General features: G+C 63.2%; 114 protein-coding genes and 1 tRNA gene (2 of these 115 cut by a window edge). 74 read left to right on the top strand and 41 right to left on the bottom strand.

Translation table 11 applies throughout. From position 1 onward, the window contains the following. A protein-coding gene (gene carA, locus GLX_RS05240) for a glutamine-hydrolyzing carbamoyl-phosphate synthase small subunit (protein ID WP_041247197.1) crosses the window boundary here: on the bottom strand, positions 1 to 176 show its start. The gene continues 1,222 nt to the left of window position 1, outside the view; only the first 176 of its 1,398 coding nucleotides appear in the window; it begins with the start codon at positions 174 to 176; the stop codon falls past the left edge of the window. 153 nt (positions 177 to 329) lie between these two features. Here carA and GLX_RS05235 point away from each other — a divergent pair, with 153 nt between their 5' ends. The 9 genes from GLX_RS05235 to rplI all read left to right on the top strand — a co-directional run bounded on the left by GLX_RS05235 (position 330) and on the right by rplI (position 7,578). Beyond that, positions 330 to 788, top strand: a complete 459-nt coding sequence (locus GLX_RS05235; protein WP_014104972.1) for a GatB/YqeY domain-containing protein — start codon at positions 330 to 332, stop codon at positions 786 to 788. 23 nt (positions 789 to 811) lie between these two features. Then, positions 812 to 2,605 (top strand): DNA primase, encoded by a 1,794-nt coding sequence (gene dnaG, locus GLX_RS05230; RefSeq protein ID WP_014104971.1) that lies wholly within the window; start codon positions 812 to 814, stop codon positions 2,603 to 2,605. Positions 2,606 to 2,618: 13 nt separating this feature from the next. Then, on the top strand, positions 2,619 to 2,747 hold the full coding sequence (locus tag GLX_RS19210; protein WP_269448803.1) for a hypothetical protein: 129 nt from the start codon (positions 2,619 to 2,621) through the stop codon (positions 2,745 to 2,747). 77 nt (positions 2,748 to 2,824) lie between these two features. Beyond that, positions 2,825 to 4,804: an RNA polymerase sigma factor RpoD gene (gene rpoD / locus GLX_RS05225; protein WP_014104970.1), complete on the top strand. Its 1,980-nt coding sequence runs from the start codon at positions 2,825 to 2,827 to the stop codon at positions 4,802 to 4,804. Further along, positions 4,794 to 5,393 (top strand): GNAT family N-acetyltransferase, encoded by a 600-nt coding sequence (locus GLX_RS05220; protein WP_014104969.1) that lies wholly within the window; start codon positions 4,794 to 4,796, stop codon positions 5,391 to 5,393. Before rpoD ends, GLX_RS05220 begins: the two co-directional genes overlap by 11 nt. Positions 5,394 to 5,489: 96 nt before the next feature. Beyond that, the gene (locus tag GLX_RS05215) at positions 5,490 to 6,038 is read left to right on the top strand and encodes a hypothetical protein (RefSeq protein ID WP_014104968.1); all 549 of its coding nucleotides are present in this window, start codon (positions 5,490 to 5,492) and stop codon (positions 6,036 to 6,038) included. Positions 6,039 to 6,197: 159 nt separating this feature from the next. Then, on the top strand, positions 6,198 to 6,683 hold the full coding sequence (gene rpsF, locus GLX_RS05210) for a 30S ribosomal protein S6 (RefSeq protein WP_014104967.1): 486 nt from the start codon (positions 6,198 to 6,200) through the stop codon (positions 6,681 to 6,683). 6 nt (positions 6,684 to 6,689) lie between these two features. Then, positions 6,690 to 6,965, top strand: a complete 276-nt coding sequence (rpsR, locus tag GLX_RS05205) for a 30S ribosomal protein S18 (protein ID WP_007399693.1) — start codon at positions 6,690 to 6,692, stop codon at positions 6,963 to 6,965. 13 nt (positions 6,966 to 6,978) lie between these two features. Further along, positions 6,979 to 7,578, top strand: coding sequence for a 50S ribosomal protein L9 (rplI, locus tag GLX_RS05200; RefSeq protein WP_014104966.1), 600 nt, complete (start codon positions 6,979 to 6,981; stop codon positions 7,576 to 7,578). A 303-nt stretch (positions 7,579 to 7,881) separates the two neighbouring features. Here the strand turns inward: rplI and rsmA are convergent, their stop codons facing one another. From rsmA to GLX_RS19205, 10 genes are all read right to left on the bottom strand, one after another. Beyond that, positions 7,882 to 8,730 (bottom strand): 16S rRNA (adenine(1518)-N(6)/adenine(1519)-N(6))-dimethyltransferase RsmA, encoded by an 849-nt coding sequence (gene rsmA / locus GLX_RS05195; protein WP_014104965.1) that lies wholly within the window; start codon positions 8,728 to 8,730, stop codon positions 7,882 to 7,884. Between the two features lie 7 nt (positions 8,731 to 8,737). Then, a complete protein-coding gene (locus tag GLX_RS05190; protein ID WP_014104964.1) occupies positions 8,738 to 10,147 on the bottom strand; it encodes a peptidylprolyl isomerase in 1,410 nt (469 codons plus the stop codon). Further along, positions 10,140 to 12,542 (bottom strand): LPS-assembly protein LptD, encoded by a 2,403-nt coding sequence (locus tag GLX_RS05185; RefSeq protein WP_014104963.1) that lies wholly within the window; start codon positions 12,540 to 12,542, stop codon positions 10,140 to 10,142. Before GLX_RS05185 ends, GLX_RS05190 begins: the two co-directional genes overlap by 8 nt. Then, positions 12,542 to 13,657 (bottom strand): LPS export ABC transporter permease LptG, encoded by a 1,116-nt coding sequence (gene lptG / locus GLX_RS05180; RefSeq protein ID WP_014104962.1) that lies wholly within the window; start codon positions 13,655 to 13,657, stop codon positions 12,542 to 12,544. Before lptG ends, GLX_RS05185 begins: the two co-directional genes overlap by 1 nt. After that, positions 13,654 to 14,823 carry an LPS export ABC transporter permease LptF gene (gene lptF / locus GLX_RS05175; protein WP_014104961.1) on the bottom strand — a complete coding sequence of 390 codons (1,170 nt, stop codon included), beginning with the start codon at positions 14,821 to 14,823 and terminating at the stop codon, positions 13,654 to 13,656. The genes lptG and lptF overlap by 4 nt, the downstream gene beginning before the upstream one ends. A 100-nt stretch (positions 14,824 to 14,923) precedes the next feature. Continuing rightward, positions 14,924 to 16,381: an FAD-binding oxidoreductase gene (locus GLX_RS05170; protein ID WP_014104960.1), complete on the bottom strand. Its 1,458-nt coding sequence runs from the start codon at positions 16,379 to 16,381 to the stop codon at positions 14,924 to 14,926. After that, on the bottom strand, positions 16,378 to 17,001 hold the full coding sequence (locus GLX_RS05165; protein ID WP_014104959.1) for a hypothetical protein: 624 nt from the start codon (positions 16,999 to 17,001) through the stop codon (positions 16,378 to 16,380). The genes GLX_RS05170 and GLX_RS05165 overlap by 4 nt, the downstream gene beginning before the upstream one ends. 38 nt (positions 17,002 to 17,039) lie before the next feature. After that, positions 17,040 to 18,014, bottom strand: coding sequence for an L-threonylcarbamoyladenylate synthase (locus tag GLX_RS05160; RefSeq protein WP_014104958.1), 975 nt, complete (start codon positions 18,012 to 18,014; stop codon positions 17,040 to 17,042). 9 nt (positions 18,015 to 18,023) lie between these two features. Further along, a complete protein-coding gene (cysQ, locus tag GLX_RS05155; protein WP_014104957.1) occupies positions 18,024 to 18,809 on the bottom strand; it encodes a 3'(2'),5'-bisphosphate nucleotidase CysQ in 786 nt (261 codons plus the stop codon). Positions 18,810 to 18,824: 15 nt separating this feature from the next. Beyond that, positions 18,825 to 18,953 (bottom strand): hypothetical protein, encoded by a 129-nt coding sequence (locus GLX_RS19205; RefSeq protein ID WP_269448800.1) that lies wholly within the window; start codon positions 18,951 to 18,953, stop codon positions 18,825 to 18,827. Between GLX_RS19205 and GLX_RS05150 the strand changes: the two genes are divergently transcribed. The 9 genes from GLX_RS05150 to GLX_RS05110 all read left to right on the top strand — a co-directional run bounded on the left by GLX_RS05150 (position 18,952) and on the right by GLX_RS05110 (position 28,382). Further along, complete coding sequence (locus tag GLX_RS05150; protein ID WP_014104956.1) at positions 18,952 to 20,448, top strand: leucyl aminopeptidase; 1,497 nt, start codon at positions 18,952 to 18,954, stop codon at positions 20,446 to 20,448. The two genes, GLX_RS19205 and GLX_RS05150, sit on opposite strands and share 2 nt — an antisense overlap. Positions 20,449 to 20,490: 42 nt before the next feature. Continuing rightward, a complete protein-coding gene (locus GLX_RS05145) occupies positions 20,491 to 20,937 on the top strand; it encodes a DNA polymerase III subunit chi (RefSeq protein ID WP_014104955.1) in 447 nt (148 codons plus the stop codon). Between the two features lie 56 nt (positions 20,938 to 20,993). After that, complete coding sequence (locus GLX_RS05140) at positions 20,994 to 21,845, top strand: aldo/keto reductase (protein ID WP_014104954.1); 852 nt, start codon at positions 20,994 to 20,996, stop codon at positions 21,843 to 21,845. Positions 21,846 to 21,937: 92 nt separating this feature from the next. Continuing rightward, the gene (locus GLX_RS05135) at positions 21,938 to 23,653 is read left to right on the top strand and encodes a hypothetical protein (protein ID WP_231850407.1); all 1,716 of its coding nucleotides are present in this window, start codon (positions 21,938 to 21,940) and stop codon (positions 23,651 to 23,653) included. A 117-nt stretch (positions 23,654 to 23,770) separates the two neighbouring features. Further along, a complete protein-coding gene (locus GLX_RS05130) occupies positions 23,771 to 24,739 on the top strand; it encodes a hypothetical protein (RefSeq protein ID WP_014104952.1) in 969 nt (322 codons plus the stop codon). A 2-nt stretch (positions 24,740 to 24,741) separates the two neighbouring features. Continuing rightward, positions 24,742 to 25,284 (top strand): hypothetical protein, encoded by a 543-nt coding sequence (locus GLX_RS05125; RefSeq protein ID WP_014104951.1) that lies wholly within the window; start codon positions 24,742 to 24,744, stop codon positions 25,282 to 25,284. Beyond that, a complete protein-coding gene (locus GLX_RS05120; protein WP_014104950.1) occupies positions 25,281 to 26,357 on the top strand; it encodes a hypothetical protein in 1,077 nt (358 codons plus the stop codon). Before GLX_RS05125 ends, GLX_RS05120 begins: the two co-directional genes overlap by 4 nt. Continuing rightward, positions 26,354 to 27,811 (top strand): NADH-quinone oxidoreductase subunit D-related protein, encoded by a 1,458-nt coding sequence (locus GLX_RS05115; RefSeq protein WP_014104949.1) that lies wholly within the window; start codon positions 26,354 to 26,356, stop codon positions 27,809 to 27,811. Before GLX_RS05120 ends, GLX_RS05115 begins: the two co-directional genes overlap by 4 nt. 112 nt (positions 27,812 to 27,923) lie before the next feature. Then, positions 27,924 to 28,382, top strand: coding sequence for an NADH-quinone oxidoreductase subunit B family protein (locus GLX_RS05110; RefSeq protein ID WP_014104948.1), 459 nt, complete (start codon positions 27,924 to 27,926; stop codon positions 28,380 to 28,382). 9 nt (positions 28,383 to 28,391) lie between these two features. Here GLX_RS05110 and GLX_RS05105 read toward each other — a convergent pair whose 3' ends face one another. Genes GLX_RS05105 through GLX_RS05095 form a run of 3 tightly spaced genes read right to left on the bottom strand, consistent with a single transcriptional unit; the run spans position 28,392 to position 30,723 of the window. Continuing rightward, a complete protein-coding gene (locus GLX_RS05105; RefSeq protein WP_014104947.1) occupies positions 28,392 to 29,252 on the bottom strand; it encodes a CDP-alcohol phosphatidyltransferase family protein in 861 nt (286 codons plus the stop codon). Positions 29,253 to 29,258: 6 nt separating this feature from the next. Then, positions 29,259 to 29,936 (bottom strand): phosphatidylserine decarboxylase, encoded by a 678-nt coding sequence (locus GLX_RS05100; protein ID WP_014104946.1) that lies wholly within the window; start codon positions 29,934 to 29,936, stop codon positions 29,259 to 29,261. Positions 29,937 to 29,970: 34 nt separating this feature from the next. Then, positions 29,971 to 30,723, bottom strand: coding sequence for a methyltransferase domain-containing protein (locus tag GLX_RS05095; protein WP_041247637.1), 753 nt, complete (start codon positions 30,721 to 30,723; stop codon positions 29,971 to 29,973). Positions 30,724 to 30,815: 92 nt separating this feature from the next. On the opposite strand from GLX_RS05095, the gene gloB reads away from it, so the two are divergent. Further along, the gene (gloB, locus tag GLX_RS05090) at positions 30,816 to 31,544 is read left to right on the top strand and encodes a hydroxyacylglutathione hydrolase (protein WP_014104944.1); all 729 of its coding nucleotides are present in this window, start codon (positions 30,816 to 30,818) and stop codon (positions 31,542 to 31,544) included. A 301-nt stretch (positions 31,545 to 31,845) separates the two neighbouring features. Then, complete coding sequence (gene phaR / locus GLX_RS05085) at positions 31,846 to 32,385, top strand: polyhydroxyalkanoate synthesis repressor PhaR (RefSeq protein ID WP_041247636.1); 540 nt, start codon at positions 31,846 to 31,848, stop codon at positions 32,383 to 32,385. A gap of 217 nt (positions 32,386 to 32,602) precedes the next feature. Here the strand turns inward: phaR and GLX_RS05080 are convergent, their stop codons facing one another. From GLX_RS05080 to GLX_RS05060, 5 genes are all read right to left on the bottom strand, one after another. Beyond that, positions 32,603 to 33,334 (bottom strand): lysophospholipid acyltransferase family protein, encoded by a 732-nt coding sequence (locus tag GLX_RS05080; RefSeq protein WP_014104942.1) that lies wholly within the window; start codon positions 33,332 to 33,334, stop codon positions 32,603 to 32,605. 75 nt (positions 33,335 to 33,409) lie between these two features. Beyond that, positions 33,410 to 34,096 (bottom strand): YdcF family protein, encoded by a 687-nt coding sequence (locus GLX_RS05075; protein ID WP_014104941.1) that lies wholly within the window; start codon positions 34,094 to 34,096, stop codon positions 33,410 to 33,412. After that, the gene (locus tag GLX_RS05070) at positions 34,075 to 35,016 is read right to left on the bottom strand and encodes a cell division protein FtsX (protein ID WP_014104940.1); all 942 of its coding nucleotides are present in this window, start codon (positions 35,014 to 35,016) and stop codon (positions 34,075 to 34,077) included. The genes GLX_RS05075 and GLX_RS05070 overlap by 22 nt, the downstream gene beginning before the upstream one ends. After that, on the bottom strand, positions 35,016 to 35,690 hold the full coding sequence (locus GLX_RS05065; protein ID WP_014104939.1) for a cell division ATP-binding protein FtsE: 675 nt from the start codon (positions 35,688 to 35,690) through the stop codon (positions 35,016 to 35,018). Before GLX_RS05065 ends, GLX_RS05070 begins: the two co-directional genes overlap by 1 nt. Before the next feature lie 30 nt (positions 35,691 to 35,720). Further along, positions 35,721 to 36,128, bottom strand: a complete 408-nt coding sequence (locus tag GLX_RS05060) for a hypothetical protein (RefSeq protein ID WP_014104938.1) — start codon at positions 36,126 to 36,128, stop codon at positions 35,721 to 35,723. A gap of 128 nt (positions 36,129 to 36,256) precedes the next feature. Here GLX_RS05060 and GLX_RS16480 point away from each other — a divergent pair, with 128 nt between their 5' ends. The 11 genes from GLX_RS16480 to GLX_RS05005 all read left to right on the top strand — a co-directional run bounded on the left by GLX_RS16480 (position 36,257) and on the right by GLX_RS05005 (position 50,059). Further along, on the top strand, positions 36,257 to 36,874 hold the full coding sequence (locus tag GLX_RS16480) for a chemotaxis protein CheW (RefSeq protein WP_014104937.1): 618 nt from the start codon (positions 36,257 to 36,259) through the stop codon (positions 36,872 to 36,874). An 11-nt stretch (positions 36,875 to 36,885) separates the two neighbouring features. After that, positions 36,886 to 38,262: a CheR family methyltransferase gene (locus GLX_RS05050; protein ID WP_148268634.1), complete on the top strand. Its 1,377-nt coding sequence runs from the start codon at positions 36,886 to 36,888 to the stop codon at positions 38,260 to 38,262. Next, positions 38,259 to 38,798, top strand: coding sequence for a chemotaxis protein CheW (locus GLX_RS05045; protein ID WP_014104935.1), 540 nt, complete (start codon positions 38,259 to 38,261; stop codon positions 38,796 to 38,798). Before GLX_RS05050 ends, GLX_RS05045 begins: the two co-directional genes overlap by 4 nt. Before the next feature lie 6 nt (positions 38,799 to 38,804). Next, entirely contained in the window at positions 38,805 to 40,487 is a 1,683-nt protein-coding gene (locus GLX_RS05040) for a methyl-accepting chemotaxis protein (protein WP_014104934.1), read from the top strand. 10 nt (positions 40,488 to 40,497) lie between these two features. Next, positions 40,498 to 42,606: a hybrid sensor histidine kinase/response regulator gene (locus GLX_RS05035; RefSeq protein ID WP_014104933.1), complete on the top strand. Its 2,109-nt coding sequence runs from the start codon at positions 40,498 to 40,500 to the stop codon at positions 42,604 to 42,606. Next, on the top strand, positions 42,603 to 43,697 hold the full coding sequence (gene cheB / locus GLX_RS05030) for a chemotaxis-specific protein-glutamate methyltransferase CheB (protein ID WP_014104932.1): 1,095 nt from the start codon (positions 42,603 to 42,605) through the stop codon (positions 43,695 to 43,697). The genes GLX_RS05035 and cheB overlap by 4 nt, the downstream gene beginning before the upstream one ends. 9 nt (positions 43,698 to 43,706) lie before the next feature. Further along, complete coding sequence (locus GLX_RS05025) at positions 43,707 to 45,569, top strand: ATP-binding protein (RefSeq protein WP_014104931.1); 1,863 nt, start codon at positions 43,707 to 43,709, stop codon at positions 45,567 to 45,569. A gap of 37 nt (positions 45,570 to 45,606) precedes the next feature. Further along, positions 45,607 to 47,565, top strand: a complete 1,959-nt coding sequence (locus GLX_RS05020) for a response regulator (RefSeq protein ID WP_014104930.1) — start codon at positions 45,607 to 45,609, stop codon at positions 47,563 to 47,565. Between the two features lie 61 nt (positions 47,566 to 47,626). Beyond that, positions 47,627 to 48,220, top strand: a complete 594-nt coding sequence (hslV, locus tag GLX_RS05015) for an ATP-dependent protease subunit HslV (protein WP_014104929.1) — start codon at positions 47,627 to 47,629, stop codon at positions 48,218 to 48,220. Beyond that, positions 48,220 to 49,533, top strand: a complete 1,314-nt coding sequence (gene hslU / locus GLX_RS05010; protein WP_041247196.1) for an ATP-dependent protease ATPase subunit HslU — start codon at positions 48,220 to 48,222, stop codon at positions 49,531 to 49,533. Before hslV ends, hslU begins: the two co-directional genes overlap by 1 nt. A 76-nt stretch (positions 49,534 to 49,609) precedes the next feature. Continuing rightward, complete coding sequence (locus tag GLX_RS05005; protein ID WP_014104927.1) at positions 49,610 to 50,059, top strand: SufE family protein; 450 nt, start codon at positions 49,610 to 49,612, stop codon at positions 50,057 to 50,059. Positions 50,060 to 50,145: 86 nt separating this feature from the next. On the opposite strand, the gene GLX_RS05000 is transcribed toward GLX_RS05005, so the two are convergent. After that, positions 50,146 to 50,355, bottom strand: a complete 210-nt coding sequence (locus GLX_RS05000; protein ID WP_041247632.1) for a heavy-metal-associated domain-containing protein — start codon at positions 50,353 to 50,355, stop codon at positions 50,146 to 50,148. A 333-nt stretch (positions 50,356 to 50,688) separates the two neighbouring features. Continuing rightward, a complete protein-coding gene (gene hpnR, locus GLX_RS04995; RefSeq protein WP_014104925.1) occupies positions 50,689 to 52,233 on the bottom strand; it encodes a hopanoid C-3 methylase HpnR in 1,545 nt (514 codons plus the stop codon). A 397-nt stretch (positions 52,234 to 52,630) separates the two neighbouring features. Here hpnR and GLX_RS04990 point away from each other — a divergent pair, with 397 nt between their 5' ends. Further along, a complete protein-coding gene (locus GLX_RS04990; RefSeq protein ID WP_014104924.1) occupies positions 52,631 to 52,945 on the top strand; it encodes a hypothetical protein in 315 nt (104 codons plus the stop codon). A 42-nt stretch (positions 52,946 to 52,987) separates the two neighbouring features. Here the strand turns inward: GLX_RS04990 and GLX_RS04985 are convergent, their stop codons facing one another. Next, positions 52,988 to 53,548 carry an HNH endonuclease gene (locus GLX_RS04985; RefSeq protein ID WP_041247195.1) on the bottom strand — a complete coding sequence of 187 codons (561 nt, stop codon included), beginning with the start codon at positions 53,546 to 53,548 and terminating at the stop codon, positions 52,988 to 52,990. A gap of 223 nt (positions 53,549 to 53,771) precedes the next feature. Between GLX_RS04985 and gluQRS the strand changes: the two genes are divergently transcribed. The 3 genes from gluQRS (at position 53,772) to GLX_RS04970 (ending at position 57,157) form a co-directional block, all read left to right on the top strand. Beyond that, positions 53,772 to 54,650, top strand: a complete 879-nt coding sequence (gene gluQRS, locus GLX_RS04980; protein ID WP_041247194.1) for a tRNA glutamyl-Q(34) synthetase GluQRS — start codon at positions 53,772 to 53,774, stop codon at positions 54,648 to 54,650. A 62-nt stretch (positions 54,651 to 54,712) separates the two neighbouring features. Beyond that, entirely contained in the window at positions 54,713 to 55,915 is a 1,203-nt protein-coding gene (locus GLX_RS04975) for a pyridoxal phosphate-dependent aminotransferase (RefSeq protein ID WP_041247631.1), read from the top strand. A 12-nt stretch (positions 55,916 to 55,927) separates the two neighbouring features. Then, positions 55,928 to 57,157 (top strand): pyridoxal phosphate-dependent aminotransferase, encoded by a 1,230-nt coding sequence (locus tag GLX_RS04970; protein WP_014104920.1) that lies wholly within the window; start codon positions 55,928 to 55,930, stop codon positions 57,155 to 57,157. A 42-nt stretch (positions 57,158 to 57,199) separates the two neighbouring features. Here GLX_RS04970 and GLX_RS18410 read toward each other — a convergent pair whose 3' ends face one another. The 3 genes from GLX_RS18410 to GLX_RS04960 are packed head-to-tail and all read right to left on the bottom strand — an operon-like array spanning position 57,200 to position 58,542. Then, entirely contained in the window at positions 57,200 to 57,337 is a 138-nt protein-coding gene (locus GLX_RS18410) for a hypothetical protein (protein ID WP_153470952.1), read from the bottom strand. Between the two features lie 47 nt (positions 57,338 to 57,384). Beyond that, positions 57,385 to 57,864: a hypothetical protein gene (locus tag GLX_RS04965; protein WP_014104919.1), complete on the bottom strand. Its 480-nt coding sequence runs from the start codon at positions 57,862 to 57,864 to the stop codon at positions 57,385 to 57,387. 12 nt (positions 57,865 to 57,876) lie between these two features. Further along, entirely contained in the window at positions 57,877 to 58,542 is a 666-nt protein-coding gene (locus GLX_RS04960) for a hypothetical protein (protein ID WP_014104918.1), read from the bottom strand. 415 nt (positions 58,543 to 58,957) lie between these two features. Here GLX_RS04960 and GLX_RS04955 point away from each other — a divergent pair, with 415 nt between their 5' ends. Next, the gene (locus tag GLX_RS04955; protein WP_014104917.1) at positions 58,958 to 59,533 is read left to right on the top strand and encodes a gluconokinase; all 576 of its coding nucleotides are present in this window, start codon (positions 58,958 to 58,960) and stop codon (positions 59,531 to 59,533) included. Positions 59,534 to 59,545: 12 nt separating this feature from the next. On the opposite strand, the gene GLX_RS04950 is transcribed toward GLX_RS04955, so the two are convergent. After that, positions 59,546 to 60,115 (bottom strand): cob(I)yrinic acid a,c-diamide adenosyltransferase, encoded by a 570-nt coding sequence (locus tag GLX_RS04950; RefSeq protein WP_014104916.1) that lies wholly within the window; start codon positions 60,113 to 60,115, stop codon positions 59,546 to 59,548. 28 nt (positions 60,116 to 60,143) lie between these two features. Further along, a complete protein-coding gene (locus GLX_RS04945) occupies positions 60,144 to 60,704 on the bottom strand; it encodes a DUF4142 domain-containing protein (protein WP_014104915.1) in 561 nt (186 codons plus the stop codon). Between the two features lie 232 nt (positions 60,705 to 60,936). Between GLX_RS04945 and GLX_RS04940 the strand changes: the two genes are divergently transcribed. Further along, positions 60,937 to 61,314: a DUF423 domain-containing protein gene (locus GLX_RS04940; protein WP_014104914.1), complete on the top strand. Its 378-nt coding sequence runs from the start codon at positions 60,937 to 60,939 to the stop codon at positions 61,312 to 61,314. Next, positions 61,311 to 62,279: an SAM-dependent methyltransferase gene (locus GLX_RS04935; protein WP_014104913.1), complete on the top strand. Its 969-nt coding sequence runs from the start codon at positions 61,311 to 61,313 to the stop codon at positions 62,277 to 62,279. Before GLX_RS04940 ends, GLX_RS04935 begins: the two co-directional genes overlap by 4 nt. Here GLX_RS04935 and GLX_RS04930 read toward each other — a convergent pair. From GLX_RS04930 to GLX_RS04915, 4 genes are read right to left on the bottom strand one after another with little or no spacing between them, the layout of a single operon-like run. Continuing rightward, positions 62,274 to 62,570, bottom strand: coding sequence for a hypothetical protein (locus tag GLX_RS04930; protein WP_014104912.1), 297 nt, complete (start codon positions 62,568 to 62,570; stop codon positions 62,274 to 62,276). The genes GLX_RS04935 and GLX_RS04930 overlap by 6 nt on opposite strands. Before the next feature lie 58 nt (positions 62,571 to 62,628). Further along, entirely contained in the window at positions 62,629 to 64,302 is a 1,674-nt protein-coding gene (locus tag GLX_RS04925; protein ID WP_014104911.1) for a M3 family oligoendopeptidase, read from the bottom strand. Between the two features lie 52 nt (positions 64,303 to 64,354). Beyond that, entirely contained in the window at positions 64,355 to 66,292 is a 1,938-nt protein-coding gene (locus GLX_RS04920) for an OPT family oligopeptide transporter (RefSeq protein ID WP_014104910.1), read from the bottom strand. Positions 66,293 to 66,301: 9 nt separating this feature from the next. Further along, positions 66,302 to 66,880, bottom strand: coding sequence for a hypothetical protein (locus GLX_RS04915; RefSeq protein WP_014104909.1), 579 nt, complete (start codon positions 66,878 to 66,880; stop codon positions 66,302 to 66,304). Between the two features lie 240 nt (positions 66,881 to 67,120). Here GLX_RS04915 and ispH point away from each other — a divergent pair, with 240 nt between their 5' ends. The 18 genes from ispH to leuB all read left to right on the top strand — a co-directional run bounded on the left by ispH (position 67,121) and on the right by leuB (position 82,700). Next, positions 67,121 to 68,122, top strand: a complete 1,002-nt coding sequence (ispH, locus tag GLX_RS04910; protein ID WP_041247193.1) for a 4-hydroxy-3-methylbut-2-enyl diphosphate reductase — start codon at positions 67,121 to 67,123, stop codon at positions 68,120 to 68,122. Positions 68,123 to 68,135: 13 nt separating this feature from the next. Then, positions 68,136 to 69,107, top strand: coding sequence for a homoserine kinase (locus GLX_RS04905; protein ID WP_014104907.1), 972 nt, complete (start codon positions 68,136 to 68,138; stop codon positions 69,105 to 69,107). Positions 69,108 to 69,157: 50 nt separating this feature from the next. After that, positions 69,158 to 69,658 carry a ribonuclease HI gene (rnhA, locus tag GLX_RS04900; protein WP_041247192.1) on the top strand — a complete coding sequence of 167 codons (501 nt, stop codon included), beginning with the start codon at positions 69,158 to 69,160 and terminating at the stop codon, positions 69,656 to 69,658. Then, positions 69,655 to 70,383, top strand: a complete 729-nt coding sequence (locus tag GLX_RS04895) for an ABC transporter ATP-binding protein (protein ID WP_014104905.1) — start codon at positions 69,655 to 69,657, stop codon at positions 70,381 to 70,383. The genes rnhA and GLX_RS04895 overlap by 4 nt, the downstream gene beginning before the upstream one ends. Next, positions 70,380 to 71,162 carry an ABC transporter permease gene (locus GLX_RS04890; protein ID WP_014104904.1) on the top strand — a complete coding sequence of 261 codons (783 nt, stop codon included), beginning with the start codon at positions 70,380 to 70,382 and terminating at the stop codon, positions 71,160 to 71,162. The genes GLX_RS04895 and GLX_RS04890 overlap by 4 nt, the downstream gene beginning before the upstream one ends. A gap of 59 nt (positions 71,163 to 71,221) precedes the next feature. Then, the gene (locus GLX_RS04885) at positions 71,222 to 72,118 is read left to right on the top strand and encodes a nucleoside hydrolase (RefSeq protein WP_041247191.1); all 897 of its coding nucleotides are present in this window, start codon (positions 71,222 to 71,224) and stop codon (positions 72,116 to 72,118) included. 179 nt (positions 72,119 to 72,297) lie between these two features. Beyond that, positions 72,298 to 73,257: a phosphate ABC transporter permease subunit PstC gene (gene pstC, locus GLX_RS04880; protein WP_014104902.1), complete on the top strand. Its 960-nt coding sequence runs from the start codon at positions 72,298 to 72,300 to the stop codon at positions 73,255 to 73,257. A 3-nt stretch (positions 73,258 to 73,260) separates the two neighbouring features. Beyond that, positions 73,261 to 74,151 carry a phosphate ABC transporter permease PstA gene (pstA, locus tag GLX_RS04875; RefSeq protein WP_014104901.1) on the top strand — a complete coding sequence of 297 codons (891 nt, stop codon included), beginning with the start codon at positions 73,261 to 73,263 and terminating at the stop codon, positions 74,149 to 74,151. Continuing rightward, positions 74,148 to 74,933, top strand: coding sequence for a phosphate ABC transporter ATP-binding protein PstB (pstB, locus tag GLX_RS04870; RefSeq protein ID WP_014104900.1), 786 nt, complete (start codon positions 74,148 to 74,150; stop codon positions 74,931 to 74,933). The genes pstA and pstB overlap by 4 nt, the downstream gene beginning before the upstream one ends. Before the next feature lie 150 nt (positions 74,934 to 75,083). After that, positions 75,084 to 75,599 (top strand): Spy/CpxP family protein refolding chaperone, encoded by a 516-nt coding sequence (locus tag GLX_RS04865; protein ID WP_041247190.1) that lies wholly within the window; start codon positions 75,084 to 75,086, stop codon positions 75,597 to 75,599. Positions 75,600 to 75,790: 191 nt separating this feature from the next. Next, positions 75,791 to 77,185, top strand: coding sequence for a signal recognition particle protein (gene ffh, locus GLX_RS04860; RefSeq protein ID WP_014104898.1), 1,395 nt, complete (start codon positions 75,791 to 75,793; stop codon positions 77,183 to 77,185). 57 nt (positions 77,186 to 77,242) lie between these two features. Continuing rightward, positions 77,243 to 77,587, top strand: coding sequence for a 30S ribosomal protein S16 (gene rpsP, locus GLX_RS04855; protein WP_014104897.1), 345 nt, complete (start codon positions 77,243 to 77,245; stop codon positions 77,585 to 77,587). Between the two features lie 45 nt (positions 77,588 to 77,632). Beyond that, positions 77,633 to 78,184: a ribosome maturation factor RimM gene (gene rimM / locus GLX_RS04850; RefSeq protein WP_014104896.1), complete on the top strand. Its 552-nt coding sequence runs from the start codon at positions 77,633 to 77,635 to the stop codon at positions 78,182 to 78,184. Beyond that, complete coding sequence (gene trmD, locus GLX_RS04845; protein ID WP_014104895.1) at positions 78,181 to 78,927, top strand: tRNA (guanosine(37)-N1)-methyltransferase TrmD; 747 nt, start codon at positions 78,181 to 78,183, stop codon at positions 78,925 to 78,927. The genes rimM and trmD overlap by 4 nt, the downstream gene beginning before the upstream one ends. A 31-nt stretch (positions 78,928 to 78,958) precedes the next feature. Next, positions 78,959 to 79,354, top strand: a complete 396-nt coding sequence (gene rplS, locus GLX_RS04840) for a 50S ribosomal protein L19 (protein WP_014104894.1) — start codon at positions 78,959 to 78,961, stop codon at positions 79,352 to 79,354. Between the two features lie 138 nt (positions 79,355 to 79,492). After that, positions 79,493 to 80,896: a 3-isopropylmalate dehydratase large subunit gene (gene leuC, locus GLX_RS04835; protein ID WP_014104893.1), complete on the top strand. Its 1,404-nt coding sequence runs from the start codon at positions 79,493 to 79,495 to the stop codon at positions 80,894 to 80,896. 2 nt (positions 80,897 to 80,898) lie between these two features. Continuing rightward, positions 80,899 to 81,522: a 3-isopropylmalate dehydratase small subunit gene (gene leuD / locus GLX_RS04830; protein WP_014104892.1), complete on the top strand. Its 624-nt coding sequence runs from the start codon at positions 80,899 to 80,901 to the stop codon at positions 81,520 to 81,522. 59 nt (positions 81,523 to 81,581) lie between these two features. Beyond that, entirely contained in the window at positions 81,582 to 82,700 is a 1,119-nt protein-coding gene (gene leuB, locus GLX_RS04825; RefSeq protein WP_041247189.1) for a 3-isopropylmalate dehydrogenase, read from the top strand. Positions 82,701 to 82,866: 166 nt separating this feature from the next. On the opposite strand, the gene GLX_RS04820 is transcribed toward leuB, so the two are convergent. From GLX_RS04820 to def, 4 genes are read right to left on the bottom strand one after another with little or no spacing between them, the layout of a single operon-like run. Continuing rightward, the gene (locus GLX_RS04820; protein WP_014104890.1) at positions 82,867 to 83,604 is read right to left on the bottom strand and encodes a response regulator; all 738 of its coding nucleotides are present in this window, start codon (positions 83,602 to 83,604) and stop codon (positions 82,867 to 82,869) included. Further along, positions 83,601 to 84,143 carry a MarR family winged helix-turn-helix transcriptional regulator gene (locus GLX_RS04815; protein WP_014104889.1) on the bottom strand — a complete coding sequence of 181 codons (543 nt, stop codon included), beginning with the start codon at positions 84,141 to 84,143 and terminating at the stop codon, positions 83,601 to 83,603. The genes GLX_RS04820 and GLX_RS04815 overlap by 4 nt, the downstream gene beginning before the upstream one ends. Before the next feature lie 19 nt (positions 84,144 to 84,162). Beyond that, positions 84,163 to 84,786: a COQ9 family protein gene (locus tag GLX_RS04810; protein ID WP_014104888.1), complete on the bottom strand. Its 624-nt coding sequence runs from the start codon at positions 84,784 to 84,786 to the stop codon at positions 84,163 to 84,165. Beyond that, positions 84,783 to 85,313 carry a peptide deformylase gene (gene def, locus GLX_RS04805; protein ID WP_014104887.1) on the bottom strand — a complete coding sequence of 177 codons (531 nt, stop codon included), beginning with the start codon at positions 85,311 to 85,313 and terminating at the stop codon, positions 84,783 to 84,785. The genes GLX_RS04810 and def overlap by 4 nt, the downstream gene beginning before the upstream one ends. A 239-nt stretch (positions 85,314 to 85,552) precedes the next feature. Here def and rpsU point away from each other — a divergent pair, with 239 nt between their 5' ends. Together rpsU and GLX_RS04795 are read left to right on the top strand one after the other, a co-directional pair. Further along, positions 85,553 to 85,756, top strand: a complete 204-nt coding sequence (rpsU, locus tag GLX_RS04800; protein WP_010506446.1) for a 30S ribosomal protein S21 — start codon at positions 85,553 to 85,555, stop codon at positions 85,754 to 85,756. 106 nt (positions 85,757 to 85,862) lie between these two features. Continuing rightward, entirely contained in the window at positions 85,863 to 87,245 is a 1,383-nt protein-coding gene (locus GLX_RS04795) for a sensor histidine kinase (protein WP_014104886.1), read from the top strand. A 21-nt stretch (positions 87,246 to 87,266) separates the two neighbouring features. Here GLX_RS04795 and GLX_RS04790 read toward each other — a convergent pair whose 3' ends face one another. Then, complete coding sequence (locus GLX_RS04790) at positions 87,267 to 87,836, bottom strand: outer membrane protein assembly factor BamE (protein WP_014104885.1); 570 nt, start codon at positions 87,834 to 87,836, stop codon at positions 87,267 to 87,269. A gap of 187 nt (positions 87,837 to 88,023) precedes the next feature. Between GLX_RS04790 and GLX_RS04785 the strand changes: the two genes are divergently transcribed. The 7 genes from GLX_RS04785 to GLX_RS04760 all read left to right on the top strand — a co-directional run bounded on the left by GLX_RS04785 (position 88,024) and on the right by GLX_RS04760 (position 92,619). Then, a complete protein-coding gene (locus GLX_RS04785; RefSeq protein ID WP_014104884.1) occupies positions 88,024 to 88,557 on the top strand; it encodes a YceD family protein in 534 nt (177 codons plus the stop codon). Between the two features lie 173 nt (positions 88,558 to 88,730). Beyond that, on the top strand, positions 88,731 to 88,934 hold the full coding sequence (gene rpmF, locus GLX_RS17015; RefSeq protein WP_010506434.1) for a 50S ribosomal protein L32: 204 nt from the start codon (positions 88,731 to 88,733) through the stop codon (positions 88,932 to 88,934). A gap of 164 nt (positions 88,935 to 89,098) precedes the next feature. Continuing rightward, the gene (gene plsX, locus GLX_RS04780) at positions 89,099 to 90,190 is read left to right on the top strand and encodes a phosphate acyltransferase PlsX (RefSeq protein WP_014104883.1); all 1,092 of its coding nucleotides are present in this window, start codon (positions 89,099 to 89,101) and stop codon (positions 90,188 to 90,190) included. 82 nt (positions 90,191 to 90,272) lie between these two features. Then, a complete protein-coding gene (locus GLX_RS04775) occupies positions 90,273 to 91,244 on the top strand; it encodes a beta-ketoacyl-ACP synthase III (protein WP_014104882.1) in 972 nt (323 codons plus the stop codon). Between the two features lie 100 nt (positions 91,245 to 91,344). Beyond that, on the top strand, positions 91,345 to 91,668 hold the full coding sequence (locus tag GLX_RS04770) for an integration host factor subunit alpha (RefSeq protein ID WP_041247188.1): 324 nt from the start codon (positions 91,345 to 91,347) through the stop codon (positions 91,666 to 91,668). Next, positions 91,665 to 92,462, top strand: a complete 798-nt coding sequence (locus GLX_RS04765; protein ID WP_014104880.1) for a MerR family transcriptional regulator — start codon at positions 91,665 to 91,667, stop codon at positions 92,460 to 92,462. Before GLX_RS04770 ends, GLX_RS04765 begins: the two co-directional genes overlap by 4 nt. Before the next feature lie 83 nt (positions 92,463 to 92,545). Next, positions 92,546 to 92,619 (top strand) — tRNA-Pro (locus GLX_RS04760). Positions 92,620 to 92,868: 249 nt separating this feature from the next. Here GLX_RS04760 and GLX_RS04755 read toward each other — a convergent pair. The 3 genes from GLX_RS04755 to GLX_RS04745 form a co-directional block, all read right to left on the bottom strand. Then, entirely contained in the window at positions 92,869 to 94,017 is a 1,149-nt protein-coding gene (locus GLX_RS04755; protein ID WP_014104879.1) for an AI-2E family transporter, read from the bottom strand. Between the two features lie 71 nt (positions 94,018 to 94,088). Beyond that, positions 94,089 to 96,167, bottom strand: coding sequence for a S9 family peptidase (locus tag GLX_RS04750; RefSeq protein ID WP_014104878.1), 2,079 nt, complete (start codon positions 96,165 to 96,167; stop codon positions 94,089 to 94,091). A gap of 40 nt (positions 96,168 to 96,207) precedes the next feature. After that, positions 96,208 to 97,059, bottom strand: coding sequence for an NUDIX hydrolase (locus tag GLX_RS04745; RefSeq protein ID WP_041247187.1), 852 nt, complete (start codon positions 97,057 to 97,059; stop codon positions 96,208 to 96,210). A 112-nt stretch (positions 97,060 to 97,171) separates the two neighbouring features. On the opposite strand from GLX_RS04745, the gene GLX_RS04740 reads away from it, so the two are divergent. The 4 genes from GLX_RS04740 to fusA all read left to right on the top strand — a co-directional run bounded on the left by GLX_RS04740 (position 97,172) and on the right by fusA (position 102,158). Further along, positions 97,172 to 99,013, top strand: coding sequence for an ABCB family ABC transporter ATP-binding protein/permease (locus GLX_RS04740; protein WP_014104876.1), 1,842 nt, complete (start codon positions 97,172 to 97,174; stop codon positions 99,011 to 99,013). 106 nt (positions 99,014 to 99,119) lie between these two features. Continuing rightward, positions 99,120 to 99,386, top strand: coding sequence for a hypothetical protein (locus tag GLX_RS04735; protein ID WP_041247186.1), 267 nt, complete (start codon positions 99,120 to 99,122; stop codon positions 99,384 to 99,386). 181 nt (positions 99,387 to 99,567) lie between these two features. After that, positions 99,568 to 99,867: a 50S ribosomal protein L28 gene (gene rpmB, locus GLX_RS04730; protein ID WP_007399798.1), complete on the top strand. Its 300-nt coding sequence runs from the start codon at positions 99,568 to 99,570 to the stop codon at positions 99,865 to 99,867. A 203-nt stretch (positions 99,868 to 100,070) separates the two neighbouring features. Continuing rightward, entirely contained in the window at positions 100,071 to 102,158 is a 2,088-nt protein-coding gene (fusA, locus tag GLX_RS04725; protein ID WP_014104874.1) for an elongation factor G, read from the top strand. A gap of 531 nt (positions 102,159 to 102,689) precedes the next feature. Here fusA and GLX_RS04720 read toward each other — a convergent pair. Further along, on the bottom strand, positions 102,690 to 103,565 hold the full coding sequence (locus GLX_RS04720) for an MBL fold metallo-hydrolase (protein WP_041247185.1): 876 nt from the start codon (positions 103,563 to 103,565) through the stop codon (positions 102,690 to 102,692). Further along, complete coding sequence (locus GLX_RS04715; RefSeq protein ID WP_014104872.1) at positions 103,546 to 106,350, bottom strand: phosphoenolpyruvate carboxylase; 2,805 nt, start codon at positions 106,348 to 106,350, stop codon at positions 103,546 to 103,548. The genes GLX_RS04720 and GLX_RS04715 overlap by 20 nt, the downstream gene beginning before the upstream one ends. Positions 106,351 to 106,502: 152 nt before the next feature. On the opposite strand from GLX_RS04715, the gene GLX_RS04710 reads away from it, so the two are divergent. The 5 genes from GLX_RS04710 to sufD all read left to right on the top strand — a co-directional run. After that, entirely contained in the window at positions 106,503 to 107,798 is a 1,296-nt protein-coding gene (locus GLX_RS04710) for a DUF445 domain-containing protein (protein WP_014104871.1), read from the top strand. Positions 107,799 to 107,919: 121 nt separating this feature from the next. Then, positions 107,920 to 108,381, top strand: a complete 462-nt coding sequence (locus GLX_RS04705; protein ID WP_014104870.1) for an SUF system Fe-S cluster assembly regulator — start codon at positions 107,920 to 107,922, stop codon at positions 108,379 to 108,381. Between the two features lie 19 nt (positions 108,382 to 108,400). After that, positions 108,401 to 109,891 (top strand): Fe-S cluster assembly protein SufB, encoded by a 1,491-nt coding sequence (sufB, locus tag GLX_RS04700; RefSeq protein ID WP_014104869.1) that lies wholly within the window; start codon positions 108,401 to 108,403, stop codon positions 109,889 to 109,891. Between the two features lie 15 nt (positions 109,892 to 109,906). Beyond that, entirely contained in the window at positions 109,907 to 110,680 is a 774-nt protein-coding gene (gene sufC / locus GLX_RS04695) for a Fe-S cluster assembly ATPase SufC (RefSeq protein WP_014104868.1), read from the top strand. After that, positions 110,677 to 111,831, top strand: partial view of a Fe-S cluster assembly protein SufD gene (sufD, locus tag GLX_RS04690; RefSeq protein ID WP_014104867.1) — the 5' portion only. It continues 117 nt past the right edge of the window; only the first 1,155 of its 1,272 coding nucleotides appear in the window; the start codon lies at positions 110,677 to 110,679; its stop codon lies beyond the right edge, outside the window. Before sufC ends, sufD begins: the two co-directional genes overlap by 4 nt.

Below are 111,831 nucleotides of genomic sequence, written 5' to 3'. Positions count from 1 at the left end.
GGTTGCAGGTCGGATAGTGACAGCCCTGTTGCGCGCAGCACCGTTGTCCAGTGCTTGGGCGGAATGGCGCGGGCCTGCCGCCATTTGCGAATGGCCTCGGTGCTTACGCCTGCCAGTCGGGCGGCCTGTTCGGCGCCGCCAAGGCGTTCGATAATACTTTCTATCGTCATCGGCATTGGATGATGTCCCTTCCGGGAGTATTGCCTACCAGTGTCTCTGGTAATTGGGAAGAAAATTCCCACATACCCCCGCAACGAGACAGTGGGAAAATTATTCCCGGCACCATACGGGGCATCCTGCCCCGCCGCCGGGCAGAGGAGTTGACAGTCATGTCCTTGCGCGCACGTTTCATGGATGACCTGAAAGCAGCCATGAAGGCAGGCCAGAGCGAAAAGGTCGGCACCATCCGCATGATTACGGCAAAACTGAAGGATATTGATATCGCCGGCCGCGCGAAGGGCGAAGACCAGGTCAGTGATGAAGCCGTGATTTCCATGCTGCGCGGCATGATCAAGTCGCGCACGGAATCGGCTGCCATGTACACCCAGGGCGGCCGCCCCGAACTGGCGGACAAGGAAAATGCCGAAATCGCGATCATCCGTGACTACCTGCCGCCCGACCTTGATGACGCTACCATCGAGGCCGCCGTGCGCGAAGCCATCGCGCGCACGGACGCCACATCCATGAAGGATATGGGCAAGGTCATGGCGGCGCTGAAGGAACAGTTTGGCGCGGCCCTGGACCCCGCGCGCGCATCTGCCGTGGTGCGCGCGCGCCTGTCTGCCTGATCTGGCTGGATAGTACAATCCCGATGGCACTTGACCCCGCATTCCTGGATGAACTGCGTGCCCGCACGCCCATCGCCCCCATTATCGGGCGGCGGACGAAGCTGGTGCGTTCGGGAAAGAACTGGAAGGCGTGCTGCCCCTTCCATGGGGAAAAGACGCCATCGTTCTATGTCTATGATGACCACTACCACTGCTTTGGTTGTCAGGCGCATGGCGATGTCATCACCTTCGTCATGGAAAGCGAGGGGCGCACCTTCATCGAGACGGTGGAGGAACTGGCCACCGCTGCCGGTATGGAGGTGCCAAAGCCCGATCGCGCCCAGCGCGCCCGTGCCGAAGAGGCCCGCACGCTGGGCGATGTGCTCGAAGCCGTGCAGCTTTCCTGGCAACGCAGGCTGTACCAGCCTGAAGGGCGCGAGGGTCTGGCCTACCTGCAGGGCCGTGGCCTGACGGACGAGACCATAGCCGCCTTCGGCCTCGGCTGGTCGGGTGAGGGGCGTGGCGGGCTGGTGGCGGAAATGGCGGCGCTGGATATCACACCCGCCATGCTGCGTGATGCAGGGGTGATGCGGGCGGATGAGGATGGTGCGCCATCGCGCGAACTGTTCTTCAACCGCGTGACCTTTCCCATCCGCGACCGGCGCGGGCGGCTGGTCTCCTTCGGTGGGCGCATTCTGGGCGATGGGCAGCCCAAATACCTCAACGGGCCGGAGACCACCCTTTTCTCCAAGCGCCGGGTGCTGTTTGGCCTCGATCGCGCGCGTGAGGGCGTGCGGGGCACAGGTGCTGGTGCCGATCTGCTGGTGGTGGAAGGCTACATGGATGTGATCGCCCTGCATCAGGCTGGCTTTCATGGTGCCGTAGCCCCCCTTGGCACGGCGCTGACCACTGAGCAGCTTGAAGCCCTGTGGCAGGTCGCCCCCGCTCCGGTATTGTGTTTCGATGGCGATGCGGCGGGCCAGCGCGCGGCGGTCAAGGCGGCGCAGACCGCGCTGCCGCTACTCAATGTAGAGCGTACTCTGCGTTTTTGCGCCCTGCCCGAAGGCGAAGACCCGGACAGCCTGCTGCGCCATGATGGTGTGGCCGCCATGAGCGCGCTGATCGCGAGTGCACGCCCGATGGGGGAGGTCCTGTTCGGCTTGCTGAGCGAGGGGGTGCGCGATCCCGGCCCCGAACAACGCGCTGCCCTGCGCCGCAGGCTGGTGGAAGTGGCCGCCCTGATCCCGGACAAGGCGCTGGCAGCGGAATACCGCTCCACCCTGCTGGACAGTTTTTTCGAGACCTTCCGCCGCAACCCCAAGGGGGGCGCGCGTCGGGCCGCCATCGCCACCGCTCCCGTGGCGTTGATGGATGCGGACCTGCAGCGCCAGTGCATCCTGACCGCCATCATCCTTGAAAAGCCCGAGGTCATGGGAGAGGTGCAGGACGCCTATTGCCGCCTTGAACTGCCCACCGACATCGCGGCCCTGCGTGAGGAACTGCTGGACCTCAATGACGCGCGTGGCGGACTGCCGCCTGCGGCCGAACTCGCGGCCTGTCTGTCCGCCGCTGGCCTGAATGATGTCTGCCAGCGCGTGCGCGCCGTGCGTGGGCGGCATGGCAAGGGAGAAGATGATGACCTGTTCGGCACCGATCCGCGTCAGGAGTGGTGGCATTTCTATGCACTGCTCAATGTCGGGCGGTTTGCCGCCGAGATCCGCAGCGATACCGAACGCATGTGCGCGGGTGAGTTGGATGAGGCGGCATGGCTGAGCCTGCGCACCCGCCTGCTTGCCCTTGATACCTTGCGTCGGGGTGGTGAGGATGTGGATGAATAGGGCAAAAAATTGGTTGCCCACATCAAATGATGGCGTGCCCGCCCTTGACTTCGGCCATGTTATCGACCACCTGCACCAGACAAATGCATATGAAAGCGGTATGATTGGCCGTATCCTGCTCCACCGCCTGCGGGGGCGGTAAAAGGGACGGGATTACTGTGCGCGGGTGGGTTTGTGCCCACGCGCGTAAACGATTTGCTGGGTAGGGATTGATCGGGCATGGCGACAAAGACAGCCACGGGTACGGATACGGCTTCAGGGGACCAGGATAACGATACAACCCTGCTGGACACCCGGTCCGGCGCCGTCAAGAAACTGATCGCCCGCGGCAAGGAACGCGGCTACATCACTTTTGACGAACTTAATGCCGTCCTCCCGCAGGACCAGATGTCCTCCGAACAGATCGAGGACGTGATGGCCGCGCTGTCGGAAATGGGCATGCAGGTTGTCGAGAACGAAGACAACGACGATACCGAGACCCCGGCTGCCCCGGAAGGCAAGGCCGACGACACCGCCGAGGAAGAAACCGAGAGCGAGGAACCGGCGGCGGGTAACGTCGATACCGAAAGCCTTGGCCGCACCGATGACCCCGTGCGCATGTACCTGCGCGAGATGGGTTCGGTCGAACTGCTGTCGCGTGAAGGCGAGATCGCGATTGCCAAGCGCATCGAGGCCGGCCGGGACGAGATGATCGGCGGCCTGTGCGAAAGCCCGCTGACCTTCCGCGCCATCATCTCATGGCATGAACGGCTCAAGGCCGGAGAAATGCTGCTGCGTGACATTGTGGACCTTGAGGCCATGCAGTCCGGCGGCAATGACCCCGCCGAGGCAGCCGAGGGCGAGGACGCCTTTGCCGAAAACGAAGGCACCGAGAACGAGGAAGCCGAGGAAACCGAAGGTGAGGGGGAAGGCGAGGGCGAAGGCGCCGGCCTGTCGCTCTCGGCGCTTGAGGAAAAGCTGAAGCCGGAAATCCTTGAACAGTTCGAGGAAGTCGAGGCGCTGTACCAGGCGCTGCACCGGGTGCAGGCCGAACGGCTGGAAAAATTCACCGCAGGCAGCGACATCTCCGCCGAGGAGGAAAGCCGCTATGAACACCTGCGTCTGGAACTGGTGGGCAAGGTCCAGCAGGTTCATCTGCACAATGCCCGTATCGAGGTGCTGGTCGAGCACCTGAAGGAAATCTTCCAGCGCCTGAACGGGCTGGAGGGGCGCATGTTGCGCCTGGCCGAGAGCACCCGCGTCTCGCGTGATGACTTCCTGCTCAAATACCGCGGGCGTGAGCTGGACCCCGGCTGGATGGACATGGCAGCCGCCCTGCCGGGCAAGTCATGGAAAAACTTTATCGCCAAACATGGCGAGACCGTGATCCGCCTGCGCAACCAGGTTGCTGACCTGACGCAGGAAACCGGCCTGCCGGTTGGTGAGTTCCGGCGCGTCTACGCCACCGTTTCGCGCGGTGAGCGTGATTCGGCGCGCGCCAAGAAGGAAATGATCGAAGCCAACCTGCGCCTCGTGATCTCGATTGCCAAGAAATACACCAATCGCGGCCTGCAGTTCCTTGACCTGATTCAGGAAGGCAATATCGGCCTGATGAAGGCGGTGGATAAATTCGAATACCGCCGTGGCTACAAGTTCTCCACTTACGCCACATGGTGGATCCGTCAGGCCATCACGCGTTCGATTGCTGATCAGGCGCGCACCATCCGCATTCCGGTCCACATGATCGAGACGATCAACAAGCTGGTCCGCACCTCGCGTCAGATGCTGCATGAGATCGGGCGTGAACCAGCGCCTGAAGAACTGGCTGAAAAGCTGGGCATGCCGCTGGAGAAAGTGCGCAAGGTGCTCAAGATCGCCAAGGAGCCGATTTCGCTCGAAACACCGATCGGTGACGAGGAAGACAGCCATCTTGGTGATTTCATCGAGGACAAGGCCGCCGTCATCCCGCTTGATGCCGCGATCCAGACCAACCTGCGTGAAGCCACGACCCGCGTGCTCTCCTCGCTCACCCCGCGAGAGGAGCGTGTGCTGCGCATGCGCTTTGGCATTGGCATGAACACCGACCATACGCTGGAAGAGGTGGGCCAGCAGTTCAACGTGACGCGTGAACGTATCCGCCAGATCGAGGCCAAGGCCCTGCGCAAGCTCAAGCATCCCAGCCGGAGCCGCAAGCTGCGCTCGTTCCTTGATGATAACTGAAATTCCCTGTGCCGCCACCCCGAAGGAAACCGGCGGCGGCACGCGCATCGGGGTGGATGTGACGTTCCTGTGCATGGACAGGCCGCCCCCCGGTGCTCCGCCGCCCCTGCCGGAAGGGTACAGCATCCGCCAGACCTTCCGCCCCGGTGTGGCATGGTACCGCGCACTGTATGATGCTGTGGGCCATGATTACTGCTGGTGGCTGCGCCGGGCCATGCCTGATCACGAGCTTGCCGCGCTGCTGTCCAGTCCCGGCATTGGCGTGCATGTGCTTTATGATGGTGACGTGCCCGCCGGTTTCTGTGAACTCGACAGTCGTTACGCGCCCGATGTGAATATTGCTTATTTCGGTCTGCTGCCTGCATGGGTTGGCAGGGGGGTGGGTCGTGTGTTCCTGCACCAGATGGTGGCCAGGGCGTGGCAGATGCGGCCTGCGGCAGTACGGGTCAATACCTGCACGGCCGACCATCCGCGTGCACTGCCCACCTACCTGCGCGCAGGCTTTCACACGCTCCGTACCATCCGTGAAATATGGCAGATTCCTACAACGCTAGGCCTGCCCCTGCCCGAGCGACTAAAGGTGGCCTGACACGCGCGGCATACCACACGGAAGTGTTATAACTGGTATTGTTATTGCATGAATTCGTCCCCATCTCCTTTTTCTGTTTAAAGGAGAGAAAAGGGCATGGATTTCGACGTTTCATATTACAAATTTCATGGGGTTGATCGTGTCGGCCTGCTGGCGGCCCTTGGTCTGCAGGATACGGATATTGCAGATCCCAACGGTGATGCTTCCTACGCCATTGCGGACCTGCCCAATGGCTGGTTTGTCATCCGTACCCAGAATGATACGGGATTGATCATCAATTATGACCGGAAGACACTGTGCCGGGAGGGCAGGCTGATCACATGCGACGTGGCGGCCATTGACCCGCTGAGCCAAGCCGCTGGTTACGAGCAGGGCGAAGAACGCTGGGTCGTGCTGCATGACGGTCGTAACGGTGACCGGTTGGACCTGGATGTACGCGGCGATGTGCCCGATGCACTGCTGCCACTGCGCCAGAAGGCCTTTGTCACCGCCGAGCGTGAGGAGACAGACCCGCGCGGCCCGGACAGCATGCTTGATGTGCCACTGGAACTGATCAAGGCCGTAACGGGATTTCGCCATGACCGTCCGCAGGATGTTCATCCCGTACCGGTTTTTCGGTGGCTCAAGCCGGTCGAGACGACCTGAACCCCACTTTTTCCTTGTCTGTCGGGCGCGTTTGTGTTTCAAGGCGCACCTTCCCTGCCGGGTGCGTGGCATCGCCCCCGGCTATACCCGTGCCCTCTGGGGCAACATGGCGGACCGTGTCCGCCATGCCGGGGTTGAAGCGATCCGAAGGGAGTACCCATGCCGTTGTATGAAACCGTGCTGATCGCACGTAATGACGTGTCGCAGCAGCAGGTTGAAGCCATTGCTGATGGCATCGCCACCTACCTGGAAACCGAATCCGGGTCCATCAAGAAGCGCGAATACTGGGGCCTGCGCACGCTGGCTTACCGTATCAAGAAGAACCGTAAGGGGCATTACATGCTTCTGGGTCTTGACGCGTCTTCCGATGCAATCAAGGAAATCGAGCGCCAGCTCAGCCTGAACGAAGACGTTCTGCGTGTACTGACCCTGCGTGTGGATGAGATTGACGAAGCACCGTCCGTCATCCTGTCGCGCAAGGGCGATGAGCGCGAGCGTGGCTTCCGTGGGCCCAAGCCCGCCGGCCGGTTTGAAAGCGGCCGTGGCACGCGCCGTAACTTTGATGACCGCGAAGAGTTCCGCGCTCGTAACGAGCGTGAAGAACAGCAGCGCGCCAACGCCACAGCCGGCGCCGAAGCGGAGTAAGAGCTGATGTCCGAATCCACCGAGATCAATCCCGCCGCCCGCCGCGTTGCGGTTGGTGCGCGCCGTCCGTTCTACCGTCGTCGCAAGTCCTGCCCGTTCTCCGGCCCGAATGCGCCGAAGATCGATTACAAGGACGTGCGTCTGCTGAGCCGCTTCCTGTCCGAGCGTGGCAAGATCGTTCCCAGCCGCATCACGGCAGTGTCCGCCAAGAAGCAGCGCGAACTGGCTCAGGCCATCAAGCGTGCGCGTTTCCTGGCCCTGCTGCCCTACATTGTAAGCTGAGGGAGGCTTAACCATGTCCGCAGTAGAACTCATCCTGCTCCAGCGCGTCGAGAAGCTGGGCCAGATGGGCGAGATCGTTAGCGTGAAGCCGGGTTATGCCCGTAACTTCCTGCTGCCCCAGGGCAAGGCGATCCGCGCCAACGCACACAACCGCGAGCGTTTTGAGCGTGAGCGCGTGCAGCTTGAGGCCCAGAACCTCAAGAACCGCGAGGAGGCCGAGCGCCTGTCCGAGCGCATGCACGGCCTGTCCGTCATCCTGATCCGTCAGGCTGGTGACAGCGGCAGCCTGTATGGCTCGGTCACGACCCGTGACATCGCGGAAGCGGCAACCCAGGCTGGCCTGACCATCACTCGTAACCAGGTCATCCTGCCCGAGCCGATCAAGCAGCTTGGCCTGTATGAAGTCAGCGTTGCCCTGCACCCGGAAGTGTCCATGCAGGTGACGGTGAATGTCGCCCGCTCCGAAGAGGAAGCGGAACGTCAGGCACGTGGTGAGGAAATCGGCACCGAACAGGACGATGAACCCACACTGGCCGAACTGACTGGCGAAGATGTTGTAGCCGAAGGCGAGGTTTCGGAAGAAACCGCCGTCGAGGAAACGCCTGCCGTCTGATTGACCGCAGCCAGCCACCCCACAGGTGGCTGGTCCGGTTACAAAGGCCCGGAAGAGGAAACTCTTCCGGGCCTTTGTCGTTTGTGGCCACCGTGCGTTCTGCCAGCCCCCGGGGCAGGCAGGAGAGGGGGCCAATGGCGTCTTTTACTGCTGGCTCGGGTATTTGCACGCTTCATTACTGTGGGGCGGCTGGAAATTCACTACCCTGATGGTGAGCGGCGGATGGCATGTGGGGCATGATGGCCCTTATGCCGCCATGCGGATTGCGGACCATGCAACGGGGTTGCATCCTGCTGTTCCGCGTTACGCCGCTGCCGCCCTGCGGACATGAAGATGCGCAAGGCAGTCGAATTCAGCAATATCGAGTGTCTCGGCACGTCGGCTGCCATCAATCCCCGCCTCGGCCAACAGGCTTTCGCCTCCTAATGCTTTGAGCGCGCCGCGCAGCATCTTGCGCCTCTGGCCAAAGGCCGCCGCCGTGACCTGTTCCATGGCGCGGAACAAGGCGGCATCGGGCTGGTCCGCGTGCGGGATCAGGCCCACCACGGCGGAATGCACCTTGGGCGGGGGGGAAAACGCGCCGGGGGGGATATGCATCAGCATACCACACCGGCAGGTCCATTGTGCGAGTACGCCCAGCCTGCCGTAATGGGCTGAACCGGGGGCGGCACAGATGCGTTCGGCCACTTCGTGCTGAAACATCAGGGTCAGCCGTGTCCATGCCGCCGCCTGCCGCAGCCAGCCCACCAGCAGGGGCGTGCCTACATTGTAGGGCAGGTTGGCAATCACCTGCCGCGGCGCCGGGCACAGCGTTGTCAGGTCCAGACGCATGGCGTCGGCTTCGACCACCTCCAGCCGCCCTTCCGCCCGTGCTGCCAACTCACCTATGATGGCCACGGCGCGCGTATCCACTTCCACCGCAACTACCCGGACAGCCGCCGTATCAAGCAGGGCACGGGTCAGGCCGCCGGGGCCGGGACCGACCTCCACCACGTTCTGCCCCGACAGGTCACCGGCCAGGGCGGCTATGCGCGCCGTAATGCCGGGATCAAGCAGGAAGTGCTGGCCCAGCGCCTTGCGTGCATCCAGCCCATGGCGGGCAATGGTCTCGCGTAGCGGCTCAAGACCCTGTGACGGGGAGGGAATGGTCATGTCCCGCTCAGGTCTTTGAACGCATATCGATGATGGCCCGGCGCTGCAGGTCGCGGTTGAGCTGGCGTGATGTCTGCTCGACACGTTCGTTCATCAGGTGATCGGCAATCTGGCTGGGGGTCTGGGTGGCAATGTTGCGTTCTTCACGCGAGCAGACCATCAGGACGAGGATGCCATCTATCGAGACCAGGGGGCGGCTTGGCTTGCCCACGGGCAGCGGCTCAAGGATCTCGCGCATCTGGGGGTTAAGGTGGCTCAGCATCAGTTCACCGGGATCGGTGGGGTGTTTTTCACCCAGTTTCTTGTTCTGTGCTTCCATCTGATCACAGCTTTTGGCCGAGGAAGAAAAGGCATTCGCCGCATCCAGCGTCGCCTTCTGCTGGTCGGTGGCATTTTCCGGGTCCAGCGGTGCGTCAAAGGGGAAGAACGCCTGGCGAATGGTCATGATGGTGGCCATCTGGTGTCCCACGGTGCGCCGTTCGGCAATGGTGGCGATCACGTAGCCACCTGCTACGCGGATCGGGTTGGAAATGGCGCCGTCGGGCATCTTGCGCGCCACGTCTACCACCTGCGGGTCCAGCCCGTCTTCCTGCATCCAGCCCATCATCCCGCCGTCAAGCGCGCTCTGCCCCTGCGAGAACTGGGCGGCTACAACCGGGAACGGTGCGCCCTCGCGCAGTTCCTGAATGATGGTTTCTGTAAATTTCAGCTCATTTTCCGTATGACGCGGATCTTCGACGGGTACGAAGATCTCGCTGATCATATATTCCGGCTTGCCATCCTCGCGCTTGAGGGCTGCGGTGCGCTGTTCGATCTCGGCTGCGGTAATGCGACCACGTTCCCCCGTCTCCTGCCGCAGCACCTGTGTCCAGCCAAGCTGCACGCGGATCTGGTCGATCAGCGTAGTCAGCGACACGCCATCTTCCGCCAACTTGTTGCGCAGGGCGTTCTGCGGCATGCCGTTGCGCTGCTCGATTCCGGCAATGGCAGCGGCAATCTGCTGGATGGGGACGTTGATGTGGCGGTTGAGCATTTCCTGCATGCGCAGCTTTTCATCGATCAACTGGCGCACGATCTGCGGGCGCAGGCGCGCCATCACGTCATCGCTCACATCCAGTCCCGATGAGAGTGCGAACAGCCGCCCGCGTGTATCCACATCGCGCTTGGTCAGCACCGCGCCATTAACGGTGGCGATGATGGCATCCTGGTCTTCCGCCGCCTGGGCGGCCTGAGCAATGGCGTGTGCGCTGCGTGCGCCAGCGGGGTGCATGTGGCCCAGTAGCGTGGTGCAGGCCAGCAGTCCCGCGGCCAGCATGCGGCCCGCACGGTAATGGTGCGGTACGGAAGGGGAAGCAGCGCCACGCATGGCGGGGAAGATGGACATCCGGCTCAGTCTTTCGCGCATCAGGTCAGCCATTTATACCAAATGTACCGATGGTTTTGAACGTAAGGGAAAACATTACGGTCGAATTGCTCTGTTGACCACCAATCGTGGTGTACTGCTTGAGATACATCACATCCAGCCCGAAGCAGTCGTTCTGGTAACCGGCATCGCCACCTACGGCCACACTTTCCTTGCGTGAGAGGCTGCGGCGCAGATAGGCTGCCAGGTGCCAGTTATCCCAGTTGGATGCAGCGCCCACCGTCAGTTCGCTGACCGGCCTGTAATAGATGTCAGGCGCTGCGGAGGTGTATGAGCGCTGGGCGTAATAATAGTAAGGCGTGACCGGTTCGAACAGGTAGCCGCCCGTTACACGGAAATGGCTGACGCCCGCACTGCCCAACGCATCGGCAAAGTCCACTTTGCCGCCATACGGGTCCAGCCGCATCTTGCCATCGAAATCGAAATACCTGTTGGGCACCATGTGCGTGCCCATCACCACATCCGACAGGTGATGGTTCAGGCCGGAATAGGGGATGCGGTTGTGGTCGATATGTTCCTGGAAGCTCTCGCCGATCAGCACATCAATCTGGTGACCGTTCCATGTCCAGTTGTTGTGCAGCCCCACATTGGCGCGCAGGCCGCCATCCAGCCGGTCGGTGCCCGCGTAGCGGTTGAGCGCGAACAGCGTGGAATCCGTGAACTCGTAGGTCAGGCTGTCTTCATTGGGAATGTTGCTTGATGTGCTGTTGCCGGTATTGGGGGCAGCCAGGAACTGCACGATCGGCTCCAGCACCTGGGTGCCGGTATTGTGGTTGAAGCTGCGCAGGAACGGCCAGTTCATTTTCAGCCCCACCGTGGGAAGGACCTGTCCCTGCACCTGTGCGGTGGTGGTGCGGGCGTAGTTGGGCTGCTGGTTCAGTTCGGTCGCGCGGTGGATAGCGGATTCAACATGTAGGGTCAGGTTCCATATCTGCCCCAGTGAGTTGTGGAACGGCCGGTCCCAGTTGAGGGAAAGCTGTCCGCGCTGGTCCGATGTGCCGTTTTCACGGTAGACATAGAAATCAGTCGTATCGAGGCTGAAGCGCCCGCCCCACGCATCGGGCTGGCCAAAATAGCTGTAGGTATAGCGTGGCAGCACCCACGGCAGGTCCTGGTTGTGGATGATGCCCTGGTTCATGCCTTCGTAGCCTTCGGCATCAAGGCGGGAATAGGAACCGGTGCCAAACCCTTCCAGATAGATGCTGGAATTGAGCGTATCCTGCCCGTAGCCGCTTACGCGGTAGTCACGCATGTAGTTGGGCGAACTGGCCCAGCGTATGTTCGCCCCCGCGCGCCATGTCTTGTTGATGGAGATCTGGCCGTTGGCAAAGATGTAGCCCTGCAACCCATGGTCGTTGGACGTGTTGACATCCTGGCCGAAGGTGTTGACGTAATTGGGGTCGCGATGGGTATCGTAGGCAAGTCCCCCCACCAGGTTCAGGCGTGCATTGGAGAAATAACGCCGGTAATTTGCTGTAAGCTCTGGCCCGGTCCGGGTCGAGAACAGACCCTGCAGCGTAATATCGGACTGGCGGTCGATCACCCAGTAATAGGGAATGGTGACATAGGTGCCCAGGTAGCGGTCATGCGGTGTGAAGCCAGGTGTCAGGAACCCGCTCTGCCGCCGTACCGATGGGTCAGTCATGGAAAAGGCTGGCAGGTAGAAGACTGGCACGCCAAAGAAATCCACGAACGCATCACGGAACTCCAGCCGCTTGTGCTGCATGTCATGCGTGGCGTCAAAGGCGCGGATCTGCCAGAACGGGGCGCGTTCAGGGTGCTTGGCGCAGATCTCGCACGCTGTATAGACCACGCGCGTCAGGTCACTGATCTTGCTGCCCGAGCGCCGCATGCCATTGGCGGCCATGCGGGCATTATCGGCCATCTGGGCATACAGGCGGGTCATGATGCCGTCGCGCATGCCGTTGCTCAGTTCGGCATAATCGGTAAACAGCACCGTGCCGTCGGGTTCCACCATGGCCACATTGCCACGCGCCGAGGCTATGCCGGTATTGCGGTCATAGATAATTCTGTCGGCGCGCATGATCTGGTCATTCTGCCAGACCTGCACGTTACCGGTCCATGTAGCGATGCCGTTGCGACTGTCATAGCTCACATGGTCGGCTTGGAAGGTCATGGGGTCGGTGTTGGAGACCGTGCCCGAAAAATTTGCCGGGGCTTGTGGCTGGCTTTTGGGGGCATGGATGGGCATGCTGCGCCTGGGCGCACCCACCGCATCGGCCTGCGCTGCCGAACTCCATACGGCCATGCCCCCGATCACTCCACCCAGCATGGTTGCGCAGAACAGCAACCCGCGCGGAAGCTGCCGCAGGACCGTCATGGGTCGCAGCGGATGCAGTGCGCGTGTAAAGGAGACGGAGCGGTACATTAACCGTCCTCTAGATGAAGAAGCAGCGTGACTGCAAGACAAAGCCCCGCCCCCGTAGGCGCCCATGCGGCAAGAATGGGGGGCAGGGTACCCGTTTCACCAAACTGCGCCGCGATCTTGGAGAGCGCGAACAGCGCGAAACCGGCCGCCACCCCAAAGCTGATCATGCGGATCACGCCGCCGCGCCGGGCGGGGCGCATGGAAAAACCGGCTGCCACCAGCGCCATGGTGCCCGACAGGACGGGTAGCGTGAGCAGGCTCTGGAAATGCAGGCGGTGACGGATGGTGGAAAAGCCCGAGCGGTTGAGTTGGCGGATGAAGCTGGGCAGGGTCCAGACGGATAATGTGTCGGGGGAGGCAAAGCTTTCCTCCACCCCCGCCAGCGTCAGGTCCGCATGCAGGGTGAAGTGCCCTATGTCCGATGGCATTTCGTCGGGGCGGAGCAGACGTGCGCCTTCCATTATCCACCGCCCGTGACCCAGATAGCCCCGGTCCGCCTCGATCCGCGTCAGCAGCCCGTTATCTGAGCCAAGGCGGAAGATGGTGATGCCGCCAATATGCAGTACACCACCATCCAGCCTGACCTTGCGGGCGTGAATGATGTCCACCCCGTGGTCCACCAGCCCGTTATCGCCCTGGCGCAGCCACAGGGTGCCCCCGCTCAGGTTCAGCGATTTGCCGTTGTTGTCGCGCAGGTACTGCCGGTCCAGCGCTTCCGCCCGGCGGTACATGATGGAGGAGAGCGGCGAGATGCAGGTTGTGGCCGTGGCCCCGATCAGTACAGCACAGATGACCGGCCCTGCCAGAAACTGCCATGCCGAAATCCCGGCCGCCCGCGCCACCACCAGTTCCGATGACCGCGCCAGCCGCCAGAAACACAGGATTCCTCCCAGCAGCACGCCAAAGGGTAGGATTTCAAGGCAGGCGAAGGGGATGTGCAGAAAAGCGATCTGGCTGACCAGCGATGTCGGCACGTTGGGCCGGGTCGAGACCCGGCGCAAAAGGTCGATGAAGTCGAACATCGTGATCAGCCCGGTCAGGAAGGCGATCACGGACAGCGTGGCCCATGTGAACTGTCGGGCGATGTAGAGTGAAAGCGTCAGCGCAAGGTTCATGGCTGTGCGCCATCGCTCAGCCTGCGGGCTTCACGTTCGCTGCGCAGTTCGGGCCAGAACAGGATAACCGCGCACACGATCCCCGGCCCGATCGTGCACACCCACATCAGCGGCATGAGTTGCAGGTTGCGCGAGGCGAGGTTCTGCACCAGCAGGGTCAGCGCCTGCACCGCCACAACCGCCAGTATGGCCAGCACCGGGCGCAGGATGCTGGCCTGGCGGGAATGGCTGCCCCCCCCCATGGCCCCCACCAGCCCGATCATGGCGAACGAGAAGGCGCAGAACGGCGTGCTGAGCCGCCGCCATGCTTCAATGAACATCTTGCTTTCATCACGGGGTGAATATTGGTGCATGTCCGGGTGGAGCAGTTGCGCGATCGAAAGCTCATTGGCATCGGGTAGGCGGGTATGGGCGGTGTGCGGGCTGGACAGGTCGATGGTGTTGCGCGTGAAGGTCAGGACATTGAGCCGCCCGGTATGGCTGTCGATCTCCTGGCGCGAGCCATTGAACAGGACCACGCGCGGCTGGTCATTGATGATGACCAGGTTGCCCTCCTCGGCCAGTATCGTGGCCTCGGCGCCAGGGGTGCGGTCATCTTCCACCATGATGCCGTGTAGCGTGCCATCCTTGTCGCGTGTGCGGATATAGACCGTCATGTTGTCCGAAACCTGCGTGAATACCCCGTCCTGGATCAGGAAGGCGGCCATGCGGTTGCGGATCTGGAATTCGTACTGGCGGAACGCATGGTAGGAAACCGGCACGATCCAGACATTGAGCACCAGACACACGGTGGTGGCGATGGCGGCGCACATCAGTCCCGGCCGCGCCATCAGGGCGGGCGAAAGACCCGCTGCCTGCATGACCGTCAGTTCCCGGTCGGTGCCAAGGCGCTGGTAGATGAACTGCACCACCACGAACGTGGTAATGGGCAGGATGACCGCAACAAAAGAAGGGACCAACAGACTGGTCAGTTCCAGGAACACGCGCAGCGAAAGTCCGCGCCCCACCACCAGCGATACAAAATGCAGCGACTGCGTAAGCCAGATGAGCGTGACCAGCGCACCCGTGGTTGCCACCAGCGCCAGCAACAGCTGGCGCAGCATGTAGCCATCCAGAATCGACAGGTGCGGTGCAAGGCGACCGGGAGTGGGGCGTACGACAGGCATGATCCTGTCTAGCCCTGTTCCCGCCGGGGCAAAAGGGGTGAACCCTTTAGGCCCGGTAGGCAGGAACAGTCTGTTACGTGCGGCCTGTGCTGGTATGGCCTCATGTGCCCTGTGTGGCAGGGGGGAGTACCTTGCCGGGGTTCATGATGTTTTGCGGGTCAAGGGCGGCCTTGATGTGGCGCATGGCGGCCAGTTCGGCCCCGCCGCGCCACTGTGGCATCATATAAGGCTTGAGTTGGCCCACGCCATGTTCGGCGGAGAAGGAGCCGTCCAGTTCCTTTACGATGCCTGCTACCGCATCCATGATGTCATGGCTGCGCGCCAGGAAGGCTTCGGGCGCCATGCCTTCGGGCTGGACCAGGTTGAAGTGGATGTTGCCATCCCCCATGTGGCCGAATGGGGCAGGGCGGATGCCCGGTATCAGTGCCGTGCAGGCCGCCGTTGCGCGATCGATCAGTTCGGGCACATGGGTTACGGGTACCGATACGTCGTTCTTGACACTCGCGCCTGCCTGGCGCTGGGCTTCGGCATGTTCCTCGCGCAGTTTCCATAGGCCCGCGCGCTGGCCCTCGCTCTCGGCGATCACAGCATCGGTTATGATGCCATCTTCCAGTGCCTCGCCCAGTATTTCCTCGGTATATTCACGTAGGTCCGCATCCGGGCGTGGGGTGGCAAGTTCAACCAGCACGTAGGCGGGCGCGCGTTCGCCCAGTGGCAGGCTCGTGCCGGGAATAAGGCTGGTCACAAGGTCCATGCCCAGACCGGACATGAACTCGAACGCCTGTACCAGCGCCGGGTCGCGCCCGCGCAGCAGGCCCAGCAGGTTCAGTGCGGCGGTGGCGTCCTCTACCGCGCACAGCACGGCCTCGATGGCCTTGGGTTGGGGGTGGAGCTGCAAAATGGCGGTGGTGATGAAGCCAAGCGTGCCTTCGGAACCGATCAGCAACTGGCGCAGCGCATAGCCCGTATTGTCCTTGCGAAGGCGGCGCAGGCCATGGAACACGTCGCCATCAGGCATGACTGCTTCCAGCCCCAGAACCAGTTCGCGCGCATTGCCGTAGCGCAGCGTGTTGTTGCCGCCCGCATTGGTGGCCAGCACGCCGCCGATCTGGGCCGAGCCTTCGGACGAGATGGACAGCGGCAGCATGAACCCGGCCTCTTTCGCCGCGTCCTGTGCGGCTTTCAGCGTGACCCCGGCTTCGACTTCCATGGTCAGGTCATGGGAGTCGATGCCACGTACGCGGTTCATGCGTGACAGACAGACCACTACCTCACGCCCGCTGTCATCGGGTGTGGCTCCCCCCACCATGCTGGTATTGCCCCCCTGCGGCACCATGGGCACGCCGTGTTCGGCGCACAGGCGGACCAGTGCGGCCAGTTCGCCCGTGCTGGCCGGGCGCAGCACCGCCAGTGCCCGGCCGTGGTAAAGGTCACGCCAGTCGGTGCAGTAGGCGGCGGTGTCGCCCTCGCCCGTCAGTACGCCCACCGGGCCAAGCAGGTCCGTAAAGCGGGTAATCAGTTCGGCAGGCGTCATTGTGGTATCGGGGGTCTGGGTCATGACGGCATGCTTTCTGAATGAAAGGGAGTGGCGGGAGGCAGCAGCATGGCCTGCCCGGTATGGTGGATGGCTGGCGGATGGGCCGCACTGGCCCGGGCTGCGGAGGGGGAGACCAGGAAATGCCACGCTTCGATCAGCGCCAGTCCCGTCAGCAGGCCCACGGTGGCCGCCACGAGCAGGCCCGAGCGGCTGGTGGGGGCAGGGCGCGCCTGCACGACCGAAAGGGCGGCCTGTGTTTCGGCACGGGCCTGGCGGGTCTGGTTCAGTTCCACGCACAGGGCTTCGTTGCTGGTGCGCATGTCGCGCAGTTCCAGGTCAAGCTTGCGGATGCTACCGGCCATCTCCGCGATGCGGGTGTGCAGTTCCTGAATTTCCTTGGCTGCGGCGGCGCTGGCCTTGGTGGCGCGCGGCGCGCGCGGCTTTGGCGGCGGCTTTTGTGGCGGGTTGGGGGCGATGGCGGTGAACAGGTTCTTCAGCGCCCCCCCTGTCACGCCATTCTTTCTGGCGCGCGAGCGGATGGTGGCCAGCGCGCTTTCCGACTGGCCTGCATGCTCTTCCAGCACGAGTGCAAGGATATCCGAAAGGATCTTCAGTTCCTTGGGGTCGATTGTATCGCTCATTTCAGGGGCACCGGGGTCGGGTCATATCGTTGAAATCGTTACGGACGCGGGCTTGCCGCGCGGACAAGCCGGTCACGGATCGCACGCCCCAGCCCGTGCCCGGGTATGGGCTGCACCGCAATCCTGACCAGTCCCCGGCGGTGACCCTCCATATCAAGAAACCGCAGCCCCGCGAAGAGGCGCGCTGCCGCTTCGTGCAAATCTTCCCGCTCGCTCAGGTTCCATACCAGCGTGCTGCCCGGCAGCGGCTGCCCGAAGGCCAGCAGGGCTTCATCCGCGCCAACCGTGTCCGCATCCAGCCGCACCGCAAGCCCCGGCGCGTAGTGGGAGGACAGCTGGCCCGGTGCGGAAGGGCGGCTGTCATTGCGGGCCTGTGGTGCTGCAACCGGCATGCCGCAGGCCGCCTCCAGCGCTTCGAGTGTAATGCCGCCGGGGCGTAGCAACACCGGGGTTGCGCCGCTCAGGTCCACGATGGTGCTTTCTACCCCCACGCGGCATGCCCCGCAGTCCAGCACGGCATCAATCCGCCCCTCCAGCCCCGCCAACACATGCGCTGCATCCGATGGGCTGACCCGCCCCGAAGGGTTGGCGGAAGGGGCCACGACCGGAAAGCCGCAGGCGGCCAGCAGTGCGCGGGTATTCCCGCCCGCGGGCACCCGCACGGCGGCAGTGGGCAACCCCGCCGTGGCGATGGGGGATATGGCGCAGTCCACGCCGCGTGGCAGCACCAGTGTCAGCGGGCCGGGCCAGAAACGTGCGGCCAGCCTGCGGGCCAGCAGCGTGGGCATGACCTGCGTGAAAGCTGCCTCGGCGCTGGTGAAATGGCTGATCAGCGGGTTGATGCCGGGCCGGCCCTTGGCGGCATAGATGGCGGTTACCGCGCGGTCATTGCGCGCATCGGCGCCCAGACCGTACACCGTCTCGGTGCCGAAGGCCACAAGCCCGCCCGCGCGCAGGATGGCGGCGGCCTTCTCGCGGCCATGGGGGGTATCAGGCAGTAGTTCCGTGTGCATCGGCCCGCGCTATGCCGCGCCGCGACACACGAAGTGCGGATTGCGCCATGTGGGCTTGCCATAGCCCAGCGGCTGGCCATCGGTTGTCGTAACCGTGCCGCCAGCGGCTTCCACGATGGCCTGCGGGGCAGCGGTATCCCATTCCATGGTGGTGCCAAGGCGGGGATACAGGTCCGCCAGCCCTTCCGCCACGCGGATGAACTTGGCCGCCGAGCCGATATTGCCCAGATGCGCGACGCGATGGCCGCCCAGGAATTGCTTCAGGCGTGGGTCATCGGCATAATGGCGCGAGGCGAGCACCGTCAGCCCCTCCGCCGGGGTGGTGCGGACATGGATCGGCTGCGTGCCACTGGCGTCAATTCGGAAGGCTCCGCGCCCGGCACCCGCGCCATAAAGCTGGTGGTAGGCGGGCAGCGCCACGGCCCCCAGCACCGGGCGGCCGTTGCGGACCAGGCCGATATTGACGGTAAAGTCATCGCGCCCGGCCGCGAATTCCCGCGTGCCGTCCAGCGGGTCCACCAGCCAGAACTCGCTCCCTGCATTGATGCGGATGCCGGCGGCCATTTCCTCTTCCGCCACCACCGGGATGGCCGGGGCCTGCGCGCGCAGGCCCTTGAGGATATGGGCCTCGGCTGCGTGGTCGGCCTCGGTCACGGGAGAGCTGTCGGTCTTGACCTGCGTGGCAAAGCCGCGCGCGCGGATGGCGCGGATCAGTTCGGCGGCCTCACGGGCAAGGCGTAGGGCCAGATCCACAAGGAATCCGTCCTCATATGCCGGGATGGATGGTGTATTCATGCCGTTGGCATTAGCTTACTCCTCGCGCGCCGTCATGCCTTTATCGGGGGTGATGGCGCAGGACAGGCCATTTCCTGCCTGTGGCGGGCGGGAATTCGTCCTGCCGGTCCACCATTTCTGTAGCGGAGCACCGTAGATCCCCATGCTCGATATTGTCTTTTCCGACGCCGCCGTGCCGCCCTCCGGCACGCTGGTCCTTGCCAGCTTTGCATCCGATGGGAATACACGCCTTATCAAGGGGGTTGATGAGGCGACGGGCAAGGTGCTGGCACGCGCCGCGCAGGCGGCCAGCTTCCATTTTGAACGGGGTGAGACCTGCGTCGTCCTTGCTCCCGGCGCGGATTATGACCGGGTGATCCTGCTGGGGCTGGGCGCTGCGGGTGGCGAGGATGCCGAGATGGAGCGCGCCGGTGTGGCCGCCGCCCGCGCACTGGCCGCCGAAAAGGTGGGCGGGGCGGATGTGCACGTTGTGGCAGCTCCCCTCAGCCCAGGCGCACTGGGAGCTCTGGCGCTTGGGATGGTGCTGGCCAGCTACCGCTTCGATTCGTACCGCACGGCACCCGGCGCCGGGCAGAACCGCCCCCGCCCCGCGGTGGCCCCGACCCTTACGGGTGTGAGCGTGCATACGGCGCAGCCGGATGCGGCGCGTGCGCATTGGGCACCCCTGCTGGCGGTGGCGCGCGGGGTCTGCCTGTGCCGTGACCTGGTATCCGAACCCGCCAACATGCTGCGCCCGCCGCAGTTCGAGCAGCGCATCCTGGCCCTGCGCGACCTTGGCGTGGACATTGAGGTGCTGGACCGCGATGCCATGCATAAGCTGGGCTTTGGTGCCCTGCTGGGCGTGGCACAGGGCAGCGATGCCCCGCCGCGCACCGTCATCATGCGCTGGAATGGCGGGACGCAGGGCGAAGCCCCTGTCGCGTTCGTGGGCAAGGGGGTGACGTTTGATTCGGGCGGCATCTCGATCAAGCCCGCCGGCGGTATGGAGGAGATGAAAACCGACATGGCCGGCGCCGCCGCCGTAGTGGGTACCATGGCCGCCCTTGCGGGGCGCAAGGCGAAGGTTAATGCCGTGGGTGTTGTGGGACTGGTTGAAAACATGCTCTCAGGTAATGCCCAGCGCCCCGGTGACGTGGTGCGCACCGCGTCGGGCCAGACGGTGGAAGTACTCAATACCGATGCCGAGGGTCGTCTCGTGCTGGCCGACGTGCTGTGGTACACGCAGGACCGTTTCAGGCCGCGCTTCATGGTCAATCTTGCTACCCTGACCGGCGCGATCGTGGTCAGCCTTGGCATCGAGCGTGCGGGCCTATTCTCCAACAATGATGAACTGGCCGGAAACCTGTCCCGGACTGGCGAGGCCACCGGCGAGAAGCTGTGGCGCATGCCGCTTGATTCCTGCTATCTTGACCTCCTGCGTTCCGACATCGCCGATTTCAAGAACATCGGCGGCCGTCCCGGCGGGTCGATCACGGCGGCCAAGTTCCTTGAATGCTTTGTAGCGGGCGTGCCATGGGCGCATCTGGACATTGCAGGCACGGCCTGTACCCCCCGGCCCACACCGTATGCACCCAAAGGGGCGACCGGCTTTGGCGTGCGCCTGCTCGACCGCTTGGTCGGCACGTATTACGAGGGGTGATGCCTGCCCCGCGTGGCGGGGCAGGACAGTATGGGGAACTCCATGGCGCAGATCGGCTTCTATCACCTGACGCGCTCACCGGCGCTGGCGGTCCTGCCCGCGTTGCTGGGCCGCACGCTGGCGGCCGGAAAGCGGGCGGTGATCCGCTGTGCCACCCCCGAACAGGTGCAGGAACTCGACGATGGGCTATGGCGGGCGACCGATCCGCTATGGCTCCCCCATGGCACACAGGCCATGGGGCATGGTCCGTGGCAGCCGATCTGGCTGACAGCGGGCGAGGATATCCCCAACGGGGCGACCTTCCTCTTCGCGCTCGACGGGGCGGAGGTTGCCGACCTTTCCCCCTTCGAGCGGGTGTTCGACCTGTTCGATGGCCATGACGAGGCAGCCGTGGCCTCGGCCCGCCGCCGCTGGGTAGCCGGGCGCGAGGGCGGGCATGAACTGAGCTACTGGCAGCAGCAGCCCAAGGGCTGGGCGCGTCGCAGGTAGTCATCTGCGTGGTATTGCAGTGTGATGCCACGCACTGGATAAAAGGCAGGTTAGCGATGAAAACGGTCACTTTTCCCAATGACACCATGGTCCCGGCGCTGGGCATGGGCACATGGAACATGGGCGACAGCGCCAGCCGCAGCAAGGACGAGATCAGCAGCATACGCGCAGGTCTGGACGCAGGTATCCGCGTGGTGGACACGGCGGAAATGTACGGCTCCGGCCGGTCAGAAACACTGGTAGGCGAAGCGATACGCGGCGTGCGTGATGACGTGTTCCTTGTCAGCAAGGTGCTGCCCTCCAATGCCTCGCGCAGCGGGGTGCGCAAGGCGTGCGAGGCTTCTCTCAGGCGCCTTGGCACGGACTACCTTGATCTCTACCTCCTGCATTGGCAGGGCAGCGTGCCGCTGGAGGAGACCATAGCCGGATTTGAGGACCTGGTGGCGGCAGGGCTGATCCGCAGTTGGGGTGTTTCCAATTTTGATACCGATGGCATGCGCGAGATCGCGGGCATAAAGGCGGATACGCCCTGTGCCGCAAACCAGGTGCTTTACAGCCTGGACTATCGCGGTGTGGAGTTCGACCTGCTGGCGCGTGACCGCAGGGAAGGGATCGTGACCATGGCCTATTCTCCGCTGGGGCAGGGCGGTGATCTGCTGAAAGCCCCGGTGCTCAGACAGATTGCGCAGCGGCATACGACCTCGCTTGGTCCGGCTACTACGGCACAGATTGCATTGGCGTGGGTGCTGCGGCAGGAAAACGTGCTGGCCATTCCCAAGGCGGGCACCCCGCGCCACCAGGGTGAAAACTTCGCCGCACAGGAGATCACCTTGACGCGCGAGGATCTGGCGCGGATTGATGAATCCATCGCGCCGCCGCGCCGCAAGGAGCCGCTGGCCATGATCTGAACCGCCCGGCCTGACCGGGCGCAACCGGGAGGGCCGTCATCATTCCTGTCATCCTTGTCGCGCTGGTACTACTGCAGGTCGGGGGGAGCGCCGTGCTGGCGCTCATGCCCCGCCCGGCCAGCGCACTGGTGGTGGCCTTGCGGGGTGGATGGCTTGTGGCCTGCGCCGTGGCGGTGCTGGTATGCCTTGGCATAGGCCTGCCCGGTGGCTCGATGATGGCCGGGGGGCTTTTCGCATACCGGCGGGAGGTGGCCCTGCTTGTGCCCCTTGGCCTTGCAGGGCTTGCCGCTTCCACCCCGCGTGATCTTGCCGCCTGTGCGGCAGCGGGTCTTGCTGTGGCGGGTGGGGCCATCCTGTCCTGCATGGGGGCGGGGTGGGTTGTGCTTGTGCTGTGCCCGTCCCGGCGGCTGGGCGCGCGCCATGCGCCTGACCTGATGGCACTTGGGCTGCTGGCGGCAGCACTGACCCACCCGGCCTCGGTGGCCTGGCTTCTGCCCGGCCTGTGCTGGTTTGGCACACGGGGGCTGCTGGGCCTTTCCCTTTCCCCTCGCGTAGCCCCGCGTGCGGCGCGCCCGTTCCATATGGCGGATATTGCTGGCATGGTCGCCGCCATGGGGTTGTGGCGGCAACTGCCGCAGGCGGGCATGGTGGCGGATATGCGCTGGGGCTGGATACTGATCGTGGCGGGGTGCGTGTTCTACATGACCGCGTCGTGGCGTGCACTGTGCGCGGGTGGCGCGCGCGGTAGCATGGCCGGGCTGATGGGCGGCTCGGGCGCGCTGGTGATCGTGCTGGCGGGGCTTGGGCTGCTGGCGGGTGCGGATGACCTGCCCGCCATGGCGACTGCGGCCAGTCGCACCACCATGCTGGTGGCGGCAACGTGGCTGACATGGGTCTTCATGGCTCGTGCGCTTGATGTAATGGAGCGTGAGGCGGGGCCGCTTTCCCTGCTGCGGCTAGGGGGGATGGGTGTGCTTATGCCACGCCTGTCCACCCTGTTCGCGCTTGGGCTGCTGGCGGAAAGCGGGCTGCCGCCGTTGCTGGGTTTTTCCATTATCTGGATGCTGCTGCGCCTTCTGGCTGACATGTCTCATGGTGGCGGGTTGGTTGGAGACATGCCATTGCTGGCTGCTCTTGTTGCTCTTGGGGTGGGATGGGCGGTGCGCATGCTGGCGCTGGTGCGGGTGGTGGCGGTCATGCTGTGCGGGCGGCCGCGTACGCCGCGCGGGGCAGGGGCTGCCGACCCACGTGGCCGTGCCATGGTGCCGGTGGTGCTGGCGGTCGTGCCGGTGCTGGTGGTTTCCATCTGGCCGGGGCTGTGGCTGGGGCTGATGGAAGGTGCTAGCCATATGCCATCGGGCGCCATCCATCCAGTCATGCGCGATATGGCGCTTGCCTCCCCCGATGGCACGGCCACGCTGCATCCGGGGCGGCTGTGCTTACTGGTGATGGCGGTAGGGTGTGCCGTCATGCTGCTACGCAGGCTGGCCTGTCCAACGCCAGCGCGGCAGGTGGCCGGGTGGCAGCAGGGTGCGCCCCCGGTTCCGCCATGGATGGTGTTTGGCGACCCGTTGACCCAGATCGGCCCCGGCAACCCGGCCCGTATGGTGCTGGATATGCTGGTAGTGGCCCCACAGCGGCGGCGGTGGATGCGGGCGTATGTGCGCGGGTCCGGGCGGGTCGGGGCCATGCTGGCTGCCCTGCTGCACCGCGTGGGCTGGCTGTGGCAGGGGCGTGCGGTGTCGGCCCCTGTCGTTATGCTTGTGGCCTGTGTTGCGGCGCTCGTGTTTATTGCATGGCGTGGCTAGAGCATTTTTATCGAAAACCAGTTCGGTGAAAATGCTCCAGTTTATTGTTTTGACGAGCATCCTCACCTGTTTGAATGCACGCATTCAAACAGGATCTGCTCTAAGCGTGGAGGAGCGATGATGGAGTCGGTCCTGCTGGCCGCACGGATGCAGGCTGCCCTGCTGGTGACCTGCCACCTGGTGCTGGTTTTGCTGACAACCCCGATCTGGATCGGGCTCCTGCGCTGGATGGCCACGGTGATGGAGGGCGAGCGCCGCCCATTGGACATGACCGCGCATTGGCACGCATTGCGGCATGCATGGCGGCAGCCGGGCGTGCGTTCGGCAGCGGGTGCGCATGTAACCGCCCTTGCCCCATGGCTTGCGCTGGCGGCGGCCATGGGGGCGGCCATGCTGGTGCCGTCCTTTTCCCTTGGTATGCCCGGTGGTGATCTGTCGGACCTGCTTGTGGTGGGAGGCCTGCTGGAAATGGCATTCCTTGCGCTTGTGGTCGTGGCCTTTGCAGCAGGGCTGCCCCGGCCGGGCCATGCCGGGCTGCGGGTTGCGGCGGGGGGGCTGATGCTCCAGCCGGTGCTGCTGCTGGCCTGTGCGATACTGGGCATGTGCCTGCCCGATGGTACGCTGGCGGGGCTGGTGCGGCAGGCGCATGTGGCGGACATGAACGTGATCCGCGTGCCGCTGGCGCTGGTGGCCGGCGCGCTGGTGCTGGCGGGGGTGGAAGAAGGCAGCGGGACGGGGACAAGGCTGTTTTCCATCATGCTTGAAGACCTGGCCGGTCCCGACCGCGCTGTGGCCCAGTACGCGCGTGATCTGCTGACGGTGGTATGGATGATGCTGGCACGCGACCTGATCTGGCCCGAAAGCATTGTGGAACCCGACATTCTGGCCCATGCGCGCGTAATCGGGCCGCTGGCGGGGGCGGTACTGTTATGGGGGGTGCATATGCTGCTGGCGTGCGGGTGTGTGGCGGGTATGCGGGTTTTCGTGCTGTCGGGGCTGCGCCACGGGGCCTGGCGTGCCGGGCTGGGGCTGGTGTGTGCGATCATGGCCGGGGTGCTGCTGTTTGCCGGGCGGGGAGTAGGCTGATCATGCTGGTGCTGTTACTGGGCATGCTGGTCATCTGTTCGCTTTCGGGTTCGGGCGGGCGCGGGGGTGGTCTTGTCTGGCATGGGGGGCTGACTGCGGGGTGTGTGTGCCTGTCGGGCTGGAAGGCGGGGCAGATTGGCCCCGACTGCCTGCTGGCCGTGCTTATGGCGGGGGGCGTGGGCCTGTTGGGGGTGCAGATGCTGCATGTGCCCGCTAGCGGGCGTGAGCGCGGTGGCCTCCGCCTGTCTGGTGGGCTGGCCTGTGTTGTCGTGCTGACACAGGTGATGATGCAGGGGACAGAGGACATGACGCAGCATTTCATGGTCATGGCCGCCCTGTGTGCCGTGCTGTGTGGCGTATGGGGGGCATGTATCGCGCGCGGTCCGGCGGCGTTGTGCGCGGGGCTGGCCTGCGGGCTGGATGGTGTCATGCTGCTGGGGGCGCAGGCGGGCAGCATGCTGGTCATGGCGGAGGCAATCGTGGCGGTAGCGGGTCTGAACGCCGTGCTGGCCCGTATTCCGCGCATGGGGGGCGACCTGTCATGATGGGGTTGCCGCTTTATGCCAGCCTTCTGGCGGGGTGGATGGGCGTGTCGGTCATAGCGCTGCTGGCCACAGGGGCGCCGCTTGTGCTGCGCGCGCTGCTGGCGGGGCTGCTGCTTGCATTATGTGGCGTGGCGGGCAGCCTTGCGCCCACCATCGCGCAGGCCTTTATGGATCTTGGTCCGGCGCTGGCACTGTGCGTGCATGTTGCATCGGAGCGGGATGCCGACATCCGGGGTGTGGTGCTGGCGTTCATCCTTGCGGGCAACGCAGCACTTGCAGTGGCGTTCGGGCGGTGTGATCTGCTGTTCGTGACCATGGGGGCGGGCCTGGCGGTAAGGCTGGGGCTGGCGCACGGCCCGCGCGGGCTTGACCGCGCAGGATGGCAGGCGTTGCGGATCGGCCTTGGCGGACTGGTCATGGCGCAGGGGGGGCTGTCCGTGCTTCAGGTACAGTGGGGCAGCATGGCCGATCAGGCCGGGGCGGTGCTGCTGGTGGGGGGTGTGCTGCTGGCCTGCGGCATACTGGCCGATCCGGTGACTGTCCCCATGGCCGGTGCTCCGCTGGCGCAGAAAATGAACACGCTGGCGGCCCTGCCGGTTGTTGCCCACGCGGCTGGAATGTGGCCCACCATCCAGCCGGTCCTGACATTTCTGGGGCTGCTCTGCCTGTTATGGTCCGCCCTGCCGCGTGGGGGGGACAGGGAACCCGTCATTGCATGGGGCGCGTGGGCGGTAATGGCGGCAGGCCTGCCGGGTGGTGTTGCAGCACTTCCCCTGGCTGCCTGTCTGCTGGCGGTAGCTTGCATGCAGGTCGGTGCAACCGCCATGCCTGCTGAAACCGCTCCGCCGTGGCCACCCTTCCTGCCCGGTGTGGCGCTGGTCCTTGTGTTTGTAGGTTTGATGGAACACTCGGCTGTCGTGGCGGTGCTGGCGGCCATTGGCCTGTGGCCGGTCATGCGCCGGTGCCGGGCGGCAATGATGGGGCAGACCATCGGCATGCGGGGTGCCCTGTCGCTGGGTCTGGGCTGCATGGTGCTGGCTGCGATCATCCACCATGGCGGGGTCGGGCCATGACCCTGCGCGACCTTGTTGGCGAGGGTCGCTCCACTGCCTGCGCCGGGCGTTCTGAACTGACGCTGGAGGGATGGGGAACGATGGTGGAGGCACTGCCCCATGCGGCTGCGCGCCTGTGCGGGCTGTGGGCGGATGGGGCGCAGGTGCATGCCCTTTTTTACGATGGTACGGGGCCGTTCATGGCCAGTGTTGGCGTGGCGGATGGGCGGTACCATGCCCTTTCCCCCTGGTGCCCGGGGGCAGGAGCGTATGAGCGCATAATCCATGACCTGTGGGGGATCGAGGCCATGGGTGCCAGCGGCACCGCACCATGGCTGGACCAAGGCCGGTGGGGCGTGACATGGCCCCTGCGTGACCGGGCGCCCCCCGCCCCCCCGGCCCCGGATGGGGTGGAGTTTGCCGATGGTCCGGTCATGGAGCGGGCAGGGGGTACCATGTTGGGTTATGGTCCGGCAGAGGGCGGCTTCCATGCCCCCCTTCACCTGCGGTTGGGCCTGCCGGGGCAGGGGATACTGCAGGTACATCCCCGCATGGGTTATGCCCATCGTGGCCTGTGTGCGCGCATGCGCGGCAATACACTGGCGGAGGGCGGGCACCTTGTCGCCCGGATTGACGCAGGTGCTACGGTCGCCCATCAGTTGGCCTTTGCACGTGCCGTGGCGGCTGCGGGTGAAACGGATAGCCCCGGCGGCGGCGCCATTGTTCCCGCTGAGCTGGAACGGGTGGCCACCCATCTGGATGTTCTGGCGCAGATGGCGGATATGCTGGGCGACGGGCGGCTGGCCAGCCAGGCCGCGACCCTGCTGGAAGACGTGCGCCAGCTCTGCCATGCGGTTTATGGCCACCGGCTTCTGTTCGATGTCCTTCCTCTCCGTAGCACTGCGGTTCTGGCGCCGCAGGTGCTGGAGGAACTGCAAATGGATTGTATGGCGCTCAGGCGTCTGTTCTGGCGGCCACGCGGGCTGGCGGCACAGTTGATGGGGCGTGGTGTGCTGCCCGCCGCTACGGCCCGGCAATGGGGAATTGCAGGCTGTGCCGGACGCGCTTCGGGGGGTGAGGCGGACCTGCGGCGCCACGACCCCCTTTATGCTCCCGGCTGGCTTGCCCATTCTCCCCGCACTGACGGGGACATGACCGCCCGCCTGGCCACCCGCCTGCATGAATTGGGGGAAAGCATGCAGATCCTGCGTACCGTTGCCGCTGTTCCCGCCCTCCCGGCACAACCGCCTGCGGAAGGCATGTGTGGCGAAGGGCTGGGTCTGGCAGAAGGCCCGGCAGGCCCGGTCTGGCATTGGCTGCGGGTGCACGATGGCCGGATTGCCGCATGGTGGTGTGGTGATCCATCGCTGGCTCACATTCAGGCGCTGCCCGCCATCCTGTCCGGCGCGGTGTATGAAGATGTTGCCCCCATACTGACATCACTGGGCCTGTCGGCAGCCGGGGCGGATCTTTAATAGCTGTTTGAAAAGGATGGCCTGGTAAGAAAGTGGAATTATAAAAGTTTTTGGTGAGGCTTCTGTTATTTTCTACAGGTTGTGTTCAGGCAGCCTCTTGAAGGGGTGGACAATGGCGTATCTGCATCTGTTCTGGCCGGAAGGTGCAGTCCTGCCGCGCATGCGTGCACTGGATATCTTCCATATGGATACCGGTGGCTGTACGGGCTGCGGGCTGGAACTGCGCGCGGTCTCACGCGCGCTGGAGGCGGCGACCGCGCCCATCCGTTTCGTGTCCACACCGCGCCAGGCGGCCCTGCTCCTGCTGACCGGTAGCCTGGGGGTGGACATGGCACCGGTAGTGGAACAGGCCTGGCAGGCCATGCCAGGCCCCCGGTTGCTGGCCATTGTGGGCGACTGTGCTGTGGATGGGGGTCTGTTCACCCCCAATTACGCCGTGCTGGGCGGGGTGGGCGCACGGGCGCAGGCCAGTCTGTCGCTACCGGGCTGCCCGCCCCCTCCCACCATGATCGTACAGGCTTTGGTAAGCTGGTGTGGTGAGCAGGCAGACAGCAGGCCGCACCCGGCCTGAGCGGCAGGGTCAGGCGTTGGTTGGGCTGTCGTCGGTTTCCTGCAGGGATTCGGCCTCACGGCGCAGGCGGTGGAAACTGCGGCGGCTTATGGGCAGCAGCAGGATGTACAGGATGCCCGCCGCCGCCAGCGCACCCCATGGCTCTGCCACCAGAACCGCCGCATACGCCCCGGTGCCCAGCATGGTGGGCAGGATCAGGGGGGAGGGTACCTTGAAGTTCTTGAACGACCACACCGGCAGGGTCGAGACCAGCAGGAATGCCGTGCCGCTGAGTGTAAGGGCTGGCAGCAGCGGGTCGCGTGTCAGGTCATATAGCCAGTCTATGTGCAGGCGCTGGGCTTCCAGCCCCAGGAAAAGCGGGAACAGCGCAAGCCCGGCGCCTGCGGGGGCCGGTACGCCGGTAAAGAAGTTGCTGGCGTATTTGGGCTGGTTGGCGTCATCATCCAGGCTGGCGTTGAAGCGCGCCAGCCGCAGCGCCATGCACACCGTGAACATGATGCACGGAATGTAGCCAAATCGCCCGCCTTCGTGCAGCGCCCACAGGTACAGCACGAAGGCGGGTGCCACGCCGAAACACAGGAAGTCCGAAAGACTGTCGAACTCGGCCCCGAAGCGGCTGGTGCCGCGCAGCAGCCGGGCAATGCGCCCGTCCAGCCCGTCAATGCATGCAGCAATGAGCAGTGCGGTGGCCGCACTGCCAAAACGCCCTTCCAGCCCGAAGCGCATTCCGGTCAGCCCCGCGCACAGGCCGAGCATGGTCATGAGGTTGGGGATCAGGCGGTTGAACGACAGGCCGCGCACGCGGGGGCGCTGGCGTTTTTTCAGCCGCCGGATCCGGCGTGCCGGTCGGTCAGGAGGGGGAAGCGCCATGCCGGTTTAAAGCCGCGCCATCACGGTTTCGCCACCGATCATGGTCTGGCCCACTTCAACAAGCGGGGTGACATCGGCGGGCAGGTACAGGTCGGTGCGTGAACCGAAGCGGATCAGGCCGAAGCGTTCGCCCGCTTCATACTGCATGCCCTCTTCCGCATCGCACAGGATCCGGCGCGCGATCAGGCCCGCTATCTGCACCACCGCAACCTGGCGGCCATCGCGCAGGGTCACGCGCAGCGCATTGCGCTCGTTCAGTTCGGAAGCCTTGTCCAGGCTGGCATTGAGGAACTGCCCGGCATGGTAGGCAATGCGGGTGACCGTGCCCGCTACCGGCATGCGGTTTACATGCACATCCAGCACGGACAGGAAGGTGGCCACGCGCCAGACCGGTGTATCGCCCATGTCCAGTTCCGGCGGTGGGGCGACCTTCTCGATCGAGACGACGTGCCCGTCCGCTGGTGCCACGGCCAGGTTTGCCTCCGCCGGCGTGACACGCTCGGGGTCACGGAAGAAGTACAGGCAGAAGCCGAAGAACAGCCCGCTGGCGGTGCCCAGAAATTTTGTCGCCCGGAAGGGCAGCAGCCGGCCAAGCACGGCCACCACCCCCGAACCGAGAAGGAAGGGGCGCGCGGCCGGGTGCGGCGGGGCGATGACGAGCTTGAGAGATTGAATTAGTGACATGGGACACTCTTCATGAAGATTTCAGTAAAAATGGTCAAGTATTCTGCGTGTCCGTTGGTGGCCTGCGGCTGATCTGGCGGCGCGAGAAGACGCGTGCCCCACCCAGCCGTAGGCCGCCCGGCACCACGATGGCAGGCCGGCTTGGTACGCCGGCATAGATGTCTTTCACCGCCTCGATCATGCATACACCGCCCAGGCGCGGGAACAGGACGCGCCCCGTAAATTCCATCATGCCCGCACCCGCCGTGGGGCAGGGACCGGCGGGGGGAATATAGAGCGCATCCTCATGCCGCTCGGCGCGGAAGCAGGCATCGGCCAGCCAGCGGTTGATCTGACGGCGCGAAAACGGCGTGCCCTGCCCGAAGGGAGAATTGTCGGTATGCGCCCACAGCCCGGCCCGGTTGGGTACCACCAGCAGAAGTCGCCCGTCATCGCGCAGTATCTTCCACACCTGGCGCAGCAGGCTGTTCTTGTCCTCGCTGATTTCCAGCGCGTGGATCAGCAGGATACGGTCGAATTTCAGGTCATCGAAGGGCAGTTGCAGCCCGCTTGCAATACAGTCGCGCCCTAACCACGGCGGTGCCCCGCGCGTGACATGCGTGTCCAGCCGTGCGGAGATGCATGGCGCGTCCACCCCATCCCACAGCGGCAGGAACGGCAGGGCGTAGCCAAGCCCCAGCGTATGACCGTGTGGCCCTTCGGGCCAGAAGGTGGTCATGCGCTGGCCCAGCAGGCGCGCGGCCACGCGTCCCCGTTGGCTTGCATAGAAATGCGCGGCGGTGTGCATGTTGGCTTGCATTGGTACACATTAGCACACCCCATAGCCCCGACCATCACGTAAGGTGGGCCGGGCATGGTCGTGCAGCAGGGAGAACAGTCATGGATACCCTTTCCATCAGGGCGATTCCCATCCTGTCGGACAATTACGCCTGGTTCGTGCATGATGCCGCGACCGGGACGGCCGGCATGGTCGATCCGGCGCAGGAAGCCCCGCTTGTGGCAGCCATCGATGCGGCTGGCGGACGGCTGGACCTGATCGTGCTCACCCATCACCATGCCGACCATATAGCGGCGGCGGCGACCCTGAAGGCACGTTATGGTGCCAGGATTGTGGGGGCTGCCGCCGATGCCCACCGCCTACCGCCACTGGATATTGCGGTGCGCGATGGTGACTGCGTGCATCTGGGCCAGGCGGTGGCCCATGTCATGGCCACGCCGGGACATACGACGGGTGAGGTATCCTATTACTTCCCGGCTGGCCCGGCGCTGTTCTGTGGCGATACGCTGTTCAGCATGGGATGCGGGCGATTGTTTGAGGGCACGCCGGAGGACATGTTCCACGCCCTGCAACGCATCAAGGCCCTGCCGGACAGCACGCTTGTGTGCTGCGGGCATGAATACACGCAGTCCAACGCGCGCTTTGCCCTGCATGTGGACCCGGCCAACCCGGACGTGCGCAGGCGGGCGGCTGAAGTGGATGCCCTGCGCCGTGAAGGGCAGCCCACCGTGCCAGTGACGCTGGGGGTGGAACGCGCGACGAACCCGTTCCTGCGCGCGCCTGATGTGGCAACCCTGGCGCGGTTACGCCGGGAGAAAGACAGTTTTTGATACAATATGTCATATTTCCGCGTGTCCTTGCACCCGTTCTCCCGCCATCGGCCACGATGCCATGGCCCCAGCCGCCCATGGCGGGAAAAGCCGGGAAAATCCCCTTCCGGTACCCCTGGCGGGTGTAGGCAGGACAGCATTGCGGACCAAAATTAAAAAAAGGGATTGCCGGACCGGGTACATGGTCGCGACATGTATTTTGCCTTAAGGGTGGAACGTCGTGTTTTCATGAACTGTTCATGAAAAGTGACACCATGGCGTAATGGGGCCGCAGGCTCTGATCCATGCGAAAGGAAGGCATTTGTCGGTCTCTTCAGCCCCCGTCATTATCAAGAAATATGCCAACCGGCGGCTGTACGATACCGAGGTATCGGCTTACATCACGCTCGAGAACCTGATGGAGATGGTCAGGCAGGACCGTGCTTTTGTCATTCTTGATGCCCGTACGGGCGATGACATAACCCGCGGCGTGCTGGCCCAGGTCATGCTGGAAGAGGAAACGCGTGGCCGCGCCATGCTGCCGGTCGCCTTCCTGCGTCAGCTTATCCGCTGTTATGGTGATAGGCGGCAGGGCGAGGTCTCCGAGTACCTCGAGCGTATGATGGTCGCGTTTATGAATGACCCCGACTCATCCGTTACATCTGGTGAACTGGACCAGCTTGGGCAGGAAAATGCTGTCGTGGTAAGACAGGCGATGTCGCTGTTTACATCGCTTTATGCCGTGGAGCAGATGGGTGATCGCACAGCCGAAAACCTGCTGCACGAAATTATGGACCTGCGTCAGCAGGTAGCAACGCTGCAGGCCCGGCTGGAAAAAAAGGAGGAATCCCGCTCGGACTGAGCGGGGATCAACCTCTTGCCTCCGGTCGCAATGGCAGGGTGCGGGTTTGCTCAGGTGAAAGCGTAATTTAGAATGACTCCTTGAAGCTGTTTAAAAGCCTGCTTGGAAACCATCCTGTAATCATAAGAAAGTTTTTTGATGAAGCTTTGTTCAAAAGGCTTCAAAAAACGTCGTCTTTTTTGGGAAAAGGCAGCATTCAAGAACTTTTCTGTTTTTCTCAGACCCTTTCACGGGGGGCGGGTACAGGCAGTCCGTTATCGGTGCACAGGTGCCGCCACGCATCCCCTATGGCAGGCAGCAGCTGTGCGCGGCGCAGGCCGGCTGGCAGGGGGTGGCCTATGACGATGTGGATGGTGCCCGGCTGCTTGATCAGGGCATTGCGTTTCCAGTGCAGCCCCGCATCGGTTGCAACCGGGATGACCGGCAGCCCGGTATGGGTCGAAAGGGCGGCAATGCCTGGTTGCAGGCTGATGGGCGCGCCCGGTGCCGTGCGCGTGCCTTCGGGAAAGATGATGATCTGGCGCTGATCGGCTACCGCTGCGTCGGTGGCAGCCAGCAGGGCACGCAGAGCCTTCGCCTTGCCGTCCCGGTCTACCGGGATCATGCCGCTCAATCGTAGCATGGGTCCAACCAGCGGAATGCGTTCCAGTTCACGCTTCATGACATAGGTCGGACGTGGTACGAGGTTCATCCATACCAGCGTATCGAATTCCGACTGATGCTGGCATGCCAGCAGGCAGGGGCCATGTGGCAGGTGTTCGCGCCCGCTCACCTCTATCTTGATGTTGCAGATGTGCTGCAGCCCGCGCAGGGTCAGCCCCGTCCACATCTTGGCATAGCCCAGCGCCAGGCGGGGGGCGAACAGCCGGATGGGAAAGGCCCCGATGCCCATCACGATGGTGAGCAGCACGAAATACAGGTTGAATACAAGCGCGCGCAGTATGGTCATGAAGCAGGTCCATAAATGGGCATGGTTTTTCCTAACACCAGAAAAGGCAGGGGGCTGCAAGCCGCAATGGGGGCCTCAGCCGGGGCCGCCGGTAGTGTCGGGGCGGGTATCGGTATGGTTGACCAGTCCGTGCAATGGGCGGGTCAGGCGTACCATATTCAGGCAGGCAAGGAGCCATTTGTCGTATTCCACCACCATAAGCCGTATTGTTGCGGGATGGAGGGGATGCGCAAGGACGGGCGAACGGATGGGATAGCCATACAGTCGCACGCCGGGCACTGCGCGTGAAATCTCCAGCATGGCGCGGCGGATGTGATAGCCCGCCGTGACTACGATCAGGCTGTGCAGTCCATATTCATGCACCCAGGCTGCCGTTTCGTCCGCATTACCCAGCGTGGAGGTTGCGCGGGTGCCCAGCGTGGTGCGGGTCCATGCATCCACGGGAACGGGGGGGGGGAGGTGGCGCAGGAAATCACTGCGCGTGGCATGCGGATCCACACCGGAAATAAGCAGGCGGTCGGCATGGCCGCGCACCAGCAGGCGCAGGGATTCCTCGATCCGGCCCTGCCCACCCGTTAGCGCCACAAGGCCATCGGCATGCGGCGGCGGCATGGCCGGGCGCATGGCATCGTGCGTGAACCATGCAAGCCCCGCCGCCCATGCCAGTACTGCACCCGCCATGCAGGCGGCAAGCCCGCTGCGCCAGCGCGTAAGGGTTGTGGCGGGCCATGGCAGGCGTGTCATGGCAGGCGGCGCAGCCATGCCCGCACGGTCAGTTGCGTGGTGACCCAGCCCGTAAGGGAGACAACGGGGGGAAGCGCCAGCAGCATCCACAGCAGCGCATGCGGCAGCATGGTGGCCCAGGTCTGCGGGTCGTGCCAGTCCATGGTGGCGGGCTGTGGGGCATCGCCCATGGCGCTGAACGGGGCGGCCAGCCATGACAGGACTACAAGCATGGGCAACGCCAGCACGCTGCCCCCCAGTCCCCCGCCCAGAGCCAGCAGCCCCACGCGGGTGGCGAAGCGACCGGAAATGTAGCTGTCGGTCGCACCCAGTGAATGGATGAGGGCGATGGCCTGCCGCCGTGTCTGAAGGCCCGCGCGTGTGGCCGCCATCACCACACCCGCCGCTACCGTCATCACCACCAGCACCGCCAGCAGCGCGCAGGCCTGCAGGCTGCCAGCCAGGGCCGCCAGCCGGTCGCTCCATACGCTGTCATGCTCCACCATGACACCCGGCGCACTGGCCTGCAGACGGGCCGGCAGGTCGGCGGGCAGGGACTGGCCGATCATGGTACGGACCTCGATTACGGCGGGCAGGGGCAGGGTGGGGTCGCCCGTCTGTTCGATCCATGGCGCGAGCAGGGCGCGCAGTTCATCAGCACTCAGGCGGTGTGCTGCGGTAACTGCGGGTGTGGCGGACACGATGGCCTGTACCGCCGCGATGCGGCTTGTGGCGGGGGGCGCACCATCGGCGCTGGCCGGGTCATCGGGGTTTGGAACCTGCACGGTCGTGACCGCGCCCGCGCCATGGGTCCAGCGTTGTGAAAGGCCATGGGCAGCCAGTCCGCCCGCCAGCGCCAGTGCCGCCAGGAACGCCATGGCCGCGACAAGGAAGGGCAGGAACTGCCCCGGCAGAGCCTGGCGCAGGGCCAGCCCGTCATGATAGCGCTGTCGTGCCATTAGCCGTTATATTCCCGCACCATGTGGCCATGCGCCAGTTCAATGGCCTGTGCAGGGTATTTGCGTACGATGGCGTCATTATGTGTGGCGACCACAATGGTGGTGCCCAGTTCCGCCAGGCGGTGGAACATGGTGATCAGGCGCGCGGCCTGGCGTTCATCCAGTGCGTTTGTCGGCTCATCGGCCACCAGCAGGCCGGGACGGTAGATCACCGCGCGCGCAATGGCCACGCGCTGCTGCTCGCCGCCCGAAAGCTGTGGCGGCAGCGCATCCAGCCGGTTTTCTAGCCCCACCCATTTCATGATGGCATGCACTTCGTGCCGGATTTCGGCTTCCGCGCGGTGCTGCAGGCGCAGCGGCAGGGCCACGTTGTCGAACACGTTCATGTCGGCCAGCAGCCCGAAATCCTGCCGCACCGCCCCGATCCGCCTGCGCAGGCGCGCGAGGGCCGCGCGCCGGGCGTGCATGACCGGCACGCCCAGTATCTCCACCATGCCCGATGTGGCATGTACCTCAAGCGACAGGATGGACAGCAGCGACGACTTGCCTGCCCCCGACGGGCCGAGCAGCCAGCGGAATTCCCCCTGCGCCACATCCAGGCTGACATGCGAAAGTGCAGCCCCCCCGGTACGGCTGCCGACATAGGTATAGCTGACATCATGCAGGCGGAACATGCGGGCTGCCCCTCAACCTTTCACTATGGCCTACATGGTGCGCGCGGCAATGGTGGACAGTGTCGCGCACAGGGCGGCGGCCGCCATGAGCAGCAACCCGTCGAATACAAGCGAGGACGGGGTCAGCAGGTGCGAGCCCATCTCCACATGGTCGGGAATGGAGTGGGCCACATGGGCGATCATGTCCCGCGTCTGCGGGTCACTGCCCGCCACCCCGTTGGCAATGCCGATGATATGCGGCAGCGCACTCCAGCCAATGCCCAGGATCAGCACAAGCGGGGCCACCAGTTCGGAGACCTGCTGCACCAGATAGAACAGGAAATAGAACACCGCCCATACCGCCACGCGCAGGATGCGCGACACGTTCAGGCCGCCCACGTTCCTGTTATTGGGTGATAATGCGCCATCATGCGCGCGGTTGGAAAAGGAACTGTCCATCAATACAAGACTCCGGCCATGGGGCAGCTTCCCCGGATTGTAGGAAATGCATTCCAGACCGAGGTAGCGATGGCTTGTCTTAAATGCAAACTTCTGCCTTGTGGATATGGTAAACAGCAGGTTGCATCATGCCGATGGATCACGCCACGCCACAGCCACGCAGGGAATACCGGCCAGCCCGCGCGGTGGTGTCCCCGCTTGTGATCTTCCGGGTGGGCACGCAACTGTATGGCCTGCCGACGGGGCTGGCGGTGCGCGAATGCATGCCGGTGCCCGAACTGTTGCCGCTTGTGATGGAAATGCCCCATATATCAGGCTGTTTCAGGCTGGGGGCGGCCATGGTGGCGGCGCTGGACATGGGGGTGCTGCTGGGTACGCGCGCGCAGGCCGTACGCGCGCCGACCGATCTGCTGTACCGCCCGCTGCTGCTGTGCAACCTGCCCGGCGGGGGCAGCGTGGGGCTGGTGGTTGATGCGGCACTGGATGTGGTCCGGCCCGATGGGGGCGCGCATACGGTGATTAACGGCGGTCTGAGGGCGACACAGGGTGCGGGGCGGGAACTGGAACTGGCGGATGGGAACATGGCCTTCATGCTACGCATGACCGACATCGTGAATGATGAGGAACAGATGCGGCTGGACAGCCTCATGCTCCGTGCCCGCAAGCGTGCCGCCCTGTGGGCGGGCAGCGAGAATGCCGATCTGCCCGGCGGTGGGCCTGCCGTTATCGGTAAGAATGCCCCATGAGCACACGCCCTGTGTTTCCGCCCGCAGCCTTTCCGCCCGCAGGGCTGCGCAAGCTGCTGGGTGCCATAACCCGGCGCACAGGGCTGCATTACTATACGGACAAGACCGATCTGCTGAAGGAAATGGTGGGTGCGCGTATGCACCTGCACGGCTGCCAGACCTGCCATGACTATCTGGCCATGCTGGCTGATGGTGCGCGGGGCGATGCGGAATGGCGGGAACTGGAATCCATCCTGACCATAGGGGAGACCTTCTTCTTCCGTTATGCCGAACAGTTCGCGGCACTGGAACATACCATCATGCCCGGGCTTGTACGTCGGGCGCAGGTCACGCGCCATCTGCGTATCTGGAGTATAGGCTGTTCCAACGGGGCGGAACCCTATTCCATCGCCATCATGCTTTCACGCCTGCTGGAAGAAGCCGGGCTGGATGCACAGGCATGGCAGATCGAGATACTGGGCACCGATATCAGTACCCGCGCGCTGGAACAGGCCCGCAGGGCCGAATTCAGTGCGTGGACCCTGCGCGATATCGCGCCCGCCCGGCGGGCAGCGTGGTTTGCGCCCGTCAGCGCGCGCCTGTGGCGGCTGCATGAACGCTATCGCCGCATGGTCACCTTTCGCTACAGCAACGTGCTGGACATGCTGCGCCCCGATGGTGGCCCCGCTGGTCCCTTTGACCTGATCCTGTGTCGCAACGTGCTGATCTATTTTGCACAGGACCAGGCCAGGGCCCTTGTCCACGCCATGGCGGAGCGCCTTGTCCCACAGGGCTGGCTGCTGCTGGGGCATTCGGAACCGGTGACGGATTTTTCCCCATGGCTCGATACTGTGCGCCTGCCCGGTACGCTGGCATTCCGTGCGTCCGCGCCTGATGTGCGGCAGGCCTGTCCGCCCCAGGTGCAGCGGCAGTCCGTACGGGCCGGTAGGCGTATCGTTCCCGTCCCGGATGGGACGCAGGAGGTGGACAGTGCCGCTATTGCCACCGCCATACGCCGCACCGCCGATGATGGTCATGTGGCACGCGCCATGCAGATGTGCCGTGACCATCTTGCTCGCCACCCGGTTGATGCGCGCATCCATTTCCTGTTTGCGGTGCTGGCATGGGGGGAAGGGTGCCTCGCACAGGCCGAGGTCTCGTTCCGCCGCGTGATCTATCTGTGCCGTGACCATGTCATGGCGCGCTGTTACCTTGCCCGCCTGCTTGAAGATGCGGGCGTAGGTGTGGAAGCGCTGCGGATCCGCCAGCAGATGGTCGCGCTGGCCCGGCGCTGCGCGCCCGATATGGCGCTGCCCGAAGGTGATGGCCTGACGGCAGGCGGCCTGCTGCGCCTGGTGCACCATATGGATGATGCATTGCTGCCCAGCCATACCCCGGTCTCATCATGAAGGGGCACGTGACGGTCACCCCGGATGGTGGGCGTGATGCCTTTGCCCGGCGCGTGCTGCATGAACGCGCGCGCGCACTGGCGGGCCGTGCGCAGGTGGGTGTGCAGGCGGCGCCACACCGCGCGCTGATCATGGTCAATGTGGCGGAACAGCCCTGTGGGGTAGACCTCCACGCCGTGCTGCGTGTGACCGACCCGGTGTGGAACGACATGCCCCGCAGGCCCGACTGCCCACCCGGCGTGCAGGGCGTACATGGCTATCAGGGCGATCTGTACACCGTGTTTGACCTGTCGGTGCTGCTGGGGGGAGAAAGGCTGGAAAAGGCGGGTGTCATGCTGCTGTTGCGCTCGGTCTCCAGCATTCCGCTTGGACGGATCGCGCTGCTGGCCACATCGGCCGCCGGTACGGTGGACATTACCGGCACCCCCATACCGCTCACGCCCGCAGGCTTTCCGCAGGCCAGCCTGCCCGATGGCCGCCGCCTGACCGTGATCGATCCCGCCCGCCTGTTCTCTTCCCGTTATGTCGGAGTCTGAATTACCGTGACAATCGCCAATCGCCTGCTGTTCGGTTTCATGGTCGGGGTGCTGCTTCTGGTGTCGCTGGGCATCTATGCGTTGGGGCAGATCCGCGAAGTGCGCGACGAGATGACCATCATCGTCACCCGCGACCTGTCGGTTTACCGCGAACTGACGCATATCCGTGCGAACGAGAACGACCTCGTGGCCCGCCGTCTCGCCATTCTCGCGCATTATTACGCGCATGATTTCGAGACCGCCCCCGCCGTGCTGGAAGATGCCATTGCCAGCTGGAACGAAAAGGCGCGTGAAGCAGATGGCCTGCTGGCGGGTGTGCTCTCGCGTGCGGAGGAAGCCGGCCGTCTTGCCCGCAGCAATGACCAGCGTGAGATGTTCAATACCGTCGCCAGCCAGTTGCGTGATATTTCGAGCCAGTTCCAGATGGATACACATGGCGCGGGCATGCTGTTCCAGGCCATACGGGCAGGCAACGACTCCAGCGTGCGCGAACAGGCCTCGCGCATAGACAGCCGCGAACAGTCGATTGACCTGCTGGTGGGGCGTGCGGCGTCCCTGCTGGACCATGGCGTGCAGGTGGCCGAAACGCAGGGTGCGGCATCGTATGACTACAGCCGTCGCTCACTGGCCATCGGCATGGGGCTGGCGGTGGTGGTGGCGCTGATCGTGACCTTCTGGACGCGGCGCTCGATCATGGAGCCGATCTCCTCCATCATGCATGTGATGGAGCGCGTGGGGCAGGGCGACCTTGCCACCCGCGCCAAGGTGGGCGGCATGGGCGAGGAGCGTGACGAGGTCGCCCGCCTTGCCGCCGGCCTGAACCGCATGATCGACGGCCTGCGCGAGATCGCGCGCCAGAGCGGTGACGTGACCCAGAACCTTGATGCCGCCGTGGCCGAGATCCGTGCCTCCACCCAGCAACAGGCGGCAAGTGTGGAAGAACAGTTTGCCGCAGTACAGGAAACGGCGGCTACGGTGGACGAGATCACCCATTCCGGCGCCCAGATCAGCAAGCGCGCGCGTGAGGTCATTTCCTCGGCGGAGGTGATTGTCCACAGTTCGGCCAGCGGGCTGGAAGCAGTGGAGGAAACCGCGCGCGCCATGGCCTATACCCATGATGGCGCGGAGGCGGTGGCATCCAACATCGTCGCCCTTTCCGAACGGACCGAGGCGATCAGCGAGATCGTGGCCGCTGTCAATGACCTGTCCGAACGTTCACACCTGCTGGCGCTGAATGCCGCGATCGAGGCGGCGGCAGCGGGCGAACATGGCCGCTCGTTTGCCGTGGTGGCCGCCGAGATGAAAATCCTGGCCGACCAGTCGCGCGATGCGACCCAGAACGTGCGCGCCATACTGGGTGACATCCAGCGCGGCATCAACACATCGGTCATGCTGACGGAGGAAGCGGTCAAGCGTGTCTCAGCGGGCAAGGAGCGGACCGACATCGCCTACCGTACCATCGAGCGCATGACCGGTGGCATCGAGGAGGGCGTGCATGCCTTCCAACAGATCGTGGCATCCACCAACCAGCAACAGATCGGCATCGAACAGGTCATGACCGCGCTGCAGAGCATTCGCCAGGCCAGCCAGCAGACATCGGCGGGAACCCGTAACCTTGAAGTCTCGGCCAGCAACCTTGGCAAGCTGTCCAAGCAGTTGCTGACCATCTCCGCGCGCTACCGGACCTGACGGCGGTATTGTGGAGAACCTGCGCGAAGAGCTTCTGGCGGTATTTGACGCGGAATACCGTGACCATCTACGCACCATCCGCGCCATCGTGGCCCAGGGCTGCCCGGATGGGCAGGGACTGGCTGAGATATTCCGCCGTATCCACTCGCTCAAGGGAGCGGCGCGTGCGGTAGAACTGCCGGTGGTGGAGGGTGTTGCCCATGCGCTGGAAAACCGCCTGTCCACCCTGCTGGCAAGCCACGCCCCGGCACAGGCGGCCGATTGCCAGGCCATAACCGACACGCTGGACGAGATCGACCTGCTCATGGCAGCAGGCATCGTTGCGGCGGATGCGCCCGAAACCCCGGCTACACCGGCTGAAAACCCGGCCTATGTACAGGTGCCCGTGGCGCGGCTCGATGCGCTGGCCACGGCGGTGCATGACCTGCTGTCGGTTGCGGACCGGCAGGAGCGGCTATGGGCGCAGGTCATGGACCTGCTGGCGGATTCGCGTGCCGTCATGCATGCCCCCGAACGCATGCGCGCAGACCCCGTGGCCGAGTTTGCGCGTATGACGCGCCGACTCATGGCTGTGGGGCGCGAGCGTGAACTCATGGCGGGCCAGATTGATCGCGCCCTTCTGCGGCTGGGGGAGGAAGTGCATGCTGTGACCCTTGTGCCCGCTGGCAGCGTGTTCGGCTCCCTTGCCGCCATGGCGCGTAGCATTGCGCGTGAGCATGGCGGGTCGGATGGCGGGGTGGACGTGCACATGCACGGCATGGATGTCCACACCGAACGGCGCGTGATGCAGGCACTGCGTGACCCGGTGCTGCATCTGGTGCGCAACGCCATCGTGCATGGATACGAAACTCGCGCCCAGCGGCTGAAAGCCGGCAAGCCCGAGCACCTCAACATCACCATTGCCGTGACCCTGACCGGCGTGCGGCTGCAGGTCGCGGTCAGTGATGACGGGCGCGGGCCGGACCTGCGCGCCATTGCGGCACGGGCGGCAGGGCAGGGGCTGGTGCATGCCGATGCGCCGCTTGATGCCCGCCAGCTTCTGGCGCGCGTGTTTGAACCGGGTTTTTCCACGCGCGGGCAGGCCGATACCCTGGCCGGGCGCGGGGTTGGGCTTTCGGTGGTGGCGGAGGCCGCGCGCGCGCTGCATGGTACCGTGCGTATGGAACAGCGCCAGCCCGCCGGTACTACCGTAACCCTGACCGTACCTGTCTCGCAGCGGCAGCGCACCGTGCTACTGGTGGAAAACGCGGGCCAGGCCATAGGCCTGCCCGGTCGCGTGATCCGCCATCTGCTGCGGGTGCGGCGTGATGAAATCCGGCTGCTCAACAACATGCCCTTTGCCGTGGTGCCCCACCCGCCCGATGGGGTGCGGCCTGCTTCCGCGCAGAAAGAACACGCGGAAGAAGAACTTGTCCCCCTTGTCCCCCTGCGGGCCTTTGTGGGGGAGGAGGATGCGCCGCTGCCCGTGTGCGATGGCGCGGTCAGTGTAGCGGTGATGGAAGTGGGCGGCGTGCGTTGTGGTTTTGCGGTGGAGCGCATGCTTGATGTCCGCACGCTGCTGGTATCCGACGCCACGGCGGTGGGGCTGGACAACGAACTGGTGCCCGGCATTGCCTGGCCGCGCGAGGATCAGCCGGTGTTCATTATCAGCCCCGACCGGCTGTTCGCGCGCTGGCGGCTGCGGGGTGCGGGCGGCGGCGTGCGTTTCAGTGATGGTGAGGGACCGGCACCGGTCGCCGCCCAGCGCCATGCGCCGCTGGTCATGGTGGTCGATGACTCGATCACGACCCGGACATTGCAGAAAACGATCCTCCAGTCCCATGGTTATGACGTGTGCCTGGCGGTGGATGGGGAGGAAGCGCTGGGCCTGCTCCAGCAGTCCTCGCGGCATGTGGATGTGGTGGTGACCGATGTTGAAATGCCGCGCATGGACGGGTTGGCCCTGCTGGCCACGATGCGGGCCGATCCGCATCTGGCGGGTATTCCCGTAGTGCTTATGACATCGCGCGATGATGGGGAGGACGTACGCCGGGGCATGGAAGGTGGCGCGCGTGCCTATCTGACCAAGCAGAAATTCGACCAGGGCGAACTGATCGACACCATAAAGGGTCTGCTGTGAGTCGTGTCTCCACCGCCGAGCCGCCGCGCCGCGTGCTGATCGTGGAGGATTCGGCCGTGCTGCGCCACCTGCTCATGCGCGTGGTGGCGGGCGATCCGCGCCTTGAACTGGCGGAGGCGGTGGAAACGGCGGAGGAAGCACTGCGCCTTGTTCCGCGCCTGCGGCCTGATGTGATCTCGATGGATATCTGCCTGCCCGGCATGGACGGGCTGGAGGCCACGCGCCAGATCATGGCGCATTTTCCCACCCCCATCGTGATCGTAAGTGATACGCTGGGCGGGCAGGCGACCCATGTCTCCATGAACGCGCTGCGCTCGGGCGCGCTGGCAGTTCTGGAAAAGCCGCAGGGCCTGTCGGGCGCTGCCGGGGTTGCCGTGGCGCAGGGTATTGCAACCCAACTCTATATCATGAGTCAGGTGCCCGTGATCCGCCGCCGCCTGATGAAGGCCGACCCCTTTCGCCACAAGGGCATGTGGACACGCCCGCTGGCCATTCACCCGCGTATTCTTGCCCTTGCGGCCTCCACCGGCGGCCCTACTGCCTTTGCCCGTGTGCTGGGTGACCTGCCAGCGGATTTCGGGCTGCCGGTGGTGCTGGTCCAGCACATGGGGGCTGCCTTCATGGAAGGGTTTGCCCAGTGGCTGGACCAGCAGGTGGCGCTGCCGGTCATGCTGGCGCGTCACGGCATGGCGCTGGAGGAGGGCCGCGTGCTGGTGGCGCCGGGTAACCAGCACATGAGTGTTGGCACGCGGGGCGAGGTCGTGCTGCATGACGGGCCGCCCGTGCAGGGGCAGCGGCCTTCGGCGGATGTGCTGTTTTCCTCCGTTGCACAGGTATTCGGTGCCGACGCGCTGGGCGTGCTGCTGACCGGCATGGGCGAGGACGGCGTGGATGGCCTTGGCCGTATCCGTGCACGCGGCGGCTACACGATCGCGGAGGATCGCAGCACTGCCGTCATCCACGGTATGCCCGGTGCCGCCGAACGCGCGGGGGCTGCCTGCATCAGCCTGCCAGTGCATGAAATCGCCCCGCATATTTTGCGGATCATGGCGGGCAGCCCGCTCCCTTCTGAAGGACCATCCAACCCATGACCATGCCCCATGCCGCTGACTGAGCGCGACGATATGGCAGATACCCTGCTGCTGCTGGTGGAGGATTCCGATACGCAGGCCCTGCGTATCCGCCGCATGCTCGAAGGCCACGGCTTTCATGTCCATCGCGTGGCCAGTGGCGAGGAAGCACTGGACACGCTCGATGCCCGCCTGCCGGGACTGGTGATTGCCGACTACCACCTGCCGGGCATGAATGGCGGCCAGCTTGCCCGCCAGTTGCGCATGAATGCGGTCACGCGCACCATCCCGGTTCTGATTCTGACCGAGGGGATCGAACCGGGGCTGGAGCGCGAGGGGTTGGAAAGCGGGGCAGATGCCTACATCCCCAAATCTTCCGACCCGACGCTGATCGTCTTCCGTATCCGCGCGCTTTTGCGCGAGCATGCGGCGCATGCGCCCTCGCCCGTGGCCGAGCACATGTTCCGCCGCGCGCGTATCATGGTCATTGCCCCGGCTTCTCCCCGCCTGCAGGCGGTGCCGGAGCTGATCGGGCAACTGCGGCGTGACGGGCATATCGTGACCCTGTGTCCCGACCCGGCCGAACTGGACCCCACGCTGCTGCATGACCCCGAGCACGTGCCCGACTGCATTGTGATCGACCTTGCATGTCGGGAGTTTGACGGGCTGGAAGTCTGCCGCGTGCTGGATGAGTGGCGGCAGGCGGATCTGCTGTCGGGCAATGTGCCGCTGCGCCTGCTGGGGGTGGATGGCGGACCCCGGCCCGATGCGCGCGAATTCTCGGCGCGCATGTTTGAGTCGGGGATAGACGATCTTGTCTCGCGCGATGTGGGGCCGGCGGCGCTCGCGTTACGCATCCGCGTACTGGTGCGGCGCAAGCTGTTACAGGATGACGTGCGCCGCATTGAGGTCGAACGTCAGGCGCGCGAGATTGCGGTCAAGAGCGCGCGCGCGGAGGCTGCGGCCATTGCCTCTAAAGCGTCTCTGGCCGAAGCACTGGAGCAGGCCAACCGCGAACTGGCCGATGCCAACCGCAAGCTGATCGAGACACAGGGCAAACTGGTGCAGACCGCCAAGATGGCCTCGCTGGGTGAACTGGTGGCGGGTATCGCGCATGAGATCAACAACCCGCTCGCTTTCATCCTGGCGCACAAGGATACGGTGGCGCGCGGCCTTGCGCGCGTGATGGAGTTGGAAGCCACCTGCACCGATGCAGGCCATGCCGCGCGTGAAGCGGACCTGACCAAGTGCCGCGACCGGGTAGGGTCGATGAACATGGGGCTGCGCCGAATCCAGAATCTTGTGCTCAACCTGCGCAAGTTCTCGCGGCTGGATGAAGGGGTGTTCCAACTGATCGATGTGCCCGAGGCACTGGAGACGGTCATGGCGCTGCTGACCCAGAAGCTGGGCAGTGGCATCGTGGTCCGGCGGCAGTACGAAGCACCCGAACGGCTGTACTGTCAGGCAGCGCTGCTCAATCAGGTCATCATGAATATTATCAGCAATGCGGCGGATGCAATTCTGGCTGCCCAGCCAGATGATATGTCTGAACGCGGTGGCATAGCGGAAGGGGAGATCAGCATCCACACATTCCTGTCGCATAACGCGGGCGGGCAGGACGCTTATGTCTTTGTCATAACCGATAATGGCCCCGGCATCGCCCCCGATGTGCAGGAACGCATATTCGAGCCGTTTTTCACCACCAAGCCGGTGGGGGCGGGCACCGGGCTGGGGCTGGCCATTGCCTACAGTGTGGTGCAGGCCCACCATGGCAGCCTGCAGGTGGGCAGTGTGCCCGGCGGCGGTGCTCGCTTTACCATTTCCGTACCCTGGCATGCCGGGGCGGGGGCCGAAGGCCAGCCCGCGCCACCCGCACCGGGGGCCATGCGCTGAGCATGCCACAGACCGCCGCGCAGGGAGTTGCAGCGTTATGAATACAGATCCCGCCACACAGCCGCGCCCCGTCGTGCTGCTGGTGGATGATGAGGCCGAGATCCTTGTCGCCCTGACCGACCTGCTGGAAGATACCTTTACCGTCCTGTCCACCACCTCCCCTTCCGAGGCGCTGGATATCCTGTCAACCCGCAATGATGTGGACGTGATCGTATCCGACCAGCGCATGCCCGAGATGGGTGGCGATGTGATGCTGGCGCGTGCGCGCGCGCATAGCGATGCGCAGGCCATCCTGCTGACCGGCTATGCTGATATCGGCGCGGTAGCGGCCGCACTCAATCAGGGGCGGATATCGTTCTATTCCCACAAGCCGTGGGACCCCGATGCACTACGTGCCATGATCGTGCAGGCGGCTGACTACCACCGGCTGGAGCGTGAACTGCGCACCGAGCGCATGCTGCTCCATGGCCTGCTGGATAACCTGCGTTCGGGACTGGGGTTCAAGGACGCGCAGGGCCGCTTCATCCGCATCAACCAGCAGGCGGCGGATTTCTATGGCCGCGACATTGCAGCCTGCCTTGGCCATACGGAGGAGGCGTTGTGCGACCCGGACCTGCTGCCCCTGATCCGTGCCGCGCATGAACGCCTGCATACCGAAGGCCGGGACGAGGAAACCGTTGAACTGCCCGCCCATATCCGTGGCGGCGTGCAGGGGCGGTGGCGCGAGATCACGCGCGTTGTGCTGGGTGCGTTAGGCGATGGCTCGGCCTGCTCGGTCGTGATCAATCGCGACATCACCCGCCAGCAGGAAATGGCGGCTCGCCTGCGCCAGGCGGAAAAAATGCAGGCGCTGGGCACGCTGGCTGGTGGCATCGCACATGATTTCAACAACCTGCTGACCGCCGTGCTCGGATCGCTCGAACTGGTGCGTGACCTGGGGGAGGAAAGCGGCCCGGTGACACGGCTGCTGGATAATGCTTCCGCCGCTGCCCAGCGTGGAGCCTCGCTTACGCGCAGGCTGCTCAATTTCAGCCGCCCGCGTGACCTCAGCCTTGAACCGGTGGACGTGAACGCCCTGCTGCACGGCATGAAGGACCTGCTGGCGCAGACCGTGGTCTCGCGCCAGGGCAAAGGGGGGGCTGCATGCGCCATCGTGGTGGATACAGCGACATCGGACGGAACACTGCCACCGGTGTGCACCGATGCGGGGCAACTCGAACTCGCGGTGCTCAACCTGTGCATCAACGCAGTGGACGCCATGCCCGAAGGCGGGCTGATCAAGGTTTCTACCGGGCTGAAACGGGTGAAGGAAATCATACCCGGCACCAATCTCGTGCCAGGTGACTACGTGATGGTATCCGTCACCGACCAGGGGGTCGGCATGTCGGCCGAGACGCTGGCGCGTGTGTTCGAGCCTTTCTTTACCACCAAGGATGTGGGTCACGGCACGGGGCTGGGTCTGTCCATGATCTACGGTTTTATCCGCCATGTGGGTGGCGAGGTGCAGGTGCGCAGCCAGCCGGGCGAGGGCACGCGTGTTGACCTGTGCCTACCCGTGCAGGCCGCGGCCACCGGCCACGCGCCTGCCGCCGTAGCCCCTGTGGCCATGGAGGGCACGGGCGGGCGGGCACTGCATGTGATGGTGGTGGATGACGAGCCGGGCGTGCGCGCGGTGACTGCGGGCTTCCTGCGCGCGCGCGGGCACGAGGTGTTGGAATATGCCAGCGGGGCCGATGCAGTGCACGCAATGGAGCAGGGGCTGGGACCAATCGACCTTGTGATCATGGATGTGATGATGCCGGGCATGGGCGGGCTGGAGACGGCCCACCACCTACAGGCGCTGCGTCCCGGCCTGCGGGTGCTGTACCTGACCGGCTATGCCAATGCCGGTGCCTTGCCCGCGGGCAGCGCCAATGTCATGCACAAACCCTTTACCCGTGCGGATCTGGCTGCCCATATCGAGCGGATCATGAATCGCGTCGCACCGGGGGCGTAAAGGGCATGTGCGGGGCTGCCTGCCTCTTGTGCTGGAGCGAGAACGTTTTATTTCTATTGATATGCAAGAATATCATTCATCTCCCCATGACCCTGTCGGGTGGCATGGAACAACCATTTTGTGTGTCCGGCGCGACGGCCAGGTGGCCATGGCGGGCGATGGGCAGGTGACGCTGGGCGCCACCGTGATCAAGGGCAATGCCCGCAAGGTGCGTCGCATCGGGCCGACGGGGCAGATCCTGGCCGGTTTTGCCGGCGCCACGGCAGATGCGTTTACCCTGCTGGAGCGGCTGGAAAACAAGCTGGAGCGCTATCCCAACCAGCTTGAGCGCGCCTGTGTGGAGCTGGCCAAGGACTGGCGCACCGACCGCTACCTGCGCCGGCTGGAAGCGATGATGGCCGTGGCCGATGATGCGCGCTCCTTCACTCTGACCGGCAATGGCGACGTGCTGGAGCCCGAAGATGGCATCATTGCCATCGGGTCAGGCGGCAATTACGCGTTGTCCGCTGCGCGGGCGCTGCTGGGCATCGAGGGGCTGTCTGCCGTCGATATTGCCCGCCGCTCCATGAAGATCGCAGGCGACATCTGTGTGTACACCAACCATTCCGTGATCGTGGAAACACTGGGCACGGACGGGGCAGGGGATAAAGCGTGATGGACATACCCAACCATTCCCCGCGTGAGATCGTATCCGAACTCGACCGCTACATCATCGGCCAGACCGACGCCAAGCGTGCGGTGGCGATAGCACTGCGCAACCGCTGGCGCCGTGCCCAGTTGAGCGATGCCATGCGTGAGGAGGTCGTGCCCAAGAACATTCTCATGATCGGGCCAACGGGTTGCGGCAAGACCGAGATCGCCCGCCGCCTGGCAAAGCTGGCGCAGGCACCGTTCCTGAAGGTTGAGGCTACCAAGTTTACCGAAGTTGGCTATGTGGGCCGCGATGTGGAAAGCATTGTGCGTGACCTCGTAGAGGTCTCGATCAACATGCTGCGCGAACTGCGCCGCCGTGATGTCGAGGTCCGGGCCGAGGATGCTGCCGAAAATATCCTGCTTGATGCGCTGGTAGGCGAGGGGGCCTCGGCCGAGACACGTAACAAGTTCCGCCGCATGCTGCGCGCGGGTGAGCTTGAGGGCAAGGAAGTCGAGATCTCGCTGGCCGAGGGGGGCAATCCCGCCCAGCCCGACATGTCCGGTATGACGCCGGGTGCCGTGATCAACTTCTCGGACATGATGAAGGGCTTCATGAACCGCATGCCGCAACAAAAGCGCATGACGGTGACCGAGGCGCGTGCCGCCCTGATCCGCCAGGAAGCGGACAAGATGCTCGATACCGAGGCCCTGACGCGTGAGGCCGTGACCCATGCGCAGGACCATGGCATCGTGTTCCTTGACGAGATCGACAAGGTCTGTGCCCGTGCTGGCGAAGGGGGCGCGCGCGGCGGCGATGTCTCACGCGAAGGGGTGCAGCGTGACCTGCTGCCGCTAATCGAGGGGACGACCGTCTCCACCAAGTACGGCCCGGTGCGTACCGACCATATCCTGTTCATCGCATCCGGCGCGTTCCACATTGCCAAGCCCTCCGACCTTCTGCCCGAACTGCAGGGACGGTTGCCGATTCGGGTGGAACTGGCCTCGCTTACGCGTGATGACCTGCGCCGCATCCTGACCGAGCCGGAACATTCCCTGCTCCAGCAGTATGTTGCGCTGCTGGGCACGGAAAAGGTCAGCCTGTCTTTTACTGATGCCGCGATTGATGCGCTGGCGGAACTGGCGGCCGATATTAACGAGCGTGTCGAGAATATCGGTGCCCGCCGCCTAGCCACCGTGCTGGAGCGGTTGCTGGAATCCGTTTCCTTCTCTGCCCCTGACCGTAATGGTCAGAGCGTGGTGATTGATGTTGCCGATGTGCAGGAGAAGGTTGCCCCACTGGCCAGCAAGGGTGATCTGAGCCGCTTTATCCTGTAGAGATAGGGCCGTTGCCCGCAGGGCCGCGCCATGACGGGCGCGGCCTTTTGCGTTGAAGCCCGACGTTACTGGAAAGATGATGACTGACCCTTTCGTACAGCCCGAGGACGATACCGCCGCCGACGCCATTGCCGAAATTGGTGAGGAACTGGCCCTGTTTGATGACTGGATGCAGCGCTACCAGTACATCATCGAACTGGGGCGCAAGCTGCCGCCGTTTCCCGCGCAGTGGCAGGATGATGCCCACCGCGTGCCCGGATGCCAGAGCCAGGTCTGGATGGAGGTCCAGCCGCGCGGGAACAGGCTGTACCTGGCCGGGGCATCGGATGCGGCCATCGTGTCGGGGTTGGTGGCGTTGCTGCTGCGGGTCTATTCCGGTCGTAGCCGGGATGAAATCCTGAATACGGACCCGCAGTTCCTGCGCGACCTTGGCCTTGTGCAGGCGCTTTCTACCAACCGGGGCAACGGGGTGGAAGCCATGGCGCAGGCAATACGTAAGGCAGCCTCCGCCATGCCTGTCGCATAGGGCGGTCCGGTTTGCTGCCATAGTGGTTTTAGAACGCTTCCGGGCACTATCTTGTTAAAAAAGGCTGCGCCCGAACGTCGTTGCCCTTAGTAACCCGCGTCGAAGCCCGCGTCATCCACGGCGGCAAACAGGTCATCGACGTTGGTGTAGCGGCCATCATAGGTCACGGTTGCCTTGCCCTTTTCCAAGGAGACCTGCACCATTGAGACCCCCTCCACGCTTTCCAGCGCATGGACAACCTTGGATGCGCATCCGTCGCATGTCATGCCGCCGATGTTTATGGTCAATGTTTCCATGTTCTCAATGCCTTCTACCTGTTGCAACCCGGTGGCTGCCATTGGTGTAAAATACAACCGACCTTACACCATAAGAGGGTGGGCACGCCATCATTGCCGTTGCTGCGCGGGCTTGAAGTGCACGAGCAACCGGGTAGGTTGATAAGGATGTGTTATCGCTCCTGATGTCATGGGATAAGGCTGTTTTTTAGTCAAAAGCTAAGATGCCACGCGTGATCCCGTCTGGCTCAGATCGGCCGGATGCATGCCCTGATGGCGTATTACGGCACAAAAAAAGCCGGTTGCTCAGGGGCAACCGGCTTTTTATGTGGTGGACTGATGTTCCCTATGGGGTCAGTCAACCGTGCTCATGCGGGTTTCATCCACGAACTTTTCGGTATCATCATCCAGCTTGCGCGACTTGCGGCCTGCCGGGCCATGGACATACAGCGTCTTGCGATCAACCTTCTGTTCGCTGCCCTGCGGCTTGAGCGGCATTTCGTATTCCGGCTTCTGCGCATGGTCGGCCATCTGCAGATCGGGATTGAAGACCGAGTTGAACTTCCAGATCATGGTCAGGAAGTTGGTCTGCCCACGCAGCGCCAGGCGCAGGGCAATGCCCAGCGTGTCCTTGATCGCGCTCCAGCCCAGATGCTTGTTATTCAGGATCTGCTGTGTCTTGACCAGTTCCTCATAGAACTCACGCAGCGGCAGGGTGGTGGGCATGACGGCATGCTGGATGTCGAACAGACGATAGTCACGCGTGGTCAGCTTGCGGGATTCGCTTTCCCAGATTTCCGTGCCGGGGTAGGGGGTAGTGACGGAAATGTTCACGATATCCGGGATTTCAAGGCACCACTGGCGGATCACCTCGAAGCGCTCCCGATCCCATGAAGGGTCGGCAATCAGGTTGATGGCCACGATCAGGTCAAGCGAGCGGGCGTATTCAAGAGCTTCAAAGTTGCGGTCCATCGACACGCGCTTGCGGAAGCGCTTCAGCCCTTCGGCATCCACCGCTTCCAGCCCGATGAAGATGTAGCTCAGCCCGATCTCTTTCCAGACCGCGAAGACTTCCTTGTTACGCAGCAGCACGTCGGCACGGGTTTCAAGGTAGTATTCTTTCTGGATGTTGCGGCGCTTGATCTCGTCGGCAATGGCCAGACCATGTTCGGCATGCACGAACGCCACGTCATCGACGATGAAGATGCCGGATTCCTTGATCTCCTGCAGTTCCTCGCCAATCACCTTGGCGCTGGCGGTGCGGTAGGAGCGGCCATAGAAGGTCCACGCGCTACAGAACGTACAGTCCCACGGACAGCCGCGCGCGAATTCGATGGAGGCTGCGGGGTCGAGCGTGCCGATGAAGTATTTGCGGCGGTGGTGCAGCAGGTCGCGCGCGGGGCGTACTTCATCAAGGGATTCGACAAAGATCGGCGGCGGTCCTTCGCCATCCATGGTCACCACGCCGGGCACCGTGGTCAGGTCGCGCCCCTGCTCCCATGCTTCGAGCAGGGGACCTACGGTTGCATCGCCTTCACCCTTGAGTACGCAGTTCACCGCCCCTTCGGACAGGGCCAGCACGTCGCGCGCGATGAACGAGATGGAATGCCCGCCCATGAACAGGAACACGTTGGGCAGGCGCTTGCGGGTTTCCTTGCACAGGTCAATGATCTCGGGAACATTGGCCAGATAGTTGCCTGAAAAACAGATGGCATGCGGGCGGAAACGTTCGATGCGTTCCCAGTAATCGGGGTGTTTCTCGACCTGCAGGTCAATGATTTCCACCTCATGCCCCTTGTTGCGCGCGGCACCGGCAACCAGTTCGAGCCCCAGCGGTTCAAGACGGAGGAAGACCTTCGTGTACATGAGTGAGCTTGGATGGACGGCCAGTAATCTCATTCTTTTACCTCAGGTATCGATGGGGGACGGTAACAACGCGCAACATGCATTAGGCAATCTGGCGGCGAATTGACACCCACACGGCCGATGCATTCGTATTTTTTATATATCACACATGATTTAGAAAAATTTAGAATAATGATAGAGGGTGGCAATATAAACGGCGTCTGTCACGTAAATCACGGTAATATCACCTATGCATTCAGATGATGCCTGAAGCATGCAGGACCATGATGTTTTTGTAGCCTTATATTCTCTTCATGGTCATGCCTGCGGCGTGTTCCCTGCGTAAGGCACCTATGCATTCAAGACGTGGCATGGCGTAGCCGACTTCTTGTGCCCTATCGCACGGGGCGCTTTCGTGGCACTGTCGCTGCGCTTAAGCTACGGGGTCGAAATGAAGCTCAAAATCGTGGAAAAACTGCCCGTCCGCCTCGGGTTGCTGGCATGCGGGCTGGTTGTGCTGGGTGGCTGCTCGGCGGAGATCGGGCGCAAGCCGTTCGAGAGCGATGTGAAGTGCCTGCGTGAGCAAATGGGTACAACCATGCAGCTCAGTTTTCCCATTGCTGCCAACACCTGTCAGCGGATGAGCGATCACAACTTTATCTTCGGTTCAAAGAAGAAAAAGGCCCAGCCGCTGCCGCTCAAGCTGCGCGGTGCGCCCGACTTGCAGAAGATGGCTGATGAATACGACTATAGCTACACACGATAACGTGCCTGCCCCGCCTGCGTTGCATCCTGCACGGCGGGGGTGTCAGTTTTCCAGTTCGGTATCCCAGTACAGGTAGTCGCGCCAGCTTTCATGCAGGTAGTTGGGGGGGAAGGCGCGGCCATTTTCCTGTAGCGTGCGGCTGGTGGGGCGTGCGGGCGTGTGGTCGGGATACATGCGGATTTCGTGCGGCATGTAGGACCCCTTGATCAGGTTGCACGGGCTGCACGCGGTCACCACATTTTCCCAGCTTGTCCGCCCGCCCTTGCTGCGCGGGATGACGTGGTCGAACGTCAGCTCCTGTGTAGGGAAGCGGGTATTGCAGTACTGGCAGGAAAAATTGTCGCGCAGGAAAACATTGAATCGGGTAAAGGCAGGCTTGCGGGCTGCGGGGATGTAGTCTTTCAGCGCGATTACGCTGGGCAGGCGCAGGCTCTGGCTGGGGGAGTGGACAATGGTGTCGTATTCGCTCAGCACCGATACGCGGTCAAGCCACACGGCGCGCACCGCATCCTGCCATGACCATAGCGAGAGCGGGAAATAGGAGAGCGGCCTGAAATCGGCATTCAGGACCAGGGCAGGCAGGTATTGACTGTCACAAGGCACAGACGCATTCCTTTCCGAATGCCGCCGCACACTTTCAATCAGGCGTACTCTGTTCCGAAGCGAACGCCTGTGATGTGCGTCGTCGTCAGGTAACTGATGAATCTATTGCAGACCCCGTATGGCGTGGCAACCCATGGCGGCAGGCCGCCCGGTCATGTCATGCGTGTACGTGAAAGGTCGGGCAGGAAACGACTGTTCCCTATGGCGTTGTTATAAATTGATAATGACAGAAATTACCCGTTTTGCACCCAGCCCCACGGGGCACCTGCACCTGGGGCATGTCGCTTCCGCCCTGCGCGGCTGGCGCGCGGCTGCGGAGTCGGGGGGGCGGTTTGTACTACGTATCGAGGATATCGATACCGTGCGCTGCCAGCCCCGTTTCATGACCGATCTGTATGCCGACCTGACATGGCTGGGTCTGTCATGGCCGCAACCCGTGCGCCGCCAATCGCAGCATATGGATGAGTACCGCCATGCGCTGAACGCCCTCGGCGCGCGCGGGTTGCTCTATCCATGTTTCTGCACGCGCCGCGACATTATGGAAGCTGCGGGTGCGCCGCACCATGCGCCCGATGGTGCCATGGTCTATCCGGGCACCTGCTGCCATATGGGTCCCGCACGTCGGGCGGCCCTGCTGGCGGCCGGTGCGCCGCATGCCCTGCGGCTGGATATGGCGCGTGCGCTGGCGCTCCCCGGTGCCGGTGCGCTGACATGGGATGAATTGGGGCATGGCCCGCAGCCCTGCCAGCCGGAGCTTTTTGGCGATGTGGTGCTGGCGCGCAAGGACGTGCCGGCCTCCTATCACCTGTGCGTTACGCACGATGATGCCTTGCAGGGTATAACACTGGTCACGCGCGGCGTGGATCTGCGGCCAGCCACGGGGCTGCACCGGTTGCTCCAGCACATCATGGGCTGGCCCGCGCCGCGCTACAGCCATCACGCGCTGTTATGCGACAGTGCCGGCAGGCGGCTGGCCAAGCGCGATGGCGCGGTATCCATCCGGTCCATGCGCGAAGCGGGCATGACGCCTGCGCAGGTGTGTCGTGCCGCGATGGTGGCCGATCACATATCCGCTGTTCCCTCCGGCGAGGGTTCGCTCTAGGCTGCGTGCCCGTTCCCCGGCAGTGTGTCGGGTGTTTCCCACTGTTGATGGATCTTGATATCATGGATCTTACCGCTGCCCGCCTGGACCGTATCAGCCCCAGCCAGACGATCGCAATCTCAACCAAGGCGCGTGCGCTCAAGGCAGCAGGAAAGGACATTATCAGCCTTTCCGCCGGTGAGCCGGATTTCGATACGCCCGACACGATCAAGCAGGCGGCGATCCGCGCCATTGAGGCAGGGGAGACCAAATACACCGACGTGGCGGGTACGCCCGCGCTGCGCCGTGCCATTGCCGAGCGTTTCCGCACCGATAGCGGCCTGGATTACACATGGGATGAAGTGATTGTTGCCAATGGCGGCAAGCAGATCATTTACAACGCCATGGTCGCCACCATCAATCCGGGCGATGAGGCGATCATTCCCGCTCCGTGCTGGGTGTCGTATCCCGATATCGTGGCGCTGGCCGAAGGTACGCCCGTCATTGTCCCGTGCAGCGTGGAAAATGGCTTCAAGCTCCAGCCTGCCGAACTGGAGGCCGCCATTACGCCGCGTACCAGGTGGCTGCTGCTCAACTCCCCCAACAACCCCACGGGGGCGGCCTATTCCGAGGCCGAGATGCGCGGGCTGTGCGATGTCCTGCTCCGCCACCCCGATGTATGGATTCTGACGGACGACATTTATAACAAGCTGGTCTATGACGGCTTCCGCGCCCCCACGGTAGTGGAGGTCGAACCCCGCCTGCGCGACCGCACGGTCACCATGAACGGCGTGTCCAAGGCCTATGCCATGACTGGCTGGCGTATTGGCTACTCCGCCGCTCCCGTGCAAATGACGCGCGCCATGAACAAGCTGCAGAGTCAGTCCACCTCCGGTCCCAGCTCGATCAGCCAGGCGGCGGCGCTCGCGGCGCTGACCGGTCCGCAGGACTTTATCGGCACCATGGTTACGACCTATCAGGCACGGCGTGACCTGGTCGCTGCCATGCTGAACGAGGCGCAGGGCCTGCACTGCCCGGTGCCGGAAGGGGCGTTCTACGTTTTCCCCTCCATGGTCGGCTGCCTGGGCAAGACCAGTGCCGGTGGTGCGCTGATCGATACGGACGAAGCCTTCGTGACCGCTCTGCTGGACGAGGAAGGCGTGGCTGCCGTGCACGGCAGCGCGTTCATGTTTGCCGGTCACTTCCGCATTTCCTATGCGACTGATACGGACAGCCTGAAGGAAGCGTGCCTGCGCATCCAGCGCTTCTGTGCCGGGCTGCGCTGAGGGCTGCCGGGTATGACAACGCAGAAGGGTGCCCTGGCCCCCGGCTTTCTGGCGCAGCGGATGGAGCGGCTTGTGGTGCCCGCCACCATCGCCATGGCGCAGCGTGCGCGTGGCCTGCGTGCAAAGGGGGAAAAAGTCCTCTCCCTCGCATTGGGGGAGCCGGATTTCGCGACCCCTCCCGCCGTGATCGAGGCCGCCCACCGCGCAGCACTGGAGGGACAGACAAAATACCCCCCCGTTGATGGTACGCCCGCACTGAAGGCAGCCATCGCGCGCAAATTCGCGCGCGAGAATGCGCTGGACTACGCGCCTGCCGAAATCATGGTCTCCAATGGTGGCAAGCAGGTCATCTTCAATGCGTTCATGGCCACCGTGCAGCCTGGCGATGAAGTGGTCATTCCCCGGCCATACTGGGTCAGTTACCCGCTGATCGTGCAGATGTTTGGCGGCACGCCCGTCTATGCCGACTGTCACGAGGCTGATGACTTCCGGCTGACGGCCAGCGCGCTGGAAGCCGCCATTACGCCGCGCACCAAGTGGCTTGTGCTCAACTTCCCCAACAATCCTACCGGCGGGACCATGGGGCAGGTGGATATGGAGGCGGTGGCCGAGGTGCTGCGCCGTCACCCGCATGTGCACGTACTATCTGACGAGATATACGAACACCTGTTGTATGATGACCTGCGTCATGTCTCGCTGGCGGCGGTGGCGCCTGATCTGAGGCACCGTATCCTGACCCTCAATGGTGTCTCGAAAGCCTATGCCATGACGGGCTGGCGCGTGGGTTACGTGGGTGGTCCTGCCCCGCTGATCCGTGCCATGACCGCCATACAGGGCAGTGCCACATCGGGCATCTGTTCCATAGCGCAGGCGGCGGCGGCGGCGGCGCTGGACGGGCCAGCGGATATCATTGCCGAAATGTGCATGGCCTATGCGCGCCGACGCGAACTGGTGGTCTCGACCTTGCGCGCGATACCGGGACTGACCTGCGCCATGCCACACGGGGCGTTCTATGCCTATCCGGGTATTGCCCGATGCATGGGCAAGGTGAGTGCGGAGGGGCGCAGACTGGAAACGGATGAGGATTTCGCCATCGCCCTGCTGGAAGAACAGAAGGTGGCGGTGGTACATGGATCTGCTTTCGGGCAGGGGCCTTATCTGCGCCTGTCCTATGCCACTAGCGATGATGTGCTGAAAGAAGCCTGCGCCCGCCTGGCCCGTTTTGTCGAAGGTCTGAGCTAAGGATATGTCGCGGCAAGGCTGAATTCTGTTTGGGAACAGATTTCAGCCCGTCCTGTCTTTTGTGACAAAGGCAGGGCGGCGGCGCATCCATTTTTTGTAGGTGGCCTGAAACCCTGCCCGCAAAATACCCATGCAATCATTGAGAAAGTTTTTGCTGAAGCTTTTTTCAAAAAGCTTCATGGGACATCGTTCGCTTAAAAAACCAGAACGATGCCAATACGGACGTTTCAGTCTGGGTCGGGTGCCGGGGGGCAGAACAGGAAGACCCCTTCCGTTATGATGGCAGGCAGTAGCGGCATGCCCAGCGGCAGGCCCGACAGGCCGATTGCCCCTGCCGATGCCGCGCAGGCTGCCATGTAACCTGTCCGTCCCCCCAGCCGTTCGGCTATGACAAACAGGAAAACGGCCACCAGTTCTAGCACGGTCGCAACCCCCAGCCGCAACGGGTGCATCTGGGTCTGCAACCCCATATCGGATAGCAGGCGAAGCAGGGCAGGGGACTGTCCCTGTTCTCCCCCCATTCCGAACATGAACGAAAAGGGCAGGATCAGCACGCCCAGTATATCGCGCAGCAGGTTGACCAGCCCGCTTACAAGCGGCAGCAGCACCAGTATGGCCAGGCTTGCACTGGTGCAGGTGGCGACAATGACCAGCCCGATCTGGCGTTGGCGTGCGGCCGGATTGCGCGGCGGGTCATCTGGCGTCATGAGCTGGTGATATTACCGCAGCCACCATTTGACGGGTTCGGGTTCTGCCTCGGCTGGACTTGCGGCGGCAGCAGGCTGGCTAGCCGGGGCGGGGCGGTTTTCTGCCGTGCTGCGTGTGCGGGTCTTGTGCCGGTTCAGTTCCTCACGCAACTGGGCGGTTTCCTCGCGTGCGGCATACAGTTCCGCGCGCAGGGCCAGCATTTCTGCCTCTTTGGCGGCCAGCTTGTCCTTGTGTTCCGCCGCGATCACATCTGCATGGCCGATGCGGGTGGTCAGGGAGCGGATATGCGCCTGCGCTTCCGAAAGGCGGAGTTCGGACTGTTCGCGCAGCTTCTGTTCGAACTGCACCTTGTGGCGCAACTGATCGGTTTCGCTGCGGTCTTCCTGCTGGGCATGCATGGCGCGTGGCGTGGCACGCCCGGTGCTGAGGGAGTGGTGTTCAACACGCACATCACCATCCTGCACGAATTTGCGGCGGCGCTGTACGGTTTCAACCTGGCGTGCGGGACGCTGCTGTTGCTGCTTGGGCTTGCCGCCCCCTGTGCCACGGGCGGGTGCGGGGCGGTTCTTGCCCATACGCTCCAGTGCTTCACGGAAAGCGGATTCATTAACTTCTTCGCGCGATGCGTTCCGCGCTTCTTCTTTGGGAAAGGAAAGAAAATCGTTATAAGATGACACTGCTGGACTCTCGACAACTCAATGCACCATAAGGACGTAACTAAAATCATATTTTAGGAATGTATTCCTAAAAGTAACATACAAACGGTGCTGTTTTTTAATGCTTATAAGCCATAATAAGGCTGACTGCCGCCACAATGCAAGCACTATAGATAAGGATATGATTATTATTGTATTATTATAGTAAAAATAAATATTATTAAAATGAAAATAATTTTATAGACTTTTAAAAAATGAGATGCTGAAATATAATTTATTTCAATTTTGATTTTGCGCGGATAGAATAAATATAGGTCGCCATGCTGTTGCTCCGTATTGGAAACTGTTTTTTGGCGTATCCCTTGCCTTCATGCCGCTGTTAGGTCCAGATAGGGTGAAGGCACCAACCTTGTAATAATATCCGGCAGGATACGGAATGTGTAATATCGGGCAAAAGGCGGTTATGGTTTCCCTCTCGCGCAGGCTTGGCCAGGCAGGGCGTCCCTGCGTGTTGATTGTAATGGGGGTATCGGGGTGCGGCAAGAGCACACTCGCCCAGCTTATGGCCGAACGCATGGGCTGGCCCCTTGTTGAAGGTGATGACCTGCATCCCGCCAATAACATTGCCCGTATGAGCAATGGCATTCCCCTTACGGATGAAGACCGCGCTCCCTGGCTTGATCGTATCGCAGCGCAGGTTGCGGCATGGAAGGAAGCGGGGCAGTGCGGGATCATCACCTGTTCCTCGCTTAAACGCCATTACCGTGAACGTATTGGCAGCGGGAGTACCGATGTCTGCTTTGTCTACCTCAAGGGCAGCAGGGAAGACATCGCTCCGCGGCTTGCGCAGCGTACCGGCCATTTCATGCCCGTGGCCATGCTGGACAGCCAGTTCGCAACGCTGGAGGAACCGGATATGGAGGAGGAAGTGGTCATGGCGCTTGATGTCAATGCTGCCCAGGACCTGCTGGCTGAGCAGGCCTGCGCGCATCTGGCCAGCCTGCCGGGTTAAGGCCGGACGGGTTCAGTCCGCAGGCGGTGGGGTGGCAGGTGTCCATGTCAGGTCATCTGCCCCGTTGTTGTTAAGGTGCCGCCCCAGTACGAACAGATAGTCCGACAGGCGGTTCATGCAGGCGGGAATGTCTGTGCCGATCTCTTCCGTCCGTGCCAGCGTGGCCAGTCGCCGCTCTGCCCGGCGCACGACAGTGCGCGCAAGGTGTGCATGGGCGCCAGCAGGCGTGCCACCGGGCAGGACGAAACTGCGCAGCGGCGGTATGTCCGCGCGCAGGCGCTCCACTTCCCCCTCCATGGCGCGTACGGCATCCATCCCATGCGGCAGCGCGCGCGGGGGGTGGGCGGGCATGCAGACCGCGCCGCCAATATCGAACAGCAGGCCCTGCACCCATGCAATGAAGGTGGCGTTGCGCCCGGCGGGCAGGCTGCCGCGCAGCAGGCCCATGGTGGCATTGGCTTCATCCAGCGCGCCAAGGGCTTCGATGCGCGCGCAGTCCTTGGGCACGCGCGCACCGTTTCCCAGTGCCGTTTCTCCCCGATCGCCACCGCGTGTCACGATTCGGTCAAGGCGGATGGTCATGGCTGCTCCTGCATGGTGGCTGGTGGGTTCAGCGTGTGGGCTTGCTTGCGCCCAGTTTCAGGCTGTCATTCAGGTTTGTCTGCAATGTATCTGCTGTTGCGGCGGCATAGGCCTTCAGATCAGGGTCGGAGGCGGATTCCGCTTCGTTCTGGAACATGGCTAGCGCGTCGCTGGCTGCCTGCGCCTGCAGGTCAAGATAATCGTGCTCGAATTTGGAGCCGCTTTCCGTCTTGAGTTGGGCTGCAATCTGTTCTTCGTCGGGGCTCATGTCCTTGTGTAGGGCCAGCCCGTGCTTGAGTGCAAGGGTGGTCAGGGCTTTCTGGTTGGTCGTATGCATCTTGGCTGAAGCCTGGGCAAATTCCTGCACTTTGCGGCGCTTGGTCTGCTCGGCGGCCTGGTTGGAAATATTGATCTCGAAAGTATTCAGCGCGGAAACATTCTCGGCAAAGGTGGAATCTGATTCCGTAAGCGGCGGCAGGGTTGCGGCCGGTGCTGTGCTGGCGGGTGTGGCTGGTGCCGCGTGGGCCACGGGGAAGAGAGGAAGAAGGCTGACAGACGCACAAAGGAGGCAGACTGCGTAATGTCTCATGTTGATCGTCTTCCTAACGTGTAAAATACGGATTTTTACTGGCCGTGATTGCAGTTTATCAGTTTTGCCGCGTCATATAAAGCTGGCATGCATGCGCGGGTAGGGGGAAATACGTCCCATCCGCCAGCACGGCAGCATCGCGTGCGTGACCTATACGATCGCCCCATGGCGAGGGTAGGGTGTGGCCGCCCGTGCCACGGCGGGTTGTCACCCTGTTTTTCGGATACGCCTTATGCCTACTGTTGTCAGGTTTCTCTTGTGTTTTGCGGCGCTGGCTGCCTTTACCGCCGTCATGGGCGGTGCGCTGACCGCCCATCTGCCCGATCACTTCTTCGCCGAAGGTGGTCGTGACATGGCCCGTCAGGCCATTCAGATGCAGATGTGGCACGCGCTGGCCATTATTGGCGTGTCGGTGCTCATGATCCAGCAGGGGTGTCGGGCACTGGTCTCGATCGCGGGCTGCCTGATGGCGGTGGGGAGCGTCCTGTTCACTACCGGCGTGGCGCTGACCGCGTTCTGGGGCATCCATCCCGGGCCGGTGGCGCCGACGGGGGGGAGCCTGCTCATGGGGGCATGGCTGCTGCTGGCGGTAGGGGTCATGCGGTCATGAACAGGCATGGAACGGGCGGGCCGCCCGATGCTACCCGGCCAGGGTGGCCGGTCCGCAGCGCGTATCTGGCAGCCCCCGGTTTCGAGCCGGTCCTGGCGCAGGAACTGGCACGCAGGGGGGCGGGAGACCTGTGCTGGCATGGGCGGCTGGTGTTGTCCGCCCACCCACCGGTAGCCAGCCTGTGGGCGCTTGAGACATGGGATACGCCAGAGGAGCATGATGTGCCCTCCATCAAGGGGGCTGCCCGCATCCTGCGTGCGATCCAGCGCAACTGGGCGTGTTATGCGCCGATGCTGCACCGCCGCTGCGCGCTGATAGGCGATGCGCTGCCACCGCTGCGGCCAAAGCCCCTTGTCTTTCCTGCCGTGGCTCCCGATGCCCATCTAGGTGCATGGACCCTGCTGGCCCCCGACCGCCTGCTGCTCTCACGTACCAAGTCCTCGCCTTTCATCAATGGCGAGGTCGAATTTGAGGAAAATCGCACCGATCCGCCATCGCGCGCCTATCTCAAGCTGTGGGAAGCGCTGCTGCGCCTTGGCCGGTGGCCGGTGGCGGGGGAGACGTGCCTTGACCTGGGGGCCTGCCCCGGCGGGTGGACGTGGGTTGCGGCCAGCAACGGGGCGCATGTTACTGCCATTGATCGTTCCCCCCTGGCGGAAAACGTGGCCAGCTTGCCTAATGTCACCTGCCGCTACGAAAGTGCTTTTGGCCTGGACCCGCAGGACTGTGCACCGGTGGACTGGCTGTTTTCTGATATCATCGCCTATCCCGCCCGGCTGCTGGCGCTGGCGCGGCGGTGGATTGAATCGGGCAGGGCGGCGCGCATTGTCATGACCATCAAGTTCCAGGGCGAGACCGACCATGAAACAGCGGAAGCCTTTGCAGCCATTGCCGGTGGGCGTGTTGTGCATCTGTGGCACAACAAGCATGAACTCACCTTTTTCTGGCAGCGCGACCCGTCATGAGTGGGACGGGCGGACACGGCTAAGCAACCGGTCCGCCACCTCTACCACGCATACAGCCAGCAGACAGCACACAAGGGCCACGGCCATGATGATCAGCCGTTCCTGTTCGGTTGCGTCATTCGCACCGGCAAGCCGGTAGAGCGACAGCCACAGATCGGTGCCCGCAACCCGGTCCACCAGGCTGGCCACGGTGGCGCTGAAGCGCAGGCTGAGCATGAACAGCCCCGTCAGTACAAGGACGGCCACGGTCTTGCATACGGTGCGGGCGATGGAAGGTGTGGCTGTGGACATGGCTTTCCCTGTAGGGCGCAAGGATCGTGGCGTGACCGGAGATTATGCTGCGTGCCGGTCAGGCGTTCAGGATATCGCGCGCGGTGCGGACCACATCGGCCAGCGTGCCGGGCTGGAAAGGTGATTGCAGCCCTGCGGAACGGACCAGCCGGGTAAAAGGTTGTGCGCCACCGCGCGCGCACAGACCAACATAGGCCTGCATGGCGCCTTCGGGGTCGGTGCGGCTGCGAATCCAGAACTGCATGGCGCAGCACAGAGCCAGTGCGTAATCAATGTAATAGAAGGGTGAGCGGTAGATATGCCCCTGTGCCTGCCACCTTCCACCGGCTTCGGGGTGGGGCAGGCCGCCATAGTTGCGCCAGGGCATGTAGCGCTGTTCCAGCGTGCGCCATACGGCGTTGCGCTCTGCCGGTGTCATGTCCGGGCGGGTGTACACTTCATGCTGGAAGTGGTCGACACACACGCCATAAGGCAGGAACGACAGCGAGGCGATGAGGTGCATCTGTCTAAAGCGCGCCCCCTGTCCGGGTTCGACCATCAGGTCGATATGCGGCCAGGTCAGGAATTCCAGCGCCATGGAATTGATCTCAGCGGCATCCATGGTCGGCCACAGCAGGTCCACCTCTGGCAGGTTGCGGCTTTTCCAGTTCTGGTAGGCATGCCCCATCTCGTGGGTAAAGACGTTTATGTCATGCTGCGTGCCATTGAAGTTGGCAAAGATGAACGGCATGCCAATGGTGGGGAACGACGTGCAAAATCCGCCTCCCGCCTTGCCTGCGCGGTTGACCAGGTCCAGATAGCCGCCATCGCGCATCTGGCTGTAAAACGGACCCAGATCGCCACCCATGCGGTCGAACATGGTCTGGGCACGTTCCATGAGCAGCGCGTCCCTGCCAGCGGGGCGGGGGTTGCCCATCGGGTCGATCAGCGGTTCATCCCAGGAATACAGGACTTCCCACCCCATGGTCTCGCAGCGCTGGCGCAGGATGTCGTGTACCAGCGGTACGACATGCTCCAGCACATCGGCACGGAAGCGCGCCACATCCGTCGGCCCATAATCCACCCGGCGCATGCGGCGGTAGGCCAGGGGGATGTAGGAGTCGTAGCCCAGCGTGCACGCCATGCCGTGACGCAGCCTGACCATCTGGTCGAACAGGGAATCAAGGCGGCTGGCATTTTGTTCAAAGAAGGCCCAGCGCACCTGTTCCGCCTCGTGGCGTACGGTGCGGTCCGTACTCTCGCCATAGGGGGCAAGGCCAGACAGGTTGACCTCGTGGCCGCCTATCGTCACCCGTGCGCCAGCCAGTAGAGCCGTGTATTCGCCGCTCAGCTGGGCTTCTTCCTCCAGCGCATCGGCAATGCGGGGGTCGAAAGTGGTGATGTCGGTGCGCCATAGTTCCAGCGTATGGGGGGTTACGGCCTGTGCCACAGCCGTGGGGTCGGGATATTCCAGCAGCCTGCGCTTGAGCGTGACCTCATGCGCCGTGACGTACGGGGTCAGGGCATCGGCGTAGTCACGCTCGGCCTTGGCCGTGGGGCTGGTGGTATCCTGTGCGAAGCGCAGGTCGACCAGTGCAGCCCAGCTTTCGTAATCGCGGCGGATGGTATCGAACAGGCGGGCGGCATCAGGCACGTTACTCTGGTCGAGCAGCGTGGAGACCTGACCAAAGCGCAGGGCAAGGGCTTCGCGTGTGGGGCGGGGGAAATCCAGGGTGTCAAAAGGGCTGCACATGGGGGCAGGGTGGCATGGAACCCCCGCCGCCGTCCATGCCCAGTATGCTACCTTATCGGGTAGGGGGATGGACCTGCGTGCGACTGAACCATGTGCATGCCATGACGAACACCACCAGCCCCGCCATGTCGGGAACAAGGGCAGGCACGCCGCGCGGCAGGAGCGACAGCGGACTGTCCTGCCCGCTCAGGGCGGACAGGCAGGCCAGCGCCACCCCGGTCAGGCTTTCGCCCACGATCAGGCCGGATGCGATCATGGTGCCCCGGTGGCTGCCCGCCTGCGGGTTGAGCCGCCGGACAAGAGTGCCCAGCAGCGCGCCGGTGGCCAGTGTCATGGAAACCTGCATGGGCAGGTAAACCCCGATGCCGACCGCAAGCGGTGGCAGCCCGCCCCGGTCCGTGCGGCGCAGCCACGCATCAATGCCAATCAGCCCGCAGCCCGCGGCGGCACCCGCCGCCAGTAGGTTCCAGTCCAACTGGTGCAGGAAAATGCCTGAGGTGATCATGAGCAGCAGCGCAGGCTGCGGGGCGGCCAGCGCCTGTGTGGGGTCCATGCCCGCATGTGGCATGGCGCCCACAAAACCATAGGTTTGGTACAGCACGTTCAGCACCGGCGGGATTACGACCGCCCCACTCGCGCAGCCAATCAGCAGGGCGATTTCCTGCTTCCACGGTGTGGCGCCAATCATCTGGCCGGTTTTCAGATCCTGCAGGTTGTCATTGGCAATGGCGGCGGAGGCCGTGATGGCGGTCAGCGCGTACAGGCAGAACCCTATGGTGAAGTGCTGCCCCTCTGCCCCCGCGAACAGTCCGGCCGCGCGGAGCACTACGAACACGCAGGCCAGACACAGGGCTGCAAGGATGGTCACGCCCGAAATGGGCGAAGAGGATGATCCCACCAGCCCGGCCATGTAACCGCACGCGGCCGCGACAAACAGCCCCAGCCCCGCGCAGCAGGCCAGCCCCGTCATGGCCGCGGCCAGTGCTGGCAGCGGAGCCACGACGGCATGGGCAAACACGAAGAACACGCCCCCGATCATGACCAGTACCAGCCCCGCTATTGTCCGTATGGCACGCGGCGAAAGATCGGTGTCGGTCCGTTCAGGTATGGCATTGACGGGTGCGCGCACCACCAGCAGCCGCACGCTGTCCAGCAGCGGGCGGCCCATGCGCAGCACGGTCCAGATGGCCGCCACCCCAATCAGGCCAACGCCCAGGAAACGCGCCTTCTCCTGCCACAGCACCTGCGCGAACGCTCCCGCATCAAGCCCGGCAGGGCGTGGGGTAAGGTGCGCCATGGCGGGAATGAGCACTTCCCATGTCAGCAGCGCGCCCAGCAGCATGGCAAGGCCGCCCTGCAATCCGACCAGATAGCCAGCACCCAGCAGCGCGGGCGAAAACCCGATGGACAGCCGGAACGCTGCCGCCCCCAGCACGGCCGTGGCACTCAGCCCGCTGCCCAGCAGCCGCAGCCCGGTAGAGGCAAATGTTATGCCAGCCGCCAGCATGCCGCCATGCAGCAGGGCGCGGATGCTGCCCGTATCTTCTCGCGTCGCCCCCGCGCGCAGGATCTCGGCTGCGGCCACCCCTTCTGGGAAGGGCAGGGTGGCGTCGCGCAGCATGACCCGGCGGAGCGGGATGGTGAATAGCACCCCGCTCATACCGCCCGCCGCCGTAAGTACGCCCGCCTGAAGGAAGGGGAAGTGCTGCCAGTACCCCCCCATGAGCAGCGCGGGCAGGCTTGCGAACACACAGGCCAGTGTGCCCGCGGCGGAAGCCTGGGTCTGGACGAGGTTGTTCTCAAGTATCGTGCCGCGACCCAGCACCCGGAGCACCGCCATGGAAATGACGGCGGCGGGGATGGATGTGGCGATGGTCAGGCCGATCCGTAGCCCGAGATAGACGTTGGACGCAGTGAAGATGACAGTAATCAGCGCGCCGATCACCATGCCGCGCCATGTCAGTTCACGCTGGAGGATAGGTCCGGCCAAGGGGCTGCCTTACATCTTGTGGAAGGTTGGCATCACCAGATGCGCGCGGTTGAAGTCAAGCTGTGCCTTGGTGAGCTGGAAGCCGACCTCCAGATGGTACTGGTCGCTATGGATGTGGCGCGACACGGGCAGCGTGATGGGAATGTTGCTGGTATGGGTCAGGTCCTGCATGCGCCCGTCTTCAAAGGAGACATGGGCCACGAATTCTTTCTTGCTCTTGATCTCGCCATTGAACACCACGGCCACGAAATACGGGATATTGATGACCTCCACCTTCGAGGCCGGCCCGCGTTCGACATGCAGCCCGATCTTCATGTTGGTCATGACGGTGCGGTGTTCTCCCTGCTCGCATGATCCGACCACGCGCGTCAGGCTGGCACGTGCCACCAGGTGCGTCACATCATGGTCGGAGCCGGAATACTGGTAATAATCAGCTGCTTCTCCGGGAATTTCCACCACGGGGCAGGCGGGGGCAAAATCGATCGAATCGGATTCGCTGCTGCAGCCAGCCAGCAGGGGCAGGCTGGCCATGGCGCAGATTGTCAGGGCGGTGCGGCGCAGGCGCGGTAGCGGAAGGGCAGGAAGCATGCAGGTATTCCGGGTAGGTCAGGTGTGGATGAAATCCCGCCCTGGGCGGCGCGGGGGGATACGGGCAGGGCGATGGGGGAGGACAGGCATGACAGAATACGTTAGGCTCAGATGGAAAATGGCTTGCGCCATTGTCGTGGTTTGCGTAGGGCCGGGACCATCGCACGGGATCCCGGCGCCGGAACTCTAGCAGATCGCGGCCCGTATCCTATACCGCTCGCCGGATGTTTGGGGAACACCATGCCCGACCAGATGATCAGTACGCCCGATACCATAGCCCCCACCGATGCACCGCCCCGTGTGCTCAAGGTCCTGCTTGCAGGCCCGCGCGGGTTCTGCGCGGGGGTCGATCGTGCCATCCGTGTTGTGGAGGAAGCGATCCGCCGCTACGGCGCGCCGGTCTATGTGCGCCATGAAATCGTTCATAACCGCACCGTGGTCGAGGCGCTGGAAGCGCAGGGCGCGATCTTTGTCGAGGAACTCGATGAAGTGCCCGCCGATGGCCAGGTCGTCTTTTCCGCCCATGGCGTGCCCAAGACCGTCCCGGCCGAGGCCGAGCGCCGCAACCTGCTGTATCTTGATGCCACATGCCCGCTGGTGTCCAAGGTGCACCGCGAGGCCGAGCGCCATTTTGCCGATGGTGGGCCGGAAAGCCGCCATATCCTGATGATCGGCCATGCCGGTCATCCCGAGGTTGTGGGCACGATGGGCCAGTTGCCTGCCGGTGCCGTCACCCTGATCAATGACGCGGAAGAGGCGCGCACCGTCCAGCCGGCAGATCCCTCGCGCCTTGCCTTCATTACCCAGACCACGCTGTCGGTCGATGATACGGCGGAAATCGTGGACATCCTGCGTGATCGCTTCCCCCTGATCGAGGGACCGCGACGCGAGGATATCTGCTACGCCACCACCAACCGGCAGGAAGCGGTCAAGGCGATCGCACCGGGCTGTGATCTGGTGATCGTGATCGGCTCGCCCAACTCCTCGAACTCGCAGCGCCTGCGTGAGGTGGCCGAGCGCTCGGGCGCCCCGCGCGCCCTGCTGGTGCCACGCCTGAATGCGCTGGACTGGTCGGCGCTGGACGGAGTCGCGACGCTGGGCATCACGGCGGGTGCCTCGGCTCCCGAATCGCTGGTGCAGGAAATGGTGGCAGCCCTTGCCAAGCGCTTCACGCTTGAGATCGAGGAAATCACCGTGAAGGAAGAGAACGTGGCCTTCCGGCTGCCGGCACCGCTGGGCTGAACCGTATCGTTCCATGGCAGTCTATACTGAAGTGTCGAAAAATGCGCTGGCGGCGTTTCTCGAAGGCTATGACATCGGCAGGCCCGTTTCCTGCCGCGGTATTGCGGAAGGTGTGGAGAACAGCAATTTTTTGCTGAAGACCACACAGGCCACCTTCATCCTGACGTTGTACGAGCGGCGGGTGAACCCTGATGAACTGCCATGGTTCCTTGGTCTGATGCAGTATCTGGCAGGGCGCGGTCTGTCCTGCCCGCTGCCGGTGGCCGACCGGCAGGGCCAGACCCTGCGTACCCTGTCGGGCAAGCCCGCCGCGATCACCACCTTCCTGCCTGGCGGATGGTCAGCGCAGATAACCGAGGATCGCTGCGCCCAGGTGGGCGTAGCCATGGCGCGTCTGCACCTGCTGGGTGAAGGGTTCGTGGCCGAGCGCCCCAATTCCATGGGGCCGCAATCCTGGTCTGGCCTGCTTGATGCCTGCCGTGCAGGCGGCGATGCGGTCCGTCCCGGTCTTGTGCGCGAAATCGAGGCGGTACTGGCCCGCGTACTGCCCGCATGGCCGGGGGTCGGTAACAACCCGACCCTGCCGCGCGGGCAGATCCATGCCGATCTGTTCCCCGATAACGTCTTTTTTCAGGGTGACAGGCTGTCGGGCGTGATCGACTTCTACTTCGCCTGCACGGACTGGTATGCCTACGATCTGGCCATCACCCTCAATGCCTGGTGCTTTGATGCGGAGCAGCGTTTCCTGCCCGCGCATGCGTCCGCCATGGTGGATGCCTATCGCAGCATACGCCCGCTGGAAGCGGCGGAGGAAGAGGCCCTTGCCACACTGGCTACGGGGGCGGCTATCCGGTTTACGCTGACACGGCTGTATGACTGGATTCATACCCCGCCCGATGCGCTGGTCACGCGCAAGGACCCGCTGGACTACGCGGCGCGGATGGCATTCTGTGCCAGCCGTATGGGCGGGTCTTTCGTGCCATGAGCAACGAGGGGATTACTGTGGTGGAAGACACGTTGGGACACTCGCAGGACATGACGCAGGCCAGTCCCCCCGATGCCGCGCCGGAAAGCGCGGACATGGTCGAGATCTGGACCGATGGTGGCTGCAAGCCCAATCCCGGCCCCGGTGGGTGGGCGGCGTTGCTGTGCTACCGGGGGCAGGAGCGTGAACTGTCGGGCGGTGAGGCGGAAACCACCAACAACCGTATGGAACTGACGGCGGCGGCCGAAGCGCTTGAAGCGCTCAAGCGCCCCTGCCGTGTGGTGCTTCATACCGATAGCGAATATGTGCGCAATGGCATCACGCGCTGGAGTACGGGCTGGGTGCGGCGTAAGTGGCGCAATGCGGCGGGCGACCCGGTAGCCAACATGGACCTGTGGCGCAGGCTGCTTGAAATCAGTGCGCGGCACGAGATTGAGTGGAAATGGGTACGCGGGCATTCCGGCGATGTGAACAACGAGCGTGTGGACCAGATGGCGACCGCCGCGCGTGATGCGCTGGGCATCGCCTACCCCAAACGCGTACGGAAATGACCTTGCCGCCACCGGCCATACGGCTTGAGGGCGTGGGGCTGGATTTTGGTGGCGCACCCCTGCTGCGTGACATGGATCTATGCATCGAGGCCGGGCGCATGACGGTGCTGCTTGGTGCCAGCGGGGTGGGCAAGACATCGCTCCTACGCATGATCGCAGGGCTGGCCCGTCCCGGCCGCGGGCGCATTGTGGCTTCGGACGGCCAGCCCCTAGTCGGCCGTATTGGCTGGATGGGCCAGCAGGACCTGCTGCTGCCGTGGGCGGATGTCGTGCATAATGTCATGCTGGGGGCACGGCTACGTGGCGTGCGGCCAGAACCCGAACGCGCGCGACATCTGCTGGGCTGCGTGGGACTGGCGGATCGTACAACGGCCCGGCCCGCGGCCCTTTCGGGTGGCCAGCGGCAGCGTGTGGCGCTGGCCCGTGTGTTGTATGAAGACCGCCCGGTCATTCTCATGGATGAGCCCTTTTCCGCGTTGGACAGCATTACGCGCGCGCGCATGCAGGATCTGGCCGGACGCATGCTGGCCGGGCGCACCGTCGTGCTGATTACCCATGACCCGCTGGAAGCCTGCCGTCTGGCTGATACCATGCTGCTCATGGCTGGCCTTCCCGCAACCATACATCCCCTTGATGTTCCGCCCGGCCCGGTGCCGCGCATGGTGGATGATCCGGCCGTGCTGGCAGCCCAGGCCGGTGTGTTGCGACGGATGCTGGCGCAATGAACGGCCCGGTCATGCACGCGCGTGTCCTTGTGGCGTTGCGCCCGGCTGTAACGCTGGCGGGACTGGTGGGGGTGTGGGCTGCCCTTGCGCGGTGGGGGGGTGTACCGCCTTACATGCTGCCATCCCCTGCCGCCGTGGCGGGTGCGTTATGGACCCAGCGCGCGCAGCTTGCCCCCGCCGGCCTGACCACGCTGGAAGAAACCCTTCTGGGACTTGTGCTGGGCATTGGCGCGGGTAGCGCGCTTGCCATCGGCATGGCGCTGTGGGCACCGCTGCGGCGGTGGGTCATGCCCATGGTTCTGCTCAGTCAGGCGGTACCGGTGTTTGCCCTGGCCCCGCTGCTGGTGCTGTGGTTCGGATTCGGCATGAGCTCGAAGGTGGTCATGGCGGTGCTGGTCATCTTCTTTCCCGTCACGTCCGCGCTGGGTGATGGTCTGCGTCAGACGGAACCGGGCTGGATGGATCTTGCCCGCACCATGGGGGCCGCGCGCTGGCGGGTGCTGGTGCATATCCGGCTGCCCGCTGCCCTGCCTGCCTTTGCCTCGGGCGTACGTATGGCCACGGCTATCGCCCCCATTGGCGCGGTAGTGGGGGAATGGGTGGGGGCATCCTCCGGGTTGGGATTCCTGATGCAGACAGCCAATACCCGCTTCCAGACCGATCTGATGTTCGCTGCCCTGCTCGTGCTCGCGGCCATGACCGTGTCATTATGGTGGGCGGTGGATCGGGTGCTGGCGCGCGCATTGTACTGGCAGCCCGGACATGCGGATATTGACTGAACTGTTGTAACACGCCACCACCAGTTGCGCGCGCAACCCAAGCCAAGGACAGAATGCCCATGACCCGCCCCATCATTCTTGATCTGACACCCGATGCGCAGGGCATGGTGGCGTTGCTTGCGGCCCTGCAGGTGCCCGACCATGTGCGTCCGGTGCTGGTGCTGTTCAGTGGCCAGGCTGCGCGGGTGGATGTGGCCATGGCCCATGCGCGCGACCTGCTGCGGGCATACGGGCTGGCGGATGTGCCCGTGCAGGCGGGTTGTCCCGGCACGCTGGTGCAGGCCTATGGCGTGGGGCATGACCTGCCGCCGGGAAATGACGGGCTGGGGGCGGCACACCTGGTCCAGGCCATCCGGGCCTGCCCGCAGCATGGCGCGACTGTATGCTGCGCTGGCCCGCTGACCACGCTGGCGCTGGCACTGGTGCAGGCGCCAGATGTGGGGGCGCACCTTGATGGGATCATCTTCAGTGGTGGCGCGTTCCATACGCGCGGCAATGCAACACCGGTGGCCGAGCGCAATATTGCGGCCGATCCGGAGGCGGCAGCCACGGTTCTTGCCGCTGGCGTGCCGCTGACCATCGTGCCGCTGGGCTGCACGGAGCGCCTGAAGGCGGATGCGGTATGGATGGAACAACTGGCCGTCATGGGCGCAAGCCCCGCCACCATGGCCGCACGGGTACATGCCGAATTGGTGGCCGCGCGCAATGGTGGCGCGCGTGGTAGCGGCGTTGATATCGGTCTTGCGGCGGTCACGCCCCTGCTGGCGTTGCTCAGCCCCGGTATTTTCCAGGGGCACCTTGCGCATGTGAACGTCGAACGCCAGGGCACCTACACCCGCGGCATGACCGTGGCGGTGCGTGGGACGGGGCATGACAACGCGCTGGTGCTGGAAAGTCTTTCAGTCGATGCCGTGCGCGGCATTCTGCGCGACCTGCTGCTGCTGGCTACCAGATAAGGGCTAGCAGGGGACTGGTAGGCAAAAAATAATGGCGATGTGGGGTAAAGTTGCACCATGGGCGATCATGACGGTTGCGGAAGCAGCGTGACCTCCAGTATTGCTCCCGGCATTCCGGTGCGCCTGCGGGTGCTTGTTTTGAGAACTGTGATGCGTGTGGCGGCGCGGAGGTCTTCTGTATGGATCGGTCTGCAACATCCCCTTCAACCCTGACCGGCGGGGAAAGGGGAAATGGCGATGCCATATTCACCACCATTGTCCGCAGTGCCGCCATTCTGATCCTGCTGGGGCTGGGCGGCATGGTCGTGGTCATGGCGTGGGGGGCGCGCGGCGCGTTTGCAACCTTCGGGCCGGGATTCGTGCTGGGGACCGCGTGGAACCCGGTCACGCAGCATTTTGGTGCTGCCGCCCCGGTATTCGGCACGCTGGTCACTTCTGTGCTGGCCATCATGCTGGCCGTGCCGCTGGCCTTCGGCATTGCAGTCTGGCTGACCGAAATAGCGCCTGCGCGCATTGCAAGCATCATCGGCACGCTCATCCAGCTTCTGGCTGCGGTTCCCTCCATTATTTTCGGCATGTGGGGGTTCGCGGTGCTGGTGCCGTTCATGGCCCATTATGTCGAGCCGCTGGCCAGCCATACGCTGGGCCGCGTGCCGGGTATCGGTATCATGTTCCGTGGTGCGCCCTATGGCACCGGTTTCCTGACCGGAGGCATGATCCTGGCGGTCATGGTCACGCCGTTCATTTCCGCCGTGATGCGCGATGTCTTCCTGTCCATCCCTGCGGTGCTGAAGGAAAGCGCCTACGGTCTGGGCATGACCCGGTGGGAGGTGGTGCGCCGCATCATCCTGCCGTGGTCGCGCTCTTCCGTGGTGGGGGGGATCATGCTGGGGCTGGGCCGCGCGCTGGGCGAGACGATGGCCATCACCTTCGTCATTGGCAATGCCAACCATATCGGCTGGTCGCTGTTCTCGCCGGGCAATACCATTGCCTCGCTGATCGCGCTGGAATTCCCGGAAAGTGCGATGGGCAGCCTGAAATTCTCCTCGCTCATGGCGGCAGGGTTCCTGCTCATGCTCATCTCCCTTGGCACGCTGGTCTGCTCGCGCTTCCTGCTGCGTACCGGCAGGGTGGGCTGAACCATGGCGGGTCAGGACATGACGGATGCCGTTGGCGCGCGCTGGCAGGGTAACAGCCTGTCGGACATGCGCAGGCGGATGGTGGACCGGGTGGCAACGGGCCTGTGCTGGTTTGCCACGGCGCTGGTGCTGCTCATGCTGTTTTCCATCCTGTTCGTGCTGGTGCGCAACGGGATCGGGGGGATGCGCTGGGCAACGCTGGTCCATGTCACGGCCCCGCCGGGGCAGGGGGGCGGGCTTGCCAATGCCATTGTCGGCAGCCTGATCCAGACTGCCCTGGCCGTGTTGATCGGCGCGCCCATAGGCCTGCTGGTGGGCATCTACCTTGCGGAGTTCACGGCAACGGACGGACGGCTCATTAACCTGGTGCGCTTTGTGTCCGACCTGCTGCTTTCGGCCCCGTCCATTCTGGTCGGGCTGTTCATCTACATGATCGTGGTGGTGCCGACGGGACATTTCTCGGGTATGGCGGGCGCGCTGGCGCTCTCCATGCTGGTGGTGCCGGTGGTGGTGCGCACGACGGAAGATATGCTGCGCCTCGTGCCGCTGCCCATGCGTGAGGCGGCGATCGCGCTGGGCGCGCCCCGGTGGCGGGTCATTCTGATGGTCTGTCTGCGCGCCGCGCGCGATGGAGTGACGACGGGCGTCCTGCTGGCGCTGGCCCGTGTCTCGGGCGAGACGGCGCCGCTGCTCTTTACTTCGCTTGGCAACATGAACTGGTCGGTCTCGCCCGCGGCGCCCATGGCGAGCCTGCCGGTCACCATCTACCAGTATGCAGGGGCGGCGTATGATGACTGGACCGCGCTGGCCTGGACTGGCGCGCTGCTTATTACGGCCGGGATTCTCATCATAAACATAACCGTAAGACTGGGGCTGGGACGGAACAGGAAATGAATATGACAGCAGCGGAAAAAAGTTCCGTTCCCACGGCGATATCGGTGCGGGGGCTGAACTTCTATTACGGGGCGAATCACGCGCTCAGGGATATCTCGATTGATTTCCCACAGGGGCAGGTCACGGGCATGATCGGGCCTTCGGGCTGTGGCAAGTCCACGCTGCTGCGTGTGCTCAACCGGATGTATGACCTCTATCCCGGCCAGCGTGCGACGGGCGAAGTCATTTTTGATGGTTGCAACATCCTTGGTCCCAAGGTGAACCTGAACGTGCTGCGCGCGCGTGTGGGCATGGTGTTCCAGAAGCCCACGCCATTTCCCATGTCGATCTATGACAACATCGCCTTTGGCGTACGCTTGCATGAACGCCTTGACCGTGCGGCGATGGATGCGCGGGTGGAAGATGTGCTGCGGCGCGTTGCCCTGTGGCCGGAAGTGCGTGATCGGTTGAGGGATTCAGCGGCGGCGCTGTCGGGTGGGCAGCAGCAGCGGCTGTGCATTGCGCGCACCATCGCCACCCGCCCCGAAGTGGTGCTGCTGGATGAACCGACCAGCGCGCTGGACCCGGTCTCTACCGCCCGGATCGAGGAACTGCTTGATGAACTGAAGGCAGATTTCACCATCGCCATCGTGACCCACAACCTGCAGCAGGCCGCGCGGTGTGCCGATCAGGTTGCGTTTTTTTATATGGGTGAGGTGGTGGAGGTAGATAGTGCCGACCGCATGTTCACGACCCCGCGTGAAAAACGCACGCAGGATTATATAACCGGTCGTTTTGGCTGAGGCGCGGGGCCGTGCCCCTTACACTTTGTAGCAAGTTTGGCCACATTGGAACACCTGGTCTGTTGTAGCGTTGCGTTCGCAGGCCTTGCATGACCATCCTGAGGCATGCAGGGTAGAGAACGAGTTATAACAGGAGTAGACTTGGTTCCCATGATGAAGAAAATGATTCTGGCCGCCGCCGTTGCCGGTAGTCTCGCAAGCCTGTCCGGGCAGGCCATGGCCGCCCATCACTACGCCCCCCCGCCGCCGCCCGGTGGCTGCAACGGTGGCATGATGGGTGGCCCTGGCGGGTTTGGTGGCATGCCCTTCCTTGGTAATGTCCAGCTGACTGCTGCCCAGCACAAGAAGCTGAAGGCCATCCTGCAGGACAGCCACCCCGACTTCCATGCAGACATGGAGAAGGAGCACCAGATTCACCGGCAGATTCAGGACCTGCTGGCCACACCGGGCAAGGTTGACGAATCCCAGATCGTTGGCCTGCAGCAGCAGATTACCCAGTTGCACCAGTTGCACGAGGCTGCCCGCCTGCAGACCGCGATCCGCATCCACGATATTCTGACCACGGATCAGCTGAACCAGATCCGTGAAACGCAGGGCAAGATCGACAGCCTGCACGAGCAGCTGCGTGCGCTGACCGCCCCGCCGCCGGAAGATGGTAAAAAATAAGGAACCTGTCCCGCCACGTGCGGAGCAGGATCAGGAAAACGGCTGCCGGCTTGTGTCCGGCAGCTGTTTTTTTATGCCCGTGCGCGTAATGCTTGACAGGGCAAGATAGGGCGCGATACATCCAGCCCACAATCAGGCACGTCACTTCGCGAGGGTTCGCGCAGTGGCGCGTCCTCTTTTGGGGAAATACGTTGTTCGAGACACTGTCAGGCAAGCTTTCCGGTGTGTTCGATGGCCTTGCCAAGCGTGGGGCCTTGTCGGAGGCCGACGTTACGGAAGCCATGCGCGAAGTGCGTCTGGCCATGCTGGACGCCGATGTAGCGCTGCCTGTCGTCAAGGATTTCGTTAACAAGGTTCGTGAACGTGCCGTGGGGCACGAGGTGCTGGACAGCATCTCCCCCGGTCAGGCCGTCGCCAAGATCGTCAACGATGCTCTGATCGACGCGCTGGGTGGCGCGGGCGCCGTTCCGCTGAACCTGAACGCTGCCCCGCCAGTGCCGATCCTGATGGTTGGCCTGCAGGGTTCGGGAAAAACCACTACATCAGGCAAGATTGCGCGCCGCCTGGCGCAGCGTGAGCGCAAGAAGGTGCTGCTGGTCAGCCTTGATACCCAGCGCCCCGCCGCCCAGTTGCAGCTGGCGCAGTTGGCTGAGCGCGCGGGTGTGGCGTCGCTGCCCATCGTGGCAGGCCAGACCCCGGTGCAGATCGCGCAGCGTGCAATGGATACGGGACGGCGCGAAGGGTATGACATCGTCATCCTCGATACCGCCGGTCGCCTGTCGATTGACGAAGCGCTGATGGAAGAGGTCCGGGCCATCCGGGCCGAGACCGATCCGGCGGAAACCCTGCTGGTGGTCGATGCCATGACCGGGCAGGACGCGGTCAATACCGCCAAGGCTTTCAACGAGGCCGTGGGTGTGACCGGCGTTGTCATGACCCGTATGGATGGCGATGCCCGTGGTGGCGCCGCCCTGTCCATGCGCGCCATTACCGGTGCGCCAATCAAGCTGACCGGTTCGGGCGAGAAGCTGGACGCGCTGGAGGAATTCCACCCCGAGCGTGTCGCAGGCCGTATCCTTGGTCTGGGCGATATTGCCGGACTTGTGGAAAAGGCCGCCGATACCCTGGATCATGAGGAAAGCGAGAAGCTTGCCCTCAAGATGATGCAGGGCAAGTTCGATCTTGATGACTACGCGGCCCAGATCCGCCAGATCAACAAGATGGGTTCCATTTCCGGTATCCTCGGCATGCTGCCCGGCATGGGCAAGCTGAAGGATGCGCTGGGGGACAAGGAGCTTGATACCTCCGTCCTCAAGCGCCATCAGGCCATCATTTCATCCATGACCCGCAAGGAGCGGCGCACGCCCTCCATCATCAAGGCATCGCGCAAGAAGCGTATCGCCGCCGGGTCCGGCACGACCGTGCAGGAGATCAACCGTCTGCTCAAGCAGTATGACGCGATGGCCTCCATGATGAAGCGGTTCAGCAAACTGGGGGTGAAGGGCCTGATGCGTCAGGGCCTGTCCGCCCTCATGCCCAATGGGGGACGCCCCCCCGGTGGCGGCGGGCGTCCGCCGTTCGGCTGACCCCATAACGCCGTTTCCGTTTTTCTTTTGTCTTTTTTCTGTCTGGAGAAGTCTTAAATGAGCCTCAAGATCCGTCTCGCCCGTGCTGGTGCGAAGAAGCGTCCCTACTACCACATCGTTGTGGCTGACAGCCGCTCCCCGCGTGATGGTCGCTTCATCGAGCGCGTTGGTTCCTACAACCCGATGCTGCCGTCCGACCACGCCGACCGCGTGCGTCTGGTGGGTGAGCGCATCACCCACTGGCTGTCCAACGGCGCTCAGCCGACCGACCGTGTGGCCCGCTTCCTTGGTAACGCAGGCCTGGCACCCAAGCCGACCTGGAACGAGCAGCCGAAGAAGTCCGCGCCCAAGAAGCGTGCGCAGGAACGTGCCGCTGCTGCTGCCGAAGCAGCCGCAGCGTAAGACTGCTGGCGCGATAGACAGGCAGGAAAGGCAGGTAGTCATCCCATGAACCGCGATCATGTCCTGATGGGTGTGGTGGGTCGTCCGCATGGCGTGCGGGGGCTTGTGCATGTGCACAGCTATACCGCCGTGGCGGAAGACCTGGCCACCTATGCCGGGCTGGTCGATGACCTGGGGCGCCCGTGGCGGCTGTCATGGCATGGCAATGGCGTGGCCCGGCTGCATGATGCGGCAGGTCACGCCATCGACAGCCGCGAAGCCGCCCAGCAGATGGTCAACCGCAAGCTGTACGTGCCACGTGCCAGCCTGCCCGAAACGGATGAGGACGAATTTTATTTCGCTGATCTGGTCGGACTGGAAGTACGTGAACACGGCACGGACCGTGTGGTTGGCCATGTGGCGGCAGTCCATGATTATGGCGCGGGCACCAGCCTTGAAATCGACGGCGCAGATGGCAACACCCTGCTGCCATTCACCGAAGCCTGTGTACCGGTGGTGAATGTTGGCGCAGGATGGGTGGCCATCTGCCTGCCTGATGAGATCGAGGTTCCCGTCGAATGCTTTCCCGGCACGGCGGGGCAGGGGAACGCACCATGACGTGGCAGGCAACGGCGCTGACGCTGTTTCCCGACATGTTTCCCGGCACGCTGGGGCATTCGCTGGCCGGGCGCGCGCTGGAGCGTGGCATCTGGTCCGTGGAAGCGCGCGACATGCGCGAATACGGGTTGGGGCGGCACCGGGTTGTGGATGACACGCCATTTGGCGGTGGGGCGGGTATGGTCATGCGCCCTGACGTTGTGGCGGCAGCCATTGCCGATATTGACCTGGCGGGGCGACCGCTGGTCTATCCCACGCCACGCGGGCGGCGGTTGATGCAGGCGGATATCCGCCGGTATGCGGCGGGTCCGGGTGTTGTGGTGCTGTGTGGGCGGTACGAAGGGGTGGATGAGCGCGTGCTCGAAGCCTCGGGTGCTGAACAGGTCTCGATAGGGGATTATGTCCTGTCGGGCGGGGAAGTGGCGGCGACCGTGCTGCTTGATGCCTGCGTGCGGCTGCTGCCGGGCGTGATGGGATCGGGTGAAAGTGCGGTCGAGGAAAGCTTTTCCGACGGTCTGCTTGAATATCCGCTTTATACCAAGCCGGCGCAATGGGACGGGCGCGATGTGCCCGAAGTCCTGCTGTCCGGTCATCATGCCGCGATCGCCAAATGGCGGCGCGCGGCATCCGAGACGGTGACGCAGGCGCGTCGGCCGGACCTGTGGGCTGCCTATCGGGTGGTTACAGGTCAAGACATTTCCCGGACCGCAGGCATCCGTGTCGATGCGGACCGGCTGAACTGAACATGAAATCCTATCGAACGAGGACCGGATCATGAACATCATCCAGAAGTACGAGGCGGAAGAGATCGCCCGCCTGACAGCCAAGCGCGCCGTGCCGGAATTCGCTCCGGGCGACACCGTGCGCGTCGGTGTGGAAGTGGTCGAAGGCACCCGCAAGCGCGTGCAGAACTACGAAGGCGTTGTGATCGCCCGCTCTAACAAGGGCCTGAACAGCAACTTCACCGTGCGCAAGATTTCCAACGGTGAAGGCGTGGAGCGTGTGTTCCCGCTGTACTCCCCCACCATCGCCGAAATCGCGGTTATCCGTCGCGGTGTGGTCCGTCGCGCTAAGCTGTATTACCTGCGTGGCCGTCGCGGCAAGTCCGCCCGTATTGCCGAGCGCAAGCGTGAAGTTGCGGCCCCTGCAGCCGCTACTGCCGCCGAGTAATTGCCGACCCTTCGCCCGTTTCCCACTATTATGGTGGAAACGGGCGAACCGTTTTTATGCAAGATTTTATGGCTGCCTGTTGCGTGCGTATCCTGCGCGTGATGGCGGCCTGTTTCCGTCCGGGAGAGGAACATCAAGATGGCCCCGCGCACATTGTTCGACAAGATATGGGACAGCCATGTGGTCGAAACCCTTCCGGACAAGACGGCCATCCTCTACATCGACCGGCACCTTGTGCATGAAGTCACAAGCCCGCAGGCGTTCGAGGGGCTGCGTCTGAGCGGTCGCCGCCTGCGTCACCCTGATGCAACGATCGCGGTAGTGGACCATAACGTGCCCACCTCCGACCGCACCCTGCCAATCGAGGAAGCCGAAAGCCGCAACCAGATCGAGACGCTGGAACGCAACGTCAAGGAATTCGGCGTGCCGTATTTCCCGCTGCTGTCCGCGCGCCAGGGCATCGTGCATGTGGTGGGGCCGGAGCAGGGGATTTCCCTGCCGGGCATGACCATCGTGTGCGGTGACAGCCATACTTCCACCCACGGTGCGCTGGGGGCGCTGGCGTTTGGCATCGGCACGTCCGAGGTCGAGCACGTGATGGCGACCCAGACCATCCTGCAGAAGCCGGCAAAGAACATGAAGGTCGTGGTCGAGGGGCAGGCCGGTCCCGGTGTCACTGCCAAGGACATCATGCTGGCGATCATCGGCCATATCGGCACGGCGGGCGGCACGGGGCATGTGATCGAATTCGCGGGGTCTGCCATTCGTGAACTCGACATGGCAGGTCGCATGACGATCTGCAACATGTCGATCGAGGCTGGCGCCCGCGCGGGGCTGGTAGCGCCTGACGAGACCACGTTCGAATACGTGCGCGGTCGTCCCTTCGCCCCCAAGGGCGAAGCGTTTGACGAAGCCGTTGCCTACTGGAAGACGCTGGCGGCTGACGAGGGGGCACATTACGACCGTGTGGTGGAACTGCGCGCGGAAGACATCACGCCCGTGCTGACATGGGGCACCAGCCCTGAAACCGTCATTCCCGTAACCGGTAATGTGCCTGACCCGGCAGCCGAATCCGATCCGGCGCGGCGCAAGCAGATGCAGCGCATGCTGGACTACATGGGGCTGGAAGCCGGACAGAAGATCGCGGGCACACCGGTTGATGTCGTGTTCATAGGCTCGTGCACCAACAGTCGGATCGAGGATCTGCGTGCTGCGGCCAGCGTTGCGGCGGGGCGCAAGGTGGCACCCGGCGTGCGGGCGATGATCGTGCCAGGGTCAGGCATCGTGAAGGCGCAGGCGGAAGAGGAAGGGCTGGACAGGGTATTCCTCGATGCCGGGTTCGAGTGGCGCGAGGCCGGATGTTCCATGTGTCTTGGCATGAACCCCGACCGGCTGACGCCGGGGCAGCGCTGTGCCTCTACCTCCAACCGTAATTTCGAGGGCAGGCAGGGCCCTGGTGGCCGCACGCACCTGCTATCGCCCGCCATGGCTGCCGCCGCCGCCGTGACCGGAACCCTGACTGATGTGCGGGAGCTGATCTGATAATGGATAAATTCACCATTCTTACGGCCATTGCCGCCGTCTTGCCGGAAGAAAACATTGATACCGACAAGATCATTCCGGCGCGGTTCCTCAAGACCACCAAGCGCTCCGGTCTAGGTGTGCATGCGTTCGACAGTATGCGTTATCGGCCTGATGGCACGGAAAATCCCGATTTTGTGCTGAATCAGGAACCGTATCGCAAGGCCGAGATCCTGATTACGTACGATAACCTTGGCTGCGGGTCGTCGCGTGAACATGCGCCATGGGCGCTGCTGGATTTCGGTATCCGCTGCGTCATCGCGCCATCCTTCGCCGATATTTTTAACAACAACTGTTTCAAGAACGGCATCCTGCCGATCGCGCTGCCGCGTGAAGTCTGCACGGAACTGATGGATGACGCCCGTCAGGGTGCCAATTCCCGCCTTACGGTTGATCTGACGCGGCAGGTGATTGTTCGCCCCGACGGCAAGGAAGTGCCGTTCGACGTTGATCCGCTACGCAAGCAGCTGTTGCTGGAAGGGCTGGATGATATCGGCCAGACGCTTCAGCATGAAAAGGAGATCACGACCTTTGAGGAGCGTCGTGCCAGGGCGCAGCCGTGGATTCCGCACATCGTCCTTGACTGAGGGCGGGTGCCGCACCTTAGCAGACCGTTCATAAACAGATTATCCGGATGGGAAACGTCATGTCCGCACCCAAGAAGCTTCTGATTCTGCCAGGCGATGGCATCGGCCCCGAAATCATGCAAGAGGCCCGGCGCATCATGGACTGGATGGCGCAGGCGCGTGGCATCCGTTTCGATATCAGCGAAGATCTGGTGGGCGGCGCGTCGCTGGCGGCGCATGGCCAGCCGATCACGCAGCAGGTGATTGACGCGGCACGGGCGGCAGATGCGGTGCTGTTTGGTTCGGTGGGTGACCCGAAATGGGCGTCGGCCGGGTTTGATCGCCGGCCTGAAATCGCGATCCTCAAGCTGCGTCAGGAACTGGGCCTGTTCGCCAACCTGCGTCCGGCCAAGGTATTTGATTCGCTGCTCGATGCCAGCACGCTCAAGCCCGATGTCATTCGTGGGCTGGACATCATGATCGTGCGTGAAACCGTGGGCGGCATTTATTTCGGTACCCCGCGCGGGATCGAGACGCTGCCCGATGGGTCACGTCGCGGCATCAATACAGAAGTCTATACTACAGCGGAAATAGAGCGCGTGGCTCGCGTCGCCTTCGACCTGGCGCGCAAGCGCGACAATCGCGTGTGCTCGGTTGAAAAGTGCAACGTGATGGAAAGCGGCCTGCTGTGGAAAGAGGTCGTGACCACCCTGCATGAGCGCGAATACAAGGACGTGGAACTGAGCCACATGCTGGCCGATAACTGTGCCATGCAGATGGTGCGCAACCCGCGGCAGTTTGATGTGATTGTGACCGGTAACCTGTTTGGTGACCTGCTGTCCGACCTTGCCTCCATGCTGACCGGCAGCCTTGGCATGCTGCCTTCGGCAACACTGGGGGCGAAGGGCGAGGATGGTCGCACGCCTGCGTTGTATGAGCCGATCCACGGCAGCGCGCCCGACATCGCAGGGCAGGGCAAGGCGAACCCGCTGGCGCAGATTCTCTCCTTCGCCATGCTGCTGCGTTATTCGTTCGACATGCAGGAAGATGCCGCCATGATCGAACAGGCGGTATCCAACGTGCTGACGCACGGCCTGCGCACGCCCGACATCATGAGCGTGGGCAAAATGGAAGTGAATACCGCTGGTATGGGTAAAGCCGTCGTGGCTGAACTGGACCGGTTGAACAAGGCAGCCTGAACCGCAGAGGTTTTGCGTGATGTGCAACAAAAGGCCAGCATGGTGATATGCTGGCCTTTTGCATTTCAGAACTGTTGCACAATAACCGGTTTTAAAAAGGCAGTGTTTCCTAAAGGTCTTCTGAGAGAAGCTTCATCAGAAACGCCTTTATGGATCTGCCACAGTCTCAGAGACCGGGCTTGAGCACGTAGCCCTTGCCGCGCACGGTCTGAAGGTAACGCGGCTCCTTGGGGTCCGGCTCGATGCGGCGGCGCAGGCGGGTTACCTGTACGTCCACCGCGCGCTCGCCAATTTCGTCCATGTCCAGCGTTGTTGCGATCTCGGTGCGCGACAGGATCTCGTTGGGGTGGCGGGCCAGGACTGAAAGCAGCGCTGATTCGCCGCCTGTCAGGTGCACGATTCCATCCGCATTGGACAACAGGCCGCGTACCGGATCGAACTCCAATAGCCCTAGTCGCACGATACGCAGGTTGCTGCTGGGCACGGGCGGTACGAATCGGCGTAGATGGGCCTTGAGCCGCAGCAGCAGTTCACGCGGTTCGAACGGTTTGGCCAGATAATCATCAGCCCCGGCTTCCAGTCCGATGATCCGGTCTTCCGGCTCTCCCCGCGCAGTCAGCAGCAGGATGGGGAAGTCATGTTTTTCGCGCCGTAGCTCGCGTGTCAGTTCCAGTCCATTTTCACCCGGCATGGTAATGTCGAGCACCAGCGCATCGGGCTGCATGAAGCCCAGCACCTGACGTGCTTCCTGTGCGGATGATGCGGCACTGACGCGAAAGCCCTGTTCGCTCAGGTAGCGTTGCAGCAGGCGGCGCAGGCGCGGGTCGTCATCCACTACCACCACATGGGCATCAACGATCATGCTGTCACGGGGGGAGGAGGCATCGCAGGCCGTCTGGATCATGGGGTACTCCGGTCTGGAAGGGGAGAGGCACCGGTGGATACGCCGGGAGTGTCCGATTCGTCTATCAACCCGCGCATGACGCGGCGAAAACCATCGACCGCCTTGCCGCCCGCCTTGCGGTAGGCCCGCAGAAGCACCTCACGTTGCAGGGAAAAAAGACGGCTTTCAATCTCCATTCCACGCGGGGTCAGGTAGAGTTGCTTGCGCCTGCGGTCCTGTGCTGCGGTCTGCTGCCTCAGCAGGCCCAGCGTCAGCAATTCGCCCAGTGCGCGGTTCAGGCTTTGCTTGGTAATGCCCAGCGTGCCCAGCAGGCCGCCCACGGCCAGGCCGGGCTGGAGGGCTATCGCCTGCATGATGCGGTAATGGGCATGTCCAAGACCATGGACCTGCAGTTCTTCGTCTATCAGCGCATTGAAGGCCCGGCACGCCAGCATGAGCAGGTCCTGCGCCTGTCGCATGTCTTCATCACGCAGGAAGAGCAGTTCCACCCCTGCACCCGTGGCGGTGCCACGGGTGGGAGGTGGACGGGGGGGCGCCATGGCGGAAACGCGTGCCCGCTCAGGCAATACGGCCGGTCAACCGGTTGCGCAGGCGCGTGATGCGGCCGACATCGGCCAGGCGACGGTCAAGGAATTCCTCGACTGCTGCCGGGTTGCCGCCACGTGCGATCCAGAACAGCAGGGTCGAAACATAGACACCGCTCAGGGTGGCGCGCTTGGTCACGAAGGTGAAGCCGGTAGAGGTATCGGCCGCAGCATCCCATATGGCGTTCACGCTCCGGGCCAGTGTGCGGGCCAGGATGCGGGTATGGCCGGGTACCATCAGCACGGCCAGCGCCTGACGTATGGCCGCGCGGTAGGGTGCGGCCCCTTCCAGGCGGAACAGGATGGCGGCACGTACGCGGCGGCTGATCTTGCGGCTGCGGAATTTGTCGCTTGCGGCCAGCATATCACGGTCCATTAGGTCGAAGCACGATTCGGCCACCTGCGCCATGCCATCGGGGAAGAGGATATCCGCATCCGCTCCCAGGCAGGACCGGAGCAGGGCCGGGGTCCATGACGTGCTACCCGCGCGCGGATCGGCCAGGAACCGGCGCAGCAGGTCATCACCCTGTGGTGAATGCTGGAGCGCTGGCGGTGCCATGGCGGAGGTCGCAGCCGCAACAAGGAGGGAAAGGTTCATGTGCGCTCTCCGTAACGTGCCATTTCGCTGTCAAATCCCATGCGCCCCAGATCGGGCATGCGCATGGGGTAGAGAATGCCGTTCAGGTGGTCGTATTCATGTTGCAATACATTGGCCAGGAAGCCCGATGCAACGCCCTGCACCATCTGCCCGTGCGCGTCGAGACCACGATAGGCGATGCGCCGGTAGCGTGGCACCCAGCCCCGCATGCCGGGAATGGACAGGCACCCCTCCAGCCGGTCTACCCTTTCTTCGTCCACGGGCTCCAGTTCCGGGTTGATCAGCGCCGCAGGCGGGCAGGGCGGATCATCCGCGCCCGTGCTGCGGGTGGGGGGAACATGGTAGACGAACAGGCGCAGGCCCTGATGTACCTGTGGGGCAGCCAGCCCGGCACCCTGCGCGTCGAGCATGGTCTCGATCATGTCCGCTACCAGCACGTGCACGGCAGGGGCCTGCGGGTCGGCAACCGGCAGGGCGGGCTGGAGCAGCACCGGATGGCCCATGCGGGCGATCTTGAGCAGCGTCATGAAAGGAAACACCCTTCCTGTTTTGGGGAACATGTATATGACAGCGTTGGCGCGCAAAGCGGAGCACGAAATTCATCTGTCCTTTCCGGGCAGAAAGATTTGTGTTGCCGGGCGCGAGTGTGATATAGGTGCGGCCCGTTTGGGAATCGCACGAAGGGAATGGCCTCGGGCGGACGTTCCCCAAGTTTCAGTTTCATCGCCCGTCCATACCGGATGGCAGATCAGGAGTTGACGACCCAGTGCAGGTTCTCGTTCGTGACAACAATGTTGATCAGGCTCTCAAGGCCCTCAAGAAGAAAATGCAGCGCGAAGGCATCTTCCGCGAAATGAAGCTGCGTCGCCACTACGAAAAGCCGTCCGAGCGCAAGGCGCGCGAGGCTGCTGAAGCCGTGCGCCGCGCCCGCAAGATGGAGCGCAAGCGCCTGGAGCGTGAAGGCTTCTAATCCTGCGCAATCGGGATGGAATACGGGTCTGACCCGCAAGGAACCGGCTTCTGTAAGGGAGCCGGTTTTTTTGTGCCTGAAAAAGGAAATCGCGGAGAATTACGGCATGGACTCCCTTTCTGGCATGGATAACGCTGCCCCGCAGGGCTGGCGCCGGATGCGTGAGCGGCTGGTCCGCCGCATCCTGCCGCGCTCACTACTGGGGCGCATGCTGCTGATCGGGTTCATTCCACTTCTGGCAACGCAGGCCATATCGCTTGAATTGTTCTATGGCCACTACCTACAGGTCGTCTCGCGCCGCCTATCGGGAGACCTTGCAACCACCATCTCCATGACACTAGACATGCTTGAACGCTACCCCGCACCGGCGGACCGGCAGTGGATACTGGAGGATGCGGGCCGACGCGCGGGACTGGTTATGACGTTGCATGAGGGCGAAAGTCTGCACCGCCGCGGATCGAATCATGTGCTCGGCCCGATTGACGAGGATCTGGCTCATGATCTTCAGGCCGCCGTGCGCTGGCCCACTTTCGTGGACTGGAAGCAGGCGCACCACCGGGTCATGATCGCGGTGCAGACTCCCATTGGCGTGCTTCAGGTGGTGGTCCTGCGCAAGCGGCTGGTTGTGGCGCCCGTATGGCTGTTCGTAGCGTGGGCATCGGGCAGTGCGTTGCTTTTGTTTTTGATCGCGGCCCTGTTCATGCGCAACCAGGTGCGCGCCATAAGGCGGCTGGCGCGGGCGGCGGAGCTGTTCGGGCTGGGGCGCGATACCGTGCCCATCGTGCCCGAGGGGGCACAGGAGATCCGCAAGGCGGCTATTGCTTTCAACCGGATGCGTGAGCGCATCAACCGCTTTGTGGAGCAGCGCACGACCGTGCTGGCCGGTGTTTCGCATGACCTGCGTACGCCACTAACCCGCCTGCGGCTGTCACTGGCCATGCTGCCGCGTGAGGGCCGGGTGGAAGCGGTCAGCCTGCAACCTGATATTGCCGACATGATTGGTGATATCGGGGAGATGGAGCACATGATCGAGGGTTACCTGTCCTTTGCCCGAGGCGAGGGAGCCGAAACTCCGGTCGTGATCCGGGTGGAGGATATGTTCGATGAGATTGTGGTTACCCTGCGCCGCATGGGCGCGCAGGCGGCCATCGGGGCGCTTACGCCAGGGTTGGTCATGACCGGGCGACCCAACGCCCTGCGGCGCGTGCTGAGCAATGTTGCGGAAAACGCGCGTCGGCATGCGGGCCGGATCGTTCTTTCAGCCGAGAAGGGGCGCAGGCAGGTCGTGCTGTACGTGGATGATGATGGCTGCGGCGTGGAAGAATCGCGGCGCGAGCACGTCTTCCGGCCCTTCGAGAGTGGGGCCGCCGGCGGTACTGGCCTGGGCCTGGCCATAGCGCGTGACATCATTCACGCCCATGGGGGGCATATCGGGTTGGAGACCAGTCCACTGGGGGGCGCGCGGGTCCGTATCGTGCTGCCGAACTGACAGGCCTGTAAGGTCAGCAGATCAGGGCAGGGAGTTGCCCGACCCGCCATGGCCCGGACCACCGTTCATGCTGTTCATTGGACCGGTACTGCCACCGTATGTGCTGGTCATCTGGCTGAGCGGGTTGTAGCGGCCCACATTGCCCAGGATCTGCTGCATGATGTTGATCTTGGTGCCCGGTGTGGGGGTACGGCCCGCAGCCATGGTCACGTAGCGGGCATCATCCTTGTGCAGGCTGCGCAGGTTGCGCAGGATGCCGTTCTGATCAAATGTCAGGACCACCACATCCTGTTTGCGTACCTGTGGAAAGCTGAGGGGGGCCAGCACATGGGTCATGGAGACGTAGATCCACGTATTGTCATCAAACGTGGCGCGCCCGGTAGGGGATCCCAGAGCATCCATCACGTCCGAGCGCGAGGTCTCGCCAATCTTGAGCTTGTTGTAGTCATCCGCCTCGATCAGCGAGCCATGCTGAATCTTGCTCGGCTTGAAGACCGAACACCCTGACAGTGCCAGCCCTGCCCCGATGACAGCGCATGAAAACAGGCGTAATGAACGGGAGCGGGACAGGGTGTCCTTGGGTGACCGCATGGTCGGGAAAATATCCTGAAATAAGGGTATGGCGCATAAATGGCCTTTGTCTTTCCGGTGCCCCATCGGGGAAATGAAGTCAATCACAGATCGCCCCATGGACGGAAAAACACGCAGGCCGGATGGTCCTGTCCCCCATTTTTCAGCCGATGGAGCCTGTCCACGGCACGCGCAGGAGTAAAAAGACATGGATGCAGAATTTTCCCGCCCCCTCGCCGTGGGCCGCATCCCGGCCCGTGGCATGGAAACGGTGGTCGAGGCATCGGATACCGAATGCCGCAGGCTGGCCGTGCGTCTGGGCATTCCCGGCCTGCGCAACCTGTCGTGCCGTTACCGGCTGGCGCCGGGACGGGGCGGGGAAGTGCTGGCCGAAGGCTGGCTGACCGCGCATGTGACACAGGAATGCGTGGTCAGCCTGGAGCCGTTCGAGGATGCGCTAGCGGAATCGTTCACGGTGCGCTGCATCCCGGCCGAACGTTTCCGCGAGGATGACGAGATCGACCCCTTCAGCGTGGATGAAGTGCCCTATGCGCGCGATATCATTGACCTGGGTGAACTGGCGACGGAAGAACTTTCGCTGGCGCTCGATCCCTATCCGCACAAGCCTGGCAGCCGGATTCCGGACGAATTTGTAGGTAAGGAAGAGACTGACCCCGAAGAAAAAACCACGCGCAGGCAGCCTTTTTCCGCTCTGGCCGAGTTGAAAAAAAAGCAGAACTGACGCAAGGAAGGACGCAACGGAGGGGGGCACTGGCCAAGAACCTTGCACATGGTGCTCTTGCGCAAGTGCAAATGGTCTGCTAGAGCGCCCCCCTCAATTATTGATAACTGACCGGTGTAACGCCACGAGGGTGTGCCTGCCGGTTGTGATCCAGATCGGAGGGGCCCAGGCCCATGGCTGTACCCAAGAGAAAAACCTCCCCGTCCCGTCGTGGCATGCGTCGCAGCCACGCAGCGCTCAGCGTTCCGGCACATGCCGAATGCTCCAACTGTGGCGAACTCAAGCGTCCGCACCATGTCTGCAGCCACTGCGGTCATTATGACGGTCGCGAAGTCGCATCCGCCGGCAAGGCGTTGAAGACGGCGGTCCGCGCCTGATAATCAGGGTGCCACTGACGTTACTGCCCGGTTATGGCGTGCACCTTCGGGTGTGCGCCGATGGGCATTCCCGGGCGGTTCTGTCCGGGGCGCGGGGGTAGGGTCATGCCAAAGTGTATGGCCCGCACCTTGCGCGTTCCTTTCCTACCCGGCACAAGACGAGCATGAGCGAGACAGGTTCCCCCCTTCCCGAGACTGGGCCCTATACCCTTGCCATTGATGGCATGGGCGGGGATGGTGGTCCGGAAGTTGTGGTGGCCGGACTGGCGATTGCGGCAGACCGTCATCCTTCGGCCAGAATCCTTCTGGTGGGGGATGAGATGAAGCTGGCTGGCCTGTTGGCCCGCCATCCGCGTGCCGCTGCCATCTGTACCATCCAGCCCGCAGGTTCCGCCATTCCGATGGATATGAAGCCCACGGCGGCACTGCGCCTGCGTGACTCGTCCATGCGGCTTGCCATGGACGCGGTATCGCGTGGTGAGGCGCAGGGCGTTGTCTCCGCAGGCAACAGTGGCGCGATGCTGGCGCTGGCCAAGATTGTCATTAAAACCCTTCCTGGCATAAGCCGCCCGGCCATGGCTGCCATAAGCCCCACGACACGGGGTGACGTGGTGATGCTGGACCTGGGGGCGAACGTATCGTGCGACTGGCGCAATCTGGTGGAATTTGCCGTAATGGGCGAAGCTTTCGCCAAGGCGGTGCTGGGGTTGCCCGCGCCCACCATCGGCCTGCTCAATGTAGGGTCGGAAGAGCTGAAGGGCGACGAGCGCCTGCGCCAGGCAGCCGAAGTGTTGCGTGGTAGCCCGCTTGCCCGACAGTTCCACGGCTTTGTGGAAGGCCATGACATTACTGCCGGCACCACCGATGTGGTGGTGACGGATGGCTTTACCGGCAACGTGGCCCTGAAAACGGGGGAAGGCGCGTTGAAAATGGCGTTTACCCTGCTGCGTCAGGTCTTTACCTCCAGCCTTTTGGGGCGGATTGGTTACATTCTGGTGCGACCCGGCCTGGAGCGCATGAAAGAATGGCTTGATCCGCGCCGTTACAATGGCGCCGTGTTCGTCGGGCTTAACGGTGTTGTGGTCAAGTCCCATGGTGGCACGGATGCCGAAGGCTTTGCCGCTGCGGTGGATGTGGCGATGGACATGGTCACCCACCGCTTTACCGATGGCATACGGGATCGTCTTGCCCATATGGAAAGCCTGACAGCCGTCAGGACAAGCCCCGACCAGTCGCAGGCAGTTCCTGCATCCTGACCCTGCGGCATCCGGTATGGTGGCAGGGGCTGGTGCCTGTGCCCACCCGTGTATGTGAAATGATATTGGTGGAAAGACAGGCATGACAGCGAAACGCTCGCTTCTGTCCGGGTTTGGTGGTTACCTGCCTGAGCGGATCGTTACAAATGACGAGCTGGCTTCCGAGCTCGATACATCCGATGAATGGATCAGTGGCCGCACCGGCATCAGGCAACGCCACCGGGCGGGAGAGGGGGATACCGCCGTCAGCATGGCAGCCCATGCCGCGCGGCAGGCACTGGATTACGCCGGTGCCACCCCGTCCGATGTTGATGCGGTAATTGTTGCCACCAGCACGCCAGACGAGGCATTTCCCGCTACTGCCGTACGCGTGCAGGCCGAACTGGGTATGACGGGTGGATTCGGCTTTGATCTGTCCGCCGCGTGTTCCGGTTTCATCTATGCGCTGTCCGTGGCCGATTCGCTGATTCGGAGCGGACAGGCCCGCTCCGCGCTGGTCATTGGCAGCGAAGTTTATTCCCGCATTCTGGACTGGTCGGACCGGGGCACCTGTGTGCTGTTCGGTGACGGGGCGGGTGCGGTATTCCTGACCACGGCAACCCCGGAAAGCGGGGAGGCAGGCATCCTGTCCACTCACCTGCATTCCGACGGACGGTATGGCGACATGTTGTATGTGGATGGCGCCACGGGCCAGCGCGACAGGCCGGCCCATCTGCGTATGCAGGGGCGTGATGTGTTCCGTCATGCGGTCAGCAAGCTGTCCGCCTCGGTTGATGAGGTGCTGGCGGCCAATGGCCTGACCCACGCGGAGGTGGACTGGCTGGTGCCGCACCAGGCGAACCTGCGCATCATTGATGGCGTGGCCCGCAAACTGGCCCTGCCGACCGAGCGGGTGGTGGTGACGGTGGACCGGCATGCCAATACCTCGGCCGCCTCCATTCCGCTTGCACTGAATGAGGCGGTTCGGGACGGACGCATCAAAAAAGGTGACCTGGTGCTGATGGAAGCACTGGGCGGTGGCCTGACATGGGGCTCGGCGCTGGCACGTCTGTAATGTCGTTTCGGTACCACATTGAAAAGAGCGGCCAACAAACTGACAGCCGTTCTGCCACATTCAATTGACGATGAGGGCGGGCATGCATAACGTTTGTTGCATGAGCACCGTGACGCGCGCCACTCTGGCAGAACAGATATATGATCAGGTCGGCCTGTCCCGCCATGAATCCGCCGACATTCTGGAAGACATTCTGGAGCGGATGGCACGGACACTTGAAACCGGCGATACCTTGAAAATTAGCGGGTTCGGCACGTTCTCTGTCCGGCAGAAGGGACAGCGGACGGGGCGCAATCCCAAGACGGGCGTGGAAGTACCGATTCTTCCGCGTTCCGTGCTGGTTTTTCGCCCAAGCCAACTGCTTCGTGCCCATGTCAACGGACAGGCTGGCAGGGATGACCTGCCGGAAGGAGATGACGAATGAGCATGCAGGACCATCTGGACGGGACCATGCCCGCCGGAACGGTGCAGTCGGCAATGGATACGCTGCCGATCTATGAGGTCGCGCGCGAACTGGGTCTGGCCCAGCATGTCATGCGCATGTGGGAGACGCGTTTCCCGCAATTGCGCCCGCTGCGTGGGCAGGGAGGGCGGCGGTCCTACCGCGCGCATGACATTGCGGTCCTGCGCCGGATTGCCGACCTGCTTTACGTGCAGAAACTTTCATTGGCGCAGGCCCAGGCCGAACTGGCACGCGCCCAGTTGACCGATAGCACGCTGTCAACGCCGGTGCTGGAGGTCGCGCACCCGGTGGTGGAGAGCGGCGTGCCAGAGCAGCCCGCAACACCACCTGCTATCGCAGCGCCAGAGGCTGCTGCACCGCATGCTGAGGCACAGGCACCCCATCCCCGTATCGAGCCGCCCCCTGAGGGCCCCGCTCCCGAACCGGCCTCCGTTGTGGTGGTGGAGCAGGTGACGGCCGTGGCCGAAGTGGATTATTCCGTGGCGGTGGAAGACATGTCGCCCGCCATTGCCGAACCCGCAGTCTCCGAACCCGATACGGCAGAGCAGCCCCCCGCGATGGAAAGCAGTGTCGTGACAGACGAAGGTGCCGTGGCGGATGCTGCCCCTTTGGCAGAGCAGGAAGAAGAGCTTCCGCTTGAACAACTCGTCATGATTGAACTGGAGCGCCTGCAGGCTGAAAATACGGTACTGCGTGACAGCCTGCGTGGCGTATTGGTGGAACTGCAGGCACTGCGGGAGATGGTGCCGGTCTGATTATCCGGTTTTTTTTATTTTTGGCCAGAACATGACTTGCAGTCCTCCCCGGTGGCTGCTACATCCTGCGCATCGCAGACAGGCGGGCAGTAGCGCAGCCTGGTAGCGCATCAGTCTGGGGGACTGGGGGTCGTGGGTTCGAATCCCGCCTGCCCGATATCCTTGTCTGCGATAAGATTTTTCCCGAAGCGGAACAGAAAAAGCATCCTGAAAAGGGTGCTTTTTTGTGTTTGTACATCAGTCGAGCGGGCGTGAGCTTTTCGCCTTGTGTAGAACGCGTTTCGACGGCTTTTTGAAAAATAGCCCGTCGATAAAAACGGTGAAAGTTTTTGGGTAATGCCTTTTTTTCGGAAAGATGGCGTCCCGAAATTTTTCATGATTCGTGGGTGTTTGCTGTACGGGCGTTTCAGTAGCGTGCCCGGCTCCAGTTCAGCCACAGCATGTGCAGCACGGCCATGATGGCGGGGCCTACGAACAGCCCCAGCAGGCTCCAGCTTTCCGCCCCGCCCAGAATACCCATTAGCACCCATAGGAATGGGAGTTGGGTCGAGCCGCCAATCAGGGCGGGCCGCACCAGATGGTCAGCCAGGAAGATCACGGCAATGCCGAACAGGACAATGGCCAGCGCAGTCAGCACGGCACCCGTATTGACCAGAAGCAGCAGGGCCACGGCACCGATGGCAATCAGCGCGCAGAAGGGGATCATGGCGGCAATGGCCGTAATTACCCCGAACAGGAAGGGATGCGGTGCGCCTGCCACCAGATAGGCCAGCCCCATCAGCATGCCTTCGCCAATGCCCACCAGAACCAGCCCCGATACCGAACCGTGGACGGAGGCGATCATCTGCAGCGCAATCCGCTCGCCGCGCTTGCCAAAGGCCCGACGCGAAACATTGAGCGACTGGCGGATAACTGCATCCCCATCCTTGAGCAGGAAAAACAGGGTCAGGATGGCAAACACGAACAGAAGCACCCGGTGCAGCACCTGCGAGCCAAGCTGCTGGGTAACCTTCACACCCTGGCCAATGTTCATCGAACCGAGCAGGGCGGAAATATCGGCCGGGTTCTTCAGGTGGTCGGTCCACCATGTCTCGATCGCCTGCTGGCCATAGGGCAGGTGGCTGATCCACGGTGGCACCGGAATGCCGGAATGCCGTGCATCGTTGAGCAGGCGCAGCACGCCTTCCGCCTCCCGCCCTGCTTCCAGCCCGAACAGCGCCAGCGGCCCCAGAAAGATCAGCGCCATGGCCAGCGTGAACAGCACTGGCAGCATGGTCTGGTGTGTGCGTGAGTGCCAGCGCCTGCGCGCGCGTGCATAAAGCGGCCAGGAGGCGATGGCGAAGATGCACCCCCAGATGAGCGAGGGCAGGAAGCCGCGCACGGTGTAGAGGGCGAGCAGCACGAAGAACAGCGCCAGCAAGGCGCGGGCCACGCGCTGGGTGCGCTGTGTTTCGCTGAATGACCGGAAGATACGCATGGTGGAGACGGGATCGGCCTCCATCCCCGGCGCGGGCGCAGGCTCCTGATCCGCGTTATGGGGCTCTTTCATGGTCATTCCTCTGGAAAACGGGCGCTGGTCACAGGGGGCCTGATCCGCATGGTACTATATGGGCAGGGACATTCATCCTATTTTGGCGCTGCCGTTTCAACGGCCCATAGGGCAAAAGCATGAATCAGGGCTGCTTCCTTCAGGGAATCGAAACGACCCGTTGCTCCCCTGTGTCCCGCTTCCATATTGGTGCGTAGCATGATGGGCCGGTCCGATGTGGTGTGCTCACGCAGGCGGGCCACCCATTTTGCCGGCTCCCAATAGGTTACGCGCGGGTCGGTCAGCCCGCCCATGGCCAGTATGGCGGGATAGGGACGGGGGGCGATCTGTTCATAGGCGGCGTAACTGGCAATCAGGTCATAGGCCTGCACGTCCTGCAGCGGGTTGCCCCATTCGGGCCATTCCGGCGGGGTGAGCGGCAGGGAAGCGTCAGACATGGTGTTGAGTTCATCCACAAACGGTACCACCGCCACAATGCCCGCAAACAGGTCGGGCCGCATGTTGGCAATCGCGCCCATCACCATGCCCCCTGCCGAGCGGCCATCGGCCACGATCCGGCCGGGCGCGCCAAAACCCGCTTCGGTCAGGGTCTGGGCACAGGCAATGAAATCCGTGAAGGTATTGGGTTTGTTGCGCCCGCGTCCGCCAAGGAACCAGTTCCATCCCTTTTCAGACCCGCCGCGCACATGGGCGATGGCGTAGAACCACCCTCGGTCCACCAGGCTGAGCACGCGGGTGGAAAATACCGGGTCAATGGCATGGCCATAGGCGCCATAGCCGTAAAGAAGCAGCGGGGCGGACCCATCGGGCGGGGTATCGTGACGGCCCAGCACCGTGACCGGCACCTGCTCGCCATCGGGGGCGGCGGCCATGAGTCGCCAGCAGCGGTACTGCGCGGGGTCATGGCCCGAGGGCACTTCCTGCTGCTTGAGCATCTTGTCCGCACCCGTCACCATGTCGTGGGCATGCCACTGCCGTGGCGTGGTGGGGGACTGGTAGACGTAGCGCAACGCGGTGGTGTCATATTCATACCCGCCGCTCAGGGACAGGTCATAGGCGGCTTCAGCGGGTTCGAGTGCGCGGGTGTTGCCGGCAAGGTCGCGCATGATGATGCGGGTATTGGCGTCACGCCGTTCCCGCCAGGCAACATGGCCCGACCATACCGTGCAGTCAGTTATGTAGCGGCCGGGTTCATGGGGCACGAGATCGCACCAGTTCTCCTGCCCCGGTGCGGTATCCGCCGTGACCATGAGCTTGAAGTCATACGCGCCATCGGCATTGGTCAGGATGATGAAGTGCTGCCCCTGGTGGTAAAGCCCGTACATCAGGCCATCCCTGCGTGGTGCGGCGCAGACGGGGGCGGCCTGCGGGTCATGACCGGGGATCAGCCAGGATTCGGACGTATCATGGTTGCCGCTGGAGATGATGATCCACCCGCCCGAGCGCGTGGCCTCCACGCCTGCGAAAAAGCCCGCATCGGGTTCCTCATAGACCAGCGTGTCGGTTTTTTCCCCGATCCGGCGGCGATAGACGCGCGCGGGGCGGCCATGCTCGTCACGCCAGACCCAAAAGAGGAACCGGCTATCGGGTGAGAAGACGAACGCGCCGCTACAGTTGTCCACGCCGGGAATGGTGGTGGCGGGATCATCCAGATGGCGGATGCGGATGCGGTAGATCTCGGAACCCTGCGTGTCCTCCGCATGGGCGAACAGGGTGTGGTCGGGGCTGTGAGTGGCAGAGGCAACGGCGTAATAATCATGCCCGCGTGCGGCCTCGTTCACATCCAGCAGTACCTGCTCCGCTTGCGGGGCCGTGGCGGGGTAGCGCTTATACACGGGGTATTCCGCTCCCGCGCTGTAACTGGTCTGGTAGAAAAACGGGCCGTGCGGCAGGGCGGGATAGGTATCATCCAGTTGCATGCGACCCTTCATTTCCGCCACAAGCTGCGCCTGAAGTTCCTCGGTGCCGGACAGGATGGACCCGGTATAGGCGTTCTCCGCGCGCAGGTGTTCGGCAATCTCGGGGCGTAGCAGGGCAGGGTCGCGCAGTACGTTCTGCCAGTTGTCATCCTTCATCCAGGCATAGCTGTCGTGGCGGGTGCGGCCAAGCTGCGTGATGGTGTGGGGGATCCTGCGGGGTGTGGGGGGGAGGGTCATCGCATGGTCCTTGCGCACGGGGGGAATGTTGCGGGTGGGGTCAGGATGCGACCGGGGCGTGCCAGCCGGTCAGGCCCTGGCGCAGGCGCTGGCCTGCGGGGCTGTGTTCATCAATCATGCCCGTGCGCAGGAACAGATCAATCAGCACAAGGTTGACATTGAATTTGAACTCATCGGTATCGCGTACCAGGGTGTATGCCTCGGACAGGGGGATGAGGCGGAAGTCCTCCACCTCCCCATCAGCGGGGGTTGGTACGAAATCAGGTGGCAGTTCCAGTTCAAAACAGTGCAGCACGTCCCGGCGCAGCCCTTCCGGGCGGTCCAGGGCATAGCGGATATCGGCCGTGGGGCGGGCGGTATGGACCAGTTCGGGCGGCAGGCTGGCTTCTTCCGCCGCTTCCTTGATCAGCGCCTGGGCCGCCGTATGCCCGGCTGGAATGCCGCCCGCCACCAGATGGTCCAGCTTGCCGGGGTCCAGCCGCTTGGTCATGGAGCGGCGCGCGATCCACAGGTGCAACCCGTCCGGCTTGCGTACAAGGCCGTTGAGATGCACCCCCGCCGCCATAAGTCCGAACAGCGGCAGCGCGCCACGGTCAATGCAGGCCACGGGCGGGCGGGTCATGTCGGTCCAGACATCGAACAGTTCATGGTGGGAGCGGTACACGCCTTCACGCGCCATGGCCTCGCCCACGGCTTCCAGCCGGGCGGGGTCGGGCAGGGTCACGCTGCTGCCTGAATGGATCATGCCGTGCTTCAGCAGGGCAGGCAGGCGTGCAGGCTGCACCCAGCCGGCTGCCTGATCACCCAGCCTGAACTCCAGCCGCCCGCCAGGCAGCACCGCCGTGTTGCATGCGGCGATATGACGAAAAAAACCTTCAAGGCGATCTGACATGTTCCATCCCTGTACTTTCGGGTCATGGCTGGCATACCGGCTGGCCTGAAGGCTGACAATCCTTGAGCAGCCTGCTGGCAACAGGGAATATGGGTTGCAAAATCCGTGCCACATGCTCCATGCCGTGCATATGACTGTTCCCGACAAGAACCGGCAAGACAGGCCGGAACGTTCCGCCGCCGACACCCTGCGCGGCCTGCTGCCTTACCTGTGGCCCCGGCATGATGCGCGCACCCGCTTGCGTGTGGTAGGTGTGTGCCTGCTGCTGGTTGCGGCCAAGGTTGCCACCATTGGCGTGCCCTATGCCTATAGTTGTGTGATTGATGCCCTGCAGCCCGCTGCGGGCCGGGCGGTCATGATGCCCCTTGTGCTGATTGTGGGCTATGGCCTGCTGCGCATGGCGGCGGCGGGTCTGGGGGAACTGCGTGATGCCCTGTTCGCCCCGCTGCGCTACCGCATAAGCCGGATCGCGGCCATGCGCAGTTTTAGCCATATGCATCAGCTTTCGCTACGCTTCCACCTCAACCGGCAGTCCGGCAGTGTCACGCGCGCGATTGCACGCGGCACGGAAGCGATCGAGACCCTGCTGCGTATGGGCGTGTTCAATGTGGTGCCTACGTTGATCGAGGCGCTGCTGGTCATTGCCGTCATATGGCGACTGTTCGACTGGCGTTACGCGGTGGTGATGTTGCTGGCGGTGGCGGTGTATGTCGTGTTCACCATCCAGTTCACGGCGTGGCGGATCGGGCTGCGGCGCCAGATGAACGAGATCAACAGCGAGGCCAGCTGGAAGGCGCTGGACAGCCTGCTCAATTACGAGACGGTCAAGTATTTCGGCAACGAGGACCATGAGCGAAAGCGCTACGAGGACGCCCAGGACCGTTATGAGCGCGCCGCCATCCGCACCCAGGTCTCGCTTAACGGGCTGAACTTCGGTCAGGCCGCGATCATTGCCGTGGCCCTGATTGCCGTCATGCTCATGGCCGGCCATGATGTGGAGGCGGGGCGGATGACCGTGGGGCATTTCGTGCTGGTCAACACGTATCTCATGCAGCTTTACATGCCGCTCAACTTTCTGGGCAGTGTCTATACCTCGTTGCACAATTCGCTGGTGGACCTTGAACACATGTTCGCGCTGATGGGCGAGCAGGCCGACATTACCGACCCGCCGGATGCCGCAAGCGTGCCCGCGCGGCTGGACGAGGCCCCGGCCGCTGACATCCGCTTCGAGAACGTGCATTTCAGCTACCGCCCCGACCGCGAGATCCTGCGCGGGGTGAGCTTTCACATACCTGCGGGCCACCGGGTGGCCGTGGTCGGCCCGACGGGGGCGGGCAAGTCCACCATCAGCCGCCTGCTGTTCCGCTTCTATGATGTGACGGCGGGGTGCATCATGCTGGATGGGCACGATATTCGCACGCTGTCACAGGCGGCGCTGCGCGGGGCTGTGGGCGTGGTGCCGCAGGACACCATCCTGTTTAACGATACGATCGGCTATAACATCGCCTACGGGCGGCTGGGGGCCAGTCAGGCAGAGGTGGAGCAGGCTGCGCGCCTGGCCTGCATTCATGACTTCATCATGACCCTGCCCGAAGGCTACGCCACCCGCGTGGGCGAGCGCGGGCTCAAGCTTTCTGGCGGGGAGAAGCAGCGCGTCGCCATCGCGCGCACCATCCTCAAGAACCCGCGCGTGCTGATACTTGATGAGGCCACGAGCGCGCTCGATACCCGTACTGAGCAGGAAATCCAGTCGGCCCTGCATACGGTTGCCGCCAACCGCACCACGCTGATCATTGCGCACCGGCTGTCTACCATCGTGGATGTGGATGAAATCCTCGTGATGGGGCAGGGCCGCATCATCGAGCGTGGCACGCATCGCGCCCTGCTGGCCCATGGCGGCGTATATGCCGAAATGTGGGCCGTGCAGGCGGAGGAGGAAGCCGCCTGCGCCTGACCTGTTGGCCTGCCTGCACGCTTGTGACAGGTTTCATGTGCCCGCCGCACTGGTCAGCGCTGCCATGGCGGTACATATCAGGGGGAACGTGAAAAGGAGCCGTGACATGACGGATACGAACAACCCGCCCCCCAATGGCGAGGCCATTCCCCCTGAACTGAGCCATTGCGGCGCGGTGGTGGACAAGGCCATCGAATACATGCTGGGCGAGAACCTGCCGCCCATGGCCATCGCTTCCGCCCTGCTGGGTGGCTCGCTGGGCCTGCTGTCGCGCACCATGGGGCGCGAGGCCATGCAGGGCATGCTGGAAAACGCGCTGCACAGCGTGCAGGCAGGCGAACTCCATCCCGACCATGACCACGCGGCAGACTGAGCTACATGGCGGCAGGGAGTGGGAAAACACACCCATTTCCCGCCCTTATGGCACAAAATGCGCCGAATCATGCTTATGCATCTTGACTGATGGCGGTGGTTTGGCGATAAGCCGCGCCTAATCCAGATGATCCTTGCCGGGCATTTATGCCTCGGCCATAGTTATACCCGAGGATGATAGAATGTCTCGCCGCTGCCAGATCACAGGCAAGGGCGTGCTGACCGGCAACAACGTCAGCCACGCCAACAACAAGTCCCGCCGCCGCTTCCTGCCCAACCTGCAGGAAACCTCGCTTCTGTCCGATATCCTGGGGGCTGCGGTTCCCATGCGCATGACCACGAATGGCATCCGCACGGTTGAGCACAATGGCGGGCTGGATTCGTTCCTCCTGTCCACCCCGAACCGCAAGCTGACGCCTGAAGCCCTGACGGTTAAGCGCCGCATCCTGCGCGTTCAGGAAAAGAAGGCTGCTGTAGCCTGACACACCGCGCGGCCCCCGCACCCATTGGGGGCGGGCGGCCCGGTGCTGTCGTAGCCTGACAGAAGTCTGGCGCATTGTTCCGCTGTGCCGGTCTGCGTCGTCCAGGTTGAAAGAGACTGAGGGCGGAAGCAGCTTACGGTTCCGGCAGGCGCGAAAGGGAGCGGTTCCCCTTCGCGCCCGTGTTGTCTTGTGGAGGTTCTCCCGTGTCCGCCAAGTCTGATCTTTCCCTGATTCGCAATATCGGTATCACCGCGCATATTGATGCCGGCAAGACCACCACTACCGAGCGTATTCTGTACTACACCGGTGTGTCCCATAAGATCGGTGAGGTGCACGAAGGCAACACCACCACCGACTATATGGCGCAGGAGCGTGAGCGTGGCATCACCATCACGTCCGCCGCCGTGACGTGTGAGTGGGAAGGCCGACGCATCAATATCATTGACACCCCGGGCCACATTGACTTCAACATCGAAGTCAACCGCTCGCTGCGTGTGCTCGATGGCGCGATCTTCATCATCGAAGGTGTGGCTGGCGTGCAGCCCCAGTCCGAGACCAACTGGCGCCTGGCTGACCGCTACAACGTGCCGCGCATCATCTTCATCAACAAGCTGGACCGTACTGGCGCCGATTTCTACTACGCCTTCAGCACGCTGAAGGAAAAGCTGGATATTGTTGCAATCCCGCTGCAGTTGCCCATCGGTACAGAAGAAAACTTCGTCGGTGTGGTCGACCTGGTCGAGATGCGTGCGATCATCTGGGAAGGTGGCGAACTGGGCGCGAAGTTCCATTACGAGGAAATTCCCGCTGACCTGAAGGAAAAGGCCGCCGAAGCCCGCGAAAATCTGCTCGACACCGCGCTGTCCGTTGATAACGCGGCGATGGAAGAATATTTCGAGAAGGGCGACGTGGATGTTGCAACGCTCAAGCGCTGCATCAAGAAGGGCACCATTGCTGGTGACTTCCGTCCTGTGCTGTGTGGCACCGCGTTCAAGAACAAGGGTGTGCAGCCCCTGCTTGATGCTGTGATCGACTTCCTGCCCGCACCGGACGACGTGGAAGGCATCCGCATCGCTCCGCCGGAAGACGAGGAAGTGGACGAGAACAAGCTGCCGATCATCCCGGTTGACCCGGATGGAAAGTTTGCTGGTCTCGCCTTCAAGATTATCAACGACAAATACGGCACCCTGACCTTCGTGCGTGTTTACCGTGGCGTGCTGCGCACCGGTGATACCGTGCTGAACACCACAAAGGGCCACAAGGAACGTATCGGTCGTATCTTCCAGATGCATGCTGACAAGCGTGAAGAACTCAAGGAAGTCCACGCCGGTGACATCGCCGCCTTCGTTGGCCTGAAAGACACCCAGACGGGTGACACGCTGGCAGACCCGGCAGACCCGGTGGTTCTGGAGCGCATGACCTTCCCGATCCCGGTCATCGACATCTCGGTCGAGCCGAAGACGAAGGATGGCGTGGAAAAGATGACGCTGGCGCTGCAGAAGCTGTCCGGTGAAGATCCTTCCCTGCGCCTGAAGACCGATCAGGAAACTGGCCAGACCATCCTGTCCGGGATGGGCGAACTGCATCTCGACATCATCATCGACCGTCTGCGTCGTGAATATGGTGTGGAAGCAAACATCGGTGCGCCGCAGGTGGCTTACCGCGAGACCATCACCCAGGCGCATACCGAAACCTATACCCACAAGAAGCAGTCCGGTGGGTCGGGCCAGTTCGCTGAAGTGAAGATCGAGTTCGCACCGGTCGAGCGTAACGAAGGTATTTCCTTCGAGAACAAGGTCGTGGGCGGCACCGTGCCCAAGGAATACATCCCGGCGGTGGACAAGGGCATTCAGGCGCAGGCTTCGACCGGCGTGCTGGCTGGCTTCCCCACGGTGGACTTCAAGTTCACGCTGCTGGACGGCAAGTACCACGATGTCGACTCCTCCGCGCTGGCGTTCGAAATCGCGGCCAAGGCCTGCTTCCGTGAAGGCATGAAGAAGGCCGGTCCGGTCATCCTTGAGCCGATCATGGACGTGGAAGTGACCACCCCGAACGATCACGTTGGTGACGTGGTGGGTGACCTCAACCGCCGCCGTGGCATGATCCAGAGCCAGGAAACAGCCGGGTCCACCGTCATGGTGCGCGCTGCTGTGCCGCTGAAGGAGATGTTCGGCTACATCTCGCATCTGCGGTCCATGACCAAGGGGCGTGCATCCTTCACGATGCAGTTCCACCACTACGACCCGGTGCCCCGCAATGTTGCGGAAGAGATCATGGCGCAGTCCGCCTGATCTTTCTCAAAAGAGAGCATCAAAAGGAAACCGGCCCTCGAAAGGGGCCGGTTTTTTTATGCCTGTCTGGCATGCACCCAAAAAATGCTAAAAGTTTTTCGCTGCTGCCTGTTTTCAGGAAGGCGGCGATCGTGGGCATTTTACAGGCAGGGTTCTGAAATACTCTCCTGTCGCACGCGGTCTGCAAAGGTCCGAAAGAGGTTCGGGGCGATTATGGGGTGCAAGCCGTGTGGCTGCGCCTGTCGATACCCGCTTTTACTGGCGGTATGCGGGGAAAGGTGAGGGCAGACAAAAGGATGGCTGTTCTGGAAAGCGACAGAACGGCCAGGATCGTGCGCGTTCGCTGCGTCTGGTCCCTGCCACGGGGCGGGCAGGGCATCCGGTTCCTTCCGCGTTCCGTTGCGTGAGATCTGTCACCGAGCCGGATATCTGCGGATTTCCTGCCGCTTCATGGTAATCTCTGGCGCTCCATGTGTCCCCTCGGCGATTCCTGTCGCGTGAGACGCTGGTGAGGCCGTGCGCGAAGGACTGTCAGGGAAAGATTTTCATCCACCTGCCGTCATGGTGGTGGACACGGCCATCGTGTTCCAGCTTTTCCAGATGGGCATGCAGGTTGAGTTGTGCCGCGCGGCGCAGGCCAGGGCGCAGGTTGTGGTACATGCTGTCCACGATTTCATCGAGCGTGCGTGGGGTGGTCGGCAGCAGGGCAAGGATGCTTTCCTCACGTGCCTGACGGTGCGCCATAAGACCGTCAATGCATTCTTCCACCCTTGTGATGGCAGGCCCATGGGCGGGCAGCAGCAGGCGGGCATGGCGGCTGCGCAACCTGTCCATGCTGGCCAGGAACTGCCGTACGGAGCCATGTGGGGCCGGGGGGATCATGGTGGTGGACCAGCCCATGACATGGTCACCGGTCAGGATGATGCCATCCCCTGTTTCAAGGCAGATATGATCACTGGCGTGGCCGGGAGTATGCACTACCCGCAGGTCCGCGATTTCATCGCCATCATGCAGGCCGATGTCGGGTGTGAATTCCGGCTCGGCACTGGCATGGAAGCCGCATACAGGCACACCCAGCCGTAGTCCCAGCGGGCGGGCGCCATCAAGATGATCATGATGGGTGTGGGTGAGGATGATGTGCGTGACGGGTCGCCCACTGGCCGCGTCCACCAGCGCATCAAGGTGTGCAGAAGTGGCGCTGCCGGGGTCTATCACCACACAGCCGCCCGTATGTTCAACCAGCCAGCTATTCGTGCCGTTGCCGGTCATGGGGCCGGGATTGTTCGCCACAACCCGCCTTATGGTGGCGGATTGAGGCAGGGGCACGCCATAGGGCGGCGGCGGTTCGCTGACGCGCCACCCGTTACGTGCCACCTTTACCGCTGCGTCAGCCAAAAGCACCGACATGGTGCATCACACCGGTGCTGATCTCGCGCGTCATCTGGAACAGGCGCTGCATGGGTTCGAATATCTCGGTATATTCGCGCCGGTAGGTGCCTTCCTGCCGGGGACCATGGGGTTCGTGGAAATCAAGATCGAAGCCGCTATCAGCGCGATAGGGGAAGATATGTTCAAGCTCACCCAGCACGCCGGGTATCTCCAGGCACAGGACCTTCAGCGTCAGCACATCACGCGAGAAGGCATGGCGGGGGGAGAAATAGGGCACCTGCGTAGAGCGCAGCCAAATCTGCTCGATCAGGGCGATACGGATGGCATGCAGCAGTAGTTCGTTGGGTTGCATGCGCGGCGCATCGGGCCATGCGCGACGCAGGGCCAGGTGATCAGACTGGATACGGCGGAACATGGCCTGCGTGCTGGCCCAGAAATCAAGGTTTTCCAACCCGTGCATAAGGGTAAGGCAGGCTTCCTGCCGGGCGGGATCGGTCTGGGTGGTGGCGCGTTCCAGCCACATGTCGGGGTCCAGCAGGCGGATGACGCCGCGCAGCACTCCGTGGTCGGAATGAGCTAGCGCATGGGCCGCGAAGTCCATGGCGCGACGGAAGCGGGGGCTTTCGGCCAGGTATTTCTCGAACGTCTCGGGATGCCGTGCCGCCGCCGTGCCCAGCCCCTGTAGCGTGTTGGCGCACCAGGCCAGTTGCTGCAGGATGGCATTGTTGGGAATGGCGCGCAGCTGGCTGGGATGCTTGATGCGGGTTACGGTTGACGCTGCATCACTCTGCCGCGCGGACGGTCGCGATCCGGTCTTGTCGATCAGTGACGGGCCAAACGCGCCCAGTAGGGCGGCATAGCCGGGATCTTCCACCAGGTCGGTCATGCCATTGGCGATGGTGGCGAAGAAATCGGCCGAGAAGTCCGGTTCGTCATAGACCGGATCACGGTCCAGCGGGGTGGCGGCAAAGGCATGCTCGGCAATAATGCTGACGGTGGCGTCCGCCAGTGTCTGGGTGCCGAACAGCAGATAGCCGTCGCCGCCCTGAAACGCGGTTTCCTCACGCATCTGGATGCCAGCGCGGGCATAGCGGGCACGCGCATGGGGCGGGGAGAGGTAGTCGAAACGGTCTGCCAGCCGGTACGGGTGCGCGCCACGGCCAATGCTCTCACCGTGCGTGTCGAACAGGATGACCTCAACAAAGGCCAGATCCCATTTGCGCAGCAGGTCGCATACCTTGATGCGCAGCCGCTCGATCAGGTAGGTCGCGGCGAGCTGTCCCACATAGCGCCCGGAGTCGGAAAAGCCGAACTGCAGGCTGAGCTTACGCGTGCGCTGCAGATAGGCGCGCCAGTGGGGGGAGCGCAGAGCTTCCTCGATGATCTGCTCGCCATTCTCCAGGGCTTCCTGCGTCTCGAACAGGGGCGAGATCTCGATCATCTCCTCCACGCCATACAGCCGCGCCAGCCATAGTGCGGTCAGCAGGGTGTAGCCTGTCTCGGTTTCGGCAATCAGGAAGCGGATGGGGGTGGTACGGTCGATGTGACGCAGGATCTGGCGCACGGTCATCATCAGCCGGCCAGCACTGGCCTGCTCCATCAGCAGCGAGCCGAAATCGATCTCCATCGGTGCCACAGTGTCCAGCGCCTCGTTCATCTGGCCGATCAGTGCGCGGCGTTGGGCGGGAATGTCCGGGCTGTCGGTAATGCCCAGGCGCTGGCGGGCAATGTTGTGCAGTTGTGTCGCATTGAGCCGGGTATGCGTGTGGGCAAGCGAGAGCCCATGCGCCATAAAACCCGCGCGCGCCACGGCCAGCACCATCTTGTCATCAGGTGCTGCCGCGTCGATCGCCTCGCTGAAGGCGGGGGCAAGGTCGTTACTGCTGGTCAGGGCTTCGGCGCTGCGGTTGATCAGCACATCAGCAAAGCGCGAGATCGCTTCTGGTTCCGGCCCGGTGGGGCAGGCGGTGATCTGGGCGCCCACGGCTGCCAGCGCATCCTTCACGCGCGCCAGCAGGTCGTTGGCGACGGAGGGGACCGCCTCGATCTGGTCATGCAGGCGGGCAAGCTGGAGCTGCTTCATGCGCAGGCGGAGGTGCAGCGTGTCCCACCAGCCGATGTCGGTTCGGCCATCGGTATCATAACCGACCCAGCTGGTCATGATGATGGGACGCGGCACCAGCGTGCACCACAGTTGCGACCAGTGGGTCCGGGCTTCCGACAGCAGGATCGTGTTCAGACGGTCCAGCGCCGTGCGCCCGCGCGCGATGGCCTGAGTGGCCAGGGTAAACTCCTCATCCAGCGTGGGTGGCCCTACCCGGCGATGGGTCAGGAAGGCGGGGACATGTGCTGGTGGTTCCGTGGGGTTGGTGGAGGCGAGTTCGGCCAGCGCCTCGTAAACCGGGTTGGCCAGCGCGAAGGTGGGGTGGGCAGTGAACACGGCGGCAAAGCGGCTACGTTCAATGGCGGCGCGAAAGCGTGCGATGGGCACGGGGCTGTCATCGGGGTCGGGCTGGACAATGCGCTGGGCCACCGCGTGCATGCGCGCGGTCACGGTCTGCTCATCGGGGCCATCAAGGTAGGTGGCAATATGGTGGGCGCGGCCAGCAAAGGCGCGGTCGCGCAGCAGGCGCACCATTTCCTCCACCTGCTCCACGGGTAGGGTGCCCGCTGTCATCTGCCGCCCGATATGGCGGGCCAGCGTCATGACCGGGCTGCCTGACGTGGTCTCGTCATGGCTGGCTATCAGCCGACTGGCCTGTTGCAGAAGGGCGGACACATTCCGGGCGGCGGCTTCGGTCATCGTGTTGTCCTGTCATGGAAGGTCGTCATGGTTGTTTCAAATCCCATGTTCGCGGGCGTCCCGCAATGTATTCCCATGCATTTCACATCTATTTGGCATGATACACCGAGTGTTGCTTGGGCTGGCGCAGAGACAATGGTATCAGGGACTTCATGAATGGTATTCCACAATCGGACCAGGACGCGCGGCGTGTGCTGACACGCTACAAGCGTTCCGCCACGGGCCTTCTTGCTGCCATGGCGGGGCTTACGGTAGCAGGTTACGCCCTGCCGCAGATGGGCTGGCTGGCCGAACGACCATGGCTTGAGATCCTGCGTTCGGGCACCAAAGCAGGGGTTGTGGGCGGACTGGCGGACTGGTTTGCCGTGACCGCGCTGTTCCGCAGGCCGATGGGCCTGCCGATTCCGCATACCGCCATCCTGCCCGCGCAGAAGGAACGCCTGGCGCAGGCGCTGGGGCGTTTTGTCTCCAACACTGTGTTTACCGAAAAAGAGGTCGAGGCTGCCTTTACCCGCATCGACCTGCCTTCGCTGATTGGTAGCATCCTGCAGGAGCCGGAAACGGCGGACATGGTCAGTCGCGCCGTGCTGGGCTCGGTGCCGCATGTGCTGGACCGGCTGGAAGATGGGCGGGCCAGTTCCGCCATAGCTGGCATGCTGCCCACCCTGCTGGGGGGCGAGGAGATTGCCCCCATCGTGACCCGTAGCCTGCGCGCGATGGTGGAAGGCGACTGCCATCAGGAGGTGCTGACCTTCCTGCTTTCGCGGCTCAAGGAGGGGATCAAGGCCAAGGAGCCGTCCCTGCGGGCAATGATCGAGGACCGTGTGCGCGAACAGGGCGGGCGGGTGCTGGGCTGGGCCATTGGCGGCTCGATCGCCACCAAGGTGTTACTGGCGGCAGGTCAGGAACTGGAGCGCATCGACCCGCAGAATTCGGAACTGCGTGAAGGCTTTACCACCTGGGTCCGCTCCGAGATCGACCGCATTGAACAAGACCCCGTGCGCCGGGGCGAGATTACCGATGCCGTGAAGGGCGTGCTGACCCATGACAGCGTGCGCGGCTGGAGCAGCGATGTCTGGCACCGCCTGCGCCGCCTGATCGAGGAGGATACTCGCAAGGGCGAGACCAGTTGGGCCGCAACCCTGGTGCGTGACGCGTTGCAGCGCCTGGCGGAGCAGATGTACCACGACCCCACCATGCGCAAGCGCGTGGATGATGGCGCGCGCGGTATGGTTATGGGTAGCCTGCCTTTCCTGCGTGAAAAGATGTCGCGGTTTATTTACTCGGTGGTCAATGGCTGGGATGCGGACAGCCTGAGCGACCGGCTGGAACTGCGCGTGGGCAAGGATCTGCAATATATAAGGCTTAATGGTACGCTGGTAGGCTTTCTGGCCGGGTGCGGGCTTTCCATGTTATTGCAGATGATATTCGGCACCGGGATCGGGTAGGACGATTTGTGTGGTACGATTGGACTTGACGGCGCACTGCTGGTAGCCCATCTGAAACTTCAGGAAACAGTACTGTTTCGGTCCAATTAGAAATGCCGGGCCGGATGTACGGGAGCGCGTAATGCTGAAACTGTCGAAACTGACCGATTATGCCGTCGTGGCTCTGGTCCGGCTGGGACAGAAGGAAGAGGTCACGACCTCGCCTGTCCTGTCGCGTTCGACGGGGATTCCCGAACCGACCGTGGCCAAGGTGCTCAAGATCCTTGCAACCCACGCAATCGTGACATCCCAGCGTGGCGCGCGTGGTGGCTACAGGCTGGCCCGCCCGCTGGAGGAAATATCGATTGCCGCCGTGATCGAGGCGATAGACGGCCCGATCTCGCTCACCGCCTGCGTGGATGGGGGGGATTGTGATGCACGCTCCACCTGCGGGCTGGGCGGAGAGTGGGACATGGTCAATGCCGCCATACGCAATGCCCTGTCAGCCATTACCCTGGCTGACATGAAGAACCATACCGTCAGTGACCGGTTGGGCGGTCTGCGCGCGCAGACCATGCTCGGTGGCCCAGTGGCCACGGCCTGAAGCAGGGGAGGAAAGACAGATGCCGGCAGTAGCCGAAACCCGCAAGACAGTCGAAACCCTGGGTCAGAACACCTATAAATGGGGGTTCGAGACCGATATCGAGATGGATATCGCCCCCAAGGGCTTGAACGAAGAGACGATTCGCCTGATCTCGGCACGCAAGAACGAGCCGGAATGGATGCTGGAATGGCGGCTCAAGGCGTACCGTTCATGGCTGGAAATGCGTGAGCCCACATGGGCCAAGGTCAGCCATCCTCCCATCGATTACCAGGATGTGCATTACTACGCGGCACCACGGAAGAAGCCCGGCCCCAAGTCGCTGGACGAGGTCGATCCCGAACTGCTGCGCACATACGAGAAGCTGGGCATCCCGCTGCATGAACAGGCAATGCTGGCTGGCGTTGAAGTGCCCGAGGGCCAGGAAGCCCGGCCCCCGGTGGCGGTTGATGCGGTGTTTGATAGCGTTTCCGTCGCCACCACCTTCCGCAAGACATTGCAGGAAGCGGGCGTGATCTTCTGCCCCATTTCCGAAGCGGTGCAGGAACACCCCGAACTGGTGCGCAAATACCTGGGCAGCGTTGTGCCGGTGACTGATAATTTCTACGCAGCCCTCAACGCCGCCGTATTTACCGATGGCTCCTTCGTGTTCGTGCCCAAGGGCGTGCGTTGCCCGATGGAACTGTCCACTTATTTCCGCATCAATGCACGCAACACGGGGCAGTTCGAACGCACGCTGATCGTGGTGGAGGATGGCGCATCCGTCTCCTACCTTGAAGGCTGCACGGCCCCCATGCGCGATGAAAACCAGCTTCATGCCGCCGTGGTCGAACTGGTGGCGATGGAAGATGCCTCGATCAAGTATTCCACCGTGCAGAACTGGTATCCCGGTGATGAGAACGGCAGGGGCGGCATCTACAACTTCGTGACCAAGCGTGGCGCGTGCCGTGGCGCGCGGTCCAAGATTTCATGGACGCAGGTGGAAACCGGGTCGGCCATTACGTGGAAATACCCATCGTGCATCCTGCAGGGCGAGGGATCGGTGGGCGAGTTCTACTCCGTTGCCGTGACCAACAACCACCAGCAGGCCGATACCGGCACCAAGATGATCCATATCGGGCGTAACACGCGCTCGACCATCATTGCCAAGACCATCAGCGCCGGCCAGTCCGACAGCACGTATCGCGGGCTGGTGCGGATGATGCCCAAGGCATCGGGCGGGCGTAACTTCACGCAGTGCGACAGCCTGCTGATCGGTGACCGGTGCGGGGCGCATACCGTGCCCTATATAGAAAGCCGCAACATGTCCGCGCGTGTGGAACATGAGGCGACCACCTCCAAGATATCGGAAGACCAACTCTTCTACTGCCGCCAGCGTGGCCTGTCCGAAGAGGACGCGGTGGGACTGATCGTAAACGGGTTCTGCAAGGATGTTCTCAAGGAACTGCCCATGGAATTCGCGGTGGAAGCGCAGAAGCTTCTGCAGATCAGCCTAGAAGGCAGCGTGGGCTAACAGGGGTTCAAAGACGTGAGCAAGCAATTCGTAAGCATCAATGGCCTGTGCGCCCGGATATTGGATGAGGGGACGCCCAAGGAAATTCTGCGTGGCGTTGACCTGGAAATCCCGGCGGGTGAAGTCCACGCCATCATGGGGCCGAACGGTTCGGGCAAATCCACCCTGTCCTATGTGCTGGCCGGACGTGAGGATTATGAAGTAACTGGTGGGTCCGCCACCTTCAAGGGGCAGGACCTGCTGGCGTTGGAACCCGAAGAACGCGCGGCCCTGGGCCTGTTTCTTGCGTTCCAGACACCGGTTGAACTGCCGGGCGTGAACAACGCCAACTTCCTGCGCACCGCCGTCAACGCCGTGCGCCGCGCGCGTGGGGTGGATGAGCTTGATGCCGTGGCCTTCCTGAAAGCCGTGCGCAAGGAAACCAAGCACCTGTCCATGTCGGATGAGATGCTCAAGCGCAACGTGAATGTCGGCTTTTCGGGTGGCGAGAAGAAGCGCAACGAAGTGCTGCAGATGCGCATGCTCCAGCCGTCCTTCGCCATTCTGGACGAAACGGATAGCGGGCTGGATATCGATGCCCTGCGCATTGTGGCCGAAGGGGTGAACTCCCTGCGTTCGCCCGATTTCTCGGCGCTTGTCATCACCCATCACCAACGTCTGCTGGATTATATCGTACCCGACCGCATCCATGTGATGGCGAAGGGGCGTATCATCCACAGCGGTGGCCCCGAACTGGCCAAGCAGCTTGAGGCGCAGGGTTACGCCCAGTTTCTGTCGGAGGCGGCGTGAACGCCATCGCACCGGTCGGGGTCAACGCCTCCGCCTTTCTCGACCGGGGTGATGTAGGTAGCAGTCCGGCACGGGGCAGGGCCGCTGATTTCCTGCGCCATGCCGGCCTGCCACGGACAGGTGTGGAAGCCTGGAAATATACCAGCCTGCGCACGCTTGCCGGCATTGCCTTTACCGCCGCGCCGCAGGCGGTCGACGCGAATGTGGTCGATACCCTGCTGGCGGAGGTCGAGACCATATCCGGCCTTGGTGCCGGGGCGTCACGTGCGGTGTTCGTAAACGGGTATTTCGATGCCGCGCGCTCGCGCCTGCCTACGGGTGTCAGGGTCTCCGCCTTTGCCGCTGAAGGGCGCATTGACGATGACATCGACCCCACCGGCGATGTCACGACCGCGCTTAATACGGTGCTTGCCCATGACGGGCTGGTGCTTGTTGTGCCCGAAGGGGTAGATGCCGGCTGCCTGCTGCTGGCCAGTATCGCTGTGGCAGGTGATGCACCCGTTTCCATCCATCCGCGCCACACGATTGTCGTGGAAAAGGGGGGCAGGCTGGCCCTGCTTGATGCATCCGTGGGGCAGGGGGACTACCTGCATAACCCGCTTTATGACATCACGGTGGGCGAGGATGGTCATCTGTCCCATGCGCGCGTTCAGGCGGAAGGGGACCAGGCGATCCACCTTGCAGTCAGTCATGCCCGAATTGCAGCGACAGGGCTGTATGACAGCTTTACGCTCACGCTGGGCGGCAGCCTGTCACGCCATGAAGTTCATGCCCGGCTGACGGCGCCCAGGGCGTGCGTGCATGTGAACGGGGCGCAGTTGCTCGGTGGGCGGCAGCATGGTGACCTGACCAGCGTGATTACCCATGCCGCACCCGAGTGCACATCGCGCCAGACGGTGAAGAATGTACTTTCGGACCACGCGCGCGGGGTGTTTCAGGGCAAGATCCATGTGGAGCGGATCGCTCAGAAAACGGACGGCTACCAGATGAATCAGGCGCTGCTGCTGTCTGATTCAGCCGAGATCGATGCCAAGCCGGAACTTGAAATCTACGCTGATGACGTGAAGTGCAGCCACGGCGCCACCGTTGGCGCGCTGGATGATGATCAGCTGTTCTACCTGCGCAGCCGTGGCATTTCGGGCGTGGTGGCC

Source organism: Komagataeibacter medellinensis NBRC 3288 (genome assembly GCF_000182745.2).
Taxonomy (GTDB): Bacteria; Pseudomonadota; Alphaproteobacteria; order Acetobacterales; family Acetobacteraceae; genus Komagataeibacter; species Komagataeibacter medellinensis.
The sequence above is the reverse complement of the archived record's forward strand: the minus strand, read 5'-3'. Positions and strand labels throughout refer to the sequence as shown.

Bases quoted from the DNA above. Each gene is read 5' to 3' on its own strand.
- GLX_RS04940 (WP_014104914.1), top strand. From the start codon at position 60,937: ATGCCTACTGTTGTCAGGTTTCTCTTGTGTTTTGCGGCGCTGGCTGCC.
- GLX_RS04990 (WP_014104924.1), top strand. From the start codon at position 52,631: ATGAAGCTCAAAATCGTGGAAAAACTGCCCGTCCGCCTCGGGTTGCTG.
- GLX_RS04945 (WP_014104915.1), bottom strand. From the start codon at position 60,704: ATGAGACATTACGCAGTCTGCCTCCTTTGTGCGTCTGTCAGCCTTCTT.
- rpmB (WP_007399798.1), top strand. From the start codon at position 99,568: ATGTCTCGCCGCTGCCAGATCACAGGCAAGGGCGTGCTGACCGGCAAC.
- GLX_RS05130 (WP_014104952.1), top strand. From the start codon at position 23,771: ATGATGGAGTCGGTCCTGCTGGCCGCACGGATGCAGGCTGCCCTGCTG.
- GLX_RS05165 (WP_014104959.1), bottom strand. From the start codon at position 17,001: ATGAGCGATACAATCGACCCCAAGGAACTGAAGATCCTTTCGGATATC.
- GLX_RS05220 (WP_014104969.1), top strand. From the start codon at position 4,794: ATGATAACTGAAATTCCCTGTGCCGCCACCCCGAAGGAAACCGGCGGC.
- GLX_RS05140 (WP_014104954.1), top strand. From the start codon at position 20,994: ATGAAAACGGTCACTTTTCCCAATGACACCATGGTCCCGGCGCTGGGC.
- rimM (WP_014104896.1), top strand. From the start codon at position 77,633: ATGAACCGCGATCATGTCCTGATGGGTGTGGTGGGTCGTCCGCATGGC.
- rpsF (WP_014104967.1), top strand. From the start codon at position 6,198: ATGCCGTTGTATGAAACCGTGCTGATCGCACGTAATGACGTGTCGCAG.
- pstC (WP_014104902.1), top strand. From the start codon at position 72,298: ATGGATCGGTCTGCAACATCCCCTTCAACCCTGACCGGCGGGGAAAGG.
- cysQ (WP_014104957.1), bottom strand. From the start codon at position 18,809: ATGAATACACCATCCATCCCGGCATATGAGGACGGATTCCTTGTGGAT.
- GLX_RS05075 (WP_014104941.1), bottom strand. From the start codon at position 34,096: ATGGCTGCGCCGCCTGCCATGACACGCCTGCCATGGCCCGCCACAACC.
- gloB (WP_014104944.1), top strand. From the start codon at position 30,816: ATGGATACCCTTTCCATCAGGGCGATTCCCATCCTGTCGGACAATTAC.
- GLX_RS05095 (WP_041247637.1), bottom strand. From the start codon at position 30,723: ATGCACACCGCCGCGCATTTCTATGCAAGCCAACGGGGACGCGTGGCC.
- pstB (WP_014104900.1), top strand. From the start codon at position 74,148: ATGAATATGACAGCAGCGGAAAAAAGTTCCGTTCCCACGGCGATATCG.
- GLX_RS05045 (WP_014104935.1), top strand. From the start codon at position 38,259: ATGAAGGGGCACGTGACGGTCACCCCGGATGGTGGGCGTGATGCCTTT.
- GLX_RS05170 (WP_014104960.1), bottom strand. From the start codon at position 16,381: ATGACCCAGACCCCCGATACCACAATGACGCCTGCCGAACTGATTACC.
- GLX_RS05190 (WP_014104964.1), bottom strand. From the start codon at position 10,147: ATGGCTGACCTGATGCGCGAAAGACTGAGCCGGATGTCCATCTTCCCC.
- GLX_RS04925 (WP_014104911.1), bottom strand. From the start codon at position 64,302: ATGTGCAGCCCTTTTGACACCCTGGATTTCCCCCGCCCCACACGCGAA.
- GLX_RS05215 (WP_014104968.1), top strand. From the start codon at position 5,490: ATGGATTTCGACGTTTCATATTACAAATTTCATGGGGTTGATCGTGTC.
- GLX_RS04815 (WP_014104889.1), bottom strand. From the start codon at position 84,143: ATGGCGCCCCCCCGTCCACCTCCCACCCGTGGCACCGCCACGGGTGCA.
- GLX_RS04955 (WP_014104917.1), top strand. From the start codon at position 58,958: ATGTGTAATATCGGGCAAAAGGCGGTTATGGTTTCCCTCTCGCGCAGG.
- GLX_RS04770 (WP_041247188.1), top strand. From the start codon at position 91,345: ATGAGCACCGTGACGCGCGCCACTCTGGCAGAACAGATATATGATCAG.
- hslU (WP_041247196.1), top strand. From the start codon at position 48,220: ATGGACATACCCAACCATTCCCCGCGTGAGATCGTATCCGAACTCGAC.
- rnhA (WP_041247192.1), top strand. From the start codon at position 69,158: ATGACGCAGGCCAGTCCCCCCGATGCCGCGCCGGAAAGCGCGGACATG.
- GLX_RS05065 (WP_014104939.1), bottom strand. From the start codon at position 35,690: ATGTTCCGCCTGCATGATGTCAGCTATACCTATGTCGGCAGCCGTACC.
- dnaG (WP_014104971.1), top strand. From the start codon at position 812: ATGGCACTTGACCCCGCATTCCTGGATGAACTGCGTGCCCGCACGCCC.
- GLX_RS04905 (WP_014104907.1), top strand. From the start codon at position 68,136: ATGGCAGTCTATACTGAAGTGTCGAAAAATGCGCTGGCGGCGTTTCTC.
- GLX_RS16480 (WP_014104937.1), top strand. From the start codon at position 36,257: ATGCCGATGGATCACGCCACGCCACAGCCACGCAGGGAATACCGGCCA.
- GLX_RS05115 (WP_014104949.1), top strand. From the start codon at position 26,354: ATGACCCTGCGCGACCTTGTTGGCGAGGGTCGCTCCACTGCCTGCGCC.
- GLX_RS04790 (WP_014104885.1), bottom strand. From the start codon at position 87,836: ATGCGGTCACCCAAGGACACCCTGTCCCGCTCCCGTTCATTACGCCTG.
- lptG (WP_014104962.1), bottom strand. From the start codon at position 13,657: ATGAACCTTGCGCTGACGCTTTCACTCTACATCGCCCGACAGTTCACA.
- GLX_RS18410 (WP_153470952.1), bottom strand. From the start codon at position 57,337: ATGAAGCTTTTTGAAAAAAGCTTCAGCAAAAACTTTCTCAATGATTGC.
- GLX_RS05145 (WP_014104955.1), top strand. From the start codon at position 20,491: ATGGCGCAGATCGGCTTCTATCACCTGACGCGCTCACCGGCGCTGGCG.
- GLX_RS04745 (WP_041247187.1), bottom strand. From the start codon at position 97,059: ATGTCAGATCGCCTTGAAGGTTTTTTTCGTCATATCGCCGCATGCAAC.
- hpnR (WP_014104925.1), bottom strand. From the start codon at position 52,233: ATGAGATTACTGGCCGTCCATCCAAGCTCACTCATGTACACGAAGGTC.
- GLX_RS05160 (WP_014104958.1), bottom strand. From the start codon at position 18,014: ATGCACACGGAACTACTGCCTGATACCCCCCATGGCCGCGAGAAGGCC.
- rplI (WP_014104966.1), top strand. From the start codon at position 6,979: ATGTCCGCAGTAGAACTCATCCTGCTCCAGCGCGTCGAGAAGCTGGGC.
- rpoD (WP_014104970.1), top strand. From the start codon at position 2,825: ATGGCGACAAAGACAGCCACGGGTACGGATACGGCTTCAGGGGACCAG.
- GLX_RS05080 (WP_014104942.1), bottom strand. From the start codon at position 33,334: ATGACCATACTGCGCGCGCTTGTATTCAACCTGTATTTCGTGCTGCTC.
- leuC (WP_014104893.1), top strand. From the start codon at position 79,493: ATGGCCCCGCGCACATTGTTCGACAAGATATGGGACAGCCATGTGGTC.
- GLX_RS04710 (WP_014104871.1), top strand. From the start codon at position 106,503: ATGAATGGTATTCCACAATCGGACCAGGACGCGCGGCGTGTGCTGACA.
- rpmF (WP_010506434.1), top strand. From the start codon at position 88,731: ATGGCTGTACCCAAGAGAAAAACCTCCCCGTCCCGTCGTGGCATGCGT.
- GLX_RS04935 (WP_014104913.1), top strand. From the start codon at position 61,311: ATGAACAGGCATGGAACGGGCGGGCCGCCCGATGCTACCCGGCCAGGG.
- GLX_RS05070 (WP_014104940.1), bottom strand. From the start codon at position 35,016: ATGGCACGACAGCGCTATCATGACGGGCTGGCCCTGCGCCAGGCTCTG.
- GLX_RS04950 (WP_014104916.1), bottom strand. From the start codon at position 60,115: ATGACCATCCGCCTTGACCGAATCGTGACACGCGGTGGCGATCGGGGA.
- rpsR (WP_007399693.1), top strand. From the start codon at position 6,690: ATGTCCGAATCCACCGAGATCAATCCCGCCGCCCGCCGCGTTGCGGTT.
- lptF (WP_014104961.1), bottom strand. From the start codon at position 14,823: ATGCCTGTCGTACGCCCCACTCCCGGTCGCCTTGCACCGCACCTGTCG.
- GLX_RS04810 (WP_014104888.1), bottom strand. From the start codon at position 84,786: ATGAACCTTTCCCTCCTTGTTGCGGCTGCGACCTCCGCCATGGCACCG.
- GLX_RS04895 (WP_014104905.1), top strand. From the start codon at position 69,655: ATGACCTTGCCGCCACCGGCCATACGGCTTGAGGGCGTGGGGCTGGAT.
- GLX_RS05125 (WP_014104951.1), top strand. From the start codon at position 24,742: ATGCTGGTGCTGTTACTGGGCATGCTGGTCATCTGTTCGCTTTCGGGT.
- rplS (WP_014104894.1), top strand. From the start codon at position 78,959: ATGAACATCATCCAGAAGTACGAGGCGGAAGAGATCGCCCGCCTGACA.
- GLX_RS05060 (WP_014104938.1), bottom strand. From the start codon at position 36,128: ATGGACAGTTCCTTTTCCAACCGCGCGCATGATGGCGCATTATCACCC.
- GLX_RS05005 (WP_014104927.1), top strand. From the start codon at position 49,610: ATGATGACTGACCCTTTCGTACAGCCCGAGGACGATACCGCCGCCGAC.
- rpsP (WP_014104897.1), top strand. From the start codon at position 77,243: ATGAGCCTCAAGATCCGTCTCGCCCGTGCTGGTGCGAAGAAGCGTCCC.
- GLX_RS04705 (WP_014104870.1), top strand. From the start codon at position 107,920: ATGCTGAAACTGTCGAAACTGACCGATTATGCCGTCGTGGCTCTGGTC.
- rsmA (WP_014104965.1), bottom strand. From the start codon at position 8,730: ATGACCATTCCCTCCCCGTCACAGGGTCTTGAGCCGCTACGCGAGACC.
- GLX_RS04965 (WP_014104919.1), bottom strand. From the start codon at position 57,864: ATGACGCCAGATGACCCGCCGCGCAATCCGGCCGCACGCCAACGCCAG.
- leuD (WP_014104892.1), top strand. From the start codon at position 80,899: ATGGATAAATTCACCATTCTTACGGCCATTGCCGCCGTCTTGCCGGAA.
- GLX_RS04740 (WP_014104876.1), top strand. From the start codon at position 97,172: ATGCTCCATGCCGTGCATATGACTGTTCCCGACAAGAACCGGCAAGAC.
- GLX_RS05025 (WP_014104931.1), top strand. From the start codon at position 43,707: ATGCCGCTGACTGAGCGCGACGATATGGCAGATACCCTGCTGCTGCTG.
- def (WP_014104887.1), bottom strand. From the start codon at position 85,313: ATGACGCTGCTCAAGATCGCCCGCATGGGCCATCCGGTGCTGCTCCAG.
- GLX_RS04890 (WP_014104904.1), top strand. From the start codon at position 70,380: ATGAACGGCCCGGTCATGCACGCGCGTGTCCTTGTGGCGTTGCGCCCG.
- GLX_RS04750 (WP_014104878.1), bottom strand. From the start codon at position 96,167: ATGACCCTCCCCCCCACACCCCGCAGGATCCCCCACACCATCACGCAG.
- GLX_RS04915 (WP_014104909.1), bottom strand. From the start codon at position 66,880: ATGCTTCCTGCCCTTCCGCTACCGCGCCTGCGCCGCACCGCCCTGACA.
- GLX_RS05105 (WP_014104947.1), bottom strand. From the start codon at position 29,252: ATGGCGCTTCCCCCTCCTGACCGACCGGCACGCCGGATCCGGCGGCTG.
- GLX_RS05110 (WP_014104948.1), top strand. From the start codon at position 27,924: ATGGCGTATCTGCATCTGTTCTGGCCGGAAGGTGCAGTCCTGCCGCGC.
- GLX_RS04885 (WP_041247191.1), top strand. From the start codon at position 71,222: ATGACCCGCCCCATCATTCTTGATCTGACACCCGATGCGCAGGGCATG.
- GLX_RS05150 (WP_014104956.1), top strand. From the start codon at position 18,952: ATGCTCGATATTGTCTTTTCCGACGCCGCCGTGCCGCCCTCCGGCACG.
- pstA (WP_014104901.1), top strand. From the start codon at position 73,261: ATGGCGGGTCAGGACATGACGGATGCCGTTGGCGCGCGCTGGCAGGGT.
- GLX_RS05100 (WP_014104946.1), bottom strand. From the start codon at position 29,936: ATGTCACTAATTCAATCTCTCAAGCTCGTCATCGCCCCGCCGCACCCG.
- gluQRS (WP_041247194.1), top strand. From the start codon at position 53,772: ATGACAGAAATTACCCGTTTTGCACCCAGCCCCACGGGGCACCTGCAC.
- GLX_RS04715 (WP_014104872.1), bottom strand. From the start codon at position 106,350: ATGACCGAAGCCGCCGCCCGGAATGTGTCCGCCCTTCTGCAACAGGCC.
- GLX_RS04785 (WP_014104884.1), top strand. From the start codon at position 88,024: ATGGATGCAGAATTTTCCCGCCCCCTCGCCGTGGGCCGCATCCCGGCC.
- GLX_RS04930 (WP_014104912.1), bottom strand. From the start codon at position 62,570: ATGTCCACAGCCACACCTTCCATCGCCCGCACCGTATGCAAGACCGTG.
- GLX_RS05000 (WP_041247632.1), bottom strand. From the start codon at position 50,355: ATGGAAACATTGACCATAAACATCGGCGGCATGACATGCGACGGATGC.
- GLX_RS04735 (WP_041247186.1), top strand. From the start codon at position 99,120: ATGACGGATACGAACAACCCGCCCCCCAATGGCGAGGCCATTCCCCCT.
- GLX_RS04820 (WP_014104890.1), bottom strand. From the start codon at position 83,604: ATGATCCAGACGGCCTGCGATGCCTCCTCCCCCCGTGACAGCATGATC.
- GLX_RS04795 (WP_014104886.1), top strand. From the start codon at position 85,863: ATGGACTCCCTTTCTGGCATGGATAACGCTGCCCCGCAGGGCTGGCGC.
- leuB (WP_041247189.1), top strand. From the start codon at position 81,582: ATGTCCGCACCCAAGAAGCTTCTGATTCTGCCAGGCGATGGCATCGGC.
- trmD (WP_014104895.1), top strand. From the start codon at position 78,181: ATGACGTGGCAGGCAACGGCGCTGACGCTGTTTCCCGACATGTTTCCC.
- GLX_RS04775 (WP_014104882.1), top strand. From the start codon at position 90,273: ATGACAGCGAAACGCTCGCTTCTGTCCGGGTTTGGTGGTTACCTGCCT.
- GLX_RS05120 (WP_014104950.1), top strand. From the start codon at position 25,281: ATGATGGGGTTGCCGCTTTATGCCAGCCTTCTGGCGGGGTGGATGGGC.
- GLX_RS05020 (WP_014104930.1), top strand. From the start codon at position 45,607: ATGAATACAGATCCCGCCACACAGCCGCGCCCCGTCGTGCTGCTGGTG.
- GLX_RS04720 (WP_041247185.1), bottom strand. From the start codon at position 103,565: ATGTCGGTGCTTTTGGCTGACGCAGCGGTAAAGGTGGCACGTAACGGG.
- hslV (WP_014104929.1), top strand. From the start codon at position 47,627: ATGCAAGAATATCATTCATCTCCCCATGACCCTGTCGGGTGGCATGGA.
- GLX_RS19205 (WP_269448800.1), bottom strand. From the start codon at position 18,953: ATGGGGATCTACGGTGCTCCGCTACAGAAATGGTGGACCGGCAGGACG.
- GLX_RS05185 (WP_014104963.1), bottom strand. From the start codon at position 12,542: ATGTACCGCTCCGTCTCCTTTACACGCGCACTGCATCCGCTGCGACCC.
- GLX_RS04765 (WP_014104880.1), top strand. From the start codon at position 91,665: ATGAGCATGCAGGACCATCTGGACGGGACCATGCCCGCCGGAACGGTG.
- GLX_RS04865 (WP_041247190.1), top strand. From the start codon at position 75,084: ATGATGAAGAAAATGATTCTGGCCGCCGCCGTTGCCGGTAGTCTCGCA.
- plsX (WP_014104883.1), top strand. From the start codon at position 89,099: ATGAGCGAGACAGGTTCCCCCCTTCCCGAGACTGGGCCCTATACCCTT.
- ispH (WP_041247193.1), top strand. From the start codon at position 67,121: ATGCCCGACCAGATGATCAGTACGCCCGATACCATAGCCCCCACCGAT.
- GLX_RS05235 (WP_014104972.1), top strand. From the start codon at position 330: ATGTCCTTGCGCGCACGTTTCATGGATGACCTGAAAGCAGCCATGAAG.
- GLX_RS04970 (WP_014104920.1), top strand. From the start codon at position 55,928: ATGACAACGCAGAAGGGTGCCCTGGCCCCCGGCTTTCTGGCGCAGCGG.
- GLX_RS04755 (WP_014104879.1), bottom strand. From the start codon at position 94,017: ATGACCATGAAAGAGCCCCATAACGCGGATCAGGAGCCTGCGCCCGCG.
- GLX_RS04975 (WP_041247631.1), top strand. From the start codon at position 54,713: ATGGATCTTACCGCTGCCCGCCTGGACCGTATCAGCCCCAGCCAGACG.
- sufB (WP_014104869.1), top strand. From the start codon at position 108,401: ATGCCGGCAGTAGCCGAAACCCGCAAGACAGTCGAAACCCTGGGTCAG.